Origin of the sequence: Mesorhizobium sp. B2-8-3, assembly GCF_006440815.1 — a bacterium.
Lineage (GTDB): Bacteria > Pseudomonadota > Alphaproteobacteria > Rhizobiales > Rhizobiaceae > Mesorhizobium.
In genome coordinates this window covers 1-115,343 of the sequence record NZ_VFTW01000009.1, presented here as the reverse complement: position 1 = coordinate 115,343, position 115,343 = coordinate 1, and the positions used below count along the sequence as shown (strand labels likewise).

Sequence of the window (115,343 nt, the reverse complement as noted above, 5' to 3'; positions counted from 1 at the left end):
AGGCCGGTCTTGGCGACCTGGGCGATCTTGATCTGCCGGGTCAGGCCTTGCTGCGCGGCCTGGCGCCAGAAGGCGGCGAAGTCGGGCGGGATCGGGAAGGAGTTGAAGATCTCGACGCCTTCCTGCTTGAACAGCGCGATCTGCGAGGAATAGTCGGTGGTGCCGGTCTCGTAAGCGCCGGGATCGACGATGGTGAAACCCTGCTTGGCCAGCAACGGCGCCAGATGGGCGCGGATGGCGTTGCCGTCGGCGTCGTTGGGATACATGACGCCGACCTTCTTGTTGGTCTCGATCAGGTTCCACTGCGAGATATAGGCCTTGAAGAATTCCTCGACGCCAAAGCCGAAATGATAGGTCCATTTGAACGGCGAGGGCTGGCCCGGCTTGGCGCCGCGGCCGAAATACCAGGCCTCCCACGGCATGACCGTCGACAGGCAAGGCACGCCGGCCGCCTCGCACGCGTCCGCCACAGGATTGATGACCTCCGGCGTCGAGACGGCGAGCATCAGGTCGATCGCCTGGTTGTTGATCAGGTCCTTGGCGAGCTGGCCGGCGCGGGACGGATCCGACTGGGTGTCCTGGTCGACAATCTCGACGCTGTATTTCTTGCCGCCAAGCTCGATACCGTTGGCCAGGGCCTTGCGGGCAAGATCCAGCACGTAGCCGTCGGTCTCGCCGAAGCCGGCGAGCGGGCCGGTGCGCGGGCTGACGAAGCCGACCTTGAGCGTGTCGGCGGCTTGCGCGAAGGCCCTGCCGCGGCCGAATGCCAGCGCCGCGCCGCCGGCCACCGAAGTGGCGATGAACTGGCGCCGTGAAATGCCCGACAGAGCGGGTTTGCTGCCGATAATATGAGACATCTGCTCCTCCCTCAGTCGCCGTTCGACGCGGCGGCAAACGGGTCTTCCGTTTGCGGCCGGACGGCACGGCTTTCGATCCTCCGAACGCCACATTGCACTAGCGGTTTGGTTCGGTAAAATGATATTTTACGGTGTTTCATTAACCCCTGGGTTAGTGGAATTCGAACCGACAGGCCGATCGTCAGGCGTGGTGCCGTGCTGCCTCGCGGATCGTCTGCAAGAGGATGGTGAAGGCGGGTGAGGGCGCGGTGTCGGTGCGCATGGTCAGGCCCACCGGCCCCTTGGTCTCCGCCGTATCCACCGGCAAGGCGACGAAGGCGCCGCTGGCGATCTCGTTGGCGACCACGCCCGCCGAGATGATCCATACCGCGTTGCTCTGGCGCATGAAGGAGCGGCCGAAGGAATCGGAAACGGTTTCGATTTCCGTGGCCGGCGCAGTCATGCCGTTGGTTATGAAAAGCCGGTCGACGAAAGGCCGGATGACGGATTCCCGCGTCGGCATCAGGACGGGAAACTCGTCAAGCCGCGCGAAGATGTCGGCGTCCGGCTCGGCCAGGGGATGTCCGGCCCGCACCACGAACAGCACCTGCTCGGAATAAAGGTGCTCGAAGAAGAAGCCGGTCATGTGCTCCGGCGCCGCGAGGCGGCCGACGACGAGATCGAGCGCGCCGACGCGCAGCTGTTCGAGCAGCACCGCATTCTCTCCGGTGACGATCTTGAGCGCGGCGCCGGTGTTTTCCTCGAGGAACAGGTTCATGGCGAGCGGCATGACCCGCGCCGATACGGTCGGCAGCGCGCCGATGCGGATCGGGTCGCGATTGAGGGCGCCGTCCTGGCGCACGGAATCGACGCCGCGTTTCAGCGCCGAAATCGCCGAGCCGGCATGTCCAAGGAAGATTTCGCCGAGACGCGTGACACGGATACCGCGCCCGTCGCGCTCGACCACGGCTATGCCGAGCGCTTCTTCGAGCTCACGCAAGGTCTTGGTCACGGCCGGCGCGCTGACATGCAGGAAGTCGGCCGCGCGCGCGACGCTGCCTTGCCGCGCGACTTCGAGAAACGCCTGAAGATGGCGGAAGCGGATCCGGCTTTCGGCCATGGTTCGATAACCTCAGAGTTAATGAAACGCCGCAAAATATCATTTTACCGAACCAAACCGCTCGTGCAATGTGGCTTCGGAGGATCGAAATCGTGCCATTCGTCAGCATAGGCGGCGTCACGCTGCACCACCGCCATATCGAGGCGCCCGGCACGTCGCGTCCGATCGTCTTCATCAATTCGCTGGGCACCGATTTCCGCATCTGGGACGACGTCGTCGCGCGGCTTGCTGGTGAAATGCCGATGCTGGTCTACGACAAGCGCGGCCACGGATTGTCGGACTTCGGCGGCGGCGTACGTTCCATCGACGACCATGTTGATGATCTGGCAGCCCTCATCGACCATTTCGGTTTCGACAAGGTCGTGCTCTTCGGCCTGTCCGTCGGCGGCATGATTGCGCAGCGGCTCTATGCCCGCCATCCCGAATGTGTAGAGGCTCTGATCCTCAGCGACACGGCGCACAAGATCGGCACCGCCGAAAGCTGGAACACGCGCATCGCGACTGTCGAGCGCGACGGCATCGAGGCGATCGCCGAAGGCATCATGAAAGTGTGGTTCACGCCGCAATTCCATGCCAAGCGTGCGGCGGACCTGGCCGGCTGCTGCAACATGCTGACCAGGCAGGCACTGCCTGGTTACATCGGCACATGCATGGCGGTGCGCGATGCCGATTTCACCGACAGCGCGCGACGCATCGCGGTGCCGACGCTTTGCATCGTCGGCGACCAGGACGGTTCGACGCCGCCGGATCTTGTCCGCTCGCTGGCCGGAATGATCCCCGGCGCACGCTTCGAAGTGATCCGCGATGCCGCGCATATCCCGTGTATCGAGCAGCCCGAAGCGCTCGTCACTCTGATCCGCGATTTCGTCGCCTCATTGCCTGAGGGAAAGTCTGCTCATGGATGATGTCACGAAGAACCGCTACCGTACCGGGCTCGAGGTCCGCCGCTCCGTGCTCGGCAGTCCGCATGTCGACCGCGCCGAGGATGCAGCGACCGATTTCGACCGGCCCTTCCAGCAGTTGATCACCGAAGCCGCCTGGGGAACGGTATGGGCGCGACCCGGCTGGTCGAAGCGCGAGCGCTCGATCGTGACGCTGGCGCTGCTTGCAGCGCTCGGCCATGACGAGGAAGTGGCCATGCATGTGCGCGCCACCGCCAATACGGGCGCCTCGCGCGACGACATCTGCGAGGCCTTCCTGCATGTCGCGATCTATGCCGGCGTGCCGGCCGCCAACCGCGCCTTCAAGATCGCCAAGCAGGTGTTCGCGCAGATGGACGGAGCCGATCATGGCTGAGACCGGCTCCAACCAGGCGCCGGAAGCCGGCGCCTTCTTCCAGCGCGACCGCCAATGGCATCCGCCAGCGTTGACGCCGAACTACAAAAGCTCGGTGCTGCGTTCGCCGCAGAAAGCGCTGCTGTCGTTCGACAACACGCTGTCGGAATTGACCGGCCCGGTGTTCGGGCACGCGATGCTCGGCGAGCTCGACAACGACATGATCCACAATTTCGCCAGACCCGGCGAGAGCGCCATCGGCGAGCGCATCATCGTTCATGGACGCGTGCTGGACGAGCGCGGCAAGGGCGTTCCTGGCGTGCTGCTCGAATTCTGGCAGGCCAATGCAGGCGGCCGCTACCGTCACAAGAAGGACGGATATCTTGCGCCGCTCGATCCGAATTTCGGCGGCTGCGGCCGCACCATCACCGGCGAGGACGGCGGCTACGCGTTTCGCACCGTCAGGCCCGGACCGTATCCCTGGCCGAACGGGCCGAACGACTGGCGGCCGGCGCACATCCATTTTTCCGTGTTCGGCCACGGCTTCGCGCAGCGGCTGATCACGCAGATGTATTTCGAGGGCGATCCGCTGATCTGGCGCTGTCCGATCGTCGGCGGCATTTCCAACAAGGTCGCGGTCGAGGCGCTGATCGCGGCGCTCGATATGCAGTCGACCATCCCGATGGACGCGCTTGCCTACAAGTTCGACATCGTGCTGCGCGGGCGGCGCTCGACGCTGTTCGAGAACAGGCCGGAGGGCAATTGATGACGCAGTCGCTCAACCGGCTGAAGGAGAGCCCTTCGCAGACCGCTGGACCCTATGTGCATATCGGGCTGACGCCCAATTTCTGCGGTATAGGCGGCGTCTATGCGAGCGACCTCGGTTCGGCGATGGTCAACGGTGAGACCAAGGGCGAGCGCATCGAGTTGCGCATCCGCGTGCTCGACGGCACCGGCACGCCGCTCAAGGACGCGCTGGTCGAGATCTGGCAGGCGGATGCCGAGGGGATCTACAACTCACCGGCCGAGATGCGCGGCGCCGCCGATCCAAACTTCCAGGGCTGGGGCCGGCAGCCGACCGACATGGAAACGGGCGTCTGCCTGTTCCGGACGATCAAGCCGGGTCGGGTACCGTTCCGCGACGGGCGGCCGATGGCGCCGCATATCACGCTGTGGATCGTGGCACGCGGCATCAATATCGGCCTGCACACTAGGCTCTACTTCTCCGACGAGGAGAAGGCCAATGCCGCGGACCCTATCCTTGCGCGCATCGAGCATCGCCTGCGCGTGCCGACGCTGATCGCCGAGCGTCAGGGCAATACCTACGTCTTCGATATCCATTTGCAGGGCGAAAAGGAGACGGTCTTCTTCGACAGCTGACCGTGGCCGCCATGACCGTTTCGCCCTTCGATCACCCGCTGCTTTCCGGCCTGCTCGGCGACGAAGAGGCGGCCAGGTATTTCTCCGTCGAAGCCGACATCGCTGCGATGCTCGCTTTCGAGCGGACACTGGCCGAGGCGGAAGCCGAATGCGGCGTCATTCCACGTGATGCCGCGGCAGCGATCGTGAAAGCACTGGGATCGTTCCGGCCGGATACGACCAAGCTGAAGGCGGGCGTCGCCAAGGATGGCGTCGTGGTGCCGGAACTGGTGCGCCAGATCAAGGCTGCTGTCGGAGCGCCGCACGATACGCACGTTCATTTCGGCGCGACCAGCCAGGATGTCATCGATAGCGCGCTGGTGCTCAGGCTGCGCGGCGCGGTCGACCATATCGGCCTGCTGCTCGGCGAGAACATCGTGCGCCTCACCGGGCTGGAACTGGACTTCGGGAGCCGCGAGCTCATGGCGACGACGCGCATGCAGCCGGCAATACAAATAACTGCGCGCGATCGGGTCGTTTCGTGGCGGGTGCCGCTTGAGCGTCACCAGGAACGCTTGAAAGAGCTCTCGGGTCGGTTGCTAGTGGTTCAGTTCGGCGGCGCCGCAGGCACGCTGGAAAAGCTCGGCGGCAAGGCCGGCGCGGTGCGCGCCGCGCTCGCCGCCAAGCTCGGTCTTGCCGATGCGCCGCAATGGCATAGCCAGCGCGATACGCTTGCCGAATTCGCCGGCTGGCTGTCGCTGGCGACCGGCGGCCTCGGCAAGTTCGGACAGGACGTTGCGCTGATGGCGCAGACGGGCTCCGAGATCAAGCTGTCCGGCGGCGGCGGTTCCTCGGCCATGCCGCACAAGCAGAATCCGGTGAAGGCGGAAGCTTTGGTGGCGCTGGCGCGCTTCAACGCCACGCAGCTCTCCGGGATGCATCAGGCACTGGTGCATGAGCAGGAGCGCTCGGGCGCGGCCTGGACGCTGGAATGGCTCATCCTGCCGCAGATGGTCGTGGCGACCGCGGCCGCGCTCAGGCTTGCGGCCGAGTTGGCCGGACAGATCGAGAGCCTCGGTCATTGATGCGCACACGGGTCGCCATCATTGGGTCCGGACCGTCCGGCCTGCTGCTCGGTCAGTTGCTCGCCACCATTGGCGTCGAGACGATCATGCTTGAACGGTCGAGCCGCGAGCATGTGCTTGGACGTGTGCGCGCGGGTGTGCTCGAACAGGGCACGGTCGACCTGCTCGGCCACGCGGGCGCGGCGGACAGGCTGCACGCCCAGGGCCTGCCGCATGCCGGCATCTCGCTCGCCTTCGATGGCCGCGCGCATCGCATCGACATGACAACGCTTACCGGCGGCAAGCATGTCACCGTCTATGGCCAGACCGAAGTGACGCTCGATCTGATGCAGAAGCGCGAAGCGGCGGGACTCCCCACCGTCTTCGAAACATCGAATGTCGCGCTGCATGATTTCGGCGGCGCGTCGCCCTTCGTCACCTACGACAAGGACGGCCTCACGCATCGTATCGACTGCGACTTCATCGCCGGCTGCGACGGCTACCACGGCGTCAGCCGCAAATCGGTGCCGGAAGGCGCGCTGAAGACGTTCGAGCGGCAATACCCATTCGGCTGGCTGGGCGTGCTGGCGGAGGTGCCTCCGGCCGACCACGAACTGGTCTATGCCAATCACGAGCGCGGTTTTGCGCTCTGCTCGATGCGGTCGCCGCAGCGCAGCCGCTACTATGTGCAGGTTCCCGCCGATGAGCGCGTCGAGGCCTGGTCCGACGACCGCTTCTGGGACGAGTTGCGCGGACGCCTGCCGCCGCGGATAGCGGCCGCCGTCACCACTGGGCCGTCCTTCGAGAAGTCGATCGCGGCGCTGCGCTCCTTCGTCGCCGAGCCGATGCGCTTCGGCAGGCTGTTCCTGGTCGGAGACGCCGCCCATATCGTGCCGCCGACCGGCGCCAAGGGCCTCAACCTCGCTGCCAGCGACGTGCGCTATCTGTTTGCTGGACTTCGCGAATTCTACAACGGGAAGTCAGAGGCCGGGCTCGACGCCTATTCGTCAAAAGCGCTGGCGCGAGTCTGGAAAGCGGTGCGCTTCTCCTGGTGGATGACGACGATCCTGCACCGTTTTCCCGAGACAGGCGAGTTCGGCCAACGCATCCAGGAAGCCGAGCTCGACTATCTCGTGCATTCCAAGGCTGCATCCACGGCAATGGCCGAAAACTACGTCGGTCTGCCCTATTGATCCGCCTGGGCGGTCAGACCCGCTCCAACGCGATGGCGATGCCCTGGCCGACGCCGATGCACATGGTGGCCAACGCGCGCTTGCCGCCGCGCTCGCGCAGCTCGAGCGCCGCCGTGCCGGTAATGCGGGCGCCGGACATGCCGAGCGGATGGCCGAGCGCGATCGCGCCGCCGTTGGGGTTCACATGCTCCGCCTTCTCGGAAATTCCGAGTTGGCGGAGCACGGCAATGCCCTGGGAGGCGAAGGCTTCGTTCAATTCGACGACATCGAATTGTTCGGGTGTCAGGCTGAGGCGGGCGCAAAGCTTCTTCGTGGCCGGCGCCGGTCCGATGCCCATGATGCGCGGCGCCACACCGGCGACGGCACCGCCGAGGATGCGGGCGATCGGCGTCAGGCCATGCTTCTTCGCGGCTGCCTCGGACGCGATGATCAGGGCAGCAGCGCCGTCATTGACGCCGGAAGCGTTGCCGGCGGTGACGCTGCCGCCCTGGCGGAACGGCGTCGGCAGTTTGGCCAGCGTCTCGATGGTGGTGCCCGCGCGGGGGTGTTCGTCCTTCACGACGATGATCGCGTCGCCTTTCCTCTGCGGGATGGTCACCGGCGCGATCTCCTTCGCCAACCGGCCATTGGCTTGCGCGGCGACCGCCTTGTCCTGGCTGCGTACCGCGAAGGCGTCCTGGTCGGCTCTGCTGACGGAAAAATCCTCGGCGACGTTCTCACCGGTCTCCGGCATGGAGTCGACGCCATACAGCGTCTTCATCAGCGGATTGACGAAGCGCCAGCCGATGGTGGTGTCGTAAATCTCGGCGTTGCGCGAGAAGGCGGTGTCGGCCTTCGGCATGACGAAGGGCGCTCGGCTCATCGATTCGACGCCGCCGGCAATCACCAGCTCGGCCTCGCCTGATTTGATGGCGCGCGCGGCGATGGTGACGGCATCCATGCCCGAGCCGCACAAACGGTTGACGGTCGAACCTGGAATGTCCTGCGGGAGGCCGGCAAGCAGCAGCGCCATGCGCGCTACATTGCGATTGTCCTCGCCGGCCTGGTTGGCGCAGCCATAGACGACGTCATCGACGGCCGCCCAGTCGACGCCGGCATTGCGCCCGACCAGCGCCTTCAACGGAATCGCGCCGAGATCGTCGGCGCGGACGGAGGACAGCGCGCCGCCGAAGCGGCCGATGGGCGTGCGGATGTAATCGCAGATGAAGGCTTCGGTCATCTAGGCAGCTTTCCCTTTGGCGGCCCCTTGATGCGCCGCCTTGGTGCGGGCCTGCAGGTCGCGCAATGTCTTCAGCTCGAGTTCTGTCGGCGCCGGCGTCTCGTCAAGGGCCTGCGCGAACTTGACCGTCCAGCCACAGGCTTCCTGCACCTGCTCGCGGCTGACGCCCGGATGCAGCGAGACGACGGTGAATTCCTTGGTCACCGGGTCCGGCTTCCAGATGGCAAGGTCGGTGATCAGCAAAGTCGGGCCGGCCGTGTCGATGCCGAGGCGCTTGCGGTGGTCGCCACCGTCGCCATGGCCGAAGGAGGTGAAGAAGTCGATCTTCTCGACCATGCCGCGCTTCGACTGCGCCATGGTGATGTAGACCTGCCTCGACGAGGTGGCGATCTCCGGCGCGCCGCCGCCGCCGGGCAGGCGGGTCTTGGGATGCGCGTAGTCGCCGATGACCGTGGTGTTGATGTTGCCGAACTTGTCGAGCTGGGCGGCGCCCAGGAAGCCGATCGAGATACGGCCGCCCTGCAGCCAGTAGCGGAACATCTCCGGCACCGCGACCGTGGTGACCGCGGTCTCGCACAATTCGCCGTCGCCGATCGAGAGCGGCAGCACGTCGGGCGCGGTGCCGATGGTGCCGCTTTCGTAGATCAAGGTGATGTCGGGAGCATGCGTCAGCCGCGCGACATTGCAGGCGGCCGACGGCGCGCCGATACCGACGAAGCAGACATCGTCGCTTTTCAGCGCGCGGCTGGCGGCGATCGTCATCATCTCGTTTGGGGTGAAGCCCATATCCTTCGCGTCGCTCATGCGGCTTTCCTCAGATGCTCGACGCGACCGGCAAAGTCGTCCGCGCTGCTCTCGATGACGTTCTTCTGGATCCAGGCCTGGAAGCGGTCGCGGTCGGCGGCGATCTCGTCCCATTCCAGATAGGCGGCGTTGTCGCGCTCGTAATAGCCATGCGCGTAGGAGGGGTGCGAGCCGCCCGGCACGACCGAGATCGCCGCGATCGTCCAGTTCGGCAGCACGGTAAGATTGGGGTGGAGGTCATCGAAATTGTCGACCACTTCCTCGACCGTCACCACGGCGCGCTTTGCGGCAAGAACGGCCTCCTTCTGGATGCCGATAATGCCCTCGACCAGCACGTTGCCTTTCCGGTCCGCCTTCTGCGCATGGATGAAGGTGACGTCGGGCCGGATCGCCGGAACGGCGGCAAGCACCTCGCCGGTGAAGGGGCAGGTCACGGATTTGATGTTCGGATTGACCGCGGCGAGACCGGCGCCGCGATAGCCGCGAAACACCGCGCAGGGCAGGCCGGCGGCGCCCGCCTCATAGCCATTGGCCATGCCGGCGTGGCTGTGTTCCTCGACCTCGATGGCGCGGGGAAAGCCGTTCTCGATGGCGTCGCGGGCGCGCCTGAGCAGGCCGACGCCCGGATTGCCGACATAGGAGAAGACGACCTTCTTCGCCATGCCCATGCCGATCATCTGGTCGTAGATCAGGTCGGGCGTCATACGGATCAGCGTCAGGTCGCGAAAGCCCTGGCGGATCGCCTCATGCGCGGCAGCGGTCGGGATCAGATGCGTGAACCCCTCGAAAGCGACGGTGTCGCCGTCATGCAGATTCTCCGCGACCGCCTCTTTCAGCGGCAGGAACTTGACCATCTCCGGGCTCCTTGGTGCGAAAAGTTCGTATTGCGAACATATGTTTTATATGAGATACTTTTAACTCCAACCTTTGCATTGAGTCAACGCCGGCCTGGAGGCCGCTCGTGGAAGAGGAAGCAATTTCACGCGACCATGTCGGTTCGCTGGAGCGTGGCCTGGCGGTGATGGAAATCCTCGCGCGCCACCCGGCCGGCATGACGCTGACCGAGATGGCAGAGGAGGCGGATCTCACGCGAGCGGGGGCCAGGCGCTTTCTGCTGACATTGGTCGCGACGGGCTATGCGACGCAATCCGGCCGGCTGTTTTCGCTGTCGCCGCGCCTTTTGACCGTCGCGCGGACCTGGCTCGGCGGTGCTTCGCTCTGGACCTTCGCGGCGCCTGTCATGCGCGAGGTGGCCGGCAAATTCGACGAAGCCTGCAACGCGGCCGTGCTGTCGGGCGAGGACGTCGTCTATGTGGCGCGCATCCCTGGACGGCGTATCCTGAGCGTGGCGCTCGACGTCGGCACGCGGCTGCCGGCCTATTGCACGTCGATGGGGCGGGTGCTGCTTTCCGGCCTGCCGGCGGATGATTTGAAGACTTTCCTTGCTGAAGCGTCCATCGAGCGGCGGACGCCGAAGACGATCACCGGCCGCGCCGCGCTCGGCAAGGCCATCGACAAGGCGAGGGCGGAGGGCTTCGCCGTCGTCGACGAAGAGCTGGAACTCGGCCTGCGCTCGATCGCGGTGCCGATCGTCGATCGCGCCGGCCGCACAGTCGCCGCCATCAACGTCTCGACCCAGTCGGCGCGTTTCTCGGTCGAGGCGATGGAGCGCGAGATCCTGCCGGCGCTGCGGCAGGCCAAGCAGCGCGTCGAGGAATTCTTCTTCGTTTGATGACCAGCCGACCGTTGGGCCGAAGGCCGTTGACGGTTCATTTCAGATACGTTAATGAACAGGATTATACAGGTTCATTGAACAGGTATCGATATGGCTCGTCGCGCGATGCAAATCACTCCCGGCACGGGCAAGCCCGAGCAGATCGCAACGGTTCTGGAACATGAGATACGCTCCGGCCTGCTCGGCTTCGGCGACCGCCTGCAGAGCGAGAGCGAACTTGTCCAACGCTTCTCCGTCAGTCGCAACACGGTCCGCAAGGGGCTGGAGGAACTGTCGAGCCGCGGGCTGATTACCACCAAGGTCGGCATCGGCTCCTTCGTGACCTTCGACGGCATGCCGGTCGATGACGCGATCGGCTGGTCGCGCGCGCTTGCCAACGCGGGCGCCAATGCCGAGACCCGCACATTGCGGCTCGAGATCATCGACGACGCGGAACTGGCGGCCAGGCTTGGCGTCGAGAGCGCGTCCTTCATTGCGGTCGACCGCGCCCGCACCAATGCCGATGACGGCCATGCAATCTCGATCGAGCGCAGCCGTCTGCCGCTGTCGCCCGAATTGGAAGACATACCCCTGCGCGGCTTGCGCGAAGGCACGCTGCACCAGACGCTGCGCGGGGCAGGGCTGGTGCCCGATCACGGCGAGGAATGGGTCGACATCGAGATGTTGAGCGCGGCCGACGCCGCGATCCTCGCCTGCGCCCGCGGCACGCCGTTCCTGCGCACGCGCCGCCTGACGCGCGCCGCCGACGGGCGCGCCATCGAATTCGTCACCAGCCTGCTCAACCCCGCGCATTTCGCGCTTCACCTGGAGTTCTGAGCATGGCGGCCGACGCGATTGATCGGGCAATGGGCGCACTGATCGGCGGGGCGCTGGGCGATGCGCTGGGCATGCCGACGCAGCTTCTGTCGCCGGCCCGCATCGCCGAGCTCTACGGTCATGTCGAGGATTTCGTCGCGCCTGCCGCCGACCACCCGGTGTCGAAGGGACTGCCGGCCGGCGCGATCACCGACGACACCGAACAAGCGCTGCTGCTTGGCCGCATCCTGGTCGAGTCCGGCGAGCGTTTCGACCACGCGCGCTGGGTCGGCGCGCTGCTCGACTGGGAGCGCGACGTCAAGGCGCGCGGCAGCTACGACCTGCTTGGACCATCGACCAAGCGCGCCATCGACGCCATCAACAGCGGCGTGCCGGCCGAAGAGGCCGGGCGCAGCGGCGACACTAATGGCGCGGCAATGCGCATCGCGCCGGTCGGCATCATGATGCCGCCGGAGCCGCTCGACGCGCTCGTCGCTAAAGTCGCGGAGACCTGCCGGGCCACGCACAACACCTCGATAGCCATTGCCTCGGCCGCGGCGGTCGCAGCCGCAGTCAGCCTCGGTGTCTCGGGTGGCGACTGGCGTGCCGCTTCCGGGCATGCGGTAGCCGCTGCGAGGCTTGGTGCTGCGCTCGGCCATTGGGTCACCGGCGGCGACATCGCCGCGCGCATTCTCTGGGCGCAGTCGCTTGTCCGCGGCAAGGCGGAGAAGGAAGCAATCAAGCTGATCGTCGACCTGGTCGGCACGGGCGTCGCCAGCCAGGAATCGGTGCCGGCGGCATTCGCGGTGCTGGAGGTCGCGCAAGGCGATGCATGGCGGGCTGCGGTGATCGCGGCCAATCTCGGCGGCGACACCGACACGATCGGGGCGATTGCCGCCGGCATGGCCGGCGCCTGCGCCGGCCTGTCGAGACTGCCGCAGGATCGCATCCCCGAATTGCATGGCATCGACATCGCGGATGTCCGCGCGCTGGCTGGGGATCTGGTCGCGGTCCGGACGGCCAAGACCGGTCCAGGCAAGGAGAACGCGGCGTGAGTGGGCGGCTCGTCCATGTCGGCAGCGCGGTGGTCGACTATGTCTACCGCATCGACGCCTTGCCGGCGGCCGGCACGGAAAAGACCGCGACGAGCTACGCCCGCGTTGCCGGCGGCGGCTTCAACATGATGGTCGCGGCAAGCCGCTCCGGCATGAAGGTGGTGTTCGGCGGCCAGCTCGGCACCGGACAGGACGGAGACTTCCTGCGCGCCGCCTTCGCGGCAGAAGGCATCGAGGCGCTGACGCCGCCGTCGCCCCTCATGGATAGCGGCAATTGTGTTGCCATGATCAGCAGCGACGCGGAGCGAACCTTCGTCTCGTGGCCGGGCGCCGAGAGCCGGCTCACGCTCGACATGATGGCGCCCGTCCACGTCGTTCCCGGCGATTGGGTTTTCACCTCCGGCTACACGCTGAGCTATCCTGGCAGCCGTGACGCGCTCACCGACTGGATCGAGGGGCTGCCGGCCGACATTCCTTTGGTCTTCGATCCGACGCCGGTGATCGCCGATATTCCGCGGCCGATTCTGGACAGGGTGCTGGGGCGCGCGACCTGGCTGAGCTGCAACACCGACGAGGCCGCAGAGATTGCCGGCGCCGGCGACGCCCAAACCGTCGCCATCCGGTTGCTCGCCGAGCATTGCCCCAGAGCCGAAGGCGTCGTCATCCGCGCCGGCGCGCATGGCTGCCTGGTGCGCATGGCCGACGGCGGTACCCGCGCGGTGCCCGGCTTCGAAGTGGAGGCCGTCGATACCAATGGCGCCGGCGACACGCATATCGGCGCCTTTGTCAGTGGCCTGTCGCACGGCATGCGCCCTTGCGAGGCGGCCCGTTACGCCAACGCCGCCGCGGCCCTTTCCGTCACCCGCCATGGCGGGTCTTCGGCGCCGACCGATGAAGAGATCCAGGAGTTCCTGACCCAGCGCGGCGCAGCGACGGCCGCGCTTGGCCGGGCGGAAGCGACTTAACAAGCCCGTCAATCGGGCAAACAATGAGAGGAAAATACCATGCGCATGCCCAGACTGACCGCTTTTCTGACGGCCACCGCCGTCTTCGTCTCCGCATTCACGGTTTGTGTATTCCCTTTGGCAGCACAAGCGGCCGAGGAAGTGCATGTGCTCAACTGGAAGGGCTATGGCGCCGACGAGCCGTGGGCGGTCGCCCATTTCGAGAAGGCGACCGGCTTCAAGGTGGTCAACGACTTCTTCAACTCCGAACAGGAGATGCTGACCAAGATCCGCACCAATCCCGGTCTCTACGACGTCGTCATGATCAATGCCGCCTTCAACGACCAGGCGATGGCCGGCAAGCTGATCCAGCCAATCGACGTCTCGAAACTTTCCAACTATGCCGACATCGCCAAGGACAAGGCCGGCTCGCCGATGCTCAACCATGATGGCAAGGTCTATGGTGTGCCGTGGGTCTGGGGCCTGACGGCTCTGGCCATCAATGACAAGTCCTTCGACAAGCCGCCGACGAGCATCGCCGAGATGTGGGACCCGGCGCATAAGGGCCGCGTCATCATCCGCGACGACGCCGTCGAGGCGGTGCAGTTCGGCGCGCTCGCTTCGGGGCAGAACATCAACGACATCAAGGATATGGAAGCGGTCAAGGCGAAGCTGACTTCGCTGATGCCGCAGATCAAGACCTTCTGGAGCTCGGAAAACGACTGGAACCAGATGGTCGCTTCCAACCAGATCGATATCGGCACCTATTGGAGCGGTTCGGCCGATCGCGCCAAGACGCATTTCAAGCTGCCGGTCTCGCTGGTCATCCCGCAGGAAGGCTCGGTCGCCTGGCTGGATGCGTTCTCGATTCCCGTCGGCTCCAAGAACGTCGCCGGAGCCGAGGCCTTCATCAACTACATGATCGACCCGAAATTCTATGTCGAGTGGGTCACCAAGGTCGGCGCGCCGGTTTCGGCCAACACCAAGGCGGTCGATGCGCTGCCGGAGGACGCCTTCAACCGCAAGGTCATGGGCAGCCCGGACGTCGCCAAGCGCATCCAGTTCCAGGCGCCGATCACCGACGAGCAGCGCGAGAAATACCTGGCGCTGTGGCAGGAGCTGAAGGTCAACGTGAAGTAATCACGTCTTTCGGGGAGGAGAGGCAAATGGCTGACCAGCTTGCGATCGGTTCGCGGCGCGGACTGAAGCCGGCCCTGCCGCTTCTCCTTCCCGCCTATCTGTGGCTGACGGTGGCGATCTTCCTGCCGCTGTCGGCCATGGTGTTCTTCTCCTTCATGACCGACCTGCCGCTGGCAGGCAAGGAATGGGCCTTCACCCTCGGCAATTACGCCGCCTTCTTTTCGCAGAGCCTCTATTCGCGGCTGCTGCTTTCATCGCTGCGTCTCGGCCTCGAAGTGACGCTGTGGTGCGTCGTCATCGGCTATCCGGCGGCCTATGTGCTGGCCAAGGTGCTCAAAGGGCGCAGCCGCGAGGCGATCTTCCTGCTCGTCATCCTGCCGTTCTGGTCGAACGGACTGGTGCGGATATTCTCCTGGGCCATGGTGCTGCGCGAAGGCGGCATCCTCGACACAGCGCTCAACGCGGTGCTGCCGTTCAAGATCAACATCGATCTCATGTATTCCTATCCGGCCGTCATCATCGGCCTGGTGCACTCTTATGTGCCCTACATGGTGCTGACCTGCTACCTCACGCTGCAGGCCATCGACGACTCGCTGATCGAGGCGGGACGCTCGCTCGGCGCCTCGCGGCGGCAGGTACTGTGGCGGGTCATCATCCCGCTGTCGATGCCGGGCCTGATCGCGGGCTCAGCGCTCATCTTCGTGCCGGTCGTCGGCTCCTTCATGGAGCCGCGAATCCTCGGCGGCCGCACCGGCACCTTCTACGGCACTGTCATCGAGGACCAGTTCGTCGCCGTGTTCAACTGGCCCTTGGGCGCCGCGCTTTCCTTCATCCTGCTCGCGGTCGTGCTTATCATCCTGGCGCTGGCGGCACCGGTCCTGCGGAGGGCCGGCTGATGGCGACGACACGCATCCTCGAATGGCTCGGGCGCTTCTACATCGTGCTTCTGCTCGGCTTCCTCTATTTGCCGATCGTCATCATGGCGGCGATGTCCTTCAACGCCTCGCCCTTCTACCAGCTGCCGTTCGAGTGGACGACGGACTGGTACGTCTCGCTCTGGCAGAACGACCAGCTGATCGCGGCGACCTGGAACAGCATCGAGATCGCCGTCATCACCACTTTGATCTCGACCGTGCTGGGCGCGATGGCCTCGCTGGCGCTCTATCGATACGAGTTCCGCGGCAAGAAAGTGCTGCAGGCACTGCTCTTCCCGCCGATCGCCATTCCGTGGCTGATCACCGGCACTGCGATGCTGATCTTCTTCTTCGGCGCCGGCATCGGTCGTGGGCTTGTCGCCATCCTGCTCGGCCATGTCGCGCTGGCGCTGCCTTATGTCATCGTCGTCGTCTCCGCGCGGCTGCAGACCTTCGCGCCCGAGCTGGAAGAGGCGGCGCGCTCGCTCGGCGCCAACCAGTGGCAGGTGACCATGCGCGTGACCTTGCCATGGATCATGCCCGGCGTGATCGCCGGCGGGCTGTTCGCCTTTGCCGTGTCGTTCGACCAGTTCGTGGTCTCGTATTTCCTGTCGACGCCCGGCCAGACGACGCTGCCGGTCGAAATCTACGCCGCGATCCGCAAGGGCTTCACGCCCGAGATCAACGCGGTCTCGACGATCATCATCGTGGTGTCGATGGCGCTGATGCTGCTCACGGCGCGCTTCTTCAAATTCGGCGGAGAAAAATAATGGCTGGCGTCCAGGTCGCGAACGTCTCTCGCAGTTTCGGCGCGCACAAGGCGCTGGACGACGTGTCGATCGATTTCGCCGATGGCGGCTTCTACGCGCTGCTCGGGCCATCGGGGAGCGGCAAGACCACGCTGCTGCGCCAGATCGCAGGCTTCGACTTTCCGGACGCCGGCCGCATCGCCATCGGCGGAGAAAGCGTCGAGCGCGTGCCGGTCGAAAAACGCCGCATCGGCATGGTGTTCCAGAACTATGCGCTGTTCCCGAATATGAGTGTCGCCGACAATATCGCGTTCGGCCTGTCGGTGCGCGGCGAAGCGAAGGCGACGATCGCGTCGGAGGTTCAGCGCGCGCTCGACCTCGTGCAACTCGGCAAGCTTGGCGGGCGCAAGCCGCATCAGCTCTCCGGCGGCCAGCGCCAGCGCGTGGCGCTGGCGCGGGCCATCGTCACCAAGCCGCGCGTGCTCCTGCTCGATGAGCCGCTCGGCGCGCTCGACAAGGCGCTGCGCGTCGACATGCAGATCGAGCTGAAGCGCATCCAGCGCGAGATCGGCATCACCACCATCTTCGTCACGCACGACCAGGAAGAGGCGCTGACGATGAGTGACCGCATCGGCATCCTGCGCGACGGCAGGATGGTGCAGGAAGGGCCGCCGGAGGAGATCTACGACAGGCCGCAAAGCGAGTTCGCCGCGACCTTTCTCGGCGACGCCAATATTTTTCGCGGCGATGCGACCGGCTCCGGGATCAAGCTGCCGGACGGCACGACGATCGCGGCATCGACAGGCGCATCGGTGCCGGCCGGGGCCAAGACGAGTTGCGCGGTCCGGCCCGAACGCATCCGGATTTCGACCGGCGCGGGGAAGGCTGATGAAGGCAACGCGAACACGCTCAAGGGACAAGTCTCGAAACGCATCTTTGCCGGCAACAACAGCACCTATTTCGTCGACCGCGACGGCCAGACGCTGAAAGTGATCGTCCAGAACACGGGCGCCGAGCGGCTTGCCGAAGGTCAGCCCGTAGTTCTTAGCTGGTCGCCGGACAGCACGGTGCTTATCGCGGCCTGAGACTGCCGATCCTCGCAGCCGGGCTGAGATCGCTCAAATCTCCGGGATGCTCTCGCGGAAGATCACCTGCAGCCGCGGCTGGTGGAGCTCGTAGGGCAACCCCCTGACCGAGTGGGACAGGATGTTGAGCGCCTCCCTGGCCTCGACGCGCGGGTTCTGGTCGATCACCGCGTCGAGCGTGCCGTCGAGCAGGAGTTCCTTGGTGCCGTCCGTCACCTCATGGCCGAGGAAGATGATCTCTTTGGCGCGTCCGCGTTCCTTCAGCGCGCGGGCGATGCCGGTGTTGCCGGCGCCGACATTGTAGATCGCGGCGAGGTCGGGGTGGCGCTCGAGCAAAGCGGAAGCCTCCGAATAGGCCTTTTCGCGGTCGTCGAGCATTTCACGCATCTCGACGATCTCGAGGTTGGGAGATTCCTCGGCGACGATATGGCGGAAACCCATCTCGCGTTCCTCATGGCCGCGATAGGCGAGCGAGCCGGCGAAAAGCGCCACCTTGCCTGGACGTCCGGCGGCCATGAAGCGGTTGAGAAGATAGCCGGCCAATCGCCCGGCGGCGCGATTGTCGATGCCGATATAGGCGACCCGCGGCACATGCAGGATGTCGGAGGCGATGGTGACGACCTTGATGTCGCTGGCCGACAGCGAGCGGATCGCCTCGCGCACCGTCGGATGGTCGAGCGCAATCACGCCGACGCCTTGCGTCTGGCCATGCAGGTCCTGCAGCAGGCGGGCGAGCCGGTCGGGGTTGAAGCCTTCGATGGTGGTCACGCGGACGTCGAGATCGGGCCGCGTCAGCGCCTGCGCCTCGATGTGCCGGTGCAGCAGCTTGATGAAGGAGTTGGTGCCGGCGGGCAGCGCGAAGTCGAGCCTGATCGTCTGCCCCGGCACGGCCCGCTGCGGCGAGCCGTTCGGCGTTTCGGCGATATAGCCAAGGCGCTGCGCCATCTCGATGACGATCTCGCGCGTGCGGGCGCGCACGCCTGGCCGGTTGTTGAGCACGCGGTCGACCGTGGCCGGAGAAACGCCGGCTTCCCGGGCTATGTCTGTCAGGGTTGACCGCACGTCGAGCACCTCATTCGCAAGCATCAAAATCACGCAGCTTCCACTCAGTTCCGGAAAGCGCCTCGGCGGCGACCGTGATTCTGATGTGAAATGATGTAACCGCCCTTGGCTTGCGCGCAAGCCGGCGCGCTACATAAGGCGGCGAAGGTCCGGCCAAGGCGGCCGGATCGAGGCGAAAGCCCCTCAAATCCAAGCAATGGGTGCGATGTGACGGGTTCGGCGGCTGCATTTTCTCCCTCAATGCGATCTTATGACGTGTTTTGAGTATTTATGATGTTGACAGGCTTCACGTGCTGTCGTCAATATCCCTCACGTGGGCCATGGAGGAACAGGCCCCGAGGGAGGAATTCGATGTCTCATTTGATCCGCATGTCGCGGCGCCGCCTGCTGGCGTCCGGAGGAAAGGCGGCGGTGTTTGTCGCCGCGACTGGTATTGCACCGCAGTTCATTCGTCCCGGCCGCGCCTTCGCGGCGGATGCGCTGGCGCCCGGCATGATCGGCGGGCCGACCGGCTTCGACGGCGCCGAACGCTACCAGTACGGACCCGACACGCCGGAAGGGCGTGCGGTCGAGGCTGCCAAGGCCCTGAAGGCGGCCGGCAAGGCGCCGGCGAAGATCGTGCTTGGCCTCTCCGACGGCTCGATCGGCCAGCTGACCAAGCCTTTCCCGGCCGGCGCGCCGTCGATCAAGGACCTGTGGGAGAAGGAAACCGGCATCCAGATCGAGATCGTCGGCCTGCCGAACGGCCAGGAATTCACCAAGACGATGCAGGACATCTCCACCAAGGGCGGGGCCTACGACATCTATTCGACCGAATGGAACCGCCTCGGCGATCTCGCCGAAACCGGCGGCATCGCCAAGCTCGATGACTTCGTCGCCAAGCACAAGCCGGAGTGGGACGACCCGAAGCAGGGTTACGTCAACGGCGCCAAGGGCGTGTCGCTGCTCAACCACTATCGCGGCTCGACCTACGGCGTGTCGCTGGACGGCGACTTCCAGACATGGGTCTACCGCGCTGACCTGTTCGGCGACGCCGCGGAGCAGAAGGCGTTCAAGGACAAGTACGGCTACGACCTTGCGCCGCCGAAGACCTGGAAGCAGCACAGCGATGTCGCGGCCTTCTTCCAGCGGCCGGACAAGGGCCTGTTCGGCTCCACCGACCTGCGCAACCAGGGTTGGGGCTACACCAACTGGTACCAGCGCTATGTCTCGATGGCCTCGCCCAACCAGTTCCTGTTCGGCGACGACGGCAAGCCGCTGATCAATTCCGAGCAAGGCATCGCCGCCACCAAGGAATATGTGGATTCGCTGGCGCATCATTCGCCGGACGCGATCTCGTGGGGCTGGCCGGAGCAGTATGGCAATTTCGCCAAGGGCGGTGCGGCGATGACCTGCGCTTTCTCCAACCTGCCTAAATTCCTCGACAATGCCGGCAACAAGGATTCCGCCGTCACCGGCAAGATCGGCTCGATGCTGCCGCCGGGACGCGAGATCGACGGCAAGCTGATCAGCCGCTCTGTTCTGTGGTTCTCGCTGACCGGCATGGTGTCGTCGCAGTCGAAGAATCCGGAGGCTGCTTACCTTCTGCTGCAGTGGCTGGGCTCGGCCCGCATCTATGCCTGGATGAGCGCCAATCCCGGCGGCTATCTCGATCCGTTCCGGCTCTCGGATTTCGCCGATCCGCTGGTCCGCCAGACCTATCACGCCTACCACATGGACGTCGTTCGCGAGACGGTGGCGCGCACGGTGCCGACCATCAACTATCCCGGCGCCACCGCCTTCCACAATGCGCTCGACGAGAACCTGATGGCCTCGCTGACCAAGGCCAAGACGCCGGAGCAGGCGATGGCCGATACCGAGCGGGAGTGGAAGAAGATCGCGCGCCGCATCGGCGAGGACAAGCTTCTCGAAGCCATCAAGACCAACAAGGAGGCATGGCCCACCGTTCTCGATCCGATCAGCTGATCCGTCTCCCTGGATCAGAAAAGGAGGGGAGGGGCGACTGCTCCTCCCCTTCGCCAGCAACGCCACCAGCAAAGCAGCCAGATGAAGCGTTCCGTTCCTTTCGAGATATTCCGCTACGCCGCGATCCTCGCGGCGATGGCGGTAACGCTGGTGCCGATCCTGTGGATGGTGTCGATGGCCTTCAAGCCGATCGGCGAATGGTCGGCGACGGGCGCCGACCTGACCTGGTGGCCGAAGCAGCCGACGCTTGCCAATTTCCAGTTCGTGTTCGGCCATTCAACCAACGACCTGATCGTCGCGCTCGACCACACAGCGCTGAAGCCGATCCTGTCGTCGCTCTTGTCGGCGGTGTTCGGGACCGTGATCGCCATGTCGGCCGGCACCGCCGCGGCCTACGGCCTGTCGCGCTTCGGCTCCGGCCAGAACCTGCCGCTCGCGCTGATCCAGCTGAGGCTATTTCCGCCGATGGCCGTCATGATCCCGGTGATGATCATGTGGGCATTCCTCAATCTCAACGACACATGGTGGGGGCTGGCGCTTATCTACGGCATCGTCACGCTGCCCTTCGCCTTCTGGCTGATGAAGACCTTCTTCGACGACATGCCGCGCGAGATCGAGGAGGCAGCACTTGTCGAGGGCTGCTCGCGGCTGCGCGTCTTCACCCGCATCACGCTGCCGATGATGCGCGCGCCGCTGGCGAGTGCCGCGCTCTTCGTGTTCATCCTCAACTGGTCAGATTATCTCATCGCGCTGCTGCTCACCACGCGCGAATGGGTGACGATCCCCGTCTACATGGCGTCGCTGTCGTCCTCGATGACCGGACAGCTCTACGGCGCCAAGGCCGCGCTCGGCCTGATCGCGGCGGTGCCGCCGGTCATCATGGGCATCGCCATCCAGCGCCACCTGGTGCGCGGGCTGACCTTCGGAGCGCTCAAGCAATGAGCGCGGTGATGGCGACGATTTCGGAGGACGAGATGGGCGTGCGGACAAAGCCCGCCACGCCTGACGAGGGCGCGAGGCTGGGCTTCCGACTGACCTTGCCGGCGCAGATCCTGGTGCTGTTCATCTCGGCCTTTCCGCTGCTGATGCAGCTTTACATCAGCGTCACCGACTGGTCGCCGCTTTCGGGCGCCGGCTGGTGGAACGCCTGGGAGATGTGGAACAGTTTCGCCAACTACACCGATCTCGCGGCCGACACCCGTTTCTGGAGCGCGCTGCAGCGCACGGCGATCGTCATGCTGGTCTGCGTGCCGGCGGAGTTCCTGCTGGGCCTGGCTCTGGCGACGCTGTTCGCCGACGAGTTTCCCGGCAAGCGGATCTTCTATTCGATCCTGCTGATGCCGATGATGGTCGTGCCCGCGGTCGCCGGCTACATGTTCTTCATGCTGTTCCAGTCGGGCGGCCCAGTGAACGACATCCTGTCGAGGATCGTCGGCACGCCGGTGACCATCGCCTGGCTGTCGGATCCGAACCTGGCGCTGATCGCGGTCATGATCGCCGACATCTGGCAGTGGACGCCGCTGATGTTCCTGATCCTGCTCGCCGGCCTGGTCGGCGTGCCGGAAGACCAGATGAAGGCGGCGACGCTGCTCGGCGCCAATGCCTGGCAGCGCTTCATCACCATCGTGCTGCCGAAGATGAAGACGATCATCATCATCGCGCTGGCGATAAGGGTGATCGAGAACTTCAAGATATTCGACACGCTCTACATCATGACCGGCGGCGGTCCCGGCGTCGCCACCGAGACGATCTCGGTCTACATCTACAAGGTCACCACGCAGGACCTGATCTGGGGCTATGTGGCGGCGATCGCGCTGGCCATCCTGATCGTGCTTTCGATCGTCGCGGTCTACGCGATGAAGCGCATGGCGAAGGCGCGAGAGGTGCCGGCATGAGCGCCATCCACCTCAAGAACCTGGTCAAGACATTCGGCGACTTCACCGCGCTGAAGACGATGGACCTCGAAATCGCCGATGGCGAGTTCATGGCGCTGCTCGGACCCTCGGGCTGCGGCAAGTCGACGACGATGAACATGATCGCCGGCATGGAGGAACCGACCAGCGGCAAGATCCTATTTGGCGAGCGCGACATGGCGGGCGTGCCGATGGGACGGCGCGGCGTCGGCTTCGTCTTCCAGAACTACGCCATCTTCACCCATATGACGGTTCGGCAGAACCTCGCCTACGGGCCAAGGATGCGCGGCGCCGCCAAGGCCGACATCGATCGCCGCGTCGGCGCCATCGCCGAGATGCTGCAGCTTTCGCCATTGCTCGACCGCAAGGCGGACCGGCTGTCAGTCAACATCCTGCAGCGCGTGGCGATCGGCCGCTCCGCGATCATGGAGCCGGCGATCTTCCTGCTCGACGAGCCGCTGTCCAATGTCGACGCCGCCTTCCGCGCGGTGATGCGCACCGAGCTCAAGCAGTTGCAGCGCCAGTTCAAACAGACGATGGTCTATGTCACGCATGACCAGCTCGAAGCGATGACCATGGCGGACCGCATCGCGGTGATGGATCATGGCGTGCTGCAGCAGGTCGGCACGCCGCTCGAAGTCTACAACAATCCGGCCAACGTCTTCGTCGCGCGCTTCATCGGCGCGCCCGGCATGAACCTGCTGAAGGGCAGGCCGGCGGAAAGCGATCGCGGACTGGTGATCGATCTTGGACCGCTCGGCGTCACGCCGCCCTTGCCGGATGAACTGGCTTCAGCTGCGAGAGCGGCGCGCGGCGACGTGCTCTACGGTTTCCGGCCCGAGCAGGTGGCGCTTGCCGAGCGCGGACTGTCGATGCCGGTAAGCTTCGTCGAGCGGATCGGCGCGCGCACCATCGTCCATCTCGGCGAAGGCGAGAGCGCGGTGAAGGCGGTGTTCGAGAACGATGTCGGGCTGTCGGTCGGGCAGACGGCGGTCGTCGCGCCGCCGGCCTCGTCGGTGCGCGTCTTCGACGCCGCCACCGGCCTTGCAGTGAAGGCGGGCTGAGACATGGCCGATATCGTTTTCCGCAATGTCACGAAGCGCTACGGCAACACGCTTGCCGTCGACGACGCCTCGTTCACCGTCAACGACAACGAGTTCTTCTGCTTCTTCGGGCCGCCGCTGTCGGGCAAGTCGACGATCCTGCGGCTGGTGCTCGGTCTGGAAGTGCCGGATCAAGGCGAGATCCTGATCGGCGGCAAGCCGGTCAACAGCGTCTCGCCGGCCGAGCGCAACGTCGCCATGGTGTTCCAGAACCTGGCGCTGTTTCCGCATATGAGCGCGCGCGACAATGTCCGCTTCCCGCTGGTCGAGCGGAAGGTGGCCGAGGCCGAGATAGAGAAGCGGCTGGCCGACGTCGCGGCCAAGCTGCACATCGGCCACATCCTGCACAAGCCGCCGGCGCAACTTTCCGGCGGCGAGCGGCAGCGCGTGGCGATCGCGCGCGCACTGGTGCGCGACCCGGCGGCCTATCTGATGGACGATCCGATCTCGGCGCTCGATGCGAGGCTGCGCGAGGAGACGCGCGTCGAGCTGAAGCGCATCCAGCGCGAGCTCGGCAAGACGCTGATCTATGTCACGCACGACCAGGAGGAGGCGATGTCGGTCGCCGACCGCATGGCGATCCTGGAGAACGGCCGCATCAGGCAGATCGGCGCTCCGGCGGAAATCTACGACCGGCCGGCAAGCGCCTATGTGGCGCGCATGCTCGGCTCGCCGATGATGAACATCCTGCCGTCGGTGCGCGGCGCAAGCGGGATCGAGGCGGCCGAAGGGACAATCCGAATTGCCGATGCCAGAGCGCCCGCCGAGGCGATCGAGATCGGGCTGAGGCCCGAAGACATCAAGGTGCGGCCATGGACGGGCAACGGGACGGCGGAAGGTCGCCCGGCGCGGGTGTTCGAGGTCGAGCCGCTCGGCGGCTACACCGTGGTGACGCTCGCGGCAGGGCAAGCGCGGCTTAGGGCACTTCTGCGCGGCCAGCCCGATATCAGGCCGGATGCGATGGTGGCGATATCCTGCGAGCCGGGTCGCGTGCATTATTTCGGCCAGGATGGAGGCGCGCTGTGACGGCGGCCGCGAGGAAAGAATTTCGGGAGGAAGAGATGGCAGGCAAAGGCTTCGAGCCGGACGTCAAGGTTCGCACCAGGGATTACAAAATCGGCTGCGTCGGCGCCGGCATGATCATGGCCGAGTGCCATCTGGCGGCTTACAAGGAAGCCGGCTTTCCGGTGGTGGCGATCGCCTCGCGCACCAAGGCGAATGCTGAGAAGGTCGCCACCCGCTGGGACATTCCGACCGTTCACGACACGCCGGAAAAGCTGATCGAGGATACCAACGTCGACTTCATCGACCTGGCATTTCCGCCAGACCAGCAGCCGGCGCTGATCCGGCACGCGTTGAAGCAGAAGCATATCAAGGCGATCCTGGCGCAGAAGCCCCTGGCGCTGTCGGTCGAGGAAGCCGTCAAACTGCGCGACGAGGCGGCGAAGGCCGGCAAGGTCCTCTCGGTCAACCAGAACATGCGCTACGACCAGTCGATGCGCGTGTTGAAGCAGATCATCGACAGCGGCGCGCTCGGCGACATCGTCTTCGCGCAGATCGACATGCACGCGATCCCGCATTGGCAGACTTTCCTTCAGGGCTACGACCGGCTGACGCTCGCCAATATGAGCGTGCACCACCTCGACGTGCTGCGCTTCCTGTTCGGCGATCCGGACGAGATCACGACGCTTACGCGCAAGGACCCGCGTACCCAGTTCGACCATTCCGACGGCATCACCGTGTCGACGCTGCGCTTCCCGTCGGGCGTGCTTGCCGTGTCGCTCGAGGACGTGTGGTCCGGCCCGCGCCAGGACGGCTATAAGGACGACCAGCACATCAACTGGCGCGTCGACGGCACGAAGGGCGTCGCCAAGGGCACGATCGGCTGGCCGACCGGTGCCGCCTCGACGCTGACCTACGCTTCGGCCGAGACGACCGGCGGCGAATGGGTGAGCCCGAGCTGGAAAACGATGTGGTTCCCGCACGCCTTCATCGGCGTCATGGAGCAGCTGCAGCACGCGGTGAAGACCAGCACGCCGCCGGCGCTCTCCGTCGCCGACAACGTCAAGACCATGGCGCTGGTCGAGGCGGGCTACCGCTCGATGGCAGAGGGCCGCACGGTCAAGCTCTCCGAAATCCCGACAAACTGAATCAACCCAATCAACTGAAATTACTGGCAACTGAATCGCTTACAGGGAGGAATTCAAGATCATGATGCAGGCAGGTATTTTCACGGGCTATTTCCCGTACGGCCTCGAAGAAACGGCGCAAAAGATCCGCGGCCTCGGTTTCAACACGGTGCAGCTCGATCTGCATTTCAAGGATGTCGACCTGTCGGCCGGCCAGATCACCAAGGATAAGGCGAAGAAGGTGCGCGATACCTTCCGCGACCATAACCTGCCGGTCTGCTGCGTGTCGGGCTATACGAACATCATCCACCCGGACAAGGCGGAGCGCGAGAAGCGCGTCGGCTATCTCAAGGAGATCATCCGCAACGCCCGGCATTTCGGCTCGCCTTACGTGATCTCGGAGACCGGCACCTACAACACCGAGTCCGACTGGGTGCATCATCCGAAGAACAAGACCGAGGAAGGTTTCGAGGAATGCCGCAAGGTGATCGCCGACCTTGCACAGACGGCTTACGACCACGGCGCGGTGTTCCTGCTCGAAACCTATGTCAACAATGTCGTCGGCTCGGTCGAGGAGACGGTGAAGATGTTCGCGCAGGTCGACCATCCCGGCCTTGGCCTGCTGATGGACCCAACCAACTATTTCGAGACCCACAACATCGACCGGATGGACCAGATACTCAACCAGGTCTTCGACACGCTGACCGACAAGATCAGAATAGCCCACGCCAAAGACGTGAAGCGCTCGGGCGACGACAAGTCCGAGAAGCATGCCGATATCGGCGACGCCGACGCGATGGAAAGCCACACCTTCCGCGGTGTCGGCGAAATCGAACTGCCGGCGCCGGGCCTCGGCTCGCTGAACTACGACCTCTATCTTCAGCGGCTCGCCGAAAAGCATCCGAACATCCCGATGATCATCGAGCATCTGTCGGAAGACGACGTGCCGCGCGCCAAGAAATTCCTCGACGGGAAGCTGCGCGCCAGCGGTCTGTGAGATCGCAGGGCGCCGCCCATTCCGGAGCGGCGCCTGCATTTGCAAGATAGGAGGAAACGAGATGTTGAAGTTTGGATTGAAGCTGGTCGCTGCGGCGACGGTGCTTGCCGGCGTCGCGTTCGGCTCGGCCGCGCAAGCGCAGGACGGCCAGAAGACGTTCTATCTCTTGTCACATGGCGGCCCGTCGGACGCGTTCTGGATCGACTGGAATGCCGGCGCGACCAAGGCCTGCGACCAGCTCAAGGTGACCTGCAAGATCTCCTTCAGCGGCGGCGACATGGCGGCCCAGAAAGAGGCTTTCAACTCGGCGCTGGCCGCCAAGCCGGACGGCATCGCCACGACGTCAGCGCAGCCCGGACTGTGGACCGAGGAAGTGAAGGCCGCCAAGGCTGCCGGCATACCGATCGTGTTCTTCAACACGGACGACCCGGCGACCGGCCGCCAGGCCTATGTCGGCGCCGACCTCAAGGAAGCCGGCGCGATCTGGGCGAAGTATCTCGTCGACCGCAAGATGGTGAAGCAGGGCGACAAGGTGTTCCTGCCGGTCGAAGTTCCGGGCGCCAGCTACCAGCAGCTCGAGACGGAAGGCATCGCCGGCGTCTTCGATCCGCTCGGCATCAAGTATGACGTGGTCGACTGCGGCACCGATCCGGCCGGCATCATCGCCAAGATGACCGACTACATGGTCGCCAACAATCCGCCGGCGATCATCGCGCTGGGCGATTCCGTGGCAGCCAGCGTCAAGCGGGTGTTCGACGGCGCCGGCATTCCGGCCGGCAAGATCCCGGTGGTCGGCTGGGGCAATTCCAAGGAGACGGCGCAGGCGGTGAAGGACGGCTTCGTCAACGCCGCCGCCTGGCAGTATCCCTCGGCGCAAGGCTTCATGCCTGTCGCGCTGCTCGGGCTTGCGGCTTCGGGCGAGCCGATCGGCTACGACATCCACACCTTCGGCCTCTACGACGCCTCCAGCGTCGAGCCGATCCTGAAGCTCTACGACAAGAAGTGAGGAACTGGCGCCCGCCGCGTGAGCGGCGGGCGCAAGGCAGAAAGCATGGTTCAGCAAGTCATGGTTCAGCAAGTCGGGGCAGTTACCTCGGAAGACGGCGCAGGGCGCGCGAAAGGCAGGTCGAGGCTGATGCGCTCGCCGCAATTCTCCTCCTTCGTCATCCTCATCATGCTTCTCGTGGTGTTCGGCGTCGCCGACAGCAATTTCCTGTCGCCGCTCAACATCTCCAACATGATGGCGTTCCTGCCAGAACTCGGCATCATCGCGCTCGGCATGACGCTGCTTCTGACCGCCGGTGAATTCGACCTGTCGGTGGGCGCGGTGTTCGCGCTCGCCCCGGTGGTGGTGATGCTGCTGGTGCAGAACGCCGGCGTCGATATCGGCGTGGCGCTGCTGGCCGGGCTTTTGCTGTGCATCGTCATCGGCGCGATCAACGGCGTGATCGTCACCAAGATCGGCATCTCGTCCTTCCTGGTGACGCTGTCGATGCTTTTGATCGTGCGGGGTGCGGCGCTCTACATCACGCAGGGCTTTCCGCTCAAGTCATGGGACCAGCCCGGGTTTTTCGTCACGCTGCTCGCCGGCAGCTTCAATGTTGGTTCGTTCCGCTTCTACACCTCGCTGTGGTGGTTCGTCGGCCTGTCGCTGCTTGCGATCTACATCCTGCGCTACGCCAAGCTCGGCAACTGGATCAGCGCCATCGGCTCCAACCGCAACGCGGCGGTGGCGCGCGGCGTGCCGGCCGACGCGGTCAAGATCTGGCTGTTCGTCCTGACCTCGGTGCTTGCCGGGCTCGCCGGCATGATCAGCGCCTTCCGCATTTCGGCGGCCTCGCCGGTGGCGGGAACCGGCTACGAGCTCGAAGTGATCGCCATGGTGGTGGTCGGCGGCACGGCGCTGACCGGCGGCCGCGGCACCATCCTCGGCACCATCGTCGGCGCGCTGATGCTGCGCGCGATCCGCAACGGCATCGTGCTCGTCGGAGTGCCCGGGCTCGCCTACAACATCTTCGTCGGCGTCATCATCCTCGCCATGCTCATCCTGCACGCACTGCTGCAGAAAAACGCCGCAAGGAGCTGATGATGATGCAGGAAGTGCTCCGGCTGCAGAATCTGCAAAAATCCTTCGGCAGCGTGCGCGCGCTGAAGAATGCCTCGCTGACGCTCAAGGAAGGCGAAGTGGTGGCGCTGCTTGGCGACAACGGCGCTGGCAAATCGACGCTGATCAAGGCGATCTCGGGCGTTTTCCCGATCGATCGCGGCGACATCTATGTGCGCGGCGAAAAGGTCTCGATCCGCTCGACGCGCGAGGCGATGGACCTCGGCATCGAGACCATCCACCAGGACACATCGCTTGCGCCGGACCTCAGCATCGCGCGCAACCTGTTCCTCGGCCGCGAGCCGGTCAATCTCAAATGGCTGGGCGTCTTCGCGCCGCTTGACCTCGCCAAGCTGCGCAATGCTGCCTCAGCGCTGCTGAAGCGCGTCGGCATCTCGAAGAAGCTCGACGCCGACGCGTTGGTCTCGACGCTTTCCGGCGGCGAGCGGCAGTCGATCGCGATCTCGCGCGCCATGCAGTTCGCCGCCAAGGTGATCATCCTCGACGAGCCGACCAACAATCTCGGCGTCGAGGAAACGCATGGCGTGCTGCGCTTCGTCAAAGAAATGCGCGAGGCCGGGCATTCGGTGCTCTTGATCACCCACAACATCCACCATGTGTTCGAGGTCGCCGACCGCATCATCGTCATGCGCCGCGGCGAGATCGTCGCCGAACAGACGGTCGCCGACACCGATCTTTTGACGGTGGAAAGCCTGATAACCGGCGCCGACCTGTCGGCCCTGATGAAAAGGGCGCAGTGACGGCATGGTGAAGCTCTACGGACAAACGCTTTCGCGCCGGCAGGTCGCCGAACGCTCCGGCATGCTGTCGCAATTCGCCGGGGTGCGGCTGATGACGCTTGGCGACGGCGTCGAGCGCGGCATCCGCATGCTCGAGTTCCGCACCGGCTCGGGCCTGCGCTTCACCGCGTTGGTCGACCGCGCGCTCGACATCGCCGATTGCGAGTACAAGGGCCAAGCGATCGGCTGGCATTCGCCGAGCGGGTTTCGCAACCCAGGCCTGCACGATTATGAAGGCGAGGACGGCTTTGCCTGGGGACGGTCCTTCTCCGGCCTGCTGGTCACCTGCGGCCTCGACCACATTCTCGGCCGCAACGAGGTGCCGGCCGAAAACTACAATTATCCCGGACGCAAGACCGTGACGCATTCGCTGCATGGGCGCGTCGGCACCATTCCGGCGCGGCTCACCGGCTATGGCGAGGCCTGGGACGGCGACCGCTGCGTTTTGTGGGCGGAAGGCATCGTCCAGCAGGCGAGCGTGTTCGGCGAGGATCTGCACCTCATCCGCCGCATCGAGGCCGATGTCGGCGGCAACGAGATCCGGCTCTCGGACCGCGTCGTCAATCACGGCTTCCACCGCACGCCGCATATGTATTTCTACCACGTCAATGTCGGGCATCCGCTGCTCGACAAAGGCTCGCGCTACCTGGCGCCGATCCGCGACGTGGTCTGGGCCGCGCATGCCGGCGAGCGCTACGAAGCGCAGGAGGTCGGCTACCGCACCATGCCTGAGCCACAATTCGGCTTCAGCGAGCAGGTCTGGCAGCATGAGCTGGGCGCCGACGCCAGGGGCGAGGTGCCGGTGGCTGTCGTCAACGACCGCCTCGGCCTCGGCTTCGAGGTCGTCACCCGCAAGGACCAGTTGCCTTGCTGTTACGAGTGGCAGAATTTCCAGGCCGGGCAGTATGCGCTTGGCATCGAGCCCTCGACGCACCATGTGCTCGGCAATCTTGCCGCGCGCGAGCGTGGCGAGATGATCTGGCTGGAGCACGACGAGACCCGCGCCTATGACGCGGTGTTCCGCGTCCTCGACGGCAAGGAGGCGATTGCTGGTGCTGAACGCAGGATCGCTGCCATCGCCCGCCAGCCCGAGCAGGATTATCCTCAGCCCTCCGGCAAGTTTCCAAGACTGGCGGGCAGGACATGAGCGCGACAAATATCCAGAGCAAGCCCTCCGGCCGGCGGACCGGATTTGATTGGAGGCCGATTTGACCATGGCGAAAAAGCGCGACTACAGCCTTGTCGGCGAAAGCACACGTACGGCGATCGAAACCGGACTTGCCTCGGCCGAGTGGTATCACACCGACGTGGCGCGCAAGACCATGAAGGAATTGATGCAGCGCTCCGACGGGCCGGCGATCCGCGACACCATCATCTGGATCGCCGCGATCCTGGGCTCGGCCGCCGGCATCGTCTGGTTCTGGGGCAGTTGGTGGGTCGTGCCGTTCCTGTTCGTCTATGGCGTGCTCTATGGCTCTTCGAGCGACTCGCGGTGGCACGAATGCGGCCACGGCACTGCCTTCCGCACGCGCTGGATGAACGACGTCGTCTATCACATCGCCTCGTTCATGCTGATGCGCAATCCGGTGCAGTGGCGCTGGAGCCATGCGCGCCATCACACCGACACCATCATCGTCGGCCGCGACGCCGAGATCGCGGTGATGCGGCCGCCGGATCTCATCAAGGCGGCTTTGGCCTTCACCGGAATCCTCGATTTCCGCTATTCGCTGCCGACGCTGGTGCGCCAGGCCTTCGGCACATTGTCGGACGACGAGAAGAGCTACGTCCCGGAGATGGAGCAGCACAAGGCGGTGACCGCGGCGCGCTGGCATATGGCGGTCTATGTTGCGACGATCGCTGCCGCGATCGCGCTTAAGTCATGGATACCGCTGGTGCTGATCGGCCTGCCGCGCCTCTACGGCACCTGGCACATGGTGACGACCGGTCTATTGCAGCATATCGGATTGGCCGACAACGTCACCGACCATCGGCTCAACACGCGCACCGTCTATATGAACCCCATCAGCCGGTTCATCTACTGGAACATGAACTACCATGTGGAGCACCACATGTTTCCGATGGTGCCCTACCACGCGCTGCCGAAGCTGCATGAACTGATCAAGCACGATCTGCCGGTGCCGAACCCGTCGATGTGGCACGCCTATCGCGAGGTCTGGCCGGTGCTGCTCAGGCAGCTGAAATACGAGGACTATTATCTCAAGCGCGAATTGCCGCCGACGGCCAAGCCCTATCGTGGCGAATTTCATGATCTCGACATAACGGCCGCGGCCGCCGAGTAGGCGTGGCGCAGCAATCCGGAGAAAGACGATGGCCGGAGAGGGACGATGGCGGAGTGGGTCGAAGCATGCGCGGTGGGCGATGTGGACGAGGAGGATGTGATCCGCTTCGACCATGGCGGCCGTACCTTCGCGATCTACCGCTCGCCGGATAATGATTTCTTCGCGACCGATGGGTTCTGCACCCATGAAAAGGCCCATCTGGCAGACGGGCTGGTGATGGACGACATCATCGAATGCCCCAAGCACAATGGCCGCTTCAACTACAAGACCGGCCAGGCCAAGGGCGCGCCGGTCTGCGTCGACCTCAAGACCTATCGGGTCAAGGTCGAGGCCGGTAAGGTGATGATCGATATCGGCTGAAAGCCGTCAGACAAAAACAGGGTGTACCGATGAGCCGAAAGAGACCGACCGTTGCCGATCTGCGCGCCATGAAGGGCAAGCGGCAGCTTACCATGCTACGCGTGCTGACGCTGGAGGAAGCCGAGGCCGCCGAACGGGCAGGGGTAGACATCGTCTCGGTGCCGCCGGAACTGGTGCTCAATCCGCAATATCGCGATGCCGCGCCCAGCCTCTTCACCATGCCGGGCGACAATTTTTTCGAGATCGGCACCACCGACGATTTCGTGCGCTGGTCGTTCCGGCTCTACAAGGCCGGCGCCGACGCCGTCTATTGCAGCGCCGGCTACGCCACGATCAAGCGCATGGCCGACGATGCCATCCCCGTCATCGGCCATGTCGGGCTGATCCCGTCGCGCGCCACCTGGACCGGCGGCTTCAAGGCGGTCGGCAAGACCGCCGATACGGCCATGCAGGTGTTCGAGGCGGTGAAGCAATTGGAGGCCGCCGGCGCCATCGGCGCCGAGATCGAAGTGGTGCCGGTGGAGGTGGCCAAGGCGATTTCCGAGCGCACTTCGCTGATCATGCTGTCGATGGGCGCGGGCACGGGCTGCGATGCGCAATATCTGTTCGCCGAGGATATTCTCGGCACCAATCGCGGTCACATGCCGCGCCACTCGAAAGTCTACCGCAACTTCGCCGCCGAATACGACCGGCTGCAGGCGGAACGCATCGCGGCGTTTTCGGAATATGTCGCCGACGTCAACAGCGGCGCCTATCCGGAAGACAGGCATATCGTGCACATGGATCCGGACGAGCTCACCCTCTTCATGAAGAAGGTGGACGCAAAGTCCTGATCCGCCGCGAGCTTCAGCCTGCAGCTGGTAAACCTCGCCAGATTCCGCTGGCGAGGACGGCATAGAGCGCCTCGGAATCAATGCCAAGCGGCCTGTCTTCCTTGAGCGTGGCCACATGCGAACGTACGGCCGCGTGGATTGCGCCCGTGGCGGGCGCGAGCGTTATGCCCTCGCGCAAATCGACGGCCTGCGCCGCCGCCATCAGCTCGAAGGTAATCAGCCGCCGCCACAGCACGGTCATCTCGGCGCATTTGGCGACAGCGAGCGGCGTCTGCGTCGCGTGATCCTCGACGCCTTCGGACACCGGCAGGAAATCGAGCATCACCGGATTGGCCTTATGACGGATCGCGGCCAGGATAGCCGTCACCGTTTTCTGCAGCGGGACGAAGCCCGCCGAGGCGCCGCCGATCGGCGAGAGGTATTTCGGCAGGCCGTGGCGGGTCGAGCCGGTGAGCTGGATGAAGCGCGCGGCTGACGCCGCCGCGCATTGCGCGATCGCCAGGCCAAGCGTCTCGAAGGCGAGCGCCAGCGACGCGGTGTGGAAGTTGCCGGTCGACATGACCAGCTCATCCTCGGCAAGCACCAGCGGATTGTCGGCGGCGGCGTTGAGCTCGATCTCGACCGCCAGCCGCGCATGGTCGATCGCCTGGATGAGCGCGCCATGGATCGAGGGCATGCAGCGGATCGACAGCGGATCCTGGATCGTGGTCGGCGCCGGCGCTTCATCGCGCGCCAGCAGGTCGCGCAGCGCCTTTGCCGCAAGCTGCTGGCAGGCGCCAGGGCGTGCCTGATGCTGGCGCGGATCGAGGATGGTGCGGTTGGCGCCAATACCTTCCATCGTCAGCGCGCCGGCCTGCTGTTGCTGTTCGAGCGCCGACAGCGCATCGGTCAGCGCCAGCGCCCCGGTGCCGGCCGAAACCGCCGAGGCGTTGATCAGGGAGAGGCCGTCCTTCGGCGAGAGCGTGACAGGCGCAAGCCGCGCCATCATCAGCGCCTTGGCGGCAGGCATGCGGCGGCCCTGGTATTCCGCTTCGCCTTCGCCGATCAGTACCCTGGCGATCGCCGTCATCAGCAGGAGGTCGCCGGCGCCGATCGAACCCAGCGACGGCATCACCGGATGCACGCCGGCATTGAGAGCCTCGACCAGCGCCGTGAACACGCGCGGCGACAGGCCAGAGCCGCCGGAAGCGAGCATCGCAAGGCGGGCGAACATCGCCGCCCGCACCGCCGGCACGGGCAGGGCCTCGCCGACGGCGGCGCTGCGGCCTTCGATCAACTGGCGCTGGAAGGCGCTCGCGTCGCCTTCGACCGGGGTGACGAGATTGGCGCCGAGACCTCTGTTCAACCCGTAGATCTGCTGGCCGCCGGCCGCGGCGGCATCGAGGACCTGGCGTGCCTTGGCGAGCTTTTCGAGGACGGCAGGCGTGACCTCGACCTTGCAGGCATTGCGCGCGGCGGCAACCACATCCTCGATGCTGACGCCGGCGCCGGTGAGAACGAGCGGGCTCATGCGAAGCGCAGCCGCTGGCCGATGCCGTTTTCGCCGGCCTTGGCGAGCATGGCCTTGCCGAGCGCAATGTCGGAGAGCGAGAGGCCGCGATGCCAGAACAGGATCGTCTCGCCATCGCTTTGCCGGCCCGGCTTCAGGCCGGCCGCGATCTGGCCCAGTTCGGCGTGGAGCGTCGCCTCGCTCAGCCGTCCCGTCTCGACATGGGCGCGCAGCGAGCCGAACTTGCCGCCCTTGCACTGCCCCCAGTCGTCGACGACGATCTTTTGCATGATGTCGGTGAGCGACAGTTCGACGGCGCTCATCGTGCCGTAGGGCACGACCAGCGCGCCCCGCTTGATCCATTCGGTCTTGAGCAGCGGCTGCGGCTCCGGCAGCCGCGAGGCCTCGACCACGATATCCGCGCCTTCAACGCAGCTTTTCCAGTCTGCCACGGCCAGGACCGGCTTGCCGAGGTCGGCGGCCAGCTTCGCGGCGAAGGCGTCGCGGCTTTCCGGCCGGCGCGAATGGACGCGGATCTCGTCGAAGTCGAAGAGATGGTCGAGCAGGCGCACATTCCAATAGGCGGTGCCGCGCGCGCCGATATGGCCGAGCACCTTGGACGACTTCTTCGCCAGGTGCCTGGCGCCGATGGCGGTGACGGCGCCGGTGCGCATGTCGGTGATGACGGTGGCGTCGAGGATGGCGCGTGGCGCGCCGGTGCGCGGATCGAAAAGGTTGAGAATGCCGAATTCCGACGGCAGGCCGTGCTTGTAGTTGTCGACATAGTCGCCGACGATCTTCACGCCGGCGGCGTCGAGCGGCGCCACATAGCCGCGCAGCACGTTGAAGTGACCGTGGAAGGACGGGTCGGGCTCGAGATGGACGCGCGGCTCGATCACAGTCCGGCCGTTGCCCTGCGCGACGAGCCCGGCTTCCACGGCGCCGATGATCTCGGCGTCGGTCATGGCAAGCGCTTCGATGTCGAGAGCATTGAGGTAGTCGATATAGATGGGCTTCATGCGTTTTCCTCGGCCACCCCGGGCTCATCCATAACAGGCGAAACGGCGACACGGAAGTTTGTTGGATAAGCTCTGGACTGGACCATGCTTATGCTGTTCAACCAGCGCGTCATGACCAGCATCCCCGACAACGAAGGCGTGTCCCGGCCGATGGATTCCGCAAGGCAGTCGCGGCGCGTCGCGCTGATCGTGGCGGTCGCCTTCTTCATGCAACTGCTGGATTCGACGATTATCTCGACCTCGCTGCCGCAGATGGGGCAGTCCTTCGGCGTGCCGGCGGTGGCGATGAGCATCGGTATCACTGCCTATATGCTGACCATGGCGGTGTTCGTGCCGCTGTCGGCGTGGCTTGCCGACCGGTTCGGCGCGCGCAACATCTTCCTCGTGGCGATCGCGCTGTTCACGCTGGCCTCGATCGCCTGCGGCTTTTCGCGGAGCCTGACGGAGTTCGTCGCGGCCCGCATCGTGCAGGGCCTTGGCAGCGCGCTGATGACGCCCGTGGGTCGTATCCTGGTGCTGCGCAACGCCGAAAAGTCGGAGTTGCTCAACGCCACGGCGCTGATCACCTGGCCCGCCCTGTTCGCGCCGGTGGTCGGTCCGGTGCTCGGCGGCTTCATCACCACCTATCTCTCCTGGCATTGGAACTTCTTCATCAACGCGCCGCTGGGGTTGGCCGGACTTGCGCTGGTCGCCCGGTTCGTGCCGGGCGATCGCGTATCCGAGGCGAAGCCATTCGATTGGCCGGGCTTTTTCCTCACCTCGCTCGGCCTTGCGGTAATGCTTTACGGGCTTGAGCGCCTGGCGCATCCCGAGGACGGCTTGCTGCCGACGATAGGCTCCATCGGCATTGGCATAGTGATCGGCTGGTTCGCCGTTCGCCACCTCTTGCAGGCCCGGCATCCGCTGCTCGACCTTTCGGCCTTCAAGATACTGACCTTCGCGATCTCGACGCTTGCCGCGGGCACGGTCTTCCGTGTCGCGATCAACGCCACGCCCTTCCTGCTGCCGCTGCTGTTCCAGGTCGGCTTCGGGCTGCGTCCAGTCGATGCCGGCCTATTGGTGCTGGCCTATTTCCTCGGCAATCTCGGCATGAAGACGGTGACCACACCGACGCTGAGGCGCTTCGGCTTCCGCACCGTGATGGTGGTGAACGGGGCGATCGCATCGCTGGCGATCATGGCTTGCGGCGCGATCTCGCCGCAGACGCCGCTGGCGCTGACCGTCGCGCTGATGCTGGTTGCGGGTCTCACGCGCTCGATGCAATTCACCGCCCTGAACACGCTTGCCTTCGCCGATATCGGCGCGCCGCAGCGAAGCTCGGCCGCGACGCTCTCCAGCATGCTGCAGCAGATAGCGATGCTGTTCGGCGTGGCGATCGCGGCGGCGATCCTCAATTTGTCGCAGATCGTCAGAGGCGAAGCCGTGCCCGACCTTGCCGACTTCAGAATCACCTTTGTCTCGATCGGCCTGCTCGGTCTCGCCGCGGCGATGCGCTTCCTGGTCCTGCCGGCCAATGCCGGGGCTGAGGTTTCTGGCCATTCGACGAACAATTGAGGTCGCGCCGGTCGCATTTTTCGGACTTAAATTGCGTCGGCTCCGCGCCTTCGAACGGGCTCTTCCGCCGACCGGGCTATCGGCGCAACGGATTGCCAAAAGCGCAGGAGTTTCCGGCTATTGCGCCAGATTCGGCAATCGATGCGTCCACTTGAAAAATAGTCGGAGAGGCGCGGGTCTGAACGCGGATTCATTTGACGAGCCACTGTTGAGCCGATTAGCTTTCGGGCGGGATGGGAGCCGACACGGCCTTGCCATCGGGGCGAAAGACATAGGCGATGAATGCGATCGGCTGGCCGGACTGGAGGCGCCTTAATCAAGAAGGCATCGTCTTTGCCATCGCCATCCTGCTGTTCGCCGCCGCTGCGCTGGGCCTGCCAGGATTCCTGACAGCCGACAATCTGGTGGCCATCGTTCGCTCGGTCTCTGTGCTTGGCATTCTGGCGCTCGGCATGGCGGTCGTCATCATCGGCCGCGGCATCGACCTGTCGGCGGTGGCGATCATGGCGATGTCGGTCGCCTGGTACCTGCAGTTGCTCAACACCGGTACCTCGGACGGGCTCGCCTTCGTCTATGTGCTGGCGGGCGTGCTCGCCATCGGCCTGCTCAACGGCTTTCTCGTCGCCTATGCCGACGTGCCGGCTATCTTCGTCACTTTGGCCACCGGCTCCTTCGTGTTCGGCTATGTGCGCTCGCAACTGATCACCCAGGATGCCGTGCCGGTGCCTGGGGGGCACTGGGTCGAGCTGCTCGGCGGCATCCGCTTCCTCGATATTCCGGTCGAGGTGTTCGTCTTCGCCGGGCTGGCCTTCCTGGTCTTCCTGTTCCTGCGCTACACCAAATGGGGCCGCTTCATCTATTTCGCAGGCGACAATCCGGTCGCCGCCCGCAACATCGGCGTCCCGGTGCGGCCCATGCTGGTGCTGCGCTATGTGCTGTCGGCTTTCGTGGCCCTGATCGCCGGCCTGCTGACGGCGGCCAGCCTGCATTCGATCAACACCCGCATCGTCAATTCGACGCTGCTCTACGACATTGTCCTGGTGGCGGTGATCGGCGGCATCGGGCTGTCCGGCGGCAGGGGCGGGGTGCGCAACGTGCTGGTGGGAGCGGCGCTGATCGGCATCCTGCTCAACGCCATGACCATCATCGACATTCCGCTGCTCTACCAGAACCTGATCAAGGCGGCGATCCTGTTAGGGGCCATCATCGTCGACGGCATCATCAATCCGCGCGACGAACAGACGGCGCAACAAGGCGACATTTAGAGCAGATGGGCTAGCCCATCTTGCTCTCGGGGTACCCGGAGCGATCGCGACGATCGGCCGGCAATGAAAACCGAACCAGAGGATGTGACATGAAACTACTCAGAACATTGATGACCGCCGCCACGGCGCTCGCCGTTACCGCCTTCGTGGCGCCGAGCTTCGCCGCCGACGATCCGGGTCCGGCCGCCTATGCCAAGTCGCTCAACGGCAAGCGCGTCATGCTGGTGCCGCTGGCGATGGGCTTCGACCTGGCGCAGGGCTGGGCGCACTATCTGAAGAAGGAAGTCGAGGCCTGGGGCGGCACCTTCGAGACCCGCGATCCGAACTGGGTCGTCGATGCCGGCGCGCAGGCGATCACCGACGCTATCGCTTCGGACACGCGGCCTGACGTGCTCATCATCCATGCGCCCGACCTCAACTCCTATTCGAAGCTGATGAAGAAGGCGCAGGCCGCCGGCACCTATGTGCTGCTGGTCGACAATCCGGCCAACTTCCCGGCCGATGCCTTCGTCGGCAGCGACTGGGACAAGCTCGGCCAGCTCGAAGCCGAAGCGGCGATCAAGGGCTGCGGCGAGAATTCCTCCAAGAAGATCGGGCTGGTGCAGGGCGACCAGGCGAACTCCTCCAGCCTCTACCAGTATGCCGGCATCATGAAGGTGCTGGAGAAGCATCCCGACTTCCAGGTGGTGGCAAAGCCCGACTCGAACTGGGACGCGACCACCTCGCGCAACGTGACGACGACGATGCTGCAGCAGCACCCTGACATCTGCTCGATCATCGACTTCTGGGATGGCGACGCCACCGGCGCCTCGGCCGCGATCCGCGACGCCAAGCTCGACGGCAAGGTGTTCCTGGTCACCACCGGCGGCGGCGAGAAGGCGGCCGATTGCGACAAACTCGTGGACGGCACCTACGGCGCCGTGGTGATGACCGATCTTGCCCGCCAGTCGGGCGACATGAACGCCATCATCAAGTTCCTGCTGCAGAGCGGGCAGCCGGCGGGCACCTCGCACACCTATATCTACACGCTGGAGAAAGCGACGACCAAGGCCGACCTCAAGCCCGACAGCTGCTGGGACCTGAAGGCGCTGCAGGCCGAAGCGGCGGCGAAATAAGCCACGCCGCCAGAACGCATCCACGAGGTGGCCGGATCGGTCCGGCCACCTCTTTCCCATTGATGACAGCAGCAGCCGATGAATTTTCGTGAACGCCTCCAGGCCTGGCGCTACAATCTCGTGCCCGACCATCTGGTCGGCGAGATCCTGACCAAACGCTGGACCGACAACGCCATACCTTTCCTGGCGCTGGTGGCGACGCTCGGCGTGTTCGGCTCGATCATTCCGGGCTTCTTCAAGCTCACCTCGCTGCAGGAATCGACCCGCCAGCTGGGCGAGTTCTCGCTTGTGGTCATCGGCATGACCGTGGTGATGCTGGGCGGCGGCATCGATCTTTCGGTCGGCTCGATCTTCGCGCTGTCCTGCTTCTCGGCCGTCTACGTCTTCTTCATTCTTGAACAGTCGATCTGGCTGGCCCTGGCCGCGGCACTCTGCACGGGGCTCGTCTTCGGCGCCATCAATGGCTACCTCGTCGGCTATCTCAGGCTGCGCGCCTTCCTCACCACGCTGGTCACCTTCATTTTCGGGCGGGCGCTGTTCGACATCCTCGTCACCACCTATGCCGCCGACGTGCAGCTTTCCCAAGCGAGCTCCGATGTGCTCGACTTCATCGGCGACGGCACGTTCTGGGGTCTGTCGGTCTCGGTCTGGCTGGCAATCGTCCTCGCCATCGTCACGCATATCGCGCTGACGCGATCGCGCCCCGGCTGGCATGTGCTGGCGGTCGGCGGCTCCCGGCGCTCGGCGCATAATGCCGGCATCCGGGTGCGCCGCACCGTGTTCATGACCTATGTCTTCTCCGGCTTCTGCGCCTCGATCGGCGGCTTCCTGATCGCCTGCCGGTTGAGTGGGGCGGGGCCGGGCACCGGCCTCAATCTCGAGATCATGGCGCTGACGGCAGCGGTGGTCGGCGGCGTCAGCCTGGGCGGCGGACGCGGCTCTGTGGTCAAGGGCCTGATGGGCGCCATCATCGTGCTCACCATGACCAACGGCCTGATCCGGCTGGGTTACGGCACCGGCACCAACCAGATGGTGCTCGGGATCCTGCTCGCGGTCGCCGTCACCATCGACATCCGCTGGCTGAAGAACCGCCACAAGGTGCTGAACGAGGTCTATGTCGCGCCGGTCTACCTCAAGATGGGTGAGACGCAGGCCGCGTCGCCCGGCTCGGGCACGCCTTACGAGCTCGACAATCGGCTGTCGGCGGCCGACCATATCGGGCTTGGCGAACTCGAAGGACCCGAGGACGTCATCCTCGACCGCGACGACCATCTCTATTGCGGCACGCGCCATGGCGAGATCGTCCGCTTCTTCGCGCCTGGCTATGTGAAGTCGGAAGTGTTTGCCCATATCGGCGGCTTCCCGCTGGGCCTGGCCTTCGACAGGGAAGGCAATCTGATCAGCTGCGTCGGCGCCATGGGGCTCTATTCGGTCTCGCCGGAGCGGGACGTGAAGCGCCTGTCGGCCGAGACGACGCGCTCCTGGACCTCGATCGTCGACGATGCGCGGCTGCGCGATCCCAACGATTGCGATATCGCGCCGGACAGCCGTATCTATTTCACCGATTCCACCAAGCGCTATGACGCCCACGATTGGGCCTTGGACTCGATCGAGAACCGCGCCACGGGCCGCCTTCTGGTCTACGACCCGAAGGACGGTTCGACCAAGACGCTGCTCGACGGCTATCGCTACACCAACGGCGTGTGCATGGCGCATGACGGCAAGTCGCTGTTCTTCGCCGAAAGCTGGGCCTGCCGCGTGCACCGCTACTGGCTGGAAGGGCCTAAGGCCGGTACCGCCGAATGCGTCATCCGCGACATGCCGGGCTACCCCGACAACATCAATCGGGCTTCCGACGGCAATTACTGGATGGCCTGGCTCGGCATGCGCACACCGAGCTTCGACCTGTCGCTGCGCCACCCTGATATGCGCAAGCGCATGACGCGCCGCCTGCCGCAGGACGAATGGCTGTTCCCCAACATCAACACCGGCGGGGTGGTGAAGTTCAACGAGAAGGGCGGCATCGTCGAGACGCTCGGCGATCTTTCCGGCAACGCGCATCCGATGGTGACGTCGATGCGCGAGCACAAGGGTTATTTGTTCGTCGGCGGCATCCTCAACAACCGCATCGGGCGCTACAAGATCACCGGCGCGGATCCGAACTGGACAAGCCCCGCTTCCTATTGGGGAGGCAAGCCATGATCCTCGATCCGATCCTGGATGTCTTCCGCGGCAAGGCGGTCACCATACCGCCGCTCGACGGCGCCTTCCGTCCGAACACGCGGCTGGACGACGCGCCGGCCTTCGCCGCGCTGACCGAACCGGACAATCTGCTGGTCGCCGACGAGCGGCTGCTCGCATCCAGCGGCAACGCTGTCCTGGCGGTTGCGGCCGATTCTGAATCCGTCGTGGTCGAGACCTTTCAATCCCCCGTCACCGCGCTGGCGCTGTCACCAGCGGGCGAACTGACGGTCGGGCTGGAGAGCGGCAAGCTGGTCATCGCCGGCAAGGAGGTTTCGCTGCCGGCTGAAATCCGTTGCATCACCGCGCTTGCCTATGCCGATGACGGTACGCTTTGGCTGGCCAATGGTTCGGCACAGTATCTGCCGTCGCAATGGGCGGCCGACCTGATGAAGAAGGGCGCGTCCGGCTCGCTGTGGCGGCGCGGGCCAGGGGATGTCGGTTTCCAGAAGACCGCTGGCGACATTGCCTTTCCTTATGGGCTTCACCCACTCGGCAGCGATGTGCTGGTAAGCGAAAGCTGGCGCCATCAGCTTGTGCGCTTTGACGGCTTGAGCGGGAGCCGGTCGACAGTGCTGACGCATCTGCCCGGCTATCCCGCGCGGCTCTCGCCGGCCGGCGACGGTGGCGCCTGGCTGACGCTGTTTGCGCCGCGCAACCGGCTGATCGAATTCGTGCTGCAGGAAACGCATTATCGCCAGGACATGATCGACCAGGTGCCGCCGGCCTACTGGATCGCGCCGGCGCTGGCCTCCAACCGCAGTTTTCTCGAGCCGCTGCAATGCGGCGGCATCCGCACCATGGGCATCCACAAGCCGTGGTCGCCCAGCCGCTCCTACGGGCTCGTAGTCAGGCTCGACCGGACCCTGCAGCCGCAATTCAGCCTGCACAGCCGCGCCGACGGCACGCGCCACGGCATCTGCAGCGTCGCGGAACAGGACGGCCGCCTGTTCATCGCCTCGAAAGGCGGCGATTGCGTGCTTGCCGTCGACCTCGCTTCGGGAGGTTTCTGATGGAACCGATCGTCCGCCTCGAAAACGTCACCAAGACTTATCGCGGCGTGCCGGCGGTGAAGAATGTCAGCTTCGATCTGAGGAAAGGCGAGATCCACGCGCTGCTCGGCGAAAACGGCGCCGGCAAGTCGACGCTGACCAAGATCATTGCCGGCGTCGTCGACGCCACTTCGGGCAAGATGTTCCACAAGGGGCAAGAGATCGCTTACGCCTCGCCGCATGCCGCGCTGGAAGCCGGCATTGCCATGGTGTTCCAGGAGACCAGCCTGGTGCCGTCGATGACGGTGGCGCAGAACCTTTATCTCGGCACCGAGAAATTCCTCAACCGGCTGCGCGGCACCTACATCTCGGCGCAGCAATTCCTGCAGTCGCTGAATTTTCAGGTCGATCCGAACGCGATGGTGGCGACGCTTGGCGCGGCCAAGCGGCAGATGGTCGAGATCGCGCGCGCCGTCCACCACAATGCCGAGATCATCATCTTCGACGAGCCGACGGCGACGCTGACGCCTGAGGAGAAGCGCCATTTCTTCGCGCTGATCCGCCGGCTGAAGGCGCGCGGCGTGTCGATCGTCTTCATCAGCCATGCGCTGGAAGAGGCGCTGATGATCGCCGACCGCATCACCATCCTGCGCGACGGCGAACTGGTGATCACCGACGAGGCATCGGCCTTCGACCGCGACAGAATTGTCGCCGCCATGGTCGGGCGCTCGCTGTCGGGGCAGATCTACCGCCAGCGCGACGACACGAAATTGCGCAAGGCAGGCAAGAAGGTGCTGTCCGTGCAGGACATCTCGATGAGCAACATCGTGCGCAACAATTCCTTCTCGATCTTCGAGGGCCAGATCACCGGCGTGTTCGGGCTGATCGGCTCCGGCCGCACCGAGACCTTCAAGATCGTGTCGGGCATTTACAAGCGCGATTTTCGGCGCGGTGGCGCGATCGAGCTCGACGACAAGCCGGTGCGCTACCTCGTCCCGAGCGAGGCGGTGGCCGACGGCATCGTCTACGTCACCGAGGACCGCAAGAGCGAAGGCATCTTCGAGACGATGGGCATCGCCGAGAACCTGTTCGGCGGGCTGCTCGCAGCGGGCCGCGAAAAGGCCTGGGTGATCAACCAGCAGGAGATGCGGCAGCTTTCCGCCGAATGGACCAAGACGCTGAACATCAAGGCGATCAACGACAATGCTCGCGTCGTCGAGCTCTCCGGCGGCAACCAGCAGAAGGTGGTGATCGGCAAGGGACTGGTGCAGCAGCCGCGCATCGTCATCTTCGACGAGCCGACCCGTGGCGTCGATGTCGGCGCCATCGCCGAGATCCACCAGATCATCAACCGGCTGGCCGACGAAGGGCTTGCCGTCGTCGTCATCTCGTCCTACCTGCCGGAGATCATGAACCTTTCCGACCGCATCTTGGTCTGCCGCCAGGGCCGCATCGTCGAGGAGTTCTCGCCGGCGGAGGCGACGGAGGAGAAGATTATGTACGCGGCGGTGCACTAGGGTGGCAGGGGCATGGCCGACGATCGCACACCACGGGAGATTAGCCGAGGCGTCCGTCATTTCGTCATCCACGGGCGGAGCAAGGAGCGAAGCGACGCAGCGCAGACCCGAGGATCCATTCCGTGACTTTTAGGCGTCGCTACGGTCCAGAACTCTGCTCCGCTGCACCCTTCGTGCGAGGTCATGGCATGGATTCTCGGGTCTGCGCGCGTCGCTTCGCTCCTTGCTCCGCCCTAGAATGACGACGCTGAGGTGCTTCGGCCAATCTCCGCAGTCGCGTGCTTTCCCGCGCTAAAAACTAGCCGGACAAACTGCTTAGCCGTCTATGCGCAACCCTTGATTTAACGACCTCGACGGCGATTCAAACGAAAGGACCACACCATGGCCACTACAAAGCTGCTCAGTGATGCCGAGGTCGACAAAATCCCGGCGGTGAAGGCCGTGTTCGACGATATCCGCGCGACGCGGAAATCCGACTTCGTCAACAATTTCTGGCGTGGGCTGGCCAACGATCCGGCGGCGCTGAAGCGAGTGTGGGAGCAGCTGAAGGCGGTGATGGTCGCCGACAGCGCCATCGATCCGCTGACCAAGGAAATGATCTACATCGCGGTCTCAGTCGCCAATGGCTGTTCCTACTGCATCCACTCGCACACGGCCGCCGCGCGGGCCAAGGGCATGACCGACGCGCAACATGGCGAGCTGGTGTCGATCATCGGCCTGGCAGGGCAGACCAACCATCTGGTGACATCCCTGCAGATTCCAGTCGACCCGCAGTTCGAGGTGAAGTGAGTCGGGGGAGCGTCACGGCGTTTCCGTGTCGCTGCCAGCAAAAAAATATCGTCCGGCGGCGGCCGTTCGCGCATTTCACAGGCTTGTGTGCTTGAATCAAACTTTGCCCCGGCGCTGTTAAGGAAGTGACATGTAACGGCACTAAGGAAGCCGAACGCGCAGTCGTTCGCCCTTGGTTTCCGGCACGGCTTTCGCGGCGGAGCCGTCATGAAAATCGTTCAGATCACCGATACCCATTTCAGCCCGACCAAGCCGCATTTCAACGGCAATTGGGAGCCGCTGGCCGACTGGATCGAGCAAAGCGGCGCCGATCTCGTCATCCACACCGGCGATCTGACCGTCGACGGAGCCGACAAGGATGACGACATCAGCTTCTGCATGGGGCTGATGCGGGAGATATCCAAACCCATGCTGCTGGTGCCCGGCAACCACGACGTCGGCCATCTGCCGGGTTCGCTGCAGCCGGTCGATGCGGCACGGCTGGAGCGCTGGCGCCGCCTGGCCGGTCCTGACTGCTGGTCCGAGGATGCGGGAAACTGGCGGCTCATTGGGCTAAACAGCCAGGTGATGGGCTTCAACGATGCCGCGGAGGAAGCCCAGTTCGAATGGCTGCGGGAAACGCTGGAAAGCCGCGGCGGCCGCCGCGTCGCGATGTTTGCCCACAAGCCGCTTTTTGTCGACGATCCGGACGAAGGCGATACCGGCTATTGGAGCATCCGGCCGACCCAGCGCAGGCGTCTCTACGATCTGATCGCCGCCCACGACGTGGCCCTGCATGCGAGCGGCCACCTGCACTGGGCGTGGACGGGCAAATACGCCGGCACCTCCCTGGTATGGGGGCCGTCCGCCGCCTTCATCGTCGACACCATGGAACGCAAGATGCCGGGCGAACAACTGATCGGTGCCGTCATGCATCATTTTGATGACGCGGTCGCGAGCGAGATCGTCGCCGTTCCCGGCATGACCCTTCATGTTCTCGATGACGTGGTCGAGGAAGTCTATCCGCACGAGGCCCACAAGGTCCGCAGGAAGGCTGGGTGATGAGCGTGCTGTCGCTGCGTGGCCTGAGCAAGGCCTTTGCCGGCAACGCCGTCCTGAATGGCGTCAGCCTCGATGCGGAACCCGGCGAATTCATCGCCCTGGTCGGCCCGTCGGGGTGCGGGAAAAGCACCTTGCTGCGTATTCTCGCGGGGCTCGACCATGCCGATGCCGGTGAGATAATGGTCGGTGGCAAGGACATGTCGAACATTGCCGCGGCCAACCGGAACATCGCCATGGTGTTCCAGTCCTACGCGCTCTACCCGCATCTGACGGCTGGCCAGAACATCGCCGTCCCGCTTGCCATGAAGCGGCTGAGCCTCACGCAGCGCCTGCCGCTGATCGGCGCTTGGCTACCGGGCCAGGGGGAGATACGCGCCGGCATCGCGCGCGATGTGCGCGAGATGGCCGCCTTGCTGAAGATCGACCATCTGCTCGACCGCAAGCCCGGACAGATGTCTGGCGGGCAGAGGCAGCGCGTGGCGCTGGCGCGCGCGATGGTGCGCCATCCCAGCATCTTCCTCATGGATGAACCGCTTTCCAACCTGGATGCCAATCTGCGCGTCCATGCGCGCGGCGAGATCGTGGAATTGCACCGGCGCGCCGGTGTGCCAACGCTCTATGTGACGCATGACCAGGCCGAGGCGCTGTCGATGGCCGATCGCGTCGCCGTCATGATCGGCGGCCATCTGCTTCAGCTCGCCACGCCCGAGACGATCTACAACGACCCCACCCATATCGAGGTCGCGCGGTTCGTCGGCCAGCCGAGGATCAACATCCTGCAGGCGATCGCCGAAAACGGTCGTGTCGACTTCGAAGGCATGCGGCTGGCTTTGCTGGAGAAGGTGGCGAACGGCCCGATCAGCCTCGGCATTCGCCCGGAATTCGTCAAACTGTCCCCCAGCGGGCGGAGCGGCGTTGCCGGGCGGATTGAGCGGCTGGAATTCCTTGGCTCGGAAGTCATTGCCCATTGCCGGCTCGACATCTCCGGCGACAGCGTCATCGCCAAGCTGGCGCCGCAGGAGGCGAAGGACCTGATCGGCGGAATGCCGGTGGGCATCCTTCTGGCTCCTGAGCAGGCGATGGTCTTCGGGACTGAGGGACGCCGGCTGCGCATCGCGGAAGTGGCGGGCGCGCGGCAGGAGCCGGCCTATGTCTAGCGTCGCGCTGGCGGGCAATGTCCTGAGCGCCGCGGTACTGCGTGCGCGCAGCGAGGACCGGACCGCCTGGCTGCTGGCGCTGCCGGCGATCGTGCTGCTCTTCCTGTTCGTGCTGTTGCCGGTGGTTGCCGTCGTCTTTCTGGGCTTCACCGATTTCGAGCTCGGCTACGGCAAATTCCGTATCGTGGGCTTCGAGAACTACGCGCATCTGTTCAGCGACCGCACCTTCCGAAAATCGCTGTGGAACACCACTCTCTACACGGCGATGGTCGCCCCGGTCTCGATCGCGCTCGGCTTGGGTGTCGCGCTTCTGATCGAAGGCGAATTGCGCGCGCGGGCTTTCTTCCGCACCGTTTACTTCCTGCCCGTGGCCTCGCTGATCGTCGCGATGGCAACCGTCTGGCAGTATATCTTCCATCCGACTATCGGGCCGCTCAACGCGCTGCTTTCGCTTGTCGGCATTCCCGGCCCGAACTGGCTCGGCGCCTCGAACACCGTCCTCTACAGCCTGTCGATCATCGGCGTCTGGCAGTCGGTCGGCTTCAACATGGTGCTGTTCCTGGCCGGCCTGACGGCGATCCCGCGCGAGCTCTATGCAGCGGCTGAAGTCGACGGCGCGAAATCGGCGCTCGACCGGTTCTTCCTGGTCACCTGGCCGATGCTCGGGCCGACGACGCTGTTCGTCGTCACCATCAGCATCACCAATGCGGTTAAGGTTTTCGAGACCGTGAAGATGCTGACTGACGGAGGCCCGAACAAGGCGTCCGAAGTGCTCCTCTTCACCATCTACCAGGAGGGCTTCGTCTATATGCGCGTCGGCTATGCGTCGGCGATGACGGTGGTTTTCCTGGCGATCCTCGTCGTTTTGATGTTCCTGCAGTATCGCGTCCTCGACCGGCGGGTACACTACACATGATCAGCATTCCGGTCGGCCGTATCGTCCGCTTCACGCTGCTTTCGCTCGGTGCGCTGATGATTCTGGCGCCCTACATCTTCATGATCTCGACCGCCGGCAAGACGCAGAGCGACATCTTCACCGCGGCGCTTTCGCTGATCCCGCAGCCCCCCTTCTTCGCTGAGAATTTCGCCAAGGCGCTGGAGAGGGTGCCAATGGCAACGCTGCTGTGGAACGGCGTCGTGGTGTGCGGGCTGATCTTCTTCTTCCAGGTCGCGGTCGCGATCCCTTGCGCCTACGCGATGGCCAAGTTGAAGTTTCGCGCGGCGCGCGTGATGATGGTGCTGGTCATGCTCGGCCTTCTGGTTCCCATCCATGCGACCGCTCTGCCGCTCTATGTCGTCTTCGACAAATTGTCGCTGCTCAACAGCTACACCGCGCTGGTCGCTCCGTTCACGATCTCGGTGTTCGCGATCTTCATGTTCCTGCAGTTCTTCCGCGCCATGCCCGACGACCTCATCCACGCGGCGCGGCTCGACGGCATGTCGGAGCTCGGCATCATCGCGCGCGTTATCGTGCCCAACGCCTGGCCGGCCGTCACCGCCTTCGCGATCTTTTCCGTCGTCGCGCACTGGAACGATCTCTACTGGCCGCTGATCGTCATCAGCAAGCAGGCCTACGCCACGCCGCCGCTCGGCCTGATGTATTTCCGCGCCGCGGAAGCGGGCGACGACTACGGTGCGCTGATGGCCGCGACGCTGATCATCACCCTTCCTCTCGTCGTCGCCTTCCTGCTCGCGCAGAAGCGCTTCGTCGAAGGCATCACCATGACCGGTCTCAAAGGCTGACCGGCCAACAAGGAGCACGAGCAATGAAGCATTTCTCCAGGATTATTGCCATGGCGGCGGTGTCGCTGGCATCGGCCCTTCCGGCCTATGCCGACACGACACTGACGGTCCACTATCCGATGCCCGGTTTCTTCAAGAACGTGATGGACACGATCTCGAAGAAGTTCATGGAAGAGAATCCCGACATCAAGATCCAGTTCGCCAGCCCGTCCGCGACCTATGAGGAAGGCATCCAGACCATTCTTCGTCAGGCCGGCACCGACGAGATGCCCGACATCACCTTCATCGGCCTCAATCGCCTGCGCATGCTCAACGAGCGCGATGTCGCCGTCGACCTCGGGCCGCTGGTGAAGAAGGACGGCAACATGGCCGAGCAAGGCTTCTCCGACACCATACTGAAGCTCGCGCAGGTGAACGGCAAGCAGATCGGGCTGGCCTTCGCCACCTCCAATCCGATCATGTATTACAACGCCGACCTGGTGAAGGCGGCCGGTGGCGATCCGGACAATCCGCCCAAGACCTGGGACGAGGTGATCGCCCTTGGCGGCAAGATCAAGGCGCTCGGCAACGGTGTCGACGGCATCGACTTCCGCTGGCAGGGCGATGATTGGATGTTCTCGGCGCTGCTGTTTGGCGCCGGGGGCAAGATGCTGAACGGCGACGAGAGCAAGGTCGCCTTCAACAGTCCAGAAGGCGAGAAGGCTGTCGAGCTTATCGAGCGGATGGTGAAGGAAGGCGGCATGCCGGTCTTCACCAAGCCGGCGGGGGAGCAGGCTTTCGCGGCCGGCAAGGTCGGCTTCGAATTCCAGACCACAGGCGCGCTGGTCAACACGATCAAGAATGTCGGCGACAAGTTCACGCTGCGCACGGCCAAGATCCCGCTGATCGATCCGGTCAATGGCCATTTGCCGACCGGCGGCAATGCGGTGGTCATCCTGACCAAGGACACCGCTAAGCAGGAAGCCGCCTGGAAGTTCGCCAAGTTCGCCGCCGGCCCGTACGGCGCGTCGGTGGTGGTGCCCGGCACCGGCTATGTCCCCAACAACGAACTCGCCGCGAAATCACCTGATTATCTCGGCGATTTCTACAAGAAGAACCCGCTGTTCCAGGCCGGCCTCAGCCAGATGCCGCTGATGGTTCCGTGGTACGCCTTCCCGGGCACCAACGGAGTCAAGGTGACGCAGACCATCGTCGACAATCTGTCCCGCATCGTCGACCAGTCGGCGACGCCGAAGGAAGCGCTTGCCGACGCCGCGAGCGACGTCGAAGGCATGTTGCCGACGCAATAACTGCTTGCTCCGCAAGCCGTCGCGCCTACCGGCGCGGCGGCTTTCCGAAGCGCTATACCGGCCGGTAAACCTTCTCCGCCGTGTTCCAGAAGATGTCCGCCTCGGCCTTGGCGCCGTGTCCGGCAACCGCAGCGCGGTGCGCCTTGATCAGCTCGGCATGGCTGGTCCACAGCTTTTCGATCGGGAAGTTCGAGCCGAACATCAGATGGTCAGCCCCGAGGATTTCGATCGCGTTGTCGACGATGTAAGCGATCAGATCCGGGTCGTTGCGGTGAACGAAAGTGCCGAGCCCCGAGAGCTTGGCGTAGAAATTGGGCGCGGCCGATAGCGTGCGGAGACCTGCCTTCCAGGCTTCTGTCGTTTCGGGCGCCATATCGGTCAGCATGCCGGCATGGGTGAGGATGAAATCGGTTTCGGGGTTCTCGCCGACAAGCGTCAGACCATCTTTCATCTGGGCGGGGAAAAGCTGCAGGTCGAAGGAGAGGCCGTAGTCCTTCAGCCGCGCCACGTTGGCGCGCACCTTGGGATCGATCACCTGATCGGCCGAAGCGGCGAAGCGGAAGGCGGGCGTCTCGTGCCAGTGAAGCTGCATGCGCACGCCGCGAAGCAGCTTGTACTTCATCAGCCGGTCGATCTGCGGGCGGACGTCGTCGACCGTCATGTCGGCGTAGCCGACGATGGCGTGCGGCCAGCCGGTTTCGTCGGCTGTCTTCTGCAGGAAGACGACTTCCTTCTCGAAATCCTCCTTGGCCCAGTTGGTCTGGACATAGACGGCTTTCTCGACGCCGGAGCCTTTCTGGTCTTCGAGGAATTCGGTGATCGGATAGTCGCGGCGGATCGGCTCGTAGGGGCCGAAGATGCGCGGCACCATGGGGCCGACCAGCCAGGGCTGGTCCTTTTGGCGCCAGATGTGGAAATGCGCGTCGATGGCTTTCTGCATCACGATACCCTTTTCCAGATGACTGAAGCCGCAGGCGCAGGACGGGCGAGCGACAGGATGAAATCGGTCAGGCTGCCCACCGACGAGCCGTCGACCAGGTCGTCGAGCGCCGGCAGGATGGCGCGGAGTGCCGACGTTGCGGGCCGAAAGCGCGGATCGCCGGCGAGCGGCGTCGCCAGCGACAGCCGGAAAGCGCGGGCGCTGAACCGGCGCATCGCGGTTTCGAGGTCGGAATGGTCGCCGCGTTCCAGGCCATCGGACAGGATGACGACGCAGGCGCCGCGCGCGAAGGCGGAGAAGCGCGGCACCGAAAGGAAGGCAAGCAATGTCGGCCCCATGCGGGTGCCGCCGTCCCAATCGTCGACAAGCGCCGCGGCGCGGGCAAGCGCTTGCTCGCGGTCACGAATGCGCAGCGCCGAGGTGATGCGGGTGAGGCGCGTGCCGAAGGTGAAGACTTCGGCGCGGTCCACGCCCTGCACGGCCGCGTGGGCCAGCTTGAGGTAGTCGGCCGTGTGCAGCTTCATCGAGCCTGAGACATCGATGAGCAGGAGCAGTTTTCGCGATACGGTCTGGCGACGGCGCAGCTGCGGCGCGGGGATGTCGCCATCGGCGCTGACGATTTCGCTGAGCGAGCGGCGGAGATCGAGTGTGCCGCGCGAGCGGGTGCGCGCGGTGCGAAAGGAACGGCGCGCGGGCAGGGCGCATGCGAGCCTGCGGCGGAATGAGCCAAGGCCATCGGAATCGCGCTGGAAGTCGCGTGCGCTCAACTGCTCGAGCGCTGAGGACAGTTCGCCGCCCTTTTCCTGGCGAGTGACCTGATTTTCTTCCTCCCGCGCGCCGCGATCGTCCTTGACGCGGGTTTCGTCGTCATCTTCGCCTTCGATCGAAGGCTTGGCGTCGCCGTAGAAGTAGCCGCGAAAGTGCGCGTCGAATTCGCTGCGGCGGTCGGGCGAGGGCGCCAGCGTGGCAAGGGCTGCTTCGCGGATGTCGTTCATCGAGCGCGGTCCGAGCAGGGTGACTGCCTGCATGAAGCTAGTTACCTGTTCGGGTGCGATGGCGAAGGCGTGACGGCGCAGCAGGCGGGCGAAGCCCAGAAAAGGCGCAGCGGCACGAGGCAAGCTTTCCCCACGCATCATTCCTTCGCGCCCCCCTCTGTCCTGCCGGACATCTCCCCCACGAGGGGGGAGATTAGCAGCGTTGGCGCGCCGCTCAATTCTGCCAGGCTAAAGATTGGCGAAAGCCGGCGCGACATCTGATCTCCCCCCTTGTGGGGGAGATGTCCGGCAGGACAGAGGGGGGCGCTGTCCCGCCAGCGCTGAGAGATAGGCGCGCAATGCCGATTGCTCATCACCCCAGCGCCTCCTCGACAATCCTCCCCAGCTCCGGCGCGATCGCCGAAAAATCCTCCTCGTCCTTGATCAGCACGCCGATGGCTCGGCGGAAGGCTTCCGGCCACGGGCTGCCGCCTTTTTCGAGGATGGTCGCGGCATTCGCCCATTCGACCGCTTCGGCGATGCCGGGCGGCTTGGCCAGCGGCCGCGCGCGGATCTCCTGCACGGCATTGGCCACCGCGCGCGCCGTCGCTTCGGCGACGTGGCCCGAGCGCAGCATGATGATCTCGGCCTCGCGCTGGGCGTCGGGATAGCCGATCCAGTGATAGACGCAGCGCCGGCGCAGCGCCTCGGCAAGCTCGCGGGTGCGGTTCGAGGTCAGGATGACGATGGGCTGCGCCGCGGCGCGAATCGTGCCGCGCTCCGGAATGCTGATCTGGAAATCGGAGAGGAATTCCAAGAGCAGCGCCTCGAACTCGTGGTCGGAACGATCGATCTCGTCGACCAGAAGCACGCGTTGCTCCGGCGACCGCAAAACTTGCAGCAGCGGCCGGGCGATCAGGAAGCGGTCGTCATAGATGTCGATCTCGTGCTCGCCGGCATGGCGGATGGCGAGCAACTGGCGCTGGTAGTTCCACTCGTAAAGCGCATGCCCGGCGTCGATGCCTTCATAGCATTGCAGGCGCACCAGCTCGCGGCCGAGGAGTTCGGCGACCGCCTTCGCGGCTTCGGTCTTGCCGACGCCCGGCGCGCCCTCGAGCAGCAGCGGCTTGCCCAGGCGGATCGCCAGGAAGATCGCGGTGGCAAGGCTGTCGTCAGCCAGATAGCGCGAGGCGGCAAGGCGCGCTGCTATCGCCTCCGGCGAAGCCGCGACCTCAATGGCGTCGGCGCTGGTCATCTTCCCCTCAGCCCGCCGCCTGCGCCTTCAGCGCGCGCAGGATGCGCTCCGGCGTGATCGGCAGCGTGTCGATGCGCACGCCGACCGCGTCGAAGACGGCATTGGCGACGGCCGGGATTTGCGGGTTGGCGCACATCTCGCCCGGCCCCTTGGCGCCGAACGGCCCGTCGGCGGAAGGGCGCTCCAGCACGATGATCTCGGTCTCGGCTAGGTCGCCGGGACCGGGCATCAGATACTGGTTGAAGTCGGTGCCGCCATGGTCGCGGTTCGGATAATAGGGTTCGGTCGTCTCGTAGAGCGCGTGGCTGATTCCCATCCAGGAGCCGCCGACCAACTGCTGCTCGACCATCTTCGGATTGAGCGCGCGGCCGATCTCGAAGACGTTCTTGACCGTCAGCACCGTTACTTCGCCGGTCTCGTCGTCGACCTCGACCTCAGCCACCGTGCAGGCATGGGCGTAGCAGGTCGAGGGCTTCATCGCCCCGGTCTCTTTCTCCGGGTAGGAGCGCGGGATCAGGAACATGCCGCGGCCCGAGATCGAGCGGCCGCGCTTGAAATGCGCGGACAACGCAACATCGAAGATCGAGATCGATTTCTGCGGCGCGCCCTTCACCTGTATGTTGCCCTGGCCGTCGGTCTCGAGGTCGGAGGCGTTCACCTCCAGCTCTTCGGCGGCCACTTCCAGCATCACCTGACGGGCTTCCTTGGCGGCCTGGATGACGGCATTGCCGGCGCGGTGCGTGCCGCGCGAGGCGAAAGTGCCCATGCAGTGCGGACCGGTGTCGGTGTCGGCGGTGTCGATGATGACGCGGTCGGTCGGCACGCCGATCGTCTCGGCGCAGATCTGCGCCATGATCTGCTTCATGCCCTGGCCGAGATCGACACTGGAGAGCGTCACCATGAAATTGCCGGTCGGCGTCGAATGGACCAGCGCCTGAGTCGGGTCGCCGCCGAGGTTCATGCCGGTCGGATAGTTGATCGCGGCGACGCCGCGTCCACGCCGGATCGCCATCTCAGGCTTCCTTCCTGTAGGAGGACATCGCCATGTATTTTTCCGCCACCGGCCAGTTGGCGGCGCGCGAGGCTTCCTGCATGCATTCGATCAGCGCGGCACCCTCGGTCGGCTGGCGATGCGCCTTCATGTCGCCGTCGCGATATGCGTTGATGAAGCGGAATTCGAGCGGGTCCATGCCGATCAGCCGGGCCAGCTTGTCCATCTGCACCTCCAGCGCGAAGTCGCCGATGGTGACGCCGAAGCCGCGCATGGCGGAGGAGGGGGTGCGGTTGGTGTAGACGCAGTAGGTGTCGATCCAGACATTCGGGATCGTGTAGGGCCCGGGATAGTGCGCCGCGCCCTTCTGCGCGCCGTAGGGCGAGTGGCGCGAATAGGCGCCGGCATCGGTGTAGCCGGTCACCTTGCGCGCGACGATGCGGCCGTCCTTCATGACGCCGTCCTTGATGATTACCTTTTCGGCGGCGCGCGGCGAGGAGATCTGCATCTCCTCCTCACGGCTGTAGATAAAACAGACCGGGCGTCCGGTTAGCTTGGCGGCGAGGATGGCGATCGGCTCGACGATGACGTCGACCTTGCCGCCAAAACCGCCGCCGACCGTGCCGCCGACGAAATGCAATTTGCTGCCCGACATCTGCAGGATGATCGAGGTGTTGTCGAGGGTGAAGAACATCGCCTGCGTGTTGGTGTAGCAGGTGAAGCGGTCGTTGCCTTCTGGCGTCACCACGCAGCCCGTCGTCTCGGTCGGCGCATGCTCGATCGGCGAGGACTGATAGGACTGTTCGAGGATGTGATCGGCCTGGGCAAAGCCAGCCTCGACATCGCCGAAGCGCACCTTGCGGCATTCGCCGCTGTCATAGAGGTAATAGTTCTGGCCGTGATATTCGTTGACCAAGGGCGCGCCGGGCTTCAGCGCTTCCTCCATGTCGAAGACCGCCGGCAGCACCTCATAGTCGACCTTGACCTTGGCGGCGGCTTCCTGCGCCGCGCGCTCGGTCTCGGCCAGCACCGCCACCACGGCCTCGCCCTTCCAGCGCACCTTGCCGTCGGCGAGCACGGTTTCGTCCTCGGGACCGATCTGGATCAGGATCAGGATGGTGTAGACATTGTGCGGCACGTCCTTGGCGGTCAGTACCTTGACGACGCCCGGGTGCTTTTCCGCTTGCGACGTGTCGATCGAGCGGATGCGGGCATGGTGGTGCGGGCTGCGCACCATCTTCAGATGCAGCATGCCCGGGAAGTTCCGGTCGGCGAAATAGGCGGTCTTGCCGGTGACATGTCCGGGGGAATCGAGCCGCGGGCGGCCCTGGCCGATCTCATGCAGGCCGTCCTTGCGGACATCGGCGAAATAGTCCTTGCGCAGTTCCATGGCTCGGTCCCTCAGGCGGCGTTCTGCGAGTTGGCGCGCGCGGCGGTCAGCACCGCCTGGATGATCGGCTCATAGCCGGTGCAGCGGCAGATGTTGCCGGACAGCGCCTCGACCACATCCTCGCGGCTCGGGTTCGGCGTGCGGTCGAGCAGCACTTTTGCCGCCATGATCATGCCCGGCGTGCAGAAGCCGCATTGCGTGGCGAAGGCATCGAGGAAAGCGCGCTGCAGCGGATGAAGCACGCCGCCTTCGGCAAGGCCGGCGGTCGTCTTGATGTCAGCGCCGCCGCAGGTTTCAGCCAGCGTCAGGCAGGAGAGCCGCAATTCGCCATCGATAATGACCGAGCAGGCGCCGCAGGTGCCCTGATGACAGCCGCCCTTGGGCGATGTGTCGCCGATCTTGTCGCGCAGCGCGTGGAGCAGCGTCGCGCCGCTTTCGACGAACTCGGCTTTTTCGGAGCCGTTGAGTGTGAATTGAACCGGGACCTTCGTCATTTTTCCTCCCTGCGCGCCTGCCCGGATCGGCCGGACAGACGCGCGTCCCCCACCGATATTATTCAAGCAGCAGCCGGCCGAGATAGACCGGCAGAACCTCGGCGCGATACCAGGCGCTGGCGATCGGATCGGTGATCGGCGCGATGCCTTCGCCCGCGGCCGCCAGCGCCGGCGCGATCTCCTGCGGCGTGAGCTTGCAGCCGAGCAGCGCCTTTTCGGCCGCTAAAGCGCGTATCGGCCGATCGGCCATGCAGCCCAGCGCGATCCGCGCCGAGGTCACCGTGCCGTCCGGCGCGAGTTCCAGAAGCGCGGCGATGCTCAGCACCGACACACCCTTCGGCTTGACGCGCGACACTTTCAGGAAGCGGAAGCTTTCAGCCTTGGGCAATGAAAAGGTGGCAGCGGTGACGATGGCGCGGCTGGTATCGCGGCCGGCCAGGAAGGTCTCGACTGCCAGTTCGCCGTCTTCGGTGACGACGGTCGCGTCCAGCGCCAGCAGCGCGACGGCGAAATCGCCATAAGGGGCAGGGGCGAACAGATTGCCGCCGACGGTTGCCATGTTGCGGATCGCAGGCCCGCCGACAGCGCGCGCGGCAGGCGCGAGCGCGGTGAGTTCGGGATGGCGGGCAATCGCGGCCATGGTGACCGAAGCGCCGAGCCGGACCTTGCCGCCGGAAACCGCGATCTGCGAAAGGCCGGGATCGATGACGCGGATCAGGCTGGAGATGGAAACGTCGCCTTCATTGGCGGCGCGGATCACCAGCGTGCCGCCGCCGAGATAACGCGTGCCGGCGGGACGCAAGGCGGCATTGGCGTCTTTCACGCTCGAAAAAGTTTGCAGCGCAAGCGACATGGCAGGCTCCCGTCAGCTCTGGCCAGCGAAATGACTTTTCAAAGCGTTGAAGCCGCCCTGGAAGACGTTGGCGCCCATGCCCTCGGCCAGCCTGTCGGCCTCCTCCGGTGCTGCGTCGAAGCTTGCGCTCCATTCGGCGTAGGTGCGGTTACCGTCGGTGACGCGCCGCAACTGCAGCGTCGCCTTGTGATTGGTGAGCGGCTGCGGCGTTTCCAGGATCGAGTAGCTGACCAGGAAATTGTCGTCGGAGAAGTCGAGCAGCTTTTCGCGCAGCCGAGCGCCGCTGACCAGTTGGAAGTTGCGCACGCAGCCGATCGCGGTGGCGTCCTTGCCGTCCTCGATATGGCTTTCCACCATGCGCGGATGCCAGTTCGGCAGGCCGTTGAAGTCGCGGATGTGCGCCCAGACCTGCTCGACCGGCGCATCGATGACGCTGGAAATGGTGACTTTCGCCATAGACTGGTTCCCTTGCAAAGATCAGGAGCAGGCTAGGGCGGCCGACGGGCGCGCGCTTATCAATGCGTCTTGAGTGCGTATCAACCAGTCGGAAAATGTGGCGACGGATCAGCCCGCAAAGGCGGTCAAGACATGGCTCTCGCGGCTTCGCGGTAGAGCGTCGGCGGCACGCCGACATGGTCGCGGAAGAAGCGCGAGAAATTGCCCTGGGTGGTGAAGCCGAGATTGCAGGCGACCGAGATCAGCGGCTCCTGCGACCACTGCAACTGGCGCACGGCTTCCTCCATACGCAGCGTGTTCCAGTAGACGTTCGGCGTCAGGTTGGTCTGCTCCTTGAAGAGCGCGAAAAAGTGCGGCCGGGACAGGCCGACCGAGCGCGCGACGTCGTCGAAGGAGATGCGCTCGCAGACATTGGCCTTCATCAACTGGATCGCCTTGCGGACGCGGAAATCGAGCATCGTGTTGATGCGCGCGCGGGCTATCTGCGGCGCGGATGTCTCGGCCGCGTCGAGCACGCTGTCGATGAAACGCTCGATCTCGTAATTGGCGACGTCGTCGATACTCTCATTGTCGGTCAGGTGATCGAGCAGGTTCGCCGCCGCCTGATGCAGCCAAGGCTCCAGTGTGATCGCGGCTTGCGTGAACAGCGGCGCCGACGACGGAAGGTCGCGGCGCCGGCGCGCCCAATCGGGGTCGATGTAGAAGGCGAGGAACAGGCCGGGCTTGCCGTCGCGGGAAAGGGCGTGGCTGTGCGGCTGGAACGAGTTGATGCCGGCCGCCGTGCCCGGCCCAAGCCGCACCGTCTCGCGGCCGATGGTCATTTCGCCCGCCGTGCCTTCCAACCAGATGATGAGATGCGCCTCGCCGTGGGCATGGGTGACGAAGTCGTTGGCGACATTCAGCACGGAAACATGTCCGAACCGGCCCCAATAGAGCCTGATCGCGTCCGTCATGGGTATCGTTCCTCCCGCAGGCGACTGGCCTCCCTTCGCCTGCCGGGGAATAGTGCGGCCAGGGTGAGGCCGCGTCAAGGCGGGCAAGTGCAGCGGAACTTGCGCTCAAAGCGCCTGAATCGATTTTCAGACTGAGCGATAGGGGGAGCTAGTCACTGCGGCGGAAGTTGCGGACGCGGTCGAACAGCACCGCCAGGATGATCGCGCCGCCGATGAAAGTGCCTTGCCAGAAGGCGTTGATGCCGAGCAGGCCAAGGCTGTTGCGGATCACTTCGATGAGGGCGGCGCCGACGATGGCGCCGAGCGCGGTGCCGACGCCGCCGGCGAGATTGGCGCCGCCGATGACGGTGGCGGCAATCACCTGCAGCTCCATGCCGTTGCCGAGATTGGTGGTGACGGCGCCCAGCCATCCGGTCTGGATGATGCCGGCAATCCCTGCCGACAGCGCCGAGATCATGTAGACGACGACCTTGATCTGCTTGACGGGAACGCCGGTCAGCGTCGCCGCATGCTCATTGCCGCCGATGGCGAAGATGTGCCGGCCGAACTTGGTCAAGCGCAGGATGAAGCCGGTGATCAGTGCCAGTATGATCATGTAGAGCACCGGATTGGCGATGCCGAACAGCCAGGCGCCACCGCCCAGCGCCAGTAGCTTCTGATGGTCCGGTCCGAACTGGAAGACCACCGTGTTGTTGGACGCGACCATGGCAAGGCTGCGCGCCACCGACAGCATGCCGAGCGTGACCACGAAAGGCGGGAAGCCGAGATAGGCGATGAGCACGCCGTTGAAGGCGCCGATCACAAGCGCGGTGGCGATCGAGGCCAGGATGCCCACTTCGATCGAATAGCCGGCATGCATGGTGACGGCGAGCACCATCGAGCACAGGCAAAGCACCGAGCCGACCGACAGATCGATGCCGCCGGTGATGATGACGAAAGTCATGCCGAGCGCGACGATGGCGATGAAGGTGACGTTGCGCGTGATGTTGAAGAGGTTCTTCGACGTGGCGAAGGAATCGGTGGCGACGGACAGGAACAGGCAGGCGAGGATGACCGCGATCACCACCCAGAAGGTCTGGTTGGAGAAGAGCCGCGACAGGAAGGTGTGCTGCTTCTGCGCGATCGTCTGGTCAAGGGTGACTGCCATTATCGACCTTTCCTGGGAGGCGGGGGCGCGAGGCTCCGCGCAATCACGCAACCTGTTCGATGGCGCCGGTGATCAGCCCGGTGACTTCCTCGGGCGAGCTCGAGGCGATTTTCTTGTCGGCAACCTTCCGGCCGCGCCGCATGACGATGACGCGGTCGGCGACGTCGAACACGTCGGGCATGCGGTGGCTGATCAGCACCACGGCGATGCCCTGGTCGCGCATGTGGCGGATGAGGTTCAGCACTTCGGCGACCTGCCTGACCGAAATCGCCGCCGTCGGCTCATCCATCAGCACGATCTTGGCCTGCGACAGCATGGTGCGGGCAATCGCCACCGCCTGGCGCTGGCCGCCCGACATCTGCTTGACGAGGTCGCGTGGCCGCGTTTCGGATTTCAGCTCGGCGAAAAGCTGGCCGGCGCGCTTGTACATGGCGCCATAGTCGAGGATGCGGAGCGGACCGAAGCCACGGCGCAACTCGCGGCCGAGATAGACGTTGGCCGCGGCCGTCAGGTTGTTGCAGAGCGCGAGGTCCTGGTGGACGATCTCGATGCCATGCTGGCGGGCGTCCGCGGGCTTGTGCAGGACAAGCTCCTTGCCGTCCAGCCGCATGGTGCCGTGGCTCGGGTGGAAATTGCCGGCGATCATCTTGACCAGCGTCGACTTGCCGGCGCCGTTGTCGCCCATCAGGCCGACGACCTCGCCGGCCTCCAGCGAAAACGATACATCATTGACCGCCTGGATGGCGCCGAAATGCTTCGAGATGTTGGCGAGTTCGAGAACCGACACCAGCCTTATGCCTCCCCATTTACGGCGCAGCTGTCGCAGACTTTTGCCAGCGCCACTCGCGTTCAGCTCCGTCCATCTCCTCCCGAACGGCGCGTCCACGCATTTAGGCAAAACCGGACAAGGGCGTCAATCAATTGTCTGACGATTAATTTCGAGACTCGACGAAAAATCGGTTTTGTAGGACAAATAGGAATTGACGCTGGCGAAAAGCCGATATTAGCTAAGTCTCGGAGGAAGACTTGCCCCTCGTCCGTCTATCCGGCGGGGGGCGGGCAGATGGTTTGAAGGTCAAGGATCCGGCTGCGCCAGCATTCGGGCAAACGGATCGGCAAATGCTTATCAGCCCGGCGCAGGGCGCGAACATCATGAGATGCTCGTCATGGTTCTTACGCATCCGGGCTGATCAGTGTGGCGGGCACGCGGTGTCCGTCTGTTTCAAGGGAGGACTGATATGAGGAAAACACTTTTGCTTGCCGCCGTCGCCGCCATGGCGTTGGGCGCCGGGCCGGCTTTGGCCAAGAAACAACTCGTCATCGTCGTGAAAGGTCTCGACAATCCGTTCTTCGAAGCCATCCATCAGGGCTGCGAGAAGTGGAACAAGGAAAACGCCAGCTCGGAATATGAATGCTTCTACACCGGCCCGGCATCGACCTCGGACGAAGCCGGCGAGGCGCAGATCGTGCAGGACATGCTGAGCAAGCCCGACACGGCGGCGATGGCGATCTCGCCCTCGAACGCGCCGCTGATCGCGCAGACGATCAAGAGCGCCAATCCGTCGATCCCGATCATGACGGTCGACGCCGACCTTGCCAAGGAAGACGCCGCCCTTCGCAAGACCTATCTCGGCACCGACAACTACCTGATGGGCAAGAAGATCGGCGAGTACATCAAGAAGGCCAAGCCGAATGGCGGCACGATCTGCACCATCGAGGGCAATCCGGCGGCCGACAACATCCTGCGCCGCGCGCAAGGCATGCGCGATGCGCTGTCGGGCAAGGAAGGCCTCGCGGCACTTGCCGGCGAAGGCGGCTGGACCGAAGTCGCCGGCTGCCCGGTGTTCACCAATGACGACGGCGCCAAGGGCGTGCAGGCGATGACCGACATCCTCGCCGCCAACCCGAAGCTCGACGCCTTCGGCATCATGGGCGGCTGGCCGCTGTTCGGCGCACCGCAGCCCTATCGCGACCTGTTCAAGCCGATGGCCGACAAGATCGCCAAGAACGAGTTCGTCATCGGCGCCGCCGACACGATCGGCGACGAGGTGGCGATCGCCAAGGAAGGCCTGGTGACCGCGCTGGTCGGCCAGCGGCCGTTCGAAATGGGCTACAAGGCGCCCTCGGTGATGCTCGACCTCGTCGGCAACAAGAAGGTCGATGATCCGGTCTTCACCGGCCTCGACGAATGCACCAAGGAAACGGCCGACACCTGTATCCAGAGGTAGGCGCTGGTCGCATCCAGAACCAATGTAAAAGGGGCGCCGCGAGGCGCCCCTGACTTTTTTCAAAGTTGCATTCTTGATGACGGGCGCTTTCGTCTCAGATCTTCTGCTTCACGCCGTCCTTCGAAGGCATCAGGTCGACGCCATTGAGCTTGCCGATATGGGTGGCGAGCATCGGCACATATTGCTCGATGGGACCGGTGGCGAAGGCGGTCGCAAAGGAATTCTTGGTGGCGTTGCCGAGCGGGTTGGCGATGCCGGCCGCGCCCGCCATCGATTCCAGATAGGTCAGGTCCTTGAAGGCGTTGGCAATGCTGAACTTGTGCGCGTCGCGGTCGCCCTCCAGCGTCCAGCGCATGAAGGTCTGATAGAAGCCGCAATCCATGCGGCCGTTGCGGATGACGCTGTCGAAGCGCGGCGGCGAGATGCCGACCTTCTCGGCCAGCGCCAGCGCTTCCGAATAGATCGCGGCGTAGCCCAGCGAGATGAAGTTGTTGAGCAGCTTCATGCGGTGGCCGTCGCCGGTGTCGCCGATGTGGACGATGCGGCCGGCCCAGGTCTCGATCACCGGCTTCAGCCTGGCGAACACCGCGTCCGGCGCGCCGACCATGGCGTCGAGCGTGCCTTCCCAGGCCTCCTTCGGCGTGCGGCTGAGCGGCGCATCGACATAGTCGACGCCGAGCGCCTTGAGCTCGGCGGCCAGGGCCACGGTCGAGACCGGATCGGAGGTCGAGCAATCGACGACGACCGCGCCTTGCTTCAGGCCCTCCTTCAGCCCGCCGGGGCCGCGGATGATCGCCTCCACCTCGCGCGAGCCGGTGACGCAGATGAAGATGACGTCGGAGGCGGCGGCCACCTCCTTGGATGTGGCCACTTCCTTGGCGCCGCGTCCCAAAAGGTCTTCCGCGGGCTTGCGGTTCTTGCGGCCGAGGAAGGTCAGCGGATAGCCCTTGTCGACGATGTTCTTGGCGATGCCGTGCCCCATCAGGCCTAGGCCGATGAAACCGATTTTCTCGCGGGCAGCGGTGGTGCTCATCTCGTCTCTTCCCTGTCTTTCGTGGTGATGGGCCCGCGCGGCGGGCGATTGCCGGAAAGGTTTTCGCGGATCGCGGTTGGCAGGCGATTGCGGAATACCATATTGTCTGACAATACACATAATTCTCAAGCCTTGTGGAGAGCAAAATGACGAAGCGGATCATGTTCACCGGCGGCAGCGGCAAGGCTGGCCGGCATGTCGTTCAGTATCTGGTCGAACATGGCTGCCAGGTGCTCAACATCGACACCAAGCCGCTCGACAATCCGAAAGTGCGCACGCTGATCACCGACATCACCGACAGCGGGCAGGTGTTCAACGCGCTGTCGAGCTATATGGGCCTGCACGAGTTCGATCCGTCGCTGAGAGCCCAGCCGGTCGACGCCGTGGTGCATTTCGCCGCAATCCCGCGCGTCATGATCACGCCGGACAACGAGGTGTTCCGCATCAACGCGATGGGCACCTACAATGTCATCGAAGCGGCGGTGAAGCTCGGCATCCGCAAGATCATCATCGCTTCCTCGGAGACGACTTACGGCCTGGTTTTCGCCAATGAGCCGCGCAGTCCGACGCATTTCCCGCTCGACGAGGATTATGACGTCGACCCGATGGATTCTTACGCGCTGTCGAAGATCGTCAACGAGAAGACGGCGCGGGCCTTCGCGCTGCGCAGCGGCGCCGACATCTATGCGCTGCGCATCGGCAACGTCACCGAGCCGCATGAATATTTGGTGTTCCCCAAATGGTTCGCCGATCCCGGCTTCCGCAAGCGCATCGCCTGGAGCTACATCGACGCGCGCGATCTTGGCCAGATCACCTTGCGCGCCATTGAGAAGGACGGCCTGGGCTACCAGGTGTTCAACGCGGCCAATGACGACACCTCGTCGGACCTGCCGACGGCGGAGCTCTTGAAGCGCTTTTATCCGGGCGTGCCGGTCAAGGCCGAGCTTGGCGAATATGAGACCCTGCTTTCGAACCGCAAGGCGCGCGATGTGCTTGGCTTCCGGCCCGAGCACAGCTGGCGCAAATACGTCAAAACGGCATGAGGCGGCGGCAAAATGCCGGTTGATCTGTGCACATCCTCGCGCGTTGGGGCAAAGCAGGCCTGCCGTGCTTGACAGCTTCTGAAAACGGGATTTTCTGGACCATATGCGGGACGCGAAGCCGAACAACGAAAAAAAACTGACGAAAACGGCAGCTCTGGAGCGTCCGGCCGGCGTTCGCCGGGCCAACGCGCCACGCATTCCGGGCGCCAGCGTGCACACCTCCTTGGCCAGCGAGATCGGGCTGAGGATCGTGCGCGGCGATTATCCGCCGGGCACCATCCTGCCCAACGAAGCGAAATGGTCGGAGACCTTTGACGTCAGCCGTTCCGCGGTGCGCGAGGCGATCAAGATGCTGATGGCAAAGAGCCTGCTGGCCTCGCGGCCGAAGATCGGCAGCTGGGTCGAACCGAAGGAACGCTGGAACCTCCTCGACCGCGACGTGCTGTCCTGGTACGCCACGTCGCCGGACCGTGAGGTTTTCCTCAAGACCGTGCAGGAATTCCGCCATATCATCGAGCCGGAAGCCACCGCCTTCGCGGCGCTGCGGCGCACCGACGAGCAGATGGCCGAGATCAGCCAGGCCTGTCAGGAGATGGGCGCGGCGACCAACCTGCAAGAGCGGACGCGGGCCGACACGCGCTTCCATCTCGCCATCCTCAGGGCCTCGGGCAACGACCTGCTGGTGCCGCTGGGGGTGCTGATCGAATCCGCCTTCGACCACCTCTTCGCCTACACGACGCGCGAACTGGACGATTTGCACCATGCCCAAAAGCTGCACGAGGCGATCGAGAGGAATATTCGCCTGCGAAGGCCGGATGCGGCGCGCAACGCGGTCCGAAAGCTGCTGGCCAATACCGACGAAGTGATCCAGTCGCGCTAAGGTCCGTCGATATTCAGCTGAGGCCGGCTTGCGAATGGCGGCTTCCTGCGCTTGCGGTCCCGTTGCAGCACCTAATCCTGCTTTTCGCGACCGAACGCGACGCGCAGCTCGTCCTTCGCTTTTTCCAGCACCTTCCTGCGCTCGTCAGGCAAGTTCTTGCCGGCGCGGTTGATGTAGAAATTCAACATCGACATGGCGGATTGGAACGGCTCAGCCTTGCGGCGGTGGCTGTGCTCGGCCGAACGTTTCAGCGACGCGGCGATCTTCTTGGCGTCGTCGGATTCAAAGACATGATCCTCGAGATCCATCGCATCGCTGTGCTCGGTCACGTCGGCCGACCATTTCTTCCTGGCGGTCATGGCGAACTCCTTTCTTCAGGCAAAACTCCATCGGGTGAGGCGGGTTCCGCTTCTGGAGCCACGGAATTATGCCTCGTGGCGCTGCTCGGCCCGGGAAATGCGCCGATAGTGCGCTTAAACACGCGATCTCGAAGAAATCGCGGACAGGAGACGCCGTGACGACAGTTCCAGGAAACGGGGCAGACAGCGCCGGCATCGACAGCTTCTATGCTTGGACGCGGCTTGGCATTTCCCTGCTGCTGGCGACGATCGGCGGCGTCGGCACCTGGGCGGTGGTCGTGGTTCTGCCCGCGGTGCAGGCCGAATTCGGCGTCGACCGCGCCGCCGCCTCGATGCCCTATACCGCGACCATGGTGGGCTTCGCCGCCGGCAACGCGCTTATCGGACGCGCCATCGACCGCTTTGGGTATTGGATACCGGCGCTCGCCGCTTCGCTCGCGCTTGGCGCGGGGTTTCTGCTGGCGTCGCTTGCGAATTCGATCCTGGGCGTCACGCTCGCCCAAGGCCTGCTGATCGGAGTGGGGTGCTCGACGATCTTCGGGCCGCTGATCGCCGACGTCTCGCACTGGTTCAACCGCCGCCGCGGCGTCGCGGTGACGGTGGCGGCGTCCGGCAACTACGTTGCCGGGGCGATCTGGCCGACGGTCATGCCTTATATGATGCAAGGCCATGGCTGGCGCTTCACCTATGCGACGATCGGAGTCATCTGCCTCGTCACCATGGTGCCGCTGGTCCTGCTGCTGCGACGGCGCGCGCCGCATGAGGGGACATCTGGCGCGCCGCGCGGCCGGCCGGTGCAGCCGATCTCGCTGTCGCCCTCGCAGTTGCAGGTCCTGCTGGTGATTGCCGGCTTCGGCTGCTGCATGGCGATGTCGATGCCGCAGGTGCATATCGTCGCCTATTGCATGGATCTTGGCTACGGCGTCGCGCATGGCGCCGAGATGCTGTCGATCATGCTGGCGGCCGGCGTCATCAGCCGCATCGGCTCGGGCTTCCTCGCCGACCGCATCGGCGCGGTGAAGACGCTGCTGATCGGCTCGGCGCTGCAGTGCTTGTCGCTGTTATTCTACATCCCGTTCGACGGGCTCGCGTCGCTCTATGTCGTCTCGCTGGTCTTCGGCCTGTCGCAAGGCGGCATTGTGCCCTGCTATGCCATCATCGTGCGCGACTATATGCCGGCAAAGGAAGCCGGCCAGCGCGTCGGCATCGTGCTGATGGCGACGATCTTCGGCATGGCGGTGGGCGGCTGGATGTCGGGCTGGATCTACGACCTCACCGGGTCCTACGCCGCCGCCTTCCTGAACGGAATTGGCTGGAACCTTGTCAATCTCGGGGCCATCGCGCTGCTGATGTGGAAAGCCAACCGAAGCGCCGAGGCGATTGCCTGACGCGCCTCGGTCGACCGGGCGCCGAAGCCGGGTTGCTTGACAACGGTTAACGCATGCGCGACCTCAATCGGCAGAGCTGACCTGGTGGCGCGATGACACGGACGCCGATCGTGATGTTGCGGCCGCGCGTCGAAGACGGGGGGACAGGGCCTTGACCAAGCCGCGTTCCCGCCGTGGCGGCGGCCGCCCGACCATTGCCGATGTGGCGCGCAAGGCGGGTGTCGGCGCGATCACCGTGTCGCGCGCGCTGCGTGAGCCCGGGCGGGTATCGGAGGATCTGCGACGGCAGATACAGGCCGCTGTCGACGAACTTGGCTACGTGCCTGACCCGAATGCGCGCGCGCTTGCCTCGGCGCGCGCCGAGGTGTTCGGCGTGCTGGTGCCTTCGCTCACCAACAACGTCTTCGCCGAAGTGGTGCGCGGCATCTATGACAGCCTTTCCGACAGCCCGTTCCGCATCCAGATCGGCAACACCCATTATTCGGGCCTCGAGGAAGAGCGGCTGTTGCAGGTTTTCGGATCGCAACGCCCGGCGGCGCTGATCGTGGCCGGTATCGACCAGACACCCAGCGCGCGACGACTGCTGGAGAATGCCGGCTGCCCGGTGGTGCAGGTGATGGAGATCGGGCCGGACCCGGTCGACATGGTGGTCGGCTTTTCCCATTTCGACGGCGGCAGGACCGCCGCCGAACACCTCCTGCAGGCCGGATACCGCAAGATCGGCTTCATCGGCGCGCGAATGGATCCGCGTTCGCAGCGACGCCTTGCCGGCTATCGCGCCGCCATGGAGGCCGCCGGCCTTTTCGATCCGCGGCTCGTCACCACGACGCCCGTGCCGTCAAGCGTGACGCTGGGGCGCGAGTTATTCCGCGACGCGCTGGCCAAGATCCCGACGCTGGACGGCGTGTTCTGCAACAATGACGATATCGCGCTTGGCGTTCTGTTCGAATGCCATCGCGCATCGATCGACGTGCCGAAGCAGATCGGCATTGTCGGCTTCAACGATCTCGACATGATGCAGGTGTCGTTTCCTTCGATCACCAGCGTGCGCACGCACCGCTATGAAATCGGCACCCGCGCCGTCGCCATGGCGCTTGCGGCGATCGCCGGCAATCGGCCTGAACAGCGGATCGTCGACCTCGGCTTCGACCTCATGCGGCGCGAGAGCACCGCGCGTTAGGCCGTGATAGCGTTTCGTCGAATCCCATCACGCTCTAACTCCTTGTTGGAGCATGATCTTGTCCGAAAACCGGTTCCCACTTTTCGGGATCAATGCTCTAGGGCGGCGGCGGAAACGCCGAGCCAAAGCTACGCACTGTTCCTGGAGGCACTCTGACGAACACGGAAAAATGACGAAAGCGGCGCTTTACAGGCTTTCATGGTAGCGCTACCATTTGTCTGTAAAATCAACATCCGGCAAGGTTCAGGATTGTTTATTATACATAAGCAACAGCTCAAGCTTGTTTATTATGTATAATATGATAGTTTTCTGAACGTCCCGGAGGGCGAGGGAAGGGGAGAAGGCGGGGCGATCCACATCGCCCGGCGAGCGTTTCGGTTTGGCAGGAGGGGGTGCCCGCCGAGCATGTCAGGACTTCATAGTTCAGCAGATCTGCAATTGGGAGGAATACCGATGATCAAGTCACTCGTTGGCGGCGTCGTTGCCGCCACTGCATTCGTCATGCTCAGCTCGGCAGCGATCGCCGCCGGACCGGAAGTCGTCTCCGGCCCCGCAGCGCAGCCGGACTGCTTCTCGCCATGGTCGGCGGACACCAAATTCTTCAAATTCCCCAAAAAGGAAGGCCCGTTCCGCATCGCCTTCTCCAACGGCTATATCGCCAACACCTGGCGCATTCAGATGGTGCAGACGGCAAAGGCCTATGCGGCGCAGCCGGACGTGAAGGCCAAGATCAAGGAATTCAAGGTCGTCTCGACCGGTGAAGATGTGCCGGCGCAGATCTCGGCGATCAACAACTTCATCGATTCCGGCTATGACGCTATCGTCACCGACGCGCAGAACCCGACCGCCTTCGGCCCGGTCATCAAGCGCGCCAAGGAAGCCGGTATCGTGCTGGTTGCCTTCGACAACATTCTCGACACCAAGGACGCCATCAACGTCAATGTCGACCAGAAGGGCCTCGGCGAGTTGTGGGCCAAGTGGCTGGTCGACAAGGTGCCGAACGGCGGCAAGATCCTCGAAGTGCGCGGCGTTGCCGGCACTTCCGTCGATACCGACCGCCACAACGGCATCCATGAAGTGCTGGACGCTTCCGGCAAGAAGTGGGACGTCACCGAGGTCGCCGGCAAGTGGGATGACGGCGTGGCGCAGAAGGTGACAGCCGATGCCATCGCCACCAACGGTCCGTTCGACGGCATCACCGGCCAGGGCGGCGACACCGGCATCGTGCAGGCGATGATGGACGCCAAGCATCCCTTCGTGCCATTCGGCGGCGAGACCGAGAACGGCTTCCGCAAATTCTGCGCGCAGCATTCAGCAGACGGGCTGAAGTGCACGTCGGCGGGCTCCGGCCCGGCCCAGGTCGCCGTGGCCATCAAGACAGCGATCGCGGCGCTGGAAGGCGAGGTGGTGCCGCAGGAAGTAAAGCTGCCGCTGGCGATCGCCTCGGATCCAGACATGAAGGAAGGCACCGATTACTTCCCGAAGGAATCCGATAATTTCTTCGTCGGCAACTCCTTCCCGACCTGCGGCATCAATTTCAGCGCGCAGGAAATCATGGGCCAGACCAAGGCGGACCAGTAAGCTTCCAAATCGATGACTTGGCGCCGCGGGTCAGCCGCGGCGCCGCCTCATGCAGATACAATTGGAGGCTCAATGGACGGTGCGGTTCCGCTCTTCCGCATGGAAGGCATATCCAAGCGCTATGGCGGCGTGAGGGCCCTGGAAAAGGCCGATCTTGAAGTTACCGCCGGCAGCATCCACGCCATTCTCGGCGAGAACGGCGCAGGCAAGTCGACCCTGATCAAGATCATGGCGGGCGTCGTGGCGCCCGACGAGGGCCGCATGACGCTGGATGGACGCGAAGTGAGCTTCGCCTCACCGGCCGCGGCAAATCAGGCCGGCATCGTCTGCATCTTCCAGGAACTGTCGCTCATTCCCGAGTTGAGCGTCGCCGACAACATCGTCATTTCCGATCCGCCGAAGCGCTTCGGCATGATCGACCGCAAGGCGCAGCGGCGCATCGCGGAAGAAGCGCTGGCACGCGCCGGCGCTTCCGATATCCATCCTCGGGCGCTGGTCAAGGACCTGCCGCTGTCGCGCCGGCAGATGGTGGAGATCGCCAAGGCGCTGGCTCGCAAACCGCGCATCCTGATCCTCGACGAAGCGACCTCGGCGCTGACGGCGGCGGATGTCGCCAAGGTCTTCGAGGTGTTGAAGCGGCTGCGCTCGGAAGGACTGGCGCTGCTCTACATCTCGCACCGCATGAACGAGATCGCGGAACTCGCCGACCATTGCACGGTGTTTCGCAACGGCCGCAACGTCGCCAGCTACCCCGCGGGCTCGAAGAGCGACAATGAGGTGGTGGAGCTGATGATCGGCCGCGAATACAGCCATATCTTCCCGCCGAAACCCGTTTCCGCTGCGGCCGCCACGCCGGTGCTCGAAGCCCGCAATCTCTCCTGGGCCGACCGGCTGGACAATATCTCGCTGAGCGTCAGGGCCGGCGAAGTCGTGGGCCTGGGCGGTCTCGACGGGCAGGGCCAGCGCGAACTGCTGCTTGCCTTTTTCGGCGTGCTGCGCGGCCTGCGCGGCGACGTGCTGATCGACGGCAAGCCGGCTTCCATATCGAGCCCGCGCGCCGCCAGCGACGACCGCGTCGGCATGGCGCTGATCCCCGAGGACCGCAAGACCGAGGGGCTGATGCTGCCGATGACGGTGCGCGAAAACCTCTCCTTCGCGGCGCTCGACCGGCTGGCCAAGGGCGGCATCATCGATCGCGCCGCCGAGCAGCGCCTGATCGACGACATGGTCGGGCTGCTGGCCATCAAGACGGCGGGGCTCGATATTCCCGTCGGCGCGCTCTCGGGCGGCAACCAGCAGAAGGTGGTCATCGCCAAATGGCTGATGCGGCAACCGCGCATCATCCTGCTCAACGATCCGACGCGCGGCATCGATGTCGGCACCAAGCAGGAGATCTACCAATTGATGCGCAAGCTGGCGGATGCTGGCGCCGCCATCCTGTTCTATTCGACCGACTATGACGAACTGATCGGCTGCTGCGACCGCGTGCTCGTGCTCTATGACGGCAGCGTCAAGCGCGAGCTCGTCGGCACCGAGATCACCGAGCACGCGCTGATCGCCAGCGCGCTCAACATCCATGGCGAAGGCGCCGATATGCAGCAGGGAGCGGGCGCGTGAAGGATTGGCGCTACTTGATGGCCGAGCAGCGCGGAACGCTGCTGGCGCTCGGCATCTTCATCGTCATGTTCATCATCTACACCACGAACCACCCGGCAGGGTTCACCGCCAATGTCGTGCAGACGGCGGCCAACAAGGGCGTTCTTCTGGCCTTCGTCGCCATGGCGCAGACGCTGGTGGTGATCACCGCCGGCATCGACCTGTCGGTCGGCATGATCCTGCTTCTTACCAATTGTCTCGCCTCGTGGCTGGTGGTCGGCACGCCGCTCGAGATCACGCTCGGCGTGATCGCGGTCCTTGCCGCGGGCCTGGTCTGCGGGGCGATCAACGGCGCCATCGTCATCTATGGGCGCCTCCAGCCGATCGTCGCCACCATAGCCACCGGCGCCGTCTTTTATGGCATCGGGCTTCTGCTGCGGCCGTTTCCGGGTGGATCGGTCAATGAGGATCTGGCCGACGCGCTGACGGGAAAGCTCTTCGATGTGATCCCAACCTCGCTGGTCGCGCTGCTCATCGTTGTGCTGATCGTCTGGGTGCCGTTCAGCCGCTCGGAATTCGGCCGCGCGGCTTACGCCGCAGGCTCATCGGAAACGGCGGCTTATATGTCGGGCGTGCCGATCCGGCGCGGCAAGTTCCTCGCTTATGCGCTGGCAGGCCTGCTGGCTTCGGTCGGCGGCCTGTTTCTCACCTTCTTCACCTATACGGGGGAGGCTGCCTATGCGAGCGGCAATTCCTACACGCTGTTCTCGATCGCGGCGGTCGTGCTCGGCGGCGTGTCGCTGTTCGGCGGCAAGGGCAGCGCTATCGGCGCGATTTTCGGCGCGCTTGCCTTCCGCACCATCGGCGACCTGTTGTTCGTCTTCGACTTCGATCCGCTCTGGCAGCCGCTGTTCCAGGGCGTTATCCTGTTGATCGCGGTCAGCCTCGGCGCCTTCGCGCTGTTTCGGGTGCGCAACCGGCTGGAGTGGTTCCTGTGAGCGAAACGACGCTTGGTGGCCTTGCCGGCCGCATGCCCAAATTCATCCGACGCGCCGACCCGGCGGTGCTGACGGCCTTTGCCTGCATCGTGATCCTGCTTCTGCTGGGCAGCCTCTATTCGCGCAGCTTCCTTTCGCCGGAATATCTGCTGCAGCAGCTTAAAGTCGCCTCGTTCCTCGGCGTCATCGCCACCGGCATGATGCTGGTCATCCTGCTCGGCCAGATCGACCTTTCCGTGCCATGGGCCGTGGCCGCCGGCGCCATGATGGCCTGCGCTGCCGCCGCCTACGGGTCGGTCGGCGTTGCTCTCGCCATCCCCTTCGGTGTCCTGTGCGGCGTGGCGATCGGCATCATCAACGGCATCGGTGTCGCCTATCTGCGCATCCCCTCGATGATCATTACCTTGGCCACCAACGCGGTCGCGCAGGGGCTGATGGTGGTCTACACGGGCGGCTTCTCGCCACAGGATTCGGCGACGGCGGCGATGCGCTATCTGGCGACCGGTTTCACCATTCCGGGGGTTCCCAACGCCGTCATCATCTGGGCGCTGATCGGCGCCGCGATGGTCTTCGTGCTCACCCGCACCAGCTTCGGCCGCGCCGTCTACGGCATCGGCAACCGCGAGCGCGCCGCCTACCTTTCCGGTATCGACACGCGCCGCATCGTGATGATCGCCTTCGCCGTCTCCGGCGGGCTGTCGGCCTTCGGCGGCGTGCTTCTGGCCGGCTATGCGTCGAAGGCGGCACAATCCATGGGCGATGCCTATCTGCTGCCGTCGATCGCCGCCGTCGTGCTGGGCGGCACCTCGATCCTGGGCGGGCGCGGCTCCTATCTCGGCACGGTGGCCGGCGTGATCCTGATCACGCTCCTGCAATCCATCCTCTCGGTCATGCAGATGCCGGAAGCGGGACGGCAGATCATCTATGGTGTCGTCATCGTCGCCATGCTCATGCTCTACGGGCGCGCGCCGGCAAGCCGCTGACCGTAGATGAGGCGAGCGCAAGACCGCAGACCCCGGAGCTTGGCATGAACGATCTTCGGACGGCGCCGGCCATCGTCGTGATGGGGGTTGCCGGCTGCGGCAAGACGGCCGTCGGCGAGGCGCTCGCCAAGGCTCTCGACGCCGACTTCATCGAAGGAGATCGGCTGCATCCACCGGAGAACGTGGCGCGCATGGCGCGCGGCGAGCCGCTGACGGACGCGCTGCGCGAGGGCTGGCTCGACGCCATAGGCGAGCACATCGCGGCGTCCGTCGCCGGCGGACGGAAGGCGGTGGCGGCGTGCTCGGCGCTGAAACGCGCCTACCGTGACCGGCTGAGCCGCTACTGTCCCGACACAGTCTTCCTCTACCTGAGGATCGACCGCGAGACCGCCTGGCGCCGGGTCGCCAATCGCAAGGGCCATTTCATGCCGGCAAGCTTGGTCGACAGCCAGTTCGCCACGCTGGAAGAACCTGCCGCGGACGAACGGGCCGTGACGGTCGACGGAACGCGAAGTGTTGCCGGGATCCTGGAAGGGATCGTTGGTTAGAACGGTTCGGGCGCTTCAGGCGCCGTCATTGCCGATCGCGGCTTCCGTTGGCCGCTCGGTCAACCGTACGGCGCTCGACCAGGCCATCATCTGCTCCGGACAGAGTTCGAGCGTTTCCAGCATATGGTCGCGCTTCGACAGGATGTATCCCGCCTGGACGACGAGGTTCTTCGTCGCGGTGTCCCTTGCCGGCGACGCCGGCGGCTGTGGCCCCGCGCTCAGTTCGCTGACGATCGCGCGATACTGGCGAAAGGGAACCGTTTCGATCGTCGCCATATGAAACAGCGCCGCGCCCGCGCGCGCGGCGAAGTTTGCCGGCGCCGAGGCGAGATGGGTCCAGCCGCGCTCGCCCATGGCGGCCTCGGTGAAGGTGGAGCCGGCATAGACGGTGTTGGTCATCAGCACCACGCCGTTTGCCTTCAGGGTCTTCTGGATGCGCGTGGTGACCTGGTAGGCGTCGGTGCGCTCAAAGACGATCCGGCTTTTCAGGAAGCGGTTCTCGACTTTGACCAATGGCGGGTTGATCACGCGCAAGCCGAATTTGCTCGGGGAGAAGCCGTGGTGCTGCGCGCTTACCTGATGAGCATCGACGCCGGCCTCATGCAGGGCGCGCTTGCCCATGATCGTCTGCGCCGTGAACTGGTCGCACCATATGATGGCGCCGCGCCCGTTGCGCAGGGCTTGTTGCAGGGCTTCGAGGCCTTCGAGCCGGATCGCCGGCGACCAGCGCCAGCCGGAGACGAGATGCGCCGCAAGCGTTAGCCGCCGGCGGTGAATGGCGGCGAGTTGCGCCTCGAACATTTCTTGCGTGTCGACGGCATCGCCGAGCACGGCCTTCACCGCGACGTCGTAACGGGCGAACTCCTTGCGGAAGTGGCGCCTGCGCCTGAGCCTGGACCCCCAGCTGCAGATAGGCCCCCACCAGGAGACCGGCAGCATCGCCGCGACGCCGAGATAGAAACAGGACAGCAGGCTCTCGCGCAGGTCCCGATTGGAGAAACGGCGCAGTTTCCCGGGGCGGACAACCTTGCGGCTGAAGAAGCGAACGGACTCGTTGCGCTCCGGCACCGGCACGTCGGCAATGATCTCGGTGTGATAGATGTCGTTCGACGATGGTTGCCGGCTGGCCCTGCGGGAATTGCCAAGCCAAGGCAGCCTCATACGTCAGAGCCCTGTTTCATCCTCCAGCCGCTTTACTGCGTCCGCGGTAGACTGGCAACCGAGGGCGACAAGTCGGGCCGGCGACTTTGTCGTTGGGCGCAATTGCGGACGGAAGGCTGCGGCGAAGGGCGGAACCTGGCCGCTACCGCTTCCTCGAATTGCTTCAAATCTGGGAGGTGAGCTCCGCCGGAAAATCGTCGTTGTCGGCGTCGCGCATGGCGGCGAGGCTGCGGTTGTCGAGCACCTCGGCGATCGCCTGGCGCACTTCCAGCATCATGTGTCGGACCTGGCAGGTGGCCTCGTCGCAATCCTCGCAGCGCTGGTATTGCGTGCGGCTGGCGCAAGGGATCGGCGCCAGCGGCCCGTCGAGCACGCGCACGACATGGCCGATCTTGATCTCGGAAGCGGGCCGCGCGAGGCGGTAGCCGCCTTCCTTGCCCTTGCGGCTCTGGACGAAACCGGCATTGCGTAATTCGCCCAGGATCGCATCCAGGAATTTCTTCGGGATGTTGTTGGCGACGGCGATGTCGTTGACGAATGCAAGCTGGCCAGCCGGCAGGCCGGAAAGATGCACGAGGGCCTTGAGGCCGTATTTGCCTTTTTTGGTCAGCATGCCCGATTCAATTCATCAAACCCCAATGCGCCTGCATCTGGCGGTTGTTTGTGTGCAAATCATGACAGTTGACCGCCTGGTCCAATAATTTGCCCGGCAGCTTAGGCGCAAACGCGTTGATTCTTCGTAACGTTTTTCACGTTGAACGCCGGATTTCCGCTGCGAAATGCTGGCCGGCTTAAATGAGGAAGCCGGCTAAAGCCGGCTTTCCTGCGCTTCCTGATTGTGTGGCGGCTCAGCGGCTGCCGTAGGCCTGATCGAGCAGTCCGCCGGCGGCGAAATGCTCCTTCTGTACTTTGTCCCAGCCGCCAAAGACCTCCTCAACAGTCAGTAGCCGGACGTCCGGGAAGTCGGCCTTGTGCTTGGCGGCCACCGAGGCGTCGCGAACCCGCAGGCCGTTCCCGGCGGCAATGTCCTGGCCTTCCGGCGTGTAGAGAAAGTCGAGATAGGACTTGGCGAGATCGCGGCTGCCATGCTCGTCGGCGACCTTGTCGACGATCGCTACCGGAAACTCGGGCAGCAGGCTGACCGAAGGCGTGACCTGCTCGAACTTGTCGTCGCCATACTCCTTGCGGATGCCGCGCGTCTCCGATTCGAAGGTGATCAGCACGTCGCCGATCTCACGCTGGACGAAAGTGGTTGTGGCGGCGCGGCCGCCGGTGTCGAAGATCGGCACGTTGTTGAAGAGCTTGGTGATGAACTCCTTCACCTTGGCGTCGTCGCCCTTGAAGGCTTCCTTGGCGTAGGCGGCGGCGGCGAGATAGGTGTAGCGCGCATTGCCCGACGTCTTCGGGTTCGGAAAGATCACCTGCACGTCGTCACGCACCAGATCGTTCCAGTCCTTGATGTGCTTGGGATTGCCGGCGCGCACCAGGAAGGACGGCAGCGAATAGAAGGGCGAGGCGTTGTCCGGGAAATCTTTCTGCCAATCGGCTGAGACCAGTCCTTTCTTGACCAGGAAATCGACGTCGGTGACCTGGTTGAAGGTGACGACATCGGCGCCGAGACCTTCGGCGATCGCGCGCGCCTGCGCCGAGGTGCCGGCATGCGACTGATCGACGGTGACGCCGGGGTGCTTGGCGACGAAGGCCTTGTTGACGTCGACGAACAGCTCGCGGCCGACGTCATAGGATGCATTCAAAAGCTTGTCGGCCGACCAGGCTTGGGAGGACGCGAGGACGAGACCGGCAAAAGCTGCGATGCCGAGCAACAGACGCTTCATGAAAACAGGGCTCCTTGGAAATGGATCAAGCTATGGGGAGACCATAGTCGGGAAAGCCTGGTGCGACGAGGCACGCGCTCCGAGAGGTGGGCGAAGGCCTGGAAAATATCTCGCCAAAACAGCCTTTTGCTAGGATTTTCTTTCAAGTGGACTCACAGGTTGCACCAGGCTGGGCGCCGGAGGAGCTGTCAGGCTGAAAGACAGCTCAGGACGTGGGAAAAAGCTTCCAGCGTCGCGGCCTGAAAGCCACCCGGCTCTTCTGTGCCGCGGGATGGTCGACCGGCAGTTCGATCTCGACGCGCTGGCGCTCGCCGCCGATTTCGAGCTCGACGCGCCTGGTGCCGGCAACGCGGCGGCTGGCGGCAACCGTGCCGGCGATGCAGCCGCTGCAGCCGTCGAGCAGCTCGACGTCATGCGGGCGGAAGTGGAGAACCGCCTCGCCGGACGGCGCATGCGGCGCCTGCAGCCCGATCGGCCGGTCGGCGATCCAGATCTCGCCGTTCTCGACCTTGACCGGCAGCGAGCTCGACTCGCCGATGAAGGAATAGACGAAGGGCGAGTTCGGCGTGTCATAGATATCGTCGGCGGTGCCGACCTGCTCGATGCGGCCCTGGCTCATGACCACGACGCGGTCGGCGAGCTCCAGCGCCTCTTCCTGGTCATGCGTGACGAAGACGGTCGTGTGGCCGGTGCGGTCATGGATCTCGCGCAGCCAGCGTCGCAGCTCACGGCGAACCTGCGCGTCGAGCGCGCCGAACGGTTCGTCGAGCAAAAGCACCTTGGGCTCGATCGCCATGGCGCGGGCCAACGCCACGCGCTGGCGCTGACCGCCGGAAAGCTGCGCCGGGTAGCGCTTTTCCAGGCCCGTCAATTGGACGAGGTCGAGCAGTTCCAGCGCCCGGCGGCGGATTTCCTGCCCCGACGGCCTTGCGGCGCCGTGCCGGACCTTCAGGCCGAAGCCGATATTGTCGGCAACCGTCATGTGACGGAACAGCGCGTAATGCTGGAAGACGAAGCCGACATTGCGCTCCTGGATCGACTTCTGCGAGGCGTCCTCGTCGCCGAAGAAGATCGCGCCCTTGGTCGGGCGCTCCAGGCCGGCGATCAGGCGAAGCAGCGTCGTCTTGCCGGAGCCCGACGGCCCGAGCAGCGCGATGAGCTCGCCGGATCTGATGTCGAGCGACACGTCGTGGAGCGCCGGAAACCGCTCGAACTCCTTGCGCACGTTGACGACGCGAACTTCCATACAAATCCCTCAGTTCCTTGATGCTGCCGTTGTTCCCAGATTGCCGGCAATCTTGGGCGACAGGTAGTGTTCAGTGCCCGCGCGTCGCGGCGAGCTCGGCGCCGTAGCGCATCTCGAGAAGCGTTTTCAAGACCAGCGTCACCAGCGCCAGACCGGCGAGCAGCGAAGCGACGGCAAAGGCGCCGACGGCGTTGTATTCGTTGTACAGGATCTCGACATGCAGCGGCATGGTGTTGGTGAGGCCGCGTATGTGGCCCGACACCACCGAGACCGCGCCGAACTCGCCCATGGCGCGCGCATTGCACAAAAGCACGCCATAGAGCAGTCCCCATTTGACGTTCGGCAATGTCACATACCAGAAAGCCTGCCAGCCGCTGGCGCCCAGCGACAGTGCTGCCTCTTCGTCGCCATTGCCCTGTTCCTGCATCAGCGGGATCAATTCGCGCGCGACGAAGGGGAAGGTGACGAAGATGGTGGCCAGCACGATGCCGGGCACGGCGAAGAGGATGACGATGCCATGCGCCTTCAACCAGGCGCCGAGCAGCCCTTGCGCGCCGAAGAGAAGCACATAGACCAGGCCGGAGATGACCGGCGAGACCGAGAAGGGCAGGTCGATCAGCGTGGTCAGGAACGCCTTGCCCTTGAATTCGAACTTGGCGATCGCCCAGGCGGCCGAGATGCCGAAGACGACGTTGAGCGGCACGGAGATCGCCGCCACAAGCAATGTCAGGCGGATGGCGGAGCGCGTGTCGGGGCCGGAAAGGGCTTCCGTGTAGGCGCCGACGCCTTTGGCGAGCGCCTCATGGAAGACGACGATCAGCGGCAAAAGCAGGAAGACGGCGAGGAAGGCGAGGGCGATTGCCATCAGCACGGCCTTGACTGGCCGGCTTTCGGTCACCGCTGCCGACTGGCTCTCGTGATGCGGCTCGTAGGATTTGATCTCGGGATCAGCCATAGCGCTTGCGGCTCCATGTCTGGACGAGATTGACGACCAAAAGCATCAGGAAGGACAGCGCCAGCATGATCGCGGCGATCGCGGTCGCCGCCTCGTAATTGTATTCTTCGAGCCTGATCACGATCAGAAGCGGCGCGATCTCGGACTTGAAGGGCAGGTTGCCGGCGATGAAGATGACCGAGCCGTATTCGCCGACGCCGCGCGCGAAGGCGAGCGAGAAGCCGGTGACGATCGCCGGCGCCAGGCCTGGGAAAAGCACGCGGGTGATGATCTGGAAACGGCTGGCGCCGAGCGTGGCGGCGGCTTCCTCGACCTCCTTGTCGATCTCTTCCATGATCGGCTGGACGGTGCGCACGACGAAGGGCAAGCCGATGAACACCAGCGCGATGACGATACCGAGCGGCGTGTAGGCGACCTTGATGCCGAGCGGCGCCAGGAGATGGCCGATCCAGCCATTCGGCGCATAGAGCGTGGTGAGCGCGATGCCGGCGACGGCCGTGGGCAGGGCGAAGGGCAGGTCGACCATCGCGTCCGCGATGCGGCGGCCGGGAAAGCGGTAGCGGACCAGCACCCAGGCGACGACGGTGCCGAACACGACGTTGACGGCAGCCGCCAGGAAGGCGGTGCCGAAGCTTATCTTCAGCGCGTTGAGGGTGCGTCGGTCAACGGCGATCGCCCAGAAATCGGCCCAGCCGAGCGCCGCCGAACGCCAGACCAGCCCCGAAAGCGGGATGAGGATGATGAGTGTGAGGTAGGCAAGCGAGAAGCCGAGCGTCAATCCGAAGCCTGGAATGACACTCGGCTGTCTGAATCGCCACCCCGCCTTGGCGGGTGCTGTGGTCATGCTGTTCTGGATCGTCCCTTCTGTTCAAACCAGAATGGCTTTGCTCAGTCGCATTCGGCCGGCATGCCCGTGAGGCTCGCCGGCCGTCCGGCTCACTGCGCCGGCTTGTAGATCTGGTCGAATATACCACCGTCGCCGAAATGGTAAGGCTGCGCTTTCTTCCAGCCGCCGAATTGCGGGTCGTCGATGGTGACCAGCTTGACTGCCGGCAGCTTGGCAAGGTCCTCGGCCGGCACCAGGTCGGGCTTGGCCGGGCGATAGTGGTTCTTGGCGATGATGGTCTGGGCTTCCTTGGAATAGAGCCAGCTCAGATAGGCTTCCGCGACCTTGCGCGTGCCCTTGGCATCGACATTGGCGTCGACGACGGCGACCGGCGGCTCGGCCAGGATCGAGGTCGGCGGATAGACGATATCGAAATTGTCGGCGCCGAATTCGTCGAGCGCGAGATAGGCTTCATTCTCCCACGCGATCAGCACGTCGCCCAGGCCCTTCTGCGCGAAGGTCACCGTCGAGCCACGCGCGCCGGTGTCGAGGACCGGAACGTTCGCATAAAGCTTGCCGACGAACTCCTTGGTCTTGGCTTCGTCACTGCCGTCATTGGCGTTCGCATAGGCCCAGGCGGCAAGATAGTTCCAGCGCGCGCCGCCGGAGGTCTTGGGGTTCGGCGTGATCACCTGGACGCCGTCCTTGACCAGGTCGTTCCAGTCGTGGATGCCCTTGGGATTGCCCTTGCGCACCAGGAAGATGATGGTGGAGGTGTAGGGTGCCGAGTTGTTCTCGAACTTCGTGCGCCAGTCCGGATTGATCTTCTTCGTCTTCGAGACGATGGCGTTGATGTCGCCTTCGAGCGCCAGCGTCACCACGTCGGCGTCGAGGCCGTCGATCACTGCCCTGGCTTGGGCGCCCGATCCACCGTGCGACTGCTGGATGGTGACGGTTTCGCCGGTCTCCGCCTTCCAGTGCGCGGCAAACGCCTCGTCATAGGCTTTGTAAAGTTCACGCGTCGGGTCGTAGGACACATTCAGAATGGTCGTATCCGCAAACGCGAAACCGAGCGTGCCGAACTGGGCAGATGTGGCGACCAGCGCGCCGAGCAGTTTCCTGAAATGAGGTTTGGTCATTCCCGCCTCCGTTGAACTGCACAAACTCTACCGAGTTTATAGAATTTAGATGCATTGAATGTTGCCTTTTTCGCCTCCTCGAAGCAATTTTTCGCCGAGCCGCCGGCAATCGGGAAAATATCTTCCTCAATTTCGGACAGCGACCATTTCCTCGCCGATCGGGGCTAACCTAGGCGCAGCCGGCTGCCGGGCAAGGCCGGCGCTAGATCGTGATGGCGTTTCGTTGAATCGCCGTCACGATCTAACTCTTTGTTGGAGCATGATCTTTCTCCGAAAACCGGTTCCCACTTTTCGGGATCATGCTCTAGTTCGCGGTCACCGGAAAATCGAAACGCTGTTTTGGGAACGGCTCTTTGGCCAGCGTGAAGTGCCACCATTCGCGCGCATAGTTGCGAAAGCCGGCGGCGCGCATGGCGGTCAGCAGCGTTTTGCGGTTTGCGGTGGCTTCGGCGCCGATCAAGGCGCTGGCGGTCTCGCTCTTTGGGTCAAAGCAGTCGAAACCGGTGCCGAAATCGAGCGTGCCGCCGTCCGGCGCACCGCAGGCCGGATGAACTTCGCTTTTATTGACGGCCTCGGCGATAGCAAGGTCCACCGTCGAGCCTCGAGAATGGCTGGAGAATTCGCCGATATAGCCTTTGGCGATGAGATCGCCGCGCTCGACTGTCGGATACCATTGCGGATCGGGCTGGCCACCCTCTCTTGTCCATCTGCCCATGTCGGCGACGGCGCGCGCGGGGCGGTAGCAGTCGAAGACGACCAGCGTCAGGCCTTTGGCGGCTATTGCTTTCTGGACGGTCGACAACGCCTTGGCCGCTTGTGCGGTCAGGACGCAGACCGGCGCGTCATAGCCGTCGGCCTTGCGGTGCAGGAAGTTTTCAAGGCCGGCGTAGCGGACATCCTGGCGGATGGTCGGGTCGATATCGGCGAGCCTGACGAAGCCGGCGGGCAGGGGGTCGGCGTAAGCCGAGGGAGGGCTCGCGATCGCCAGCGCAAGCGCTGCGAAGAATGCTCCCGACAAAGGTCGGCGCGAGGCCCCCCTCTCTGCCCTGCCGGGCATCTCCCCCGCGAGGGGGGAGATTGGCAGTTTCGGCGCCGCGCCTCTCCTGCCATCGTCAAAGATTGGCGAAGGCCGCGAAGCGAATAATCTCCCCCCTTGCGGGGGAGATGGCCGGCAGGCCAGAGGGGGGTGCCTCGCGCCGAATATCAGGCGGAGAAACTCAATCCCCTGAATCGCTTGCCGCATCTTATTCGACGAACACCTTCACGCTCGCCGCGCGTCCGGCCGCGTCGATCACGGTCAGCGTCGAATAGCCGGTGCCGTCCGGTAGCCAGGTCGCGGTGCGGCGGCGGTCGATGCCGGCGAGCGGCTTGCCGTTGGCGAGCCAGCGGAACGGCGCGCGGCCGCCTTGCAGTTTCAGCACCAGCGGCGTGGCATCAGCGGAATTCGTGCCGAGGTCGACGCGCGCGCCATTGGGCGGGAAGATGATGGTCGGTGCCGGTTCCGTGGCGTTGGCCTGCACCAGCCCATCCGATCCGGCGCCGAAACGGGCGAGCGTCACCGGCAGTTCCTCGCGCTTGGGGTTGAAGACGCCCGGCGGCCGGCTTGGCAGCGGCACGCTGGCAAGGCCGGAACGGACGAAGCCTTCGAACAGGATCGGAGCTGCCGAGACATAGCCCGACAGGCCGGGGATGGGGCTGGCATCGGCGCGGCCAACCCACACACCCAGCACGTAGCGGCCGTCGAAGCCGACGGACCAGGCGTCGCGATAGCCGTAGGAGGTGCCGGTCTTGTAGGCGATGCCGCGCTGCATTGCGCCTTCCGGCGGCTTCACGCCGGACAGGATGTCGTTGATCTGCCAGGCGGCCTGGTCGTCGAGGATGGTGGCGGTGGTGCGCTCGGCATCGGCCGGCTCGGTGCCGTCATGCAGCGTATGCATCTTGCCGCCATTGGCGAGGCCGGTATAGAGCTGCACCAGGTCGCGCAAGGTCACGCCGACGCCGCCAAGCCCGATCGCCAGGCCCGGCGCCTCGTTGACCGGCAGGATCGGGTTGACGCCGGCCTGGCGGAACCGTGCCGTCAGCCGTGCCGGACCGACGGCGTCGAGCACGCGGATCGCCGGCACGTTGAGCGACAATTGCAGCGCCTGGCGGATCGAGACATCGCCCTGGTAGCCCATGTCGAAATTCTTCGGACGGTATCCACTGAAATCGGCCGGGCTGTCCTCGATGATGGTTTCCTGCGCCACCAGCCCCTGCTCGAAGGCCAGCCCGTAGATGAAGGGCTTCAGCGTCGAACCAGGGGAGCGCACCACCTTGGTCATGTCGATCCAGCCGGAACGGCTGGCATCGAAGAAATTCGCGGAGCCGACCTCGCCGAGAATGTCGCCAGTGCGCGCATCGGCCATGACCATGGCGACGGAAAGTTTCGGGCCGAGCTTCCTGGCGGCATCTCTTGCCACCTGTTCCAGCCCTTGCTGCACGCTTTTGCGGATGGTGAGCTGCAGCGGCTTGCCGGGCACGGCCTTCGGCAGCATGGCATAGGAGGCATGCGCGGCCAGCGCCGGCAGTTTTCTGCGCAGGCCGGAGACGTCGTCGAGGGTGGCTCGCTGCGCTTCGCGCTCGCCGAGCAGGCCGGCCGAGACCATGCGGGTGAGCACGCGGTCGCGCGCGGCGTGTGAAATGTCGAGGTTGCGGTCGGGCCGGCGCCTTTCCGGCAATTGCGGCAGCGCCACGAGAAGGGCAGCCTCCGACACGGTGAGCCGCTTCGGCTCCTTGCCGAAATAGGCGAGCGAAGCGGCGCGCACGCCCTCGAGGTTGCCGCCATAGGGCGCCAGCGTCAGGTAGCGTTCGAGGATTTCCTGCTTGGACAGCCGCCGCTCGATCTGGATGGCGCGCAGCATCTGCTTGAGCTTGGAACCGAGGCTGCGGCTGTCGCGCGGCTCGATCAGCCGGGCAAGCTGCATCGACAAGGTCGAGCCGCCGGAGACGATGTGGCCGCTGGTGACGAGCTGGCCGGCTGCGCGGCAGAGCGCCAGCAGATCGACGCCGCGATGATCCCAGAAGCGCTTGTCTTCGTAGGTAACCAGCATGTCGACGAACTGCCGGTCGACCTGGTCGAGGCGGGTTTCGAGCCGCCAGTAGCCGTCCGGCGTGGCGAAGGCGCGCAACAACTGGCCGTCGCGATCCTGGACCTCCGTCGAGACCGTCAGCTTCGCCGGCAGTGGCGGCGGGAAGGCGCGGTCGAGTTCCCAGAGCGCAGCGATCGAAAGCGCGGCGAAGATGGCGAGGCAAAGGCCTGCGATCGCGGTTCGTTTGAGGATTTTTCTGGAGAGCACGGTGCTGCCCCTCATCCGCCTGCCCGTCCTTCGCAGCAGCGACGCTGCAGCTTCGGAGGGTGAACCGGCACCTTCACCCCGCCCAGAGACGGGGTGAAGGGAGATATCGGTGACCTTTTCATCGCTATTCCGCCTTGACCTCCATCACCCCGGTGGCGGTGCGGGCCGAGTATTGCGGCCGGTACATGTCCTCCACCGTCGCCGCCGGATGGGCGTAGGTGCCCGGCGTCACGGCGCGCACGATATAGGCCAGCGTGATGTTGCGGTCGCCGTCGCCTTCGTTGGGGTTGAAGGCGGCGACGAAACGGTCGTCGCGGAACTCCAGATGCGCGGCGTCGGTCTGCGCCAGCCAGGAGAAGTTCGACAATTGCGCGCTGGAAACCAGGCTCGGATTGTCGATCTCGAAGCCGGCCGGCAACAGGTCTGTGATCAAGAGCCGCGACGGCCACTTGTTCTGCTCGTAGACCTTGAGCACGACCACATAGCGCTCGTTCTGCCTGGCCTCGGTGACATTGGCCTCGGTGCCGTCGAGCCTGTAGTAGGTGCGATCGATGGTGAAGCCGTCGCCGCCGGCCGGCAGCGGCTCGACCGGCGCGGCGACCGCGGTGACCACCGCCTGCAGCGGCGTCGCGCCGGTGTTGGCGATGGTGAGGGGGCTGTCGACGAGGTCGCTGCCAGCGACCTGGTCTGAATAACCGCCCGAATGCGGCGCGCCATTCACGGAAAGCATGATGGAATCATTGCCTTCCTTCAGCGCCCGCGCGGCGAGCAGCATCCAGGATTCGTCCTGCGTGCTCGTCCAGCGGGCATCGGCGCGCGCCACGCCCACCAGCTTGATCAGCTGCGGCATGATGCTCGGCACCGGCTTCGATTCCGCCGCCAGCGCCAGCATTGCAGCACCATCGCGCAACCGCGAGCCGTAGTCCGAGCGATAGTAGTCGTAGTCGGTTTCCGATTGCGCCAGCCGCAGCGCCGTCTGAAAGGTGGCTTCCGAACGCTGCGTGTCGCCGTAGAGCGCCAGGCTCGCCGCCAACTGGGCAACCGCCATCGGGCTGGAAAAGGCTTCGAGCTGCGTGTCCGCGTAGTAACGCAGGTCGCCGATCGAGGCCTTCTTGTTGCGGGCCAGCACATAGAGCGCATAGGCGATCTCGCTGCCCTTGTCCTGGACGTCCTGGTCGTAGCCCAGCGAGTTCTGCAGGTTGTTCAGCGCCTGGTTCATGGCAAGCGCCGGAACGTCATACTTCTCCTCGCGCGCCCGGGTCAGGAACTCGGTGACATAGGCGTCGAGCCACAGGTCGCCGGAGCCCGGTCCCCAGAGGCCGAAGCTGCCGCTTGACGACTGATAGGACAGCACCTTGTAGATCGCGTCCTGGATGCGGCCGTGCAGGTCCGGATCGCTCTCCATGCCGATGCTCTTGGCCATGTCGTTGACATAGAGCAGCGGCATCGCGCGGCTGGTGGTCTGCTCGGCGCAGCCATAGGGGTAGCGGTCGAGGCTCATCAGAAGCGACGGCGCGTCGAGCGCGGACGACTGCGAAACGCCGACGCTGACCGAAGCGCCGTCGAGCACGCTTGCGGCAAGCAGTTCCTTGTCGACCCGCAGCGAGCCGCCATGCGGCTTCAGGTCGACAACCATGCGGTTGGTGACCGGAAGCTGCGCCGGCCGCACCGGCAGATAGAGCGTCTGCTCGACCTGAGTGCCGTCGGCATGCGCGAGCTTGACGGTGACCGAGGCGTCGCCCGCGGTCTTGGCGACCAGCGGGAAGGTGAGCGATTGCCGCTTGCCCTGGGCGAGCGTCAGCTTCTCGGGCAGCGGCTTGTCGCCGGTCGAAAGGTCGCCGGTCGTGGTGACCGACAGCGCATAGTCGCCGGCTGGCCCATCGGTGTCGGCGATGTCGAGGCGCATGGTCGCCGCATCGCCTGGCGCCAGGAAGCGCGGCAGACCGGCGGTGATCACCACCGGATCACGCACGATGACGTCGGTCTGGGCATGGCCGACCGCATCCTTGGTCCAGGCGACGGCCATGACGCGCACGGTGCCGTTGAACTGCGGGATGTCGAAATCGACGCGCGCCTTGCCGTCGGCATCGAGCTCGACCGGGCCGGAGAAGAAGGCGACCAGCTTTTCGGTCGGCGGGCTGCCTTGCGCCTGCATGTTCGCTCCGTCGCCGCCGGTGCGTATCTTGCCCATGGTGCCGAGCGAGCCATCGATCAGGCGTCCGTAGAGGTCGCGGATCTCCAGCCCCAGCATGCGCTGGCCGAAGAACCAGTCCTCAGGGTCGGGCGCCTTGTAATTGGTGAGGTTGAGGATGCCGACATCGACGGCCGCCACCATCACATAGGCGTTTGTGCCGGCCTGGGCGCCGTTGACGGTGACCGGGATCGACAGCTGCTGGCGCGGCAAGGTCTTTTCCGGCGGCGTCAAGCTGACCGCCAGCTTCTTCGAGCCCGGATCGACCGACAGCCATTGGATGCCGATGGCGCGGGCCGGCATGCGCGATTCCTGCGCGTCGCCGGGCCGGAACAAGGTCGCCGTGACATAGGCGCCGGCGCCCCAGTCGTCGCCGACCGGGATGTCGACGGTGCTGCCGCCGGCCGGCACCGAAGCCGTGACCGTCTTCAAAAGCTTCTCGGCGCCGATGGTGATCAGAAGTTCGCCGGCAAAATGCGGCGAGACCTTCAGCTTGGCGACTTCGCCGGCGGCGTAAGTATCCTTGTCGAGGGCGATCTCCAGGCCGTCGGGCGTCTCGGTGGTGGTCGAGGCGACGTACCAGCCGGCGTCGAACTCATAGCTGGTCGCCGGACCATCAGGATCGGCCGTCTCGACCTCGAGCCGGTAACGGCCCCAGTCGACGGGCAGCGATACCGTCGCCTCGCCATCGGCCTTCAGGTCGACCGCGCCGTTGGCTACGGCCTTGGTGAGGTTCACCGCCTCGTAGTTCCAGGAATTGTTGGAACGGTACCATTGATAGTTCCGCTCGACCTTGACGAGCGACCACTGCGCGCCCTTCAGGTCCTCGCGCTTGCCGTTCGGGTCGACGGCGATGATGCTGAACTTCGCCGTGCCGCCTTGCGGCACCTCATCATCCGCGAAATCGGGGCGAATGCCGATGACGTCGCGCTGCGGGCGAACGCCGATGTCGAGCGAGCGCTCGACGGCGCGACCGCCGGCCTCGCGCATGCGCACGGTGACCTTGGCGTTGACCAGCTTGGTGGTCGACGGCAACTGGTCGATGGTGACCGGGAAGGTCGCCTTGCCGTCGTCGCCGACCACGGGAAGATTGGCGAGAGGCGTCACGGTCGGCTCGCTCGACTGCTCGTCGGCCAGGCCGAAGGTGAAGTCCTTGAAGCTGTCCCAGCTGCTCGTGGTCGACAAAGTCAGCTCGCCTTCGAGCGCCAGGCCCGCGGCCGGCGCGCCGTAAAGGAAGCGGCCGTCGACGGTGGCGTTGGCGGTCTCGCCCTGGGCGATCTCCTTCTTGTCGGCGGTCAGGTCGAATTCGATGCGATCCGGCACGAAATCCTCGACCAGGAACATCTGGCTGGCGACCGGCGCCTGCTTGGGATCGGTGTAGATCGATACCGTCCAGGTGCCGCGCATGGCGTTGGCCTCGAGCGGCAGGTCGACGGCGTGGCCGCCGGCGGACTCGCCATTGCTGATGACGCGGCGGTTCTCGACGCCGTCGGGACGCGTGAAGATGAAGGTCAGCGGCAGGTTCTCGACCGCCTTGGCGGCGCCGTCGCGGGCAAGGGCGGCGACGTGAACGTCCTCGCCGGCGCGGTAGATGCCGCGCTCCGTCCAGGCATAGACGTCGAGCGCGCCTGGAGAGGCACGCCCCTCGACGCCGCGATCCGAAAGATCGAAGCCGGCCTTGCCCATGTCGAGGAAGACGAAGTCGTTGTCGCCCTGCTTGGCCATCAGCACGGCCGGCACCATGCCGTTTTCGCCGCGGGTGAGGCCAGGATTGAAGACGACGTGGCCCTCGGCATCAGTGGTCGCCGTGCCGAGTATCTCGTTGTTCTTCGCAAGCAACGTCAATTCGGCGCCGGAAATCGGCTTGGCCGAGCCCAGCGAACGGGCAAAGACGTTGAGGCCGTCCTGGCCGGTATAGGTGGAAAGGCCGATGTCGGAGACCACGAACCACTGCGTGGCGCGTGAACCGTAATCGTCGCTCTTGTCGTCGACCGGCTGCGCGGTCAGCACATAGACGCCGGGCTTGCGCTGCGGGATCGCCACATCCACCGGAAACGAAGTGGTAACCTCCTTGTTGAGATCATTGGCGATATCGAGCGTGCCTGACCAGACGGGCGCGCCCATCTGGTCGGAAATGGTGGAGATATCATAGCCGTCGAGCTGATGCAGGAACTGATAACCGGACAGAAGCTGCGCCAGCGAACGATCGCCGATGCGGTAGAGCGTCATCTTGGCGGCGTTCATGTTGACGGTGACGACCGGAATGCCGCGGCGCGCGCCGGCCGGCAGCACGAAGCTGTCGCCGGTGAAGCGGGCGGAGGGAGCGCGGTCCTGGACGTAGATCGACAGCACGACAGGCGCGGCGATCGTCTCGCCGATCGCGGCCGGCAGGCCGGCGCGGAAGGTTACGTCATAATGCTGGCCGTGCTCCAGGCCTTCGACGCAGATCTGCTTGTCCTTGGCCTCGACGGCCTTGGGCGCGGCGTTGTCGACGGTCACGAACTGCGCATAGTCGACGCCGGTCTTGACCAGTTCCTCGGAAAACTGGGCGCAGATGCGCGGCGAGGAGGAATCGGCATCGACGGTGTGCTCGATGACGCGGAAACCCTTGCGCGCCTTGAGGTCGGCATAGTCGGCCTGGACGGCGGGCGAACTCATCAGCGCAAGGCTCGCCTCATAGGCCTGCAGCGACGGCCGGTACAGATCGCGCTTGTCGAGGCCGGCGCCGAGCAGGGCCAGCGCCTCGGCGCGGGTCTTTGCGGTGCGCACCAGCTTGTAGGCGTTGAAGGCCGCCGAGGTGGCGTTCATCGGGAACGTCGAGGGTTCGGTGGTGTTCGAGGCCGGCTCCACGGCGAGTATCTCGCGCGCCAGCGCCAGCCACAGCGCGCCGTCATCGGGCAGGACGGAGACCGCCGCCTGGTATTTCTGCATGGCAAGGCGATGGTCGCCGGTAAGTGCTGCCTGCTCGGCGGCCGCCTGCAGGGCAGCAAGCCCTTCGGTCGGCTTGTCATAGGCCGGATCGGTCAGGTGGTTGCGGAACTGCTGGGCCTGGTCGGCCATCCAGTTCGGGAAGAAGGCCAAGGCCGGCGGGGCGCCGATATCCGGGTCGCCATCGACATTCGCGACCTTGCCGGCGACGGCGCCGGTGAAGGATTTCAACTGGTTATAGTCGGATTTGAGAAAACACCATTTGGCCTTGGTGTTGTAAGTGAAGGCTCGGCAGGCCGGGTCGCCGAGGCACGTGGTCTTGCACTGGTCGAGGCTGACATTCTGCTCCGACCTCAGGTCGAAGCCAAAATAGTCGGAATTGTCGGTCATCACGATTCGCCGGGCTTCGGCCGCAAGTGCCGTGCCGCTGAAGGCGAAAAAGACAAGGAGAAGGAAAGAGAGACCACGAGCCGCGCGCATTGCCATACCACCCTCCAGACATCGCCAGCGTCCGGGCATGATCAAGCTTCGTGCAGGCTTGTCAACGCCGGAGCGCCGCAGGTTTATCACCCGCGAACGGTTTCCATGCCGGCCAAAGGCCGGTATTTCGACAGAACCTCTGTGAGACGGATCACACTTTCTTGCGGAATCGCAAAAGGTGTGAATTCCAAGCCCAGTCTATTTCAGACAATTGGATTGTGGCCCCTTTACGAACGTTGCGGAACTTCATTCCAATTTTAGTTTTGTCGACTAGGTTGTCTTAATGCCGGCGCATGAAACGCAGATGTCAGGAGGGTACGCGCCAGGGCGCGGGCTTCCGCGCGCCCTGCTTTTCGCGCTCATCTGCTCGACCATGCTGGCCGCGGAGGTACGGCAGGCGGCGGCTTTCGAGATTTTCGGCATCAAGCTTTGGGGTTCGTCCAAGGACGAGGATGCCGATGTCGTCGATCCGCTGCGCTACTCGGTGACGATCAATGCGCCTGACGCCGACAAGGATCTGGTCAAGAAGCTCGAAAATGCCTCGGCGCTGAAAAACGACGAGGACCATCCGGTGTCGGGATCGCTCGGCCTGATGGCCAAGGCGCGCGGCGACCGCGAACAACTGGTCGCCGCCCTATACGCCGATGCCCGCTACGAGGGCGTGGTCACCATCACGATCGACGGCAAGTCGATCGACGAGTTGCCGCCGGATGCGGAGTTCAAGGGGCCGCAGCCCATTCCGGTGGTCGTCACGGTTTCCCCTGGAGCGAAATTCACGTTGGGCAACATCCGGCTGAAGGGTGATGCGGCGGGATTGGCGGCAGCCGATTTCGGCCTGATTGCCGGCGGCGATGCCGGCTCCGGCGCGGTGCTCAAGGCCGAAGCGCTGATCGTGCGGGCGCTGAAGGAAGAAGGCAGGCCGCTTGCCAAGGTGACGGACCGCGAGATCGTCGCCGAGCACGCCACCTCGACGCTGGACGTGACGCTGACGGTGGCGGCCGGTCCGGTCGCCGGCTATGGCGACACGACGGTCGAGGGCACGGAAAAGGTCGATCGCGACTTCACCGAATACATGACCGGGTTGAAGCGAGGCCAGCAATATTCGCCGCAGGAGATCGACGATGCCCGCGACCGGCTGCTCGGGCTCGAAGTCTTCAACAGCGTGACCATCAAGGAAGGCGACAACCTCGACGCCAACGGCAACATCCCGATCGATGTCCAGGTGAGCGAGCGCAAGCCACGCTATTTCGGCATCGGCGGCACGTTCTCGAATACGGAAGGCCTCGGGCTCGAAGGCTATTGGGGACACCGCAACCTGTTCGGACAGGCGGAGAAGCTGCGTATCGATGGCTCGATCAGCGGCATCGGCAGCAACAGCATTTCCGCGCTCAACTACAATGCCGGCGTCATGTTCGAGAAGCCCGGCGTGCTCGGGCCGACGTCGAAATTCTTCACCGGCATCAAGACGGTGTTCGAGCACCCCGATGCCTATGATCATTTCTCGGTCAAGGGCGACGTCGGCGTTTCCTACGACCTCGACAAGAAGCAGCGGGTCTCGGCCGAATTCGACCTCGATTATTCGAAGATCACCGACGCCTTCGGCAAGCATACCTATCTGATCGCCAGCGTGCCGCTGCAATATGTCTATGACAGCCGCGACAACAAGCTCAACCCGACCAGGGGGTTCCGCTTCCTCGCCTATGCCGAGCCGAGCCACGACATATTGAACGGCGCGACCTTCCTGAAGCTGAAGGGCGAGGGCTACACCTACCAGTCGCTCGACACGGCAAGCAGGTTCGTGCTCGCCGAACGCGCGACGCTCGGCTCGATCGTCGGCACCGGGCTGCAGAACGTGCCCGCCGACCGGCGCTTCTATTCCGGCGGCGGCGGCTCGGTGCGCGGCTATTCCTACCAGGGCATCGGCCCGAAGGATATCGACGGCCAGCCGATCGGCGGTCTCTCCTTCTTCGAGACCTCGGTCGAGATGCGCATCGGCGTCACCGACACGATCGGCATCGTACCCTTCGTCGATGCCGGCACGGTCTCGACCAAATCCTTCCCCGATTTCTCGAATGTGAAGGTCGGCGCCGGCGTCGGCCTGCGCTATATTACTCCCTTCGGGCCGTTGCGCATCGACGCTGCCGTGCCGCTCAACCGCGATCCGGGCGATCCGCATTTCGGCATCTATGCCGGCATCGGCCAGGCGTTCTGACGATGAAGATGGTCTGGCGCATCCTCCGCATCTGCCTCTACGCGCTGCTTGTGCTGCTCGTGGTGGCGATCGGCGCGCTTGTCGTTCTGACCGGCACCGAAGGAGGCCGGCAGAATCTCGCCAGCTTGGTATCGAAGATGGCTTCGAATGAGGACCGCAAGGTGACGGTCAGCGGCATCGAAGGCATCTGGTCGGGCGCGCTCAGGGTCGACCACATCGTGCTGGAAGACCGCGCCGGCCCCTGGATGGTGGCGCGCAAGGTAGCGCTTGACTGGTCGCCGGCGGCGCTGCTGTCCTGGAATTTCAATGCCGACCACTTCGCCGCCGAGCGCATCGAGCTGGCGCGGCTGCCGCAGCCGAGCCAGCAGCCGTCGCAAGGCGGCTCGTCCAGCCTGCCGGTGTCGATCGATGTGAAGCAGATCGACCTGCCGGAGATCGCGCTTGGCCAGGAGCTTGCCGGCAGCGGCATCGCCGAGCTGGCCGCCAAGGGCTCGCTCAAGGCGGATCCATCGCCACTGGCGATCAAGAGCGTGCTGAACGTGAGCCGTCACGACGGCAGAGAGGGCAATGTCGACGCCAAGATCCATTTTGCGCCGGCCGACAACAAGCTCGACCTCGATCTCAAGGCTTCGGAGCCGGCGGGCGGCATCATCGCCAATTTGCTCAAGCTGCCGGATGCGCCGCCCATCAACATCGTGGTTTCCGGCAGCGGACCTTTAGCCAACTGGAGCGGCGTCGGCACCTTCATGGTCGACGGACGGATCGTCAGCCAGTTGACCGGCCGGCACCAACTCACCGACAAGGGCCACCGCATCGAGGCCAAGGGCGACGGCCAGTTCGAAGGGTTCCTGCCGGAGAAGATAAAGGCGCTTTTTGCCGGCAAGACGAGCTTCGACCTCGCCGGAACAGCGACCACGTCGGGCGGGGTCGATATCGAGCGCGCGACCATAGAGAGCGATGCGGTGCACGGCGCCGCGACCGGCAATGTCGATCCGAGGGGCGCCAGCGACCTCGCCGTCGAGCTCTCCGCCAAGGACAAGCCGGTCACTGTCGATGTCGGCAACAGCGCTGCACCGATCCTGGTCGCGGTCGAAAAGGCAACGGTGCGCGCCTTTGGCGACGGCAAGGCGCCGATGGTCGATATCGGCACGTCGCTTACCTCGGTGGCCGTCGGCGGGACCCAGCTCAACAATATTACGGGCGAGATCCATTCCGACGGCTTCGATATCGGGAACCGCAGCGGCCCGGTCAGCATCAAGCTCGCGGCTGCCGGCCTGAAGACGGATGTGGCGACGCTGGCGCCGCTGGTGACCGGCAAGCTCGCCGCGGATCTTTCCGGCACGATCAGCCGCGAGACCGTGACCATCGAGAAAGGCACCTTGCGCAGCGATGCGCTCAATGCGGGGCTGACGGCAAATGTGGCGCTGGCCGATCTGTCGATGACGCTGAAGATGAATGCCGACGCCGTCTCGAAGGCATTGCCGCCGCAGATCAGCTCGCTGCTTGGCGAGCGGGTGAAATTCTCGGCCACCGCCACGCGCGATCCGCAAGGCGCGTTCGCCGCCAACTCGCTGGAGATCAGCTCCGGCTCGCTCAGCGCCAGCGGCACCGGCAGCATGCAAGGAACGGACATCCAGGCCAGCGTCAAGGGCACGTTGGGCGACGTCTCGCCGCTGTCGACGCTCGCCGGCACGCCGCTTGCCGGCGGGGTCAATTTCGCGCTGAGCACGAGCGGTCCGCGTTGGGCGCCGGATTTCACGGTGTCAGCCGACAGCGCCAGCCTGACGGCCGCCGGCCGGACGGTGAAGGACATCAAGCTCTCGGCCAAAGGCAAGGCCGACATCGCCAATCCGTCGGCAGACATCTCGCTGACCGGCAACGCCGAGGGGCAGGCGCTCGATATCGAGGCCTCGCTGGTGACCGCCGACGGCAAGCGCTCGATCAAGGGGCTGAGCCTGGCGCTCGGCGACAACAAGGTTTCGGGCGATCTCGCGCTCGACGACAAGTTCCTGCCGCTCGGCACATTGACGCTTGCCGTGCCCGACATCGGGCCGCTTGCCGCCCTGGCAAATCAGACCGCGACCGGCGACATCAACGGCACGATCGCCTTTGCCAAGGAGGGCGAGGCCCCAACCGTCACCATCAATGCGGCCAGCACGTCGATCGCGCGCGGCGAGCTGGCGGCAAAGACGATCACCGTCAACGCGCTGATCGCCAACTACCTCAAGGGGCCGGCGATCTCGGGCACCATCAAGGCCGACAGCGTCAGTTCCGGCAGCACGGTCATCAGCGGCATCGGCATCGATCTGAAGCGCGACGGCGACTGGACGAACTTTACCGGAGGCGCGACGGCGTCCGGCATTCCGGCCACCGCCACCGGGCGTGTGAAGATCGCCAACGGCACGACAAGCGTGGAAATCGCCTCCGGCGAGGCGACCGTGCGCGGCATCAAGGCGGCCATCGCCGAGCCGTCCAGCCTCTCCATCGCCAATGGCGTGACTTCCATCGAGAAGCTCGCGCTCAATCTCGGCGGCGGTTCGGCGACCGTTTCCGGCAGCGCCGGTCAGACCCTCGACCTGACGGCAAGCCTCGCCGACCTGCCGGTGGCGCTCGCCAATGATTTCGTGCCCGGCCTCGACGGGACGGGAACGGTGGAGGGCACGGCGCACGTCACGGGTCCGTCGTCCAGCCCCGACGTTCAGTTCAACGCCAAGGTGGCGGGCGCCGAAACCAGCCAGACCCGACAGGCGGGGCTCGGGCCGTTGGATCTGGATGCCGCCGGCAGCTATACGCTGGCGGGCGGCGTGGCCCTGGACCACGCCACGCTTTCGGGCCAAGGGATTTCGGGCAAGGCCGCCGGCACCCTCAACCCCAACGGCGCCAGCGATTTCTCCCTCGACCTTACCTCATCCGGACCCAGCCTGCCGTTGACGGTCGGCAGCGCCCAAAGCCCGGTCAAGATCGCGGTCCAGTCCTTGTCGGCGAGGATGGCGGGGGAGAGCACGCAAGCGCGGCTCGATGTCTCCGCGATCCTGCCTTCCATTGCCGCCAGCCAGGCGAAGGTGGACGGTCTCACCCTGGCGCTGCATTCGGATGCCTTCGACCTCAAGGGGCGGGCAGGTCTGGTCTCCGGCACGGTATCGGTGGACAGGATCGGCCTCGACAATCAGTTGATCGCGCCGCTGATCGCCGGCAAGGTCACGGCCAAGGTCAATGGCCGCTTGACGACCGATGCCGTCGCCGTCAACAGCGGCTCCTTGAAAAGTGACGCGCTCAACAGCCAGGTCGCGGGCCGGATATCGCTGGGCGACGGCGCGGTCGACCTCAATATGAAGGCTGACGTCGCCTCTTCAGCTTTGCCGGCCGCGGTGCGCGGCATGCTTGGCGAGAGCGCTGCGTTGAGCGCCTCGCTGAAGCGCGATGCCAATGGCAATGTCAATGTCGACGGGCTGAAGCTGAATTCGGGCGCGCTCAGCGCCGATGGGCAGGCGAGCCTTGCCGACGGCAAGCTGGCCGCCGGGATCAGAGGCGCGTTGAATGACGTTTCAGGGCTCTCGAAAGACGCCAAGGGCGCCATTGCCTTTGCGCTCAATGCGCAAGGCCCGGTCACCGCGCCCGACCTGTCGATGACGGTAACCAGCGACCGGCTTTCGGTGGCGGCGCGCGAGATCACCGGATTGAAGCTGACGGCCACCGGCAAGGCCGATGCCGCCAATCCGGCGGCCAATGTACAGCTCACCGGCAACGTCGCCGGACAAAACCTCGAGGGCAGCGCGGTGCTCGCCACGACCAATGGCAGCCGCGCGATCAACGGGCTTCTGCTGTCGCTCGGTCCGAACAAGATCTCCGGCGACCTCATCCTCGACAATGCCTTCGTGCCGGCCGGCACCGTTTCGCTCGACCTGCCCGATATCGGGCCGCTCGCCGCGCTGGCCCTGGAAAAGGCCGAGGGCAATGTGCGCGGCACGATCGCTTTCACCAAGGCGGCCAACGGACCCAACGTCGCGGTCAAGGCGAACACCTCGGAGATCAAGCGGGGCGATCTCTCGGCCAGGAATGTCGCCATCGACGCGCAGATCGCGAACTATATGGCAGCACCCGTCATTGCCGGCACGGTGCGCGCCGAGAGCGTGACGTCCGGCGGCACCGCCATCACCGGCATCGATGTCGATCTCAAGCGCGACGGCGACTGGACCGGCTTCTCGGGTGGCGCCACCGTCAAGAACATCCCGGCGAAGGCGGCCGGCCGCGTGAAGGTCGCCAACGGCACGACGACCATCGAGCTCGCGTCCGGCCTGGCGACGGTGCAGGGCATCAAGGCCGCGATCGCGCAGGCCTCGACGATCACCGTCGCCAACGGGGTGACGACGCTCGACCGGCTGGTGCTCAACCTCGGCGGCGGCACGGCGACGGTGACGGGCAAGGTCGCGCAGGCGCTCGACATCAATGCCAACCTGGCAAGGGTGCCGATCTCGCTCGCCAACAGCTTTTCGCCGGGTCTCGACGCGGCCGGCTCGATCTCGGGCACGGTCAAGGTCACCGGCCAGCCTTCGACCCCCTCGGTCGCCTTCAAGATCGATGCCGCCGGCGTGCAGACCTCGCAGACACGCAGCGCAGGCCTCGGCGGCATGAATGTGTCGTCGTCGGGAACTTTCGCCGGCAACAAGCTCGCCTTCGACACCAACATCAGCGACGGCGCCGGCCTCGGCCTCAAGGGTGGCGGCACGGTTGCGACGGCAGGCACGCCCACCTTGGCGCTCGACTTCAACGGCAAGGTGCCTTTTTCCTTCCTTGCCGCCAAGCTCGCCGCTCAAGGTCTGGCGCTCAACGGCACCGCCAATGTCGATGTGCAGGTGCGTGGCCCTGCATCCGCGCCGGTGATCAGCGGCAAAGTCACAACATCCGGCTCGCGCCTTATCGATGCCCGCTCCGGCCTTGCGGTCAACGATATCGCCGCCGACGTCGCGATTGGCGGCGGCGTCGCCAGGATCAACCGCTTGACCGGAAAGCTGTCGACGCGCGGCAACCTGTCGGCGAGCGGTACCGTCGGCATCACGCCGGCGCAAGGCTTCCCGGCTGACCTGTCGGTCAAGCTCACCGATGGCCGCTACACAGACGGCCGGGTGGTAACCGCCAATCTCGGCGGCGACCTGACGATCAAGGGGCCGCTCGTCTCGGCGCCGGTGATCGCCGGCACGATCAACCTGGCAAGGACGGTCATCACTGTCCCGGAAAAGCTGCCGGGCTCGCTTTCGGCGCTGGATGTCAAGCACAAGAACGCGCCGGCTTCGGTGCGGGCACAGGACAAGGCGCTGCGTCCGGCGACGTCCAGCGGCAGCAGCAACGGCGGCAGCGGCCTGACGCTCGACGTGACGGTCAACGCGCCGAACCAGATCTTCATCCAGGGCAGGGGCGTCGATGCCGAACTCGGCGGCTCGCTGAAGTTGACGGGCCCTGCCTCGGCGCCGCAGGCGGTCGGCACTTTCACCTTGCAGCGCGGACGGCTGATCATCCTCTCCAAGCGGCTGACCTTTACCGAGGGCACGATCGGGTTCCAGGGTTCGCTGGTGCCCTATCTCAACATGACGGCGACCACGACGACGAGCAGCGCCACGGTCACGATCCTCGTGTCGGGCGAGGCGACCAATCCGAAGTTCACCTTCTCCTCCGTGCCGGCGCTGCCCCAGGACGAGGTGATGGCGCAGCTCATCTTTGGCCAATCCATGTCCAAACTGTCGCCGCTGCAGATCGCGCAGCTTGCGAGCGCCGCCGCGCAGCTGGCTGGCGTCGGCGGCTCGACCTCGCTGCTCGAGAACCTGCAGAGCGCCATCGGCGTCGACGATCTCGACGTGACGACGGACGAGAAGGGCGGCACCGCGGTTTCGGCCGGCAAGTACCTCAACGACCGCACCTATGTGACCATACAGAAGGGCGACAAGCCGGGCTCCGGCAAGGCCACGATCGACCTCAATGTCGGCCGCGGCGTGAAGCTGCGCGGCGAGGCCAATGACGCCGGCGAAGCAAAGGGCGGCGTCTTCTACGAACGCGAATATTGAGGCTGCGCGGCCCTTCCAAGGCCAGTCGAAGCGGCCGCTCGCCACGGCCACAGAGGCCCTAATCCTCATAAAATGTATTGATTTAATCGCCCGCGGCGAATTTTGGGAAAATCCGCCTCACGCTAACAAATTTGCGTCAAGACTGTCGCTATCGCGCGAACCGTATTGCAACCAAAGATGCACATTCCCTAACATGTTCCCACTTCACACCGTGTTTTGACATCACGGCTTGGATGCGGAATGTTACAAGGCGGAAAGCCAACAATGGGAGTAAGTCATGGCAATCTACAAGAGCAATGGTGACCGTGTTCCGGATCACATCCTGAAAATGGCCGAAGAAGCCAAATCGGGCGGCGTGGACCGCCGCGAGTTTCTGGCTTTGGCAAGCGTCTTCGGCGCATCGACGGCAATGGCCTATGGCATGCTCGGCCTCGCCGCGCCTACCCCGGCCCGGGCCGAGGACGTGCAGGGCAAGAAGGGCGGCGTGATCAAGGTCGCGATGTCGATCAAGGATCCGAAGGATCCGCGCACCGCCGACTGGTCCGAAATCTCCAATGCCGAGCGCCAGGCGCTCGAGCCGCTGGTGAAATATACCAAGGAATACACCTTCGCGCCGTACCTGCTGGCGAGCTGGGACATCAATGACGACGCCACGGAATATACGCTGCATGTGCGGCCGGGCGTCGAGTGGAACAATGGCGACAAGTTCACCGCCGACGACGTGATCTACAATTTCACCCGCTGGGCCGATAAGGGCGCGGAAGGCAATTCGATGCCTGGCCGCCTCGGCAGCCTCGTCGACGACACGACCAAGAAGCTGCGCGACGGCTCCGTCGTCAAGGTCGACGACATGACGGTCAAGCTCAAGCTGTCCAAGCCCGACATCGCCATCATCCCGAACCTGTGCGACTACCCGGCGCTGGTCGTGCACAAGACCTTCGACGAGAAGGGTGCCAACTTCAAGAACTGCCCGATCGGCACCGGTCCGTTCGAGCTGGTCTCCTACGACGTCGGCCAGAAGGTGGTCTACAAGCGTCGCGAGACCGGCAAGTGGTGGCAGGGCGAGGCCTTCCTCGACGGCGTCGAGTTCATCGATTACGGCACCGATCCGGCGGCGACCGTCTCGGCTTTCGAGTCGGGCGAAGTCCAGACCAACCACGAAACCACCGCCGACTACATCAAGATCATCGCGGATGTCGGCGCGCCGGTTTCGGAAGTCGTGACGGCAGCCACGGTTGTGTCTCGCTTCAACGTCACCAAGAAGCCCTATGACGACCAGAAGGTTCGTCAGGCGATGTTGCTTGCCGTCGACAATGCCACCGTGCTGCAGCTCGGCTATGGCAATGCCGGCACGCCGGCCGAAAACCACCATGTCGCGCCGATCCATCCGGAGTATGTCAAGCTGCCGGAGGTCAAGCGCGACATCGCCAAGGCCAAGCAGATGCTGACGGAAGCCGGCGCGATCGATTTCGAGCACGAGCTGATCAGCAACGACGAGGACTACCACAAGAACACCACGGACGCGATCGCGGCTCAGCTGCGCGAGGCCGGCATCAAGGTGAAGCGCACCGTGCTGCCGAGCTCGACCTTCTGGAACGACTGGACGAAGTATCCGTTCTCGGAAACCAACTGGAACATGCGTCCGCTGGGCATCCAGGTCATCGCCATCGCCTACCGCTCCGGCGAAGCCTGGAACGAGACCGCTTACGCCAACCCGGACTTCGACAAGAAGGTGAACGAGGCGCTCGGCATCGCCGATGCGGAGAAGCGCAAGGTTGTGATGAAGGACATCGAGCAGACGCTGCAGGATTCCGGCATCATCATCCAACCTTACTGGCGCAAGCTCTACATCAACATAAAGCCCGAGGTGAAGAACCACTCGATGCACCCCACCTACGAGCACGACTTCGGCAAGGTCTGGCTCGACCAGGCGTGATCCATGGCGTGATGAATACGAGGGGCCGCGGCCCCTCGTATCTCAAGCTTCGTCGCGGCTGCATATCCTGCGGCGGTGGCGGGGCCTCATCCGCTTTTCGAAACAGGGTTGAGCCTATCTGACCCCAACCCGGCCGGCAGGGGGCGCGCATGTTCTCATTCATCGCCAGACGCATCGGCACCATACTGCTCACGATGCTGTGCCTGACGCTGGTCGTGTTCTTTCTCGTCAATCTCGAGCCCAATCTCAAGAAACTGGCGATCAGCCAGACCGAGATGCACACGCCCGCCGACCAGCTTGAAAGCTGGCTGGTCAACCATGGCTACCGGCAGAATTTCTTCGTGCGCTACGGCCAGTGGCTGGGCGTCCTGCCGAAGCATCCGATCACCGATCCGGCGACCGGCAAGACGACCCAACGCTTCTCCTTCTGCAACGACCCGATCGAGCCGACATTCTCCGGCGTTCTGCAGGGCGATTTCGGTTGCTCGACCAAGTTCAAGACGACGGTCGGGGCCAAGCTTTTCCCGGCCCTCGGCGCCACCGGATTGCTGATGTTCTGGGTGCTGGCGGTGATGGTGCCGATCTCGCTGCTGATCGGCATTCTCGCCGGCATGCGCGAAGGCTCGCGCACCGACCGTGTGCTGTCCGTGGCCTCGATCGCCTCGACGGCGACGCCCGAATATGTGTCGGGCGTCATCTTCACCGTCATCTTCGCCTCCTGGCTCGGCTGGCTGAACGGCTCGGCTGCGTCCGCCAGCCAAGGCATCACCTTCTACAATTTCACGCTGCCGGTGATCACGCTGGCGATCTACGGCATCGGCTATATCGCGCGCATGACACGCGCCTCGATGGTCGAGGTGATGACGCAGCAATATATCCGCACCGCCCGGCTGAAGGGCCTGTCCTTCAGCAGCGTGGTCATCAAGCATGCGTTGCGCAACGCGTTGATCGCACCCTTCACCGTCATCATGCTGCAGTTCCCGTGGCTGCTCACCGGCGTCGTCATCGTCGAGGTGATGTTCCGCTACCAGGGCTTTGGCTACACGCTGGTCGAAGCCGCCGGCAACAACGACATCGATCTGCTGCTCGGCTGCTCGCTGGTCTCGGTGTTCATCGTGCTGATCACGCAGCTCATTTCCGATGTCGGCTACGCGTTTCTCAATCCGCGTATCAGGGTTCAGTAGGGGCAGGGCCGATGCAAACCGAATATATCAGCGCCTTCGACGTGGTTATCGGCGTGCTCTGGCGGTTCTGGCCGGTGTGGGTCGGGCTCATCCTGGTGATGGGCGCCAGCTTTACCTACAAGAAGCGACTCGGCCTCTACGGCCAGCTTTTCGACAGCGGCGTCGGCATCGCCGGCGTCTTCATCTGCCTGTTCTGGCTGTTCACGGCGATCTTCGCCTCGACCATCTCGCCCTTCGACCCGTTGGCGCAGATCTCGGTGATGAAGGACACGCTGCCCGGCGCGATCGAGCCGGCATCGAAGCTCGTCTATTATTTCGGTGGCGACAAGCTTGCCCGCGACGTGTTCTCGCGCATGGTCTATGGCAGCCAGATCGTGCTGATCATCGCGCCGGCCGCCACCGGCTTCGCGCTGATGGTCGGCATCACGCTCGGCCTGCCGGCCGGCTACTATGGCGGCAAGATCGACACGCTGCTGTCGTTCCTTGCCAATCTGGTGCTGGCCTTCCCGGTCATCCTTCTGTTCTACCTGCTGGTGACGCCGGGCATCATGGACACGCCGATCCCCTATGCGATGGCGGGATTGTTCTTCCTGTTCCCGATCATCTTCTTCAGCGTCCTGTTTTGGACGCGGTTCAAAAACCGGCCGGATCGGCTCTACATCCTGCTTGGCATCACGCTGGTGGTCGGCGGCTGGATCTATGCAGGCCTCGTCTTCGACAAGGATCCGTTCCACATCGTCCATATCGATCCGAACCAGCTCAACATCTTCGTGGCGGTGGTGTTCGCTTCCAGCCCCGGCGTGTTCCGCATCGTGCGCGGTCTGACCATGGACATCAAGACGCGCGACTATGTTGCGGCGGCGCAGACGCGCGGTGAATCGCCCTGGTACATCATGCTGTGGGAGATCCTGCCCAACGCGCGCGGTCCGCTGATCGTCGATGCCTGCCTGCGTATCGGCTACACGACGATCCTGCTCGGAACGCTCGGCTATTTCGGCCTGGGCCTGGCGCCGGAGAGCCCCGACTGGGGCACCGCGATCAAGGACGCCAGCCGCCTCTTGCGTTCCTTCATCCACCCGGCGCTGCCGCCGACAATCGCATTGATGTCGTTCGTGCTGGGGCTGAACCTGTTGGCGGATTCGCTGCGTGAACAGTCGATGAAGGATTGATGGCGGGGCTTTCGGCCCCATCTTCCAAGAACAAGGATTGGAGCGACCCATGAACGAGGCAGTTCGAGATCCAGCCAAGGCGACCGGTCAGCCGATCATCGAGATCGAGAACCTCTCGATCTCCTTCTTCACCCGCAAGGGCGAGATCCCGGCCGTGATGGATTTTTCCTGCACGGTGATGCCCGGCGAGGCGATGGGCATCGTCGGCGAATCCGGCTGCGGCAAGTCGACCGTGTCGCTCGGCATCATGCGCGACCTTTCCAACATCGGAAAGATCGTCGGCGGCAAGATCAAGTTCCAGGGCAAGGACATGGGCGAGCTCTCCGAGGAGGAGCTGCGCTCCATCCGCGGCAACAAGATCGCCATGATCTACCAGGAGCCGATGGCGAGCCTCAATCCGGCGATGAAAATCGGCCAGCAGCTGATGGAAGTGCCGCTGATCCACGACAAGGTGTCGAAGGAAGAGGCGCATAATCGCGCGCTGGAGATGGTGCGGGCGGTGAGGCTGCCCGATCCCGAGCGCATGATGCGCTCCTATCCGCACCAGCTGTCGGGCGGCCAGCAGCAGCGCATCGTCATCGCCATGGCGCTGCTGTCCAAGCCGGCGCTCTTGCTGCTCGACGAGCCGACGACGGCGCTCGACGTCACCGTCGAGGCCGGCATCGTCGAACTGGTCAAGGGGCTGGGCGAGAAGTTCGGCACCTCGATGATCTTCGTGTCGCACAATCTCGGTCTCATCCTCGAGACCTGCGACAAGATCACGGTGATGTATTCCGGCGAGGCGGTCGAGACCGGCAAGATCGAGGATGTGTTCGACCGGATGCGCCATCCCTATACGCAAGGGTTGTTCCGCTCGATCCCGCTGCCCGGCGCCGACAAGAACTCACGGCCGCTGATCTCCATTCCCGGCCAGTTGCCGCTGCCGCACGAGCGGCCGAAGGGCTGCAATTTCGGCCCGCGCTGCCACCATTTCGTCGAGGGCGTCTGCAACGCCGCGGAAATCCCGATGATCCCGGTCGACGGCCATGAGGGGCATTTCTCGCGCTGCGTGCGGTTCAACGAGATCGACTGGGAGGCGCTGCCGCCCGGCGCCAAGAAGGTCAATGAAAAGGTCGAGCCCGGCGCGCCGGTGCTCAAGATCGACGATCTCAAGAAATACTACAGGGTCGGCGGCAGCGAGGTGTTCGGCTCCAGCGAAGGCCGCGTCGTCAAGGCCAACGAGACAATCTCGTTCACCGCGCGCGAATCCGAGACGGTTGCGATCGTCGGCGAATCCGGCTGCGGCAAGTCGACACTCGCCAAGGTGCTTCTGGGACTGGAGACCGCCAGCTCCGGCACGGTGACGCTGGGCAACAAGGAGATCCAGTCGACCGGCATCGAGAGCCGCAATGTCGAGACCGTGTCTTCGATCCAGATGGTGTTCCAGAACCCGTTCGACACGCTGAACCCCAGCCACAGCGTCGGCTCGCAGATCATCCGCACGCTGGAGAAGTTCAAGGTCGGCAAGAATGTCGCCGAGCGGCGCCAGCGCATGCTGGAGCTGCTCGACCTGGTGAAGCTGCCGCGCGCCTTCGAGACCCGCAAGCCACGCCAGCTGTCGGGCGGCCAGAAGCAGCGCATCGGCGTCGCGCGCGCCTTTGCCGGCGACGCCAAGGTGGTGGTGGCCGACGAGCCGGTCTCGGCGCTCGATGTCTCGGTGCAGGCGGCGGTGACCGAACTGCTGATGGATATCCAGCGCAAGAACAAGACGACGATGCTGTTCATCAGCCACGATCTGTCGGTGGTGCGCTACATCGCCGACCGCGTCGTCGTCATGTATCTCGGCTATATCGTCGAGCAAGGCACGACCGACCAGATCTTCTCGCCGCCTTACCATCCCTATACCGAGGCGCTGCTCTCGGCGATCCCGATCGCCGACACGAGCGTGGTCAAGAAGCACATCGTGCTCGAAGGCGACATCCCGTCGGCGATGAACCCGCCGACCGGCTGCCCGTTCCAGACGCGCTGCGGCTACAAGAAGCTGGTGCCGGACAATCTGTGCGAGACCAAGGTGCCGCCGGTGAAGAATCTCGGCGACGGCCATATGAGCCTGTGCTGGCTTGCCGACGACGTGCTGGCGAAGATGGAGCCGGTCATCAAGTTCGACAAGGAGCATGCCGCGCATGAGGGCGTGCCCGAAGATGCGCCGCACGGCGAAGGCCCGGGATTTGCGGCTTCGCCGCCGAAGCGTCCACGGGGCAAGAAGGCCAGTGCCGAAGCCGATGCGACCGGAGAGGCCATCGAGGAGAATGACGCCGTCTTGCGAGCCCGTCGTCACGAAGTCCGCGACGAGACATCGGAAACCGGTGTTTCAAAGCCGAAGGACACGACAAGGCGTCACTAGTCTAATGCATGTCGCGCAAAAGTGTGCAGCGGTTTTGCGATAACGACATGCATGAAAACAAAGCGCTTAAAGCGCGTCGCCTGAATCCGCTTCAGCGCGACGCGCTTTAGGCCCAGACGAAGCCTTAATTGTCGCACTGCCGCATCTGCGCGGCGTAATCGCGGGCCATCTGGTCGGTGGCGCGCGCGTAGCCTTGAACGCCGGCGTCGCCGCGATTGCCGCGGCCATAGGCGGTCCAGCCGAGATAGTAGGCCAGATAGAGATTGTAGGTGTCGTTGCGGGCGACGCCGAAGGTGTCGGCGGTCTTGGAATGGTACCAGCCGACGAAGTCGATGGCGTCGGCAAAGCGCGTGCGGCGCGCCGCCCAGTTGCCGGTCTCGCTTTGATATTGCGACCAGGTGCCGTCGAGCGCCTGCGAGTAGCCGGTGGCGCTCGAGACATGGGTCCACGGGATGAAGCCGAGCAGCTTGGTGCGCGGCGGGCGGGCGTTGCTCTTGAAGCCGGATTCCTTGCGCACCGTCGCCATCAGCACGGGGACAGGGATGCCGTATTTCTGCTCGGTCCGCTCGGCGGCGGACTGCCAGTTGTCGAACCAGCCGTCATTCTGGTCGAAGACGGCACAGACATTGTTGATGTGGCTGGGCGCTGTCGCGCAGGCCGAAAGCGCCAGCAGCACGGAGACAGCGACAATTTTACTAAAACTCGACCTACGCATTGGAAGACGAATAGGCCGAAATCATAAAAGGAGTCTTGCGCGGTTCCTTAACGCGGATGCGGAGGCACGAAAAAGCCGAGTGTCGATATTACGACCATCACCGTCGCTATTCTCTTCATTGGCTTTGAAAAATGCCGCCTTGACTAAAATCACGCCGGCAAATGGCGAATTCCTGACAGCTCGCATCTGATGCCGGCGCTCTGATGCGCGCATGAGCGAACCAAGACGCAAGCGCGGCGCCGAGCGCACCAGCAACCGTGGGCCAGCGGCCATTCCACAACTGCCGCGGCGGCGAGTGGAGAATCCCTATCCGCCCATGGCGCTGCTGTCGGCCGACCAGATCGAGGCCATCCACCAGGCGTCGATGCATATACTGGAGAATTTCGGCATCGAGGTGATGAGCGCGCGGGCGCTGTCGCTGTTCGAGCGCGCCGGCGCCAAGGTCGATCACGGCTCGATGAATGTGCGCGTCGATCGCGGCATGGTCGAGGAGGCGCTGAAGTCGACGCGCCCGGCCTACACGCTGACGCCCCGCAATCCGGACCACGCCATCCATCTCGGCGGCAGCACGATCAACTTCACGCTGGTGGCGGGGCCGCCCAACGTGCATGACATGGAGCGCGGCCGCCGCGCCGGCAACTTTGCCGACTATTCGGACCTCGTGCGGCTGGCGCAGCATTTCAACTGCATCCACATGCTGGGCAATCAGGTCTGCGCGCCGATCGAGCTGCCGGCGAACACAAGGCATATGGACACCTATTTCGCCAACCTGACGCTGACCGACAAATCTTTCCACGTCTCGGCGATCGGCCGGGGCAGGGCGCTCGACGGCATCGAGATGATGGCGATCGCGCGCGGGCTGACACTTGATGAGATGCGCGACGATCCCGGCGTCAACACCATCATTTCGGTCAACTCGCCGCGCCGCTTCGACGAGATGATGGCGGAAGGGCTGATGACCATGGCCGAGTACGGCCAGTCGGTGGCGGTGACGCCGTTCACGTTGATGGGCGCGATGAGCCCGGTGACGCTGGCCGGCGCGCTGGCGCAGCAGAATGCCGAAGCGCTGTTCGGCATCGTGCTCACGCAGCTGGTGCGGCCCGGCGCGCCGGTGATGTATGGCGCCTTCACCTCCAATGTCGACATGAAGTCTGGCGCGCCCGCCTTCGGCACGCCGGAAAACACCAAGGCCAATATCGCTTCCGGGCAATTGGCGCGGCGCTATGGATTGCCCTATCGCACGACGCCGGGCTCAGCCTCGAACGCGGCGGACGCGCAGGGCGCTTATGAAACGCTGATGGCTTTGTGGGGCGCGGTGCTCGGCCACGGCAATCTCGTCTATCACGCCGCCGGTTGGCAGGAAGGCGGGCTGACGGCTTCGTTCGAGAAGCTGATCATCGATGTTGAGATGATGCAGCACATGATCGAGTTTTTGCGCCCGATCGTGGTCGACGAAGGCGAACTGGCCGTGGACGCGCTGGGCGCGGTGCCGACCGGCGGGCATTTCTTCGGCGAGCCGCACACGCTGGAGCGCTACGCCACCGCCTTCTACCAGCCGATGCTTTCCAACTGGCAGAATTACGAAGCCTGGCAGGAAGCCGGCGGGCTCGACACGACGGCACGCGCGACGCGGCTGTGGAAGAAGGCGCTGGAGGAATATGTCCAGCCGGCCATGGACCCCGCCGTGCGCGAGGCGCTCGAAGCCTATATGGCGCGCCGCAAGGAAGCGATCGGGCAGGGCGAACCGTGATGGAACAGCTTCCCATCCTGATTCATTTCAATCTCTCAACTCACTGAACCAACGAGAAAAACCCCATGAAGTCGCATGCAAAGGTCGTAGTCATCGGCGGTGGTGTCGTCGGATGCTCGGTGCTGTTCCATCTTGCCCGCCATGGCTGGACCGATGTCGTGCTTCTCGAACGCGATGAGCTGACCTCGGGCTCGACCTGGCATGCGGCGGGCGGCATGCACACCATCAACGGCGACCCCAACGTCGCCAAGCTGCAGAAATACACGATCTCGCTCTACAAGGAGATCGAGGAGCTTTCGGGACAGGCGACGGGCGTGCACCTGACGGGCGGCGTGCTTCTGGCGGCAACCGAGGCGCGGCTCGACTGGTTGCGCGGCGTCGTGTCGAAGGGCCGCTATCTCGGCATCGATCTCGAAGTCATTTCCGCGAAGGAAGCCGCGGAATTGATGCCGCTGATCGATCCCAGCCAGTTCGTCGGCGCCGTGCGCAACAAGGAGGACGGCCACCTCGATCCGTCCGGCGTGACCCACGCCTATGCCAAGGCCGCGCGGAAACTGGGCGCCGAGGTCGAGCGCTTCACCAAGGTCGAGGACATCGTGCGCCGTCCCGACGGGTTGTGGCGCGTCATCACCAACAAGGGCGACGTTATCGCCGAGCATGTCGTCAATGCCGGCGGGCTGTGGGCGCGCGAGGTTGGCCGCATGGTCGGGCTGGAACTGCCGGTGCTGGCGATGGAGCACATGTACCTGATCACCGAGGACATGCCGGAGGTCGCGGATTGGAACAAGAAGACCGGCACCGAGATCATCCATGCCGTCGACTTCGACGGCGAGCTGTATCTGCGCCAGGAGCGCGGCGGCATGCTGATGGGCACCTATGAGAAGGCCAACAAGGTGTGGTCGGAGTTCACCACGCCTTGGAATTTCGGCCATGAACTGCTGGAACCGGACATCGACCGCATCGCGCCGTCGCTGGAAGTCGGCTTTCGCCACTTCCCGGCCTTCCAGAAGACCGGGATCAAGCAGATCATCAACGGCCCATTCACCTTCGCGCCCGACGGCAACCCGCTGGTCGGTCCGGTGCGCGGCCTGCCGGGCTTCTGGGTCGCCTGCGGCGTCATGGCCGGCTTCAGCCAAGGCGGCGGCGTCGGTCTCGCGCTCTCCAACTGGATGATCGAGGGCGATCCCGGCGCCGACATCTGGGCGATGGATGTCGCCCGCTACGGCGACTGGGCGACGATGGCCTACACCAACGCCAAAGTGCGCGAGAATTACTCGCGCCGCTTCTCGATCCGTTTCCCCAACGAGGAATTGCCGGCCGGGCGCCAGCTCAAGACGACGCCGGTCTACGACCTGCTGTCGGCCAAGGGCGCGCAATGGGGCGTTTCTTTCGGGCTTGAGGTGCCGCTGTGGTATGCGCCCGCGGGCGTCAAGGATGAGTTCTCATGGCGGCGCTCCAACGATTTCGCCCATATCGCCAATGAAGTGGCGGCGGTGCGCGGCGGCGTCGGCCTGTCGGAGATCTCGAACTTCGCCAAATACAAGGTGACGGGCGAGGGCGCCTCAGCCTGGCTCGACCGTGTGCTTGCCTGCAAATTGCCGAAGCCCGGCCGCATGACGCTGGCGCCGATGCTGAAGCAAGACGGCAAGCTGATCGGCGACTTCACGCTCGCCAACGTTGGCGACGGCGAATGGTTCATCGCCGGCTCCGGCGTCGCCGAGCAATACCACATGCGCTGGTTCGAGGCGCATCTGCCCAAGGACGGCTCGGTACACATCGAGGCGCTGGGGCAGAAACTCACCGGCCTCGCCATCGCCGGACCGAAAGCGCGGGAGGTGCTGGCGAAAGCCAGCCGCGCCGACGTCTCCAATGCCGCATTCCCGTTCATGGCGGTGGCGCTGATGGATATCGGCATGGCGCCGTGCCTGGTCGGGCGCGTCAGCTATACCGGCGATCTCGGCTACGAGATCTGGGTGGCGCCCGAATATCAGCGCGCCGCCTTCCAGGCGCTGCTGGCGGCGGGCGAGGAATTTTCGATCGGCCTGTTCGGCTCGAGGGCGCTCAATGCGCTGAGGCTCGAGAAGAACTACGGCTCATGGGCGCGCGAGTACCGGCCGATCTACGGGCCGCTCGAGGCCGGGCTCGACCGTTTCGTCGCCTATGGCAAGGATGCCGATTTCATCGGCAAGGCAGCGGCGCTCGCCGAGCGCAAAGGGGGCGGCAAGCTTCGGCTGCGCAGCTTCATTGTCGACGCCACCGATGCCGACGTCATCGGCGACGAGGCGATCTGGCATGACGGTGTCGTGCTCGGCTGGGTCACGTCCGGCGGCTATGCGCATAATTCGGGGAAGTCGGTCGCCTTGGGCTATGTGCCCAAGGAGATCGCCGACAGACCGGACGGGTTCGAGATCGAGATCCTCGGCAAGCGTCATGCGGCGCGCATCCAGGCGGCGGCGCTGTTCGACGCCAATTTCGAACGGATGCGCGCCTGAAGCGCTACGGCTTCGCCGATGCGCTTCAGATTCTTGGCTTTGTGCATGCCGTCATCCCAAAACGGCTGAGCACTTTTGGGCGACATGCACTGGCGGTGCATGCTTTGTCAGCCGCGACGGTTGTCCAGCGCGAAGGCGCCTGGGCCGGCGAATATAAGATAGAGGAAGATGAAGCAGAAGGAGATCGCCAAGTCGCCGCCGTTGTTTACGGGGAAGAAGTCGCGCGGGAAGTGCGCCATGAAATAGGCGATGGCCATTTCGCCAGCCAGGAGGAAGGCGACCGGGCGGGTGAAGAGCCCGAGCGCCAGCAGGATGCCGCCAGCGAATTCGAGAATGCCGGCCGCCGTCGTCAGCCCGGTAAGGGCGTGCGGCTGAGCGCTGACCGGGAAGTTGAACAGCTTCTGCGAGCCATGTTCGATGAACTGCAACGCGGTCATGATGCGCAGCACGCCCAGCGCCTGCGGCCGGTACCGAGCAAGGCTTTCAAAAAGCTTCATCTAAAACTCCATTTTACCCCGCCCGGCCATAAATTATCACCCGGCAATGGACCACTCACTTCCCACGGCCCCACCATCAACAATCGGTGAGTGAAAATGGTTTCACCTCTCAACAAATGTTCTCGCAATGGTTGCATATTTATCCCTATGGTTGTATTGATATGCCGAGACATCAAACCATACGGGTCCGCTTTGCCATGAAAAAAATCCTCATCAGCCTATTCGCAATCCTTGCAGGCACCAGCTTCGCCGCGGCCGCTGACGGGGGCTGCGATGCCTTCAAATGGCCGGTTGCGCGCGAGCAGGCCCTGTTCCCGGCGGCGCCGGCCGCCCAGTCCGGCACCTCCCTGACAGTCGGGCAAGCGGTGGATTTCTCGCTCGAGGCCGTCGATACGGTCAGCTTTGAAGTGCCGCCGGAACGCGCACCGGCAGCCGGCACGTTCGGCGCGACGGCCAGCGTGGCCGTGCCGCCTGATGGCGAGTTGCAGCTCAGCCTGTCCGACGAGGCCTGGATCGATGTCGTGCAGGACGGCAAGACCGTAAAATCGGTGGCTTTCAGCGGCGTCAAGACCTGCCCGGGCATCCGCAAGAGCGTCCGCTTCAAGCTCGCCGGCGGCGCGGCGATCATCCAGATCAGCGGCGCAAAAAAGGCCGATCTGAAGGTGGCTGTGCTGACGCCGGAGTGATCCGGCGCCAGCCCATCCAAGCAAGCGCTGCTAACGCGTCGACGCCAGCAGCGCGAAATGCGCGCCTTGCGGGTCCTGGCACTGGATGATCCACTGGCCGCTCGGCACGTCCATCGGTCCCATGATGACCTTGCCGCCATTGTCGGTGACGCGCTTGGCGGCGGCGTCGATGGCGTCGACGTTGAAATAGAACTGCCAGACGGGAACCGGGATCTGCGGCGGCTTGTTCATGATGCCGCCGCCGGATTCGGGGCCGGCGCCAAAAGTCTGGTAGATGCCCATCTCGCCCATATCGAACTGGCCGGAGCTCTTCCAGCCGAACTGGCTGGAATAGAAGTCGAAAGCGGCTTTCCAATCCGAGGTGTAGAGCTCGTGCCAGCCGATATGGCCGGGTGTGGTCGCCGGCACCGACGGCTGTTCAGGCTGGTTGGGCTGAAGGAACATGAAGGCCGCGCCTTGCGGGTCGGCAACGACGGCGAAGCGGCCGACGCCCGGAATGTCGTCCGGCGCGCGGTGCACCGCACCGCCGGCGTCCTTGAGCGCTTGCGTCGAGGCGTCGACGTCCTTGGTGTAGATATAGCCCACCCAGGCCGGCGGCATACCCATCTTGGCGGGTTCTTCCGGCATCGTCATCAGCCCGCCGACGCCGCGCACGCTGGAATTCATCACGATGTAGCGCGGCATGCCAGGCGCCTTGTCGAAGGGCTCGGCCCGCCAGCCGACAACGGCGGTATAAAAAGCCTCGGCAGCGTCGAGGTCGGTGGTCATCAGTTCGTACCAGAAGAAAGGTTGCGGGGATTTCGGCATCGTCGGTCTCCTCACCGGTTCAGGCAGCGATCGCGGTTCGATCCATCCTAGGACGATCCTGGCGACAGAAATCCGACATCTGGGCCGGAATTCGAGGATGGCAAGGCACTAGCGCATATCGCCTAGGGCGCGCAGCGGTTTTGCGACGACGACATGCATCAAAGCGCGCCTCGCTCCGATCCGTTCCTGCGTGATGCTTTAGGATTCGCAATCTTGCGCGCCATGGGGTTTTCGACTTTGCTTGTTGCCGATGAGGGGTTTCGATCCATGCGCCACATGTCACTGACGCCGGAACTTGTCGCTCTGTGCCATCGGGAGGAGGTCGACCCTGGCCCCAGCGGGGATTGGGCACAGCTAAGCGACGATGATTTCCGGACGCTCGCCACGCGTCTTGCCGGCGAGGCCGATGAAGGTCCGCTCTGGGTGTTCGCCTATGGCTCGCTGATCTGGAAACCGGCCTTCGAGTCCGTCGAGCAGTTGCGCGCCTCGGCCCATGGCTGGCATCGCTCCTTCTGCCTGGATCTCGTGCGCTGGAGAGGCAGCGCCGAGCAGCCCGGACTGATGATGGCGCTCGAACGCGGCGGGCGCTGCGATGGCGTGATCTACCGCCTGCCGGACGGTGACAAGGCAGCCCAGATCGAAAGGCTGTTGCGACGCGAGATCGACGATCACGAAGCCGTCAGTTCGGTGCGATGGGTCCCAGTGCGCACCGCGCAAGGATCGCTCAGGGCGCTCGGTTTCTGGGTCGGCATCACCGGCAGGGGGACGTCTCTCGGGCAGCCGCTGGAGAGCGTAGCAAAGATATTGGCTTGCGCATGCGGCCATGTCGGTTCCGGCGCCGAATATCTCTACAACACCGTCAGCCACCTCGAGACCTTCGGCATCCATGACCGCAATCTGTGGCGGCTGCAGGAACTGGTGGCGGACGAGATCCGGTCGATCCATGGCCACAAGGTCACAAGCCATGCCATAGCAGAGGTTACTGAGGTGGCTATAACATGATTTCATTTGTCATGTTTTACTCAGCCATTACAGTGGCTTGGCCGAAAATTGACCAATTGATAAAAAAATAAAACGTGCTAGCCTTCCCAAAACGACAACAAGGGGAGCTGGAATGGCGACTGGTCATTTCATCGAAGGCATTGCCGGCGGCCGGCTGTCTTCGGAGCAATATGCCGACAATTTTTCCGACCTGCATCCGCCGCTCGATCATCATGAGGCGCTGGTCGAATCCGATCGCTGCTATTTCTGCTACGACGCGCCATGCATGAACGCGTGTCCGACTTCGATCGACATCCCGCTGTTCATCCGCCAGATCGCGACCGGCAATCCGCTGGGCTCGGCCAAGACGATCTTCGACCAGAACATCCTTGGCGGCATGTGCGCCCGCGTCTGCCCGACCGAGACGCTGTGCGAAGAGGTCTGCGTGCGCGAGGTGGCGGAGGGCAAGCCTGTGCAGATCGGCCGGCTGCAGCGCTACGCCACCGACGTCGCCATGAGCGAGGACAAGCAGTTCTACAAGCGCGCCGAGCCGACCGGGAAGAGCATCGCCGTGGTCGGTGCCGGGCCGGCCGGGCTGGCGGCAGCGCATCGCCTCGCCCGTCATGGCCATGAGGTGACGATCCTGGAGGCGCGGCCGAAGGCTGGCGGCCTCAACGAATATGGCATCGCCGCCTATAAGAGCGTCGACGATTTCGCCCAGGCCGAGGTCGACTATGTCACCGCGATCGGCGGCATCGATATCCAGAACGGCAAGGCGCTCGGCCGCGACTTCCAGCTTGCCGACCTGATGCGTAACTACGACGCGGTGTTCCTTGGGCTCGGGCTCGGCGGGGTCAATGCGCTGCGCGCCGATGGCGAGGATGCCGATGGCGTCACCAATGCGGTGGAATTCATCTCGGAACTGCGCCAGGCGAGCGACCTTTCCAGCCTGCCGGTCGGCCGACGCGTCGTCGTCATCGGCGGCGGCATGACGGCGATCGATGCCGCGGTGCAGTCGAAGCTGCTCGGCGCGGAAGAGGTGACGGTCTGCTACCGGCGCGGCCAGGAGCACATGAACGCTTCCGGCTTTGAACAGGACCTGGCCGCCGCCAACGGCGTCACCATCCGCCACTGGCTGCAGCCGAAGCGCGTCCTTGCCGAGAACGGCAAGGTTTCCGCGATCGAGCTCGAATACACCGCGATCAGCGGCGACAAGCTCACAGGCACCGGCGAACGGCTCACGCTTGTCGCCGACCAGGTGTTCAAGGCGATCGGCCAGAGCTTCGTGCCGGCGCATCTCAACGGCAGCGCGGAACAGATCGAGCTCGAAGGCGGCCGCATCAAGGTCGATGCGGAAGGCCGCACCTCGCTGGCCAAGGTCTGGGCCGGCGGCGACTGCATCTTCGGCGGCGACGATTTGACTGTCTCGGCGGTGGCGCAAGGGCGCGACGCGGCCGAGAGCATCCACCGGGCACTGACCTCTAACGGGAGGGCATGAGCATGGCAGACATCCGCAACAATTTCGTCGGCATCAAATCGCCCAACCCGTTCTGGCTGGCCTCGGCGCCGCCGACCGACAAGGCCTACAATGTCGAGCGCGCCTTCAAGGCCGGCTGGGGCGGCGTGGTGTGGAAGACGCTGGGCGAGGAAGGCCCGCCGGTCGTCAACGTCAACGGCCCGCGTTATGGCGCGATCTGGGGCGCCGACCGCCGCCTGCTTGGCCTCAACAATATCGAACTGATCACCGACCGCGACCTGCAGACCAACCTGCGCGAGATGAAGCAGGTGAAGATGAACTGGCCGGACCGGGCGCTGATCGCCTCGATCATGGTGCCGTGCGTGGAAGAGAGCTGGAAGGCGATCCTGCCGCTGGTCGAGGAGACCGGCGCCGACGGAATCGAGCTCAATTTCGGCTGCCCGCACGGCATGTCGGAACGCGGCATGGGCTCGGCGGTCGGCCAGGTGCCGGAATATATCGAGATGGTCGTGCGCTGGTGCAAACAGTACACGCGCATGCCGGTCATCACCAAGCTGACGCCCAACATCACCGACATCCGCAAGCCGGCCCGGGCGGCGCATGCCGGCGGCACCGATGCTGTGTCGCTGATCAACACCATCAACTCGATCACCGGCGTCGATCTCGACAGTTTCGCCCCGCAGCCGACCATCGACGGCAAGGGCTCGCATGGCGGCTATTGCGGCCCAGCGGTGAAGCCGATCGCCATGAACATGGTGGCCGAGATCGCCCGCGATCCTGAAACGCATGGCCTTCCGATCTCCGGCATCGGCGGCATCACCACCTGGCGCGACGCCGCCGAATTCATGGCGCTCGGCGCCGGCAATGTGCAGGTCTGCACCGCGGCCATGACCTACGGCTTCAAGATCGTACAGGAGATGATCGCCGGGCTGGAGAACTGGATGGACGAGAAGGGCCATGCCTCGCTCTCCGACATCATCGGCCGCGCAACGCCCAACGTTACCGACTGGCAGTATCTCAACCTCAACTATGTCGCCAAGGCGCATATCGACCAGGACGCCTGCATCAAATGCGGCCGCTGCCATATCGCCTGCGAGGACACCTCGCACCAGGCGATCACCAGCATGGTCGACGGCGCCAGGCATTTCGAGGTGATCGAGGCCGAATGCGTCGGCTGCAACCTCTGCGTCAATGTCTGCCCGGTCGAGGGCTGCATCACCATGGAGCCGCTGGCGGCCGGCGTGATGGACCAGCGCACCGGCAAGCCGGTGTCCCCGATCTACGCCAACTGGACGACGCACCCCAACAATCCGACGGCCAAGGTGGCGGCGGAATAGGCTCGGGTTCCTCGCCCCACGCAGTGGGGAGAGGTTGCCCGGCGAAGCCGGGACGGAGAGGGGTCTTCGAGACGGCTGGACACCGCCGAGGCCCCAAATTGCCTGTTGCCATTCCTTGCGCCTCGTTTGCGGCTACGGCGTGCCACATTTCCAAGCGGCTGGCCTTTGGCGATAGCGTGCATGGCAGCTTGGCGCATGCATTGTCTTATGCAGCGCTGGTCGACCCCCACT

96 protein-coding genes (1 of these 96 running past the window's edge) are annotated in these 115,343 nt (G+C 64.4%); 62 read left to right on the top strand and 34 right to left on the bottom strand.

The features are described from left to right. On the bottom strand, nucleotides 1-857 hold the 5' portion of the coding sequence (locus tag FJ418_RS16050) for an ABC transporter substrate-binding protein (protein WP_140855837.1). Its footprint begins 460 nt before the window's first position; 857 of the gene's 1,317 nt are visible here — the first part of the coding sequence; its start codon is at nucleotides 855-857; its stop codon lies off the left edge, out of view. A gap of 181 nt (nucleotides 858-1,038) precedes the next feature. Further along, on the bottom strand, nucleotides 1,039-1,956 hold the full coding sequence (gene pcaQ, locus FJ418_RS16045) for a pca operon transcription factor PcaQ (RefSeq protein WP_140640095.1): 918 nt from the start codon (nucleotides 1,954-1,956) through the stop codon (nucleotides 1,039-1,041). 68 nt (nucleotides 1,957-2,024) lie between these two features. Between pcaQ and pcaD the strand changes: the two genes are divergently transcribed. From pcaD to pobA, 6 genes are read left to right on the top strand one after another with little or no spacing between them, the layout of a single operon-like run. Beyond that, entirely contained in the window at nucleotides 2,025-2,861 is an 837-nt protein-coding gene (gene pcaD, locus FJ418_RS16040) for a 3-oxoadipate enol-lactonase (RefSeq protein WP_181166956.1), read from the top strand. Further along, nucleotides 2,854-3,252: a 4-carboxymuconolactone decarboxylase gene (gene pcaC / locus FJ418_RS16035; protein WP_140640091.1), complete on the top strand. Its 399-nt coding sequence runs from the start codon at nucleotides 2,854-2,856 to the stop codon at nucleotides 3,250-3,252. The genes pcaD and pcaC overlap by 8 nt, the downstream gene beginning before the upstream one ends. Then, complete coding sequence (pcaH, locus tag FJ418_RS16030) at nucleotides 3,245-3,997, top strand: protocatechuate 3,4-dioxygenase subunit beta (protein ID WP_181166955.1); 753 nt, start codon at nucleotides 3,245-3,247, stop codon at nucleotides 3,995-3,997. The genes pcaC and pcaH overlap by 8 nt, the downstream gene beginning before the upstream one ends. Then, complete coding sequence (gene pcaG / locus FJ418_RS16025) at nucleotides 3,997-4,611, top strand: protocatechuate 3,4-dioxygenase subunit alpha (protein ID WP_140855834.1); 615 nt, start codon at nucleotides 3,997-3,999, stop codon at nucleotides 4,609-4,611. The genes pcaH and pcaG overlap by 1 nt, the downstream gene beginning before the upstream one ends. Before the next feature lie 11 nt (nucleotides 4,612-4,622). Further along, the gene (locus tag FJ418_RS16020) at nucleotides 4,623-5,675 is read left to right on the top strand and encodes a 3-carboxy-cis,cis-muconate cycloisomerase (protein WP_140856216.1); all 1,053 of its coding nucleotides are present in this window, start codon (nucleotides 4,623-4,625) and stop codon (nucleotides 5,673-5,675) included. Further along, nucleotides 5,675-6,847, top strand: coding sequence for a 4-hydroxybenzoate 3-monooxygenase (gene pobA, locus FJ418_RS16015; RefSeq protein ID WP_140855832.1), 1,173 nt, complete (start codon nucleotides 5,675-5,677; stop codon nucleotides 6,845-6,847). Before FJ418_RS16020 ends, pobA begins: the two co-directional genes overlap by 1 nt. Nucleotides 6,848-6,860: 13 nt before the next feature. Here pobA and pcaF read toward each other — a convergent pair whose 3' ends face one another. From pcaF to FJ418_RS16000, 3 genes are read right to left on the bottom strand one after another with little or no spacing between them, the layout of a single operon-like run. Next, a complete protein-coding gene (gene pcaF / locus FJ418_RS16010) occupies nucleotides 6,861-8,066 on the bottom strand; it encodes a 3-oxoadipyl-CoA thiolase (protein ID WP_140867141.1) in 1,206 nt (401 codons plus the stop codon). Further along, on the bottom strand, nucleotides 8,067-8,870 hold the full coding sequence (locus FJ418_RS16005; RefSeq protein WP_140855828.1) for a CoA-transferase subunit beta: 804 nt from the start codon (nucleotides 8,868-8,870) through the stop codon (nucleotides 8,067-8,069). Next, the gene (locus tag FJ418_RS16000; RefSeq protein ID WP_140867138.1) at nucleotides 8,867-9,724 is read right to left on the bottom strand and encodes a CoA transferase subunit A; all 858 of its coding nucleotides are present in this window, start codon (nucleotides 9,722-9,724) and stop codon (nucleotides 8,867-8,869) included. Before FJ418_RS16000 ends, FJ418_RS16005 begins: the two co-directional genes overlap by 4 nt. A 107-nt stretch (nucleotides 9,725-9,831) precedes the next feature. Here FJ418_RS16000 and FJ418_RS15995 point away from each other — a divergent pair, with 107 nt between their 5' ends. From FJ418_RS15995 to FJ418_RS15960, 8 genes are all read left to right on the top strand, one after another. Next, entirely contained in the window at nucleotides 9,832-10,602 is a 771-nt protein-coding gene (locus tag FJ418_RS15995) for an IclR family transcriptional regulator C-terminal domain-containing protein (RefSeq protein ID WP_140867135.1), read from the top strand. A 93-nt stretch (nucleotides 10,603-10,695) separates the two neighbouring features. Continuing rightward, nucleotides 10,696-11,421: a GntR family transcriptional regulator gene (locus tag FJ418_RS15990; protein ID WP_140867132.1), complete on the top strand. Its 726-nt coding sequence runs from the start codon at nucleotides 10,696-10,698 to the stop codon at nucleotides 11,419-11,421. A gap of 2 nt (nucleotides 11,422-11,423) precedes the next feature. After that, complete coding sequence (locus FJ418_RS15985) at nucleotides 11,424-12,455, top strand: ADP-ribosylglycohydrolase family protein (protein ID WP_140867130.1); 1,032 nt, start codon at nucleotides 11,424-11,426, stop codon at nucleotides 12,453-12,455. Further along, a complete protein-coding gene (locus FJ418_RS15980; RefSeq protein WP_140867127.1) occupies nucleotides 12,452-13,420 on the top strand; it encodes a PfkB family carbohydrate kinase in 969 nt (322 codons plus the stop codon). Before FJ418_RS15985 ends, FJ418_RS15980 begins: the two co-directional genes overlap by 4 nt. Before the next feature lie 39 nt (nucleotides 13,421-13,459). Then, nucleotides 13,460-14,539, top strand: a complete 1,080-nt coding sequence (locus FJ418_RS15975) for an ABC transporter substrate-binding protein (protein WP_140867124.1) — start codon at nucleotides 13,460-13,462, stop codon at nucleotides 14,537-14,539. Between the two features lie 26 nt (nucleotides 14,540-14,565). After that, a complete protein-coding gene (locus tag FJ418_RS15970) occupies nucleotides 14,566-15,435 on the top strand; it encodes an ABC transporter permease (protein ID WP_140783648.1) in 870 nt (289 codons plus the stop codon). Then, nucleotides 15,435-16,223: an ABC transporter permease gene (locus FJ418_RS15965; RefSeq protein WP_140867121.1), complete on the top strand. Its 789-nt coding sequence runs from the start codon at nucleotides 15,435-15,437 to the stop codon at nucleotides 16,221-16,223. The genes FJ418_RS15970 and FJ418_RS15965 overlap by 1 nt, the downstream gene beginning before the upstream one ends. Continuing rightward, nucleotides 16,223-17,287, top strand: coding sequence for an ABC transporter ATP-binding protein (locus FJ418_RS15960; RefSeq protein ID WP_140867118.1), 1,065 nt, complete (start codon nucleotides 16,223-16,225; stop codon nucleotides 17,285-17,287). Before FJ418_RS15965 ends, FJ418_RS15960 begins: the two co-directional genes overlap by 1 nt. A gap of 33 nt (nucleotides 17,288-17,320) precedes the next feature. Here FJ418_RS15960 and FJ418_RS15955 read toward each other — a convergent pair whose 3' ends face one another. Beyond that, nucleotides 17,321-18,349: a LacI family DNA-binding transcriptional regulator gene (locus FJ418_RS15955; protein WP_140867319.1), complete on the bottom strand. Its 1,029-nt coding sequence runs from the start codon at nucleotides 18,347-18,349 to the stop codon at nucleotides 17,321-17,323. Nucleotides 18,350-18,700: 351 nt separating this feature from the next. On the opposite strand from FJ418_RS15955, the gene FJ418_RS15950 reads away from it, so the two are divergent. The 14 genes from FJ418_RS15950 to FJ418_RS15885 all read left to right on the top strand — a co-directional run bounded on the left by FJ418_RS15950 (nucleotide 18,701) and on the right by FJ418_RS15885 (nucleotide 32,853). Next, nucleotides 18,701-20,314 carry an extracellular solute-binding protein gene (locus FJ418_RS15950; RefSeq protein ID WP_140867115.1) on the top strand — a complete coding sequence of 538 codons (1,614 nt, stop codon included), beginning with the start codon at nucleotides 18,701-18,703 and terminating at the stop codon, nucleotides 20,312-20,314. An 81-nt stretch (nucleotides 20,315-20,395) separates the two neighbouring features. Further along, a complete protein-coding gene (locus FJ418_RS15945) occupies nucleotides 20,396-21,256 on the top strand; it encodes a carbohydrate ABC transporter permease (RefSeq protein ID WP_140867112.1) in 861 nt (286 codons plus the stop codon). Then, nucleotides 21,253-22,209, top strand: coding sequence for a sugar ABC transporter permease (locus FJ418_RS15940; RefSeq protein ID WP_140867109.1), 957 nt, complete (start codon nucleotides 21,253-21,255; stop codon nucleotides 22,207-22,209). Before FJ418_RS15945 ends, FJ418_RS15940 begins: the two co-directional genes overlap by 4 nt. Continuing rightward, entirely contained in the window at nucleotides 22,206-23,291 is a 1,086-nt protein-coding gene (locus tag FJ418_RS15935) for an ABC transporter ATP-binding protein (RefSeq protein WP_140867106.1), read from the top strand. The genes FJ418_RS15940 and FJ418_RS15935 overlap by 4 nt, the downstream gene beginning before the upstream one ends. 3 nt (nucleotides 23,292-23,294) lie before the next feature. Continuing rightward, entirely contained in the window at nucleotides 23,295-24,356 is a 1,062-nt protein-coding gene (locus FJ418_RS15930) for an ABC transporter ATP-binding protein (RefSeq protein WP_140867104.1), read from the top strand. 35 nt (nucleotides 24,357-24,391) lie between these two features. Further along, on the top strand, nucleotides 24,392-25,480 hold the full coding sequence (locus FJ418_RS15925) for a Gfo/Idh/MocA family oxidoreductase (RefSeq protein WP_140867101.1): 1,089 nt from the start codon (nucleotides 24,392-24,394) through the stop codon (nucleotides 25,478-25,480). A 61-nt stretch (nucleotides 25,481-25,541) separates the two neighbouring features. Continuing rightward, entirely contained in the window at nucleotides 25,542-26,456 is a 915-nt protein-coding gene (locus FJ418_RS15920) for a sugar phosphate isomerase/epimerase (RefSeq protein WP_140783659.1), read from the top strand. A 61-nt stretch (nucleotides 26,457-26,517) separates the two neighbouring features. Beyond that, on the top strand, nucleotides 26,518-27,462 hold the full coding sequence (locus tag FJ418_RS15915) for a substrate-binding domain-containing protein (RefSeq protein ID WP_140867098.1): 945 nt from the start codon (nucleotides 26,518-26,520) through the stop codon (nucleotides 27,460-27,462). A gap of 60 nt (nucleotides 27,463-27,522) precedes the next feature. Next, nucleotides 27,523-28,542: an ABC transporter permease gene (locus FJ418_RS15910; protein WP_181166959.1), complete on the top strand. Its 1,020-nt coding sequence runs from the start codon at nucleotides 27,523-27,525 to the stop codon at nucleotides 28,540-28,542. 2 nt (nucleotides 28,543-28,544) lie between these two features. Then, nucleotides 28,545-29,321, top strand: coding sequence for an ATP-binding cassette domain-containing protein (locus FJ418_RS15905; protein ID WP_140640041.1), 777 nt, complete (start codon nucleotides 28,545-28,547; stop codon nucleotides 29,319-29,321). A 4-nt stretch (nucleotides 29,322-29,325) separates the two neighbouring features. Continuing rightward, nucleotides 29,326-30,507, top strand: a complete 1,182-nt coding sequence (locus FJ418_RS15900; protein ID WP_140867092.1) for an aldose 1-epimerase family protein — start codon at nucleotides 29,326-29,328, stop codon at nucleotides 30,505-30,507. Between the two features lie 67 nt (nucleotides 30,508-30,574). Beyond that, entirely contained in the window at nucleotides 30,575-31,660 is a 1,086-nt protein-coding gene (locus tag FJ418_RS15895; RefSeq protein ID WP_140867316.1) for a fatty acid desaturase family protein, read from the top strand. A 45-nt stretch (nucleotides 31,661-31,705) separates the two neighbouring features. Then, entirely contained in the window at nucleotides 31,706-32,020 is a 315-nt protein-coding gene (locus FJ418_RS15890; RefSeq protein ID WP_140855788.1) for a MocE family 2Fe-2S type ferredoxin, read from the top strand. A 29-nt stretch (nucleotides 32,021-32,049) separates the two neighbouring features. Then, nucleotides 32,050-32,853 (top strand): 3-methyl-2-oxobutanoate hydroxymethyltransferase, encoded by an 804-nt coding sequence (locus FJ418_RS15885; protein WP_140867088.1) that lies wholly within the window; start codon nucleotides 32,050-32,052, stop codon nucleotides 32,851-32,853. Nucleotides 32,854-32,866: 13 nt separating this feature from the next. On the opposite strand, the gene hutH is transcribed toward FJ418_RS15885, so the two are convergent. Together hutH and FJ418_RS15875 are read right to left on the bottom strand one after the other, a co-directional pair. Next, on the bottom strand, nucleotides 32,867-34,363 hold the full coding sequence (gene hutH, locus FJ418_RS15880) for a histidine ammonia-lyase (RefSeq protein WP_140867085.1): 1,497 nt from the start codon (nucleotides 34,361-34,363) through the stop codon (nucleotides 32,867-32,869). Beyond that, nucleotides 34,360-35,361 (bottom strand): ornithine cyclodeaminase family protein, encoded by a 1,002-nt coding sequence (locus tag FJ418_RS15875; protein ID WP_140783666.1) that lies wholly within the window; start codon nucleotides 35,359-35,361, stop codon nucleotides 34,360-34,362. Before FJ418_RS15875 ends, hutH begins: the two co-directional genes overlap by 4 nt. Nucleotides 35,362-35,472: 111 nt before the next feature. Between FJ418_RS15875 and FJ418_RS15870 the strand changes: the two genes are divergently transcribed. The 12 genes from FJ418_RS15870 to FJ418_RS15815 all read left to right on the top strand — a co-directional run bounded on the left by FJ418_RS15870 (nucleotide 35,473) and on the right by FJ418_RS15815 (nucleotide 50,064). Next, nucleotides 35,473-36,915, top strand: a complete 1,443-nt coding sequence (locus FJ418_RS15870) for an MFS transporter (RefSeq protein WP_140783679.1) — start codon at nucleotides 35,473-35,475, stop codon at nucleotides 36,913-36,915. A 278-nt stretch (nucleotides 36,916-37,193) separates the two neighbouring features. Beyond that, nucleotides 37,194-38,180, top strand: coding sequence for an ABC transporter permease (locus FJ418_RS15865; protein ID WP_140867082.1), 987 nt, complete (start codon nucleotides 37,194-37,196; stop codon nucleotides 38,178-38,180). An 89-nt stretch (nucleotides 38,181-38,269) separates the two neighbouring features. Next, entirely contained in the window at nucleotides 38,270-39,295 is a 1,026-nt protein-coding gene (locus tag FJ418_RS15860) for a sugar ABC transporter substrate-binding protein (RefSeq protein WP_140867079.1), read from the top strand. Nucleotides 39,296-39,373: 78 nt separating this feature from the next. Continuing rightward, the gene (locus FJ418_RS15855) at nucleotides 39,374-41,497 is read left to right on the top strand and encodes an SMP-30/gluconolactonase/LRE family protein (protein WP_140867076.1); all 2,124 of its coding nucleotides are present in this window, start codon (nucleotides 39,374-39,376) and stop codon (nucleotides 41,495-41,497) included. Continuing rightward, nucleotides 41,494-42,549 carry a hypothetical protein gene (locus FJ418_RS15850; RefSeq protein ID WP_140867073.1) on the top strand — a complete coding sequence of 352 codons (1,056 nt, stop codon included), beginning with the start codon at nucleotides 41,494-41,496 and terminating at the stop codon, nucleotides 42,547-42,549. The genes FJ418_RS15855 and FJ418_RS15850 overlap by 4 nt, the downstream gene beginning before the upstream one ends. Further along, on the top strand, nucleotides 42,549-44,045 hold the full coding sequence (locus FJ418_RS15845; RefSeq protein WP_140706532.1) for a sugar ABC transporter ATP-binding protein: 1,497 nt from the start codon (nucleotides 42,549-42,551) through the stop codon (nucleotides 44,043-44,045). Before FJ418_RS15850 ends, FJ418_RS15845 begins: the two co-directional genes overlap by 1 nt. Before the next feature lie 381 nt (nucleotides 44,046-44,426). Beyond that, entirely contained in the window at nucleotides 44,427-44,834 is a 408-nt protein-coding gene (locus FJ418_RS15840; protein WP_140656847.1) for a carboxymuconolactone decarboxylase family protein, read from the top strand. Nucleotides 44,835-45,041: 207 nt separating this feature from the next. After that, nucleotides 45,042-45,875, top strand: coding sequence for a metallophosphoesterase (locus FJ418_RS15835; protein WP_140867070.1), 834 nt, complete (start codon nucleotides 45,042-45,044; stop codon nucleotides 45,873-45,875). Next, the gene (locus FJ418_RS15830) at nucleotides 45,875-47,032 is read left to right on the top strand and encodes an ABC transporter ATP-binding protein (protein ID WP_140867067.1); all 1,158 of its coding nucleotides are present in this window, start codon (nucleotides 45,875-45,877) and stop codon (nucleotides 47,030-47,032) included. The genes FJ418_RS15835 and FJ418_RS15830 overlap by 1 nt, the downstream gene beginning before the upstream one ends. Continuing rightward, the gene (locus FJ418_RS15825; RefSeq protein ID WP_140656854.1) at nucleotides 47,025-47,948 is read left to right on the top strand and encodes a sugar ABC transporter permease; all 924 of its coding nucleotides are present in this window, start codon (nucleotides 47,025-47,027) and stop codon (nucleotides 47,946-47,948) included. Before FJ418_RS15830 ends, FJ418_RS15825 begins: the two co-directional genes overlap by 8 nt. After that, nucleotides 47,945-48,775: a carbohydrate ABC transporter permease gene (locus FJ418_RS15820; protein ID WP_140867064.1), complete on the top strand. Its 831-nt coding sequence runs from the start codon at nucleotides 47,945-47,947 to the stop codon at nucleotides 48,773-48,775. Before FJ418_RS15825 ends, FJ418_RS15820 begins: the two co-directional genes overlap by 4 nt. Before the next feature lie 23 nt (nucleotides 48,776-48,798). Beyond that, on the top strand, nucleotides 48,799-50,064 hold the full coding sequence (locus FJ418_RS15815; protein ID WP_140828805.1) for an ABC transporter substrate-binding protein: 1,266 nt from the start codon (nucleotides 48,799-48,801) through the stop codon (nucleotides 50,062-50,064). 52 nt (nucleotides 50,065-50,116) lie between these two features. Here the strand turns inward: FJ418_RS15815 and FJ418_RS15810 are convergent, their stop codons facing one another. The 11 genes from FJ418_RS15810 to FJ418_RS15755 form a co-directional block, all read right to left on the bottom strand. Next, the gene (locus FJ418_RS15810) at nucleotides 50,117-51,004 is read right to left on the bottom strand and encodes an amidohydrolase (protein ID WP_181166958.1); all 888 of its coding nucleotides are present in this window, start codon (nucleotides 51,002-51,004) and stop codon (nucleotides 50,117-50,119) included. Next, nucleotides 51,004-52,140: a VWA domain-containing protein gene (locus tag FJ418_RS15805; RefSeq protein WP_140867058.1), complete on the bottom strand. Its 1,137-nt coding sequence runs from the start codon at nucleotides 52,138-52,140 to the stop codon at nucleotides 51,004-51,006. The genes FJ418_RS15810 and FJ418_RS15805 overlap by 1 nt, the downstream gene beginning before the upstream one ends. A gap of 211 nt (nucleotides 52,141-52,351) precedes the next feature. Further along, nucleotides 52,352-53,233 carry a MoxR family ATPase gene (locus tag FJ418_RS15795; RefSeq protein WP_140867055.1) on the bottom strand — a complete coding sequence of 294 codons (882 nt, stop codon included), beginning with the start codon at nucleotides 53,231-53,233 and terminating at the stop codon, nucleotides 52,352-52,354. A 7-nt stretch (nucleotides 53,234-53,240) separates the two neighbouring features. After that, the gene (locus FJ418_RS32565) at nucleotides 53,241-54,245 is read right to left on the bottom strand and encodes a molybdopterin cofactor-binding domain-containing protein (RefSeq protein WP_073985327.1); all 1,005 of its coding nucleotides are present in this window, start codon (nucleotides 54,243-54,245) and stop codon (nucleotides 53,241-53,243) included. Between the two features lies 1 nt (nucleotide 54,246). After that, nucleotides 54,247-55,614: a xanthine dehydrogenase family protein molybdopterin-binding subunit gene (locus FJ418_RS32560; RefSeq protein ID WP_140867052.1), complete on the bottom strand. Its 1,368-nt coding sequence runs from the start codon at nucleotides 55,612-55,614 to the stop codon at nucleotides 54,247-54,249. An 11-nt stretch (nucleotides 55,615-55,625) separates the two neighbouring features. Next, complete coding sequence (locus FJ418_RS15780; protein WP_140867049.1) at nucleotides 55,626-56,108, bottom strand: (2Fe-2S)-binding protein; 483 nt, start codon at nucleotides 56,106-56,108, stop codon at nucleotides 55,626-55,628. 58 nt (nucleotides 56,109-56,166) lie between these two features. Then, nucleotides 56,167-56,961, bottom strand: coding sequence for an FAD binding domain-containing protein (locus tag FJ418_RS15775; RefSeq protein ID WP_140867047.1), 795 nt, complete (start codon nucleotides 56,959-56,961; stop codon nucleotides 56,167-56,169). A 12-nt stretch (nucleotides 56,962-56,973) separates the two neighbouring features. Next, entirely contained in the window at nucleotides 56,974-57,417 is a 444-nt protein-coding gene (locus FJ418_RS15770; protein WP_140867044.1) for an SRPBCC family protein, read from the bottom strand. Nucleotides 57,418-57,542: 125 nt separating this feature from the next. Then, complete coding sequence (locus FJ418_RS15765; protein WP_140647994.1) at nucleotides 57,543-58,370, bottom strand: AraC family transcriptional regulator; 828 nt, start codon at nucleotides 58,368-58,370, stop codon at nucleotides 57,543-57,545. Nucleotides 58,371-58,518: 148 nt separating this feature from the next. Continuing rightward, the gene (locus FJ418_RS15760; RefSeq protein WP_140659882.1) at nucleotides 58,519-59,517 is read right to left on the bottom strand and encodes an ABC transporter permease; all 999 of its coding nucleotides are present in this window, start codon (nucleotides 59,515-59,517) and stop codon (nucleotides 58,519-58,521) included. Nucleotides 59,518-59,560: 43 nt separating this feature from the next. Then, nucleotides 59,561-60,304, bottom strand: coding sequence for an ATP-binding cassette domain-containing protein (locus FJ418_RS15755; protein ID WP_140867041.1), 744 nt, complete (start codon nucleotides 60,302-60,304; stop codon nucleotides 59,561-59,563). 451 nt (nucleotides 60,305-60,755) lie between these two features. On the opposite strand from FJ418_RS15755, the gene FJ418_RS15750 reads away from it, so the two are divergent. After that, nucleotides 60,756-61,745 (top strand): sugar-binding protein, encoded by a 990-nt coding sequence (locus tag FJ418_RS15750; RefSeq protein WP_140647991.1) that lies wholly within the window; start codon nucleotides 60,756-60,758, stop codon nucleotides 61,743-61,745. 94 nt (nucleotides 61,746-61,839) lie between these two features. Here FJ418_RS15750 and FJ418_RS15745 read toward each other — a convergent pair whose 3' ends face one another. Next, entirely contained in the window at nucleotides 61,840-62,898 is a 1,059-nt protein-coding gene (locus FJ418_RS15745) for an NAD(P)-dependent oxidoreductase (protein WP_281407572.1), read from the bottom strand. Nucleotides 62,899-62,924: 26 nt separating this feature from the next. On the opposite strand from FJ418_RS15745, the gene FJ418_RS15740 reads away from it, so the two are divergent. Both FJ418_RS15740 and FJ418_RS15735 read left to right on the top strand, forming a co-directional pair. Then, nucleotides 62,925-63,821, top strand: a complete 897-nt coding sequence (locus FJ418_RS15740; protein ID WP_140867035.1) for an NAD(P)-dependent oxidoreductase — start codon at nucleotides 62,925-62,927, stop codon at nucleotides 63,819-63,821. A gap of 103 nt (nucleotides 63,822-63,924) precedes the next feature. Further along, nucleotides 63,925-64,701: a FadR/GntR family transcriptional regulator gene (locus FJ418_RS15735; protein ID WP_140659878.1), complete on the top strand. Its 777-nt coding sequence runs from the start codon at nucleotides 63,925-63,927 to the stop codon at nucleotides 64,699-64,701. Between the two features lie 71 nt (nucleotides 64,702-64,772). Here FJ418_RS15735 and FJ418_RS15730 read toward each other — a convergent pair whose 3' ends face one another. Continuing rightward, a complete protein-coding gene (locus tag FJ418_RS15730; RefSeq protein WP_140647987.1) occupies nucleotides 64,773-65,060 on the bottom strand; it encodes a DUF3175 domain-containing protein in 288 nt (95 codons plus the stop codon). Between the two features lie 155 nt (nucleotides 65,061-65,215). Here FJ418_RS15730 and FJ418_RS15725 point away from each other — a divergent pair, with 155 nt between their 5' ends. The 7 genes from FJ418_RS15725 to FJ418_RS15695 all read left to right on the top strand — a co-directional run bounded on the left by FJ418_RS15725 (nucleotide 65,216) and on the right by FJ418_RS15695 (nucleotide 73,334). Beyond that, a complete protein-coding gene (locus FJ418_RS15725; protein WP_246683060.1) occupies nucleotides 65,216-66,448 on the top strand; it encodes an MFS transporter in 1,233 nt (410 codons plus the stop codon). A 151-nt stretch (nucleotides 66,449-66,599) separates the two neighbouring features. Beyond that, the gene (locus FJ418_RS15720; protein WP_140867029.1) at nucleotides 66,600-67,628 is read left to right on the top strand and encodes a LacI family DNA-binding transcriptional regulator; all 1,029 of its coding nucleotides are present in this window, start codon (nucleotides 66,600-66,602) and stop codon (nucleotides 67,626-67,628) included. A 453-nt stretch (nucleotides 67,629-68,081) separates the two neighbouring features. Beyond that, complete coding sequence (locus tag FJ418_RS15715) at nucleotides 68,082-69,209, top strand: sugar ABC transporter substrate-binding protein (protein WP_140647984.1); 1,128 nt, start codon at nucleotides 68,082-68,084, stop codon at nucleotides 69,207-69,209. Between the two features lie 72 nt (nucleotides 69,210-69,281). Next, nucleotides 69,282-70,826, top strand: coding sequence for a sugar ABC transporter ATP-binding protein (locus FJ418_RS15710; RefSeq protein WP_140867027.1), 1,545 nt, complete (start codon nucleotides 69,282-69,284; stop codon nucleotides 70,824-70,826). After that, nucleotides 70,823-71,803, top strand: a complete 981-nt coding sequence (locus tag FJ418_RS15705) for an ABC transporter permease (RefSeq protein WP_140867024.1) — start codon at nucleotides 70,823-70,825, stop codon at nucleotides 71,801-71,803. Before FJ418_RS15710 ends, FJ418_RS15705 begins: the two co-directional genes overlap by 4 nt. After that, nucleotides 71,800-72,786, top strand: coding sequence for an ABC transporter permease (locus FJ418_RS15700; protein WP_140867021.1), 987 nt, complete (start codon nucleotides 71,800-71,802; stop codon nucleotides 72,784-72,786). Before FJ418_RS15705 ends, FJ418_RS15700 begins: the two co-directional genes overlap by 4 nt. 44 nt (nucleotides 72,787-72,830) lie before the next feature. Continuing rightward, a complete protein-coding gene (locus tag FJ418_RS15695; RefSeq protein WP_246683059.1) occupies nucleotides 72,831-73,334 on the top strand; it encodes a gluconokinase in 504 nt (167 codons plus the stop codon). 15 nt (nucleotides 73,335-73,349) lie between these two features. Here the strand turns inward: FJ418_RS15695 and FJ418_RS15690 are convergent, their stop codons facing one another. The 10 genes from FJ418_RS15690 to FJ418_RS15645 form a co-directional block, all read right to left on the bottom strand. Beyond that, nucleotides 73,350-74,495, bottom strand: a complete 1,146-nt coding sequence (locus tag FJ418_RS15690; protein ID WP_140867018.1) for a hypothetical protein — start codon at nucleotides 74,493-74,495, stop codon at nucleotides 73,350-73,352. Between the two features lie 163 nt (nucleotides 74,496-74,658). Further along, complete coding sequence (locus tag FJ418_RS15685; protein ID WP_040984137.1) at nucleotides 74,659-75,108, bottom strand: Rrf2 family transcriptional regulator; 450 nt, start codon at nucleotides 75,106-75,108, stop codon at nucleotides 74,659-74,661. A gap of 235 nt (nucleotides 75,109-75,343) precedes the next feature. Then, nucleotides 75,344-76,330 carry a sulfate ABC transporter substrate-binding protein gene (locus tag FJ418_RS15680; RefSeq protein WP_140867015.1) on the bottom strand — a complete coding sequence of 329 codons (987 nt, stop codon included), beginning with the start codon at nucleotides 76,328-76,330 and terminating at the stop codon, nucleotides 75,344-75,346. Nucleotides 76,331-76,535: 205 nt separating this feature from the next. Then, entirely contained in the window at nucleotides 76,536-77,576 is a 1,041-nt protein-coding gene (locus FJ418_RS15675) for a sulfate/molybdate ABC transporter ATP-binding protein (RefSeq protein WP_140785825.1), read from the bottom strand. A 70-nt stretch (nucleotides 77,577-77,646) separates the two neighbouring features. Continuing rightward, nucleotides 77,647-78,531, bottom strand: coding sequence for a sulfate ABC transporter permease subunit CysW (gene cysW / locus FJ418_RS15670; RefSeq protein WP_140647977.1), 885 nt, complete (start codon nucleotides 78,529-78,531; stop codon nucleotides 77,647-77,649). After that, nucleotides 78,524-79,375: a sulfate ABC transporter permease subunit CysT gene (cysT, locus tag FJ418_RS15665; RefSeq protein ID WP_140647976.1), complete on the bottom strand. Its 852-nt coding sequence runs from the start codon at nucleotides 79,373-79,375 to the stop codon at nucleotides 78,524-78,526. The genes cysW and cysT overlap by 8 nt, the downstream gene beginning before the upstream one ends. 92 nt (nucleotides 79,376-79,467) lie before the next feature. Beyond that, on the bottom strand, nucleotides 79,468-80,496 hold the full coding sequence (locus tag FJ418_RS15660; protein WP_140859826.1) for a sulfate ABC transporter substrate-binding protein: 1,029 nt from the start codon (nucleotides 80,494-80,496) through the stop codon (nucleotides 79,468-79,470). A gap of 304 nt (nucleotides 80,497-80,800) precedes the next feature. Continuing rightward, nucleotides 80,801-81,514: a M15 family metallopeptidase gene (locus tag FJ418_RS15655; RefSeq protein WP_226892204.1), complete on the bottom strand. Its 714-nt coding sequence runs from the start codon at nucleotides 81,512-81,514 to the stop codon at nucleotides 80,801-80,803. Between the two features lie 226 nt (nucleotides 81,515-81,740). Next, nucleotides 81,741-83,846, bottom strand: coding sequence for a penicillin-binding protein 1C (gene pbpC / locus FJ418_RS15650; RefSeq protein WP_181166954.1), 2,106 nt, complete (start codon nucleotides 83,844-83,846; stop codon nucleotides 81,741-81,743). A gap of 109 nt (nucleotides 83,847-83,955) precedes the next feature. Further along, entirely contained in the window at nucleotides 83,956-89,436 is a 5,481-nt protein-coding gene (locus tag FJ418_RS15645) for an alpha-2-macroglobulin family protein (protein ID WP_140867012.1), read from the bottom strand. Nucleotides 89,437-89,713: 277 nt separating this feature from the next. Here FJ418_RS15645 and FJ418_RS15640 point away from each other — a divergent pair, with 277 nt between their 5' ends. From FJ418_RS15640 to FJ418_RS15615, 6 genes are all read left to right on the top strand, one after another. After that, nucleotides 89,714-91,642: an autotransporter assembly complex family protein gene (locus FJ418_RS15640; protein ID WP_140867009.1), complete on the top strand. Its 1,929-nt coding sequence runs from the start codon at nucleotides 89,714-89,716 to the stop codon at nucleotides 91,640-91,642. A gap of 2 nt (nucleotides 91,643-91,644) precedes the next feature. Then, nucleotides 91,645-97,698 carry a translocation/assembly module TamB domain-containing protein gene (locus FJ418_RS15635; RefSeq protein WP_140867006.1) on the top strand — a complete coding sequence of 2,018 codons (6,054 nt, stop codon included), beginning with the start codon at nucleotides 91,645-91,647 and terminating at the stop codon, nucleotides 97,696-97,698. 277 nt (nucleotides 97,699-97,975) lie between these two features. Then, on the top strand, nucleotides 97,976-99,634 hold the full coding sequence (locus FJ418_RS15630) for an ABC transporter substrate-binding protein (RefSeq protein WP_140646110.1): 1,659 nt from the start codon (nucleotides 97,976-97,978) through the stop codon (nucleotides 99,632-99,634). Between the two features lie 149 nt (nucleotides 99,635-99,783). Continuing rightward, nucleotides 99,784-100,818 (top strand): ABC transporter permease, encoded by a 1,035-nt coding sequence (locus FJ418_RS15625; protein WP_140646109.1) that lies wholly within the window; start codon nucleotides 99,784-99,786, stop codon nucleotides 100,816-100,818. Nucleotides 100,819-100,829: 11 nt separating this feature from the next. Beyond that, entirely contained in the window at nucleotides 100,830-101,987 is a 1,158-nt protein-coding gene (locus tag FJ418_RS15620; RefSeq protein ID WP_140646108.1) for an ABC transporter permease, read from the top strand. Between the two features lie 49 nt (nucleotides 101,988-102,036). Further along, nucleotides 102,037-104,370, top strand: coding sequence for an ABC transporter ATP-binding protein (locus FJ418_RS15615; RefSeq protein ID WP_140646107.1), 2,334 nt, complete (start codon nucleotides 102,037-102,039; stop codon nucleotides 104,368-104,370). A 124-nt stretch (nucleotides 104,371-104,494) separates the two neighbouring features. Here the strand turns inward: FJ418_RS15615 and FJ418_RS15610 are convergent, their stop codons facing one another. Continuing rightward, nucleotides 104,495-105,085 carry a hypothetical protein gene (locus FJ418_RS15610; protein ID WP_140706463.1) on the bottom strand — a complete coding sequence of 197 codons (591 nt, stop codon included), beginning with the start codon at nucleotides 105,083-105,085 and terminating at the stop codon, nucleotides 104,495-104,497. A gap of 211 nt (nucleotides 105,086-105,296) precedes the next feature. On the opposite strand from FJ418_RS15610, the gene FJ418_RS15605 reads away from it, so the two are divergent. Then, entirely contained in the window at nucleotides 105,297-106,835 is a 1,539-nt protein-coding gene (locus tag FJ418_RS15605; protein WP_140867003.1) for a trimethylamine methyltransferase family protein, read from the top strand. Between the two features lie 65 nt (nucleotides 106,836-106,900). Next, nucleotides 106,901-109,327: an FAD-dependent oxidoreductase gene (locus FJ418_RS15600; RefSeq protein ID WP_140867000.1), complete on the top strand. Its 2,427-nt coding sequence runs from the start codon at nucleotides 106,901-106,903 to the stop codon at nucleotides 109,325-109,327. A 107-nt stretch (nucleotides 109,328-109,434) separates the two neighbouring features. Here FJ418_RS15600 and FJ418_RS15595 read toward each other — a convergent pair whose 3' ends face one another. After that, the gene (locus tag FJ418_RS15595) at nucleotides 109,435-109,824 is read right to left on the bottom strand and encodes a DoxX family protein (protein ID WP_140784137.1); all 390 of its coding nucleotides are present in this window, start codon (nucleotides 109,822-109,824) and stop codon (nucleotides 109,435-109,437) included. A 197-nt stretch (nucleotides 109,825-110,021) separates the two neighbouring features. Here FJ418_RS15595 and FJ418_RS15590 point away from each other — a divergent pair, with 197 nt between their 5' ends. Beyond that, the gene (locus FJ418_RS15590; RefSeq protein WP_140856721.1) at nucleotides 110,022-110,510 is read left to right on the top strand and encodes a hypothetical protein; all 489 of its coding nucleotides are present in this window, start codon (nucleotides 110,022-110,024) and stop codon (nucleotides 110,508-110,510) included. 30 nt (nucleotides 110,511-110,540) lie between these two features. On the opposite strand, the gene FJ418_RS15585 is transcribed toward FJ418_RS15590, so the two are convergent. Then, a complete protein-coding gene (locus tag FJ418_RS15585) occupies nucleotides 110,541-111,317 on the bottom strand; it encodes a VOC family protein (RefSeq protein ID WP_140866997.1) in 777 nt (258 codons plus the stop codon). A 267-nt stretch (nucleotides 111,318-111,584) separates the two neighbouring features. On the opposite strand from FJ418_RS15585, the gene FJ418_RS15580 reads away from it, so the two are divergent. From FJ418_RS15580 to preA, 3 genes are all read left to right on the top strand, one after another. Beyond that, a complete protein-coding gene (locus FJ418_RS15580; RefSeq protein ID WP_140866994.1) occupies nucleotides 111,585-112,319 on the top strand; it encodes a gamma-glutamylcyclotransferase in 735 nt (244 codons plus the stop codon). A gap of 112 nt (nucleotides 112,320-112,431) precedes the next feature. Next, nucleotides 112,432-113,796 (top strand): NAD(P)-dependent oxidoreductase, encoded by a 1,365-nt coding sequence (locus FJ418_RS15575; protein WP_140866991.1) that lies wholly within the window; start codon nucleotides 112,432-112,434, stop codon nucleotides 113,794-113,796. A 2-nt stretch (nucleotides 113,797-113,798) separates the two neighbouring features. After that, nucleotides 113,799-115,112 (top strand): NAD-dependent dihydropyrimidine dehydrogenase subunit PreA, encoded by a 1,314-nt coding sequence (preA, locus tag FJ418_RS15570; protein WP_140866988.1) that lies wholly within the window; start codon nucleotides 113,799-113,801, stop codon nucleotides 115,110-115,112. The last annotated feature ends 231 nt before the right edge of the window (nucleotides 115,113-115,343 follow it).

Bases quoted from the DNA above. Each gene is read 5' to 3' on its own strand.
- FJ418_RS15805 (WP_140867058.1), bottom strand. From the start codon at position 52,140: ATGATGCGTGGGGAAAGCTTGCCTCGTGCCGCTGCGCCTTTTCTGGGC.
- FJ418_RS15690 (WP_140867018.1), bottom strand. From the start codon at position 74,495: ATGAGGCTGCCTTGGCTTGGCAATTCCCGCAGGGCCAGCCGGCAACCA.
- FJ418_RS15930 (WP_140867104.1), top strand. From the start codon at position 23,295: ATGGCCGATATCGTTTTCCGCAATGTCACGAAGCGCTACGGCAACACG.
- FJ418_RS15825 (WP_140656854.1), top strand. From the start codon at position 47,025: ATGTCTAGCGTCGCGCTGGCGGGCAATGTCCTGAGCGCCGCGGTACTG.
- FJ418_RS15715 (WP_140647984.1), top strand. From the start codon at position 68,082: ATGATCAAGTCACTCGTTGGCGGCGTCGTTGCCGCCACTGCATTCGTC.
- FJ418_RS15695 (WP_246683059.1), top strand. From the start codon at position 72,831: ATGAACGATCTTCGGACGGCGCCGGCCATCGTCGTGATGGGGGTTGCC.
- FJ418_RS15740 (WP_140867035.1), top strand. From the start codon at position 62,925: ATGACGAAGCGGATCATGTTCACCGGCGGCAGCGGCAAGGCTGGCCGG.
- FJ418_RS15635 (WP_140867006.1), top strand. From the start codon at position 91,645: ATGAAGATGGTCTGGCGCATCCTCCGCATCTGCCTCTACGCGCTGCTT.
- FJ418_RS16000 (WP_140867138.1), bottom strand. From the start codon at position 9,724: ATGGTCAAGTTCCTGCCGCTGAAAGAGGCGGTCGCGGAGAATCTGCAT.
- FJ418_RS15610 (WP_140706463.1), bottom strand. From the start codon at position 105,085: ATGCGTAGGTCGAGTTTTAGTAAAATTGTCGCTGTCTCCGTGCTGCTG.
- FJ418_RS15890 (WP_140855788.1), top strand. From the start codon at position 31,706: ATGGCGGAGTGGGTCGAAGCATGCGCGGTGGGCGATGTGGACGAGGAG.
- pcaH (WP_181166955.1), top strand. From the start codon at position 3,245: ATGGCTGAGACCGGCTCCAACCAGGCGCCGGAAGCCGGCGCCTTCTTC.
- pcaC (WP_140640091.1), top strand. From the start codon at position 2,854: ATGGATGATGTCACGAAGAACCGCTACCGTACCGGGCTCGAGGTCCGC.
- FJ418_RS15990 (WP_140867132.1), top strand. From the start codon at position 10,696: ATGGCTCGTCGCGCGATGCAAATCACTCCCGGCACGGGCAAGCCCGAG.
- FJ418_RS16005 (WP_140855828.1), bottom strand. From the start codon at position 8,870: ATGAGCGACGCGAAGGATATGGGCTTCACCCCAAACGAGATGATGACG.
- FJ418_RS15950 (WP_140867115.1), top strand. From the start codon at position 18,701: ATGTCTCATTTGATCCGCATGTCGCGGCGCCGCCTGCTGGCGTCCGGA.
- FJ418_RS15585 (WP_140866997.1), bottom strand. From the start codon at position 111,317: ATGCCGAAATCCCCGCAACCTTTCTTCTGGTACGAACTGATGACCACC.
- FJ418_RS15795 (WP_140867055.1), bottom strand. From the start codon at position 53,233: ATGACCAGCGCCGACGCCATTGAGGTCGCGGCTTCGCCGGAGGCGATA.
- FJ418_RS15895 (WP_140867316.1), top strand. From the start codon at position 30,575: ATGGCGAAAAAGCGCGACTACAGCCTTGTCGGCGAAAGCACACGTACG.
- FJ418_RS15975 (WP_140867124.1), top strand. From the start codon at position 13,460: ATGCGCATGCCCAGACTGACCGCTTTTCTGACGGCCACCGCCGTCTTC.
- FJ418_RS15615 (WP_140646107.1), top strand. From the start codon at position 102,037: ATGAACGAGGCAGTTCGAGATCCAGCCAAGGCGACCGGTCAGCCGATC.
- pcaQ (WP_140640095.1), bottom strand. From the start codon at position 1,956: ATGGCCGAAAGCCGGATCCGCTTCCGCCATCTTCAGGCGTTTCTCGAA.
- hutH (WP_140867085.1), bottom strand. From the start codon at position 34,363: ATGAGCCCGCTCGTTCTCACCGGCGCCGGCGTCAGCATCGAGGATGTG.
- FJ418_RS15730 (WP_140647987.1), bottom strand. From the start codon at position 65,060: ATGACCGCCAGGAAGAAATGGTCGGCCGACGTGACCGAGCACAGCGAT.
- FJ418_RS15710 (WP_140867027.1), top strand. From the start codon at position 69,282: ATGGACGGTGCGGTTCCGCTCTTCCGCATGGAAGGCATATCCAAGCGC.
- FJ418_RS32560 (WP_140867052.1), bottom strand. From the start codon at position 55,614: ATGGAACTGCGCAAGGACTATTTCGCCGATGTCCGCAAGGACGGCCTG.
- FJ418_RS15960 (WP_140867118.1), top strand. From the start codon at position 16,223: ATGGCTGGCGTCCAGGTCGCGAACGTCTCTCGCAGTTTCGGCGCGCAC.
- FJ418_RS15855 (WP_140867076.1), top strand. From the start codon at position 39,374: ATGAATTTTCGTGAACGCCTCCAGGCCTGGCGCTACAATCTCGTGCCC.
- FJ418_RS15940 (WP_140867109.1), top strand. From the start codon at position 21,253: ATGAGCGCGGTGATGGCGACGATTTCGGAGGACGAGATGGGCGTGCGG.
- FJ418_RS15675 (WP_140785825.1), bottom strand. From the start codon at position 77,576: ATGGAAGTTCGCGTCGTCAACGTGCGCAAGGAGTTCGAGCGGTTTCCG.
- FJ418_RS15845 (WP_140706532.1), top strand. From the start codon at position 42,549: ATGGAACCGATCGTCCGCCTCGAAAACGTCACCAAGACTTATCGCGGC.
- FJ418_RS15830 (WP_140867067.1), top strand. From the start codon at position 45,875: ATGAGCGTGCTGTCGCTGCGTGGCCTGAGCAAGGCCTTTGCCGGCAAC.
- FJ418_RS15645 (WP_140867012.1), bottom strand. From the start codon at position 89,436: ATGGCAATGCGCGCGGCTCGTGGTCTCTCTTTCCTTCTCCTTGTCTTT.
- FJ418_RS15580 (WP_140866994.1), top strand. From the start codon at position 111,585: ATGCGCCACATGTCACTGACGCCGGAACTTGTCGCTCTGTGCCATCGG.
- pcaG (WP_140855834.1), top strand. From the start codon at position 3,997: ATGACGCAGTCGCTCAACCGGCTGAAGGAGAGCCCTTCGCAGACCGCT.
- FJ418_RS15770 (WP_140867044.1), bottom strand. From the start codon at position 57,417: ATGGCGAAAGTCACCATTTCCAGCGTCATCGATGCGCCGGTCGAGCAG.
- FJ418_RS15875 (WP_140783666.1), bottom strand. From the start codon at position 35,361: ATGAAGCCCATCTATATCGACTACCTCAATGCTCTCGACATCGAAGCG.
- FJ418_RS15820 (WP_140867064.1), top strand. From the start codon at position 47,945: ATGATCAGCATTCCGGTCGGCCGTATCGTCCGCTTCACGCTGCTTTCG.
- pcaD (WP_181166956.1), top strand. From the start codon at position 2,025: ATGTGGCTTCGGAGGATCGAAATCGTGCCATTCGTCAGCATAGGCGGC.
- FJ418_RS15590 (WP_140856721.1), top strand. From the start codon at position 110,022: ATGAAAAAAATCCTCATCAGCCTATTCGCAATCCTTGCAGGCACCAGC.
- FJ418_RS15575 (WP_140866991.1), top strand. From the start codon at position 112,432: ATGGCGACTGGTCATTTCATCGAAGGCATTGCCGGCGGCCGGCTGTCT.
- FJ418_RS15745 (WP_281407572.1), bottom strand. From the start codon at position 62,898: ATGTGTATTGTCAGACAATATGGTATTCCGCAATCGCCTGCCAACCGC.
- FJ418_RS15620 (WP_140646108.1), top strand. From the start codon at position 100,830: ATGCAAACCGAATATATCAGCGCCTTCGACGTGGTTATCGGCGTGCTC.
- FJ418_RS15760 (WP_140659882.1), bottom strand. From the start codon at position 59,517: ATGGCAGTCACCCTTGACCAGACGATCGCGCAGAAGCAGCACACCTTC.
- FJ418_RS15925 (WP_140867101.1), top strand. From the start codon at position 24,392: ATGGCAGGCAAAGGCTTCGAGCCGGACGTCAAGGTTCGCACCAGGGAT.
- FJ418_RS15605 (WP_140867003.1), top strand. From the start codon at position 105,297: ATGAGCGAACCAAGACGCAAGCGCGGCGCCGAGCGCACCAGCAACCGT.
- FJ418_RS15935 (WP_140867106.1), top strand. From the start codon at position 22,206: ATGAGCGCCATCCACCTCAAGAACCTGGTCAAGACATTCGGCGACTTC.
- FJ418_RS15985 (WP_140867130.1), top strand. From the start codon at position 11,424: ATGGCGGCCGACGCGATTGATCGGGCAATGGGCGCACTGATCGGCGGG.
- FJ418_RS15640 (WP_140867009.1), top strand. From the start codon at position 89,714: ATGCCGGCGCATGAAACGCAGATGTCAGGAGGGTACGCGCCAGGGCGC.
- FJ418_RS15680 (WP_140867015.1), bottom strand. From the start codon at position 76,330: ATGAAGCGTCTGTTGCTCGGCATCGCAGCTTTTGCCGGTCTCGTCCTC.
- preA (WP_140866988.1), top strand. From the start codon at position 113,799: ATGGCAGACATCCGCAACAATTTCGTCGGCATCAAATCGCCCAACCCG.
- FJ418_RS15685 (WP_040984137.1), bottom strand. From the start codon at position 75,108: ATGCTGACCAAAAAAGGCAAATACGGCCTCAAGGCCCTCGTGCATCTT.
- FJ418_RS32565 (WP_073985327.1), bottom strand. From the start codon at position 54,245: ATGGCGATCCGGCGTGGACGCGGCGTCGCCGCGATCAACTATCCGACC.
- FJ418_RS15885 (WP_140867088.1), top strand. From the start codon at position 32,050: ATGAGCCGAAAGAGACCGACCGTTGCCGATCTGCGCGCCATGAAGGGC.
- cysT (WP_140647976.1), bottom strand. From the start codon at position 79,375: ATGACCACAGCACCCGCCAAGGCGGGGTGGCGATTCAGACAGCCGAGT.
- FJ418_RS15970 (WP_140783648.1), top strand. From the start codon at position 14,566: ATGGCTGACCAGCTTGCGATCGGTTCGCGGCGCGGACTGAAGCCGGCC.
- FJ418_RS15810 (WP_181166958.1), bottom strand. From the start codon at position 51,004: ATGCAGAAAGCCATCGACGCGCATTTCCACATCTGGCGCCAAAAGGAC.
- FJ418_RS15865 (WP_140867082.1), top strand. From the start codon at position 37,194: ATGAATGCGATCGGCTGGCCGGACTGGAGGCGCCTTAATCAAGAAGGC.
- FJ418_RS15600 (WP_140867000.1), top strand. From the start codon at position 106,901: ATGAAGTCGCATGCAAAGGTCGTAGTCATCGGCGGTGGTGTCGTCGGA.
- FJ418_RS15815 (WP_140828805.1), top strand. From the start codon at position 48,799: ATGAAGCATTTCTCCAGGATTATTGCCATGGCGGCGGTGTCGCTGGCA.
- FJ418_RS15860 (WP_140867079.1), top strand. From the start codon at position 38,270: ATGAAACTACTCAGAACATTGATGACCGCCGCCACGGCGCTCGCCGTT.
- pbpC (WP_181166954.1), bottom strand. From the start codon at position 83,846: ATGAGGGGCAGCACCGTGCTCTCCAGAAAAATCCTCAAACGAACCGCG.
- FJ418_RS15660 (WP_140859826.1), bottom strand. From the start codon at position 80,496: ATGACCAAACCTCATTTCAGGAAACTGCTCGGCGCGCTGGTCGCCACA.
- FJ418_RS15775 (WP_140867047.1), bottom strand. From the start codon at position 56,961: ATGTCGCTTGCGCTGCAAACTTTTTCGAGCGTGAAAGACGCCAATGCC.
- FJ418_RS15780 (WP_140867049.1), bottom strand. From the start codon at position 56,108: ATGACGAAGGTCCCGGTTCAATTCACACTCAACGGCTCCGAAAAAGCC.
- FJ418_RS15840 (WP_140656847.1), top strand. From the start codon at position 44,427: ATGGCCACTACAAAGCTGCTCAGTGATGCCGAGGTCGACAAAATCCCG.
- FJ418_RS15870 (WP_140783679.1), top strand. From the start codon at position 35,473: ATGACCAGCATCCCCGACAACGAAGGCGTGTCCCGGCCGATGGATTCC.
- FJ418_RS15625 (WP_140646109.1), top strand. From the start codon at position 99,784: ATGTTCTCATTCATCGCCAGACGCATCGGCACCATACTGCTCACGATG.
- FJ418_RS15915 (WP_140867098.1), top strand. From the start codon at position 26,518: ATGTTGAAGTTTGGATTGAAGCTGGTCGCTGCGGCGACGGTGCTTGCC.
- pobA (WP_140855832.1), top strand. From the start codon at position 5,675: ATGCGCACACGGGTCGCCATCATTGGGTCCGGACCGTCCGGCCTGCTG.
- FJ418_RS15735 (WP_140659878.1), top strand. From the start codon at position 63,925: ATGCGGGACGCGAAGCCGAACAACGAAAAAAAACTGACGAAAACGGCA.
- cysW (WP_140647977.1), bottom strand. From the start codon at position 78,531: ATGGCTGATCCCGAGATCAAATCCTACGAGCCGCATCACGAGAGCCAG.
- FJ418_RS15905 (WP_140640041.1), top strand. From the start codon at position 28,545: ATGATGCAGGAAGTGCTCCGGCTGCAGAATCTGCAAAAATCCTTCGGC.
- FJ418_RS15765 (WP_140647994.1), bottom strand. From the start codon at position 58,370: ATGACGGACGCGATCAGGCTCTATTGGGGCCGGTTCGGACATGTTTCC.
- FJ418_RS15595 (WP_140784137.1), bottom strand. From the start codon at position 109,824: ATGAAGCTTTTTGAAAGCCTTGCTCGGTACCGGCCGCAGGCGCTGGGC.
- FJ418_RS15850 (WP_140867073.1), top strand. From the start codon at position 41,494: ATGATCCTCGATCCGATCCTGGATGTCTTCCGCGGCAAGGCGGTCACC.
- FJ418_RS15965 (WP_140867121.1), top strand. From the start codon at position 15,435: ATGGCGACGACACGCATCCTCGAATGGCTCGGGCGCTTCTACATCGTG.
- FJ418_RS15920 (WP_140783659.1), top strand. From the start codon at position 25,542: ATGATGCAGGCAGGTATTTTCACGGGCTATTTCCCGTACGGCCTCGAA.
- pcaF (WP_140867141.1), bottom strand. From the start codon at position 8,066: ATGACCGAAGCCTTCATCTGCGATTACATCCGCACGCCCATCGGCCGC.
- FJ418_RS15630 (WP_140646110.1), top strand. From the start codon at position 97,976: ATGGCAATCTACAAGAGCAATGGTGACCGTGTTCCGGATCACATCCTG.
- FJ418_RS15910 (WP_181166959.1), top strand. From the start codon at position 27,523: ATGGTTCAGCAAGTCGGGGCAGTTACCTCGGAAGACGGCGCAGGGCGC.
- FJ418_RS15945 (WP_140867112.1), top strand. From the start codon at position 20,396: ATGAAGCGTTCCGTTCCTTTCGAGATATTCCGCTACGCCGCGATCCTC.
- FJ418_RS15750 (WP_140647991.1), top strand. From the start codon at position 60,756: ATGAGGAAAACACTTTTGCTTGCCGCCGTCGCCGCCATGGCGTTGGGC.
- FJ418_RS15835 (WP_140867070.1), top strand. From the start codon at position 45,042: ATGAAAATCGTTCAGATCACCGATACCCATTTCAGCCCGACCAAGCCG.
- FJ418_RS16020 (WP_140856216.1), top strand. From the start codon at position 4,623: ATGACCGTTTCGCCCTTCGATCACCCGCTGCTTTCCGGCCTGCTCGGC.
- FJ418_RS15900 (WP_140867092.1), top strand. From the start codon at position 29,326: ATGGTGAAGCTCTACGGACAAACGCTTTCGCGCCGGCAGGTCGCCGAA.